Annotated in this window: 107 protein-coding genes, 1 tRNA gene and 1 pseudogene (2 of these 109 running past the window's edge); 45 read left to right on the top strand and 64 right to left on the bottom strand. The window is 52.6% G+C overall.

Features of this window, described 5'->3' with window-relative positions; all coding sequences use genetic code 11:
- Positions 1-1,197, top strand: partial view of a 5-methyltetrahydropteroyltriglutamate--homocysteine S-methyltransferase gene (metE, locus tag MED297_RS02270; RefSeq protein WP_008041986.1) — the 3' portion only. 1,095 nt of this gene lie to the left of the window's left edge; only the last 1,197 of its 2,292 coding nucleotides appear in the window; its start codon lies off the left edge, out of view; the stop codon is at positions 1,195-1,197.
- A gap of 233 nt (positions 1,198-1,430) precedes the next feature.
- On the opposite strand, the gene MED297_RS02265 is transcribed toward metE, so the two are convergent.
- On the bottom strand, positions 1,431-2,210 hold the full coding sequence (locus tag MED297_RS02265) for a ferredoxin--NADP reductase (protein ID WP_008041985.1): 780 nt from the start codon (positions 2,208-2,210) through the stop codon (positions 1,431-1,433).
- Between the two features lie 95 nt (positions 2,211-2,305).
- Here MED297_RS02265 and MED297_RS02260 point away from each other — a divergent pair, with 95 nt between their 5' ends.
- Positions 2,306-3,214 carry a LysR substrate-binding domain-containing protein gene (locus tag MED297_RS02260; protein ID WP_008041984.1) on the top strand — a complete coding sequence of 303 codons (909 nt, stop codon included), beginning with the start codon at positions 2,306-2,308 and terminating at the stop codon, positions 3,212-3,214.
- 54 nt (positions 3,215-3,268) lie between these two features.
- On the top strand, positions 3,269-3,634 hold the full coding sequence (locus tag MED297_RS02255; protein ID WP_008041983.1) for a DUF6164 family protein: 366 nt from the start codon (positions 3,269-3,271) through the stop codon (positions 3,632-3,634).
- Here MED297_RS02255 and MED297_RS02250 read toward each other — a convergent pair.
- Together MED297_RS02250 and yghU are read right to left on the bottom strand one after the other, a co-directional pair.
- A complete protein-coding gene (locus MED297_RS02250) occupies positions 3,619-4,350 on the bottom strand; it encodes an HAD family hydrolase (RefSeq protein WP_161599261.1) in 732 nt (243 codons plus the stop codon). The two genes, MED297_RS02255 and MED297_RS02250, sit on opposite strands and share 16 nt — an antisense overlap.
- 2 nt (positions 4,351-4,352) lie before the next feature.
- Positions 4,353-5,210, bottom strand: a complete 858-nt coding sequence (gene yghU / locus MED297_RS02245) for a glutathione-dependent disulfide-bond oxidoreductase (RefSeq protein WP_008041978.1) — start codon at positions 5,208-5,210, stop codon at positions 4,353-4,355.
- A gap of 431 nt (positions 5,211-5,641) precedes the next feature.
- On the opposite strand from yghU, the gene MED297_RS02240 reads away from it, so the two are divergent.
- On the top strand, positions 5,642-7,573 hold the full coding sequence (locus tag MED297_RS02240) for an EF-hand domain-containing protein (RefSeq protein WP_161599260.1): 1,932 nt from the start codon (positions 5,642-5,644) through the stop codon (positions 7,571-7,573).
- Complete coding sequence (locus MED297_RS02235; RefSeq protein ID WP_008041974.1) at positions 7,554-8,453, top strand: hypothetical protein; 900 nt, start codon at positions 7,554-7,556, stop codon at positions 8,451-8,453. Before MED297_RS02240 ends, MED297_RS02235 begins: the two co-directional genes overlap by 20 nt.
- A 60-nt stretch (positions 8,454-8,513) precedes the next feature.
- On the opposite strand, the gene MED297_RS02230 is transcribed toward MED297_RS02235, so the two are convergent.
- The 3 genes from MED297_RS02230 to MED297_RS02220 all read right to left on the bottom strand — a co-directional run bounded on the left by MED297_RS02230 (position 8,514) and on the right by MED297_RS02220 (position 11,144).
- Positions 8,514-9,095, bottom strand: a complete 582-nt coding sequence (locus MED297_RS02230) for an acyl-homoserine-lactone synthase (protein ID WP_008041972.1) — start codon at positions 9,093-9,095, stop codon at positions 8,514-8,516.
- 203 nt (positions 9,096-9,298) lie between these two features.
- Entirely contained in the window at positions 9,299-10,033 is a 735-nt protein-coding gene (locus MED297_RS02225) for a helix-turn-helix transcriptional regulator (RefSeq protein WP_154650820.1), read from the bottom strand.
- 154 nt (positions 10,034-10,187) lie between these two features.
- Positions 10,188-11,144: a formylglycine-generating enzyme family protein gene (locus tag MED297_RS02220; RefSeq protein ID WP_161599259.1), complete on the bottom strand. Its 957-nt coding sequence runs from the start codon at positions 11,142-11,144 to the stop codon at positions 10,188-10,190.
- Between the two features lie 314 nt (positions 11,145-11,458).
- Between MED297_RS02220 and MED297_RS02215 the strand changes: the two genes are divergently transcribed.
- From MED297_RS02215 to MED297_RS20985, 4 genes are all read left to right on the top strand, one after another.
- The gene (locus MED297_RS02215) at positions 11,459-12,652 is read left to right on the top strand and encodes an AGE family epimerase/isomerase (protein WP_008041966.1); all 1,194 of its coding nucleotides are present in this window, start codon (positions 11,459-11,461) and stop codon (positions 12,650-12,652) included.
- A gap of 283 nt (positions 12,653-12,935) precedes the next feature.
- Positions 12,936-14,786: a putative bifunctional diguanylate cyclase/phosphodiesterase gene (locus tag MED297_RS02210; protein ID WP_008041965.1), complete on the top strand. Its 1,851-nt coding sequence runs from the start codon at positions 12,936-12,938 to the stop codon at positions 14,784-14,786.
- 197 nt (positions 14,787-14,983) lie between these two features.
- The gene (locus MED297_RS02205) at positions 14,984-15,898 is read left to right on the top strand and encodes an ABC transporter substrate-binding protein (RefSeq protein WP_040556397.1); all 915 of its coding nucleotides are present in this window, start codon (positions 14,984-14,986) and stop codon (positions 15,896-15,898) included.
- Positions 15,895-17,157, top strand: coding sequence for a GGDEF domain-containing protein (locus MED297_RS20985; protein ID WP_050762846.1), 1,263 nt, complete (start codon positions 15,895-15,897; stop codon positions 17,155-17,157). The genes MED297_RS02205 and MED297_RS20985 overlap by 4 nt, the downstream gene beginning before the upstream one ends.
- Here MED297_RS20985 and MED297_RS02195 read toward each other — a convergent pair.
- On the bottom strand, positions 17,154-17,462 hold the full coding sequence (locus MED297_RS02195) for a hypothetical protein (protein WP_008041959.1): 309 nt from the start codon (positions 17,460-17,462) through the stop codon (positions 17,154-17,156). The two genes, MED297_RS20985 and MED297_RS02195, sit on opposite strands and share 4 nt — an antisense overlap.
- Entirely contained in the window at positions 17,459-17,887 is a 429-nt protein-coding gene (gene rnk, locus MED297_RS02190; RefSeq protein ID WP_008041958.1) for a nucleoside diphosphate kinase regulator, read from the bottom strand. The genes MED297_RS02195 and rnk overlap by 4 nt, the downstream gene beginning before the upstream one ends.
- A 496-nt stretch (positions 17,888-18,383) precedes the next feature.
- Here rnk and MED297_RS02185 point away from each other — a divergent pair, with 496 nt between their 5' ends.
- Positions 18,384-21,662, top strand: coding sequence for a glycosyl hydrolase (locus MED297_RS02185; protein WP_008041957.1), 3,279 nt, complete (start codon positions 18,384-18,386; stop codon positions 21,660-21,662).
- A gap of 107 nt (positions 21,663-21,769) precedes the next feature.
- Here MED297_RS02185 and MED297_RS02180 read toward each other — a convergent pair whose 3' ends face one another.
- Genes MED297_RS02180 through MED297_RS02160 form a run of 5 tightly spaced genes read right to left on the bottom strand, consistent with a single transcriptional unit; the run spans position 21,770 to position 24,065 of the window.
- Positions 21,770-22,132 (bottom strand): cupin domain-containing protein, encoded by a 363-nt coding sequence (locus MED297_RS02180; RefSeq protein ID WP_008041949.1) that lies wholly within the window; start codon positions 22,130-22,132, stop codon positions 21,770-21,772.
- A gap of 45 nt (positions 22,133-22,177) precedes the next feature.
- Positions 22,178-22,783, bottom strand: coding sequence for a rhomboid family intramembrane serine protease (locus MED297_RS02175; RefSeq protein ID WP_040556396.1), 606 nt, complete (start codon positions 22,781-22,783; stop codon positions 22,178-22,180).
- Between the two features lie 37 nt (positions 22,784-22,820).
- Entirely contained in the window at positions 22,821-23,255 is a 435-nt protein-coding gene (locus tag MED297_RS02170; RefSeq protein WP_008041947.1) for a hypothetical protein, read from the bottom strand.
- Between the two features lie 11 nt (positions 23,256-23,266).
- The gene (locus MED297_RS02165) at positions 23,267-23,587 is read right to left on the bottom strand and encodes a hypothetical protein (protein ID WP_008041946.1); all 321 of its coding nucleotides are present in this window, start codon (positions 23,585-23,587) and stop codon (positions 23,267-23,269) included.
- A gap of 43 nt (positions 23,588-23,630) precedes the next feature.
- Entirely contained in the window at positions 23,631-24,065 is a 435-nt protein-coding gene (locus MED297_RS02160; protein WP_008041945.1) for a YunG family protein, read from the bottom strand.
- 183 nt (positions 24,066-24,248) lie between these two features.
- Between MED297_RS02160 and dauA the strand changes: the two genes are divergently transcribed.
- Positions 24,249-26,000, top strand: a complete 1,752-nt coding sequence (gene dauA, locus MED297_RS02155) for a C4-dicarboxylic acid transporter DauA (RefSeq protein WP_008041944.1) — start codon at positions 24,249-24,251, stop codon at positions 25,998-26,000.
- Positions 26,001-26,113: 113 nt separating this feature from the next.
- On the opposite strand, the gene MED297_RS02150 is transcribed toward dauA, so the two are convergent.
- Together MED297_RS02150 and cra are read right to left on the bottom strand one after the other, a co-directional pair.
- The gene (locus MED297_RS02150; RefSeq protein WP_040556395.1) at positions 26,114-26,662 is read right to left on the bottom strand and encodes a hypothetical protein; all 549 of its coding nucleotides are present in this window, start codon (positions 26,660-26,662) and stop codon (positions 26,114-26,116) included.
- Positions 26,663-27,234: 572 nt separating this feature from the next.
- Positions 27,235-28,233, bottom strand: a complete 999-nt coding sequence (gene cra / locus MED297_RS02140; protein WP_008041942.1) for a catabolite repressor/activator — start codon at positions 28,231-28,233, stop codon at positions 27,235-27,237.
- A gap of 242 nt (positions 28,234-28,475) precedes the next feature.
- Between cra and ptsP the strand changes: the two genes are divergently transcribed.
- The 6 genes from ptsP (at position 28,476) to MED297_RS02110 (ending at position 37,005) form a co-directional block, all read left to right on the top strand.
- The gene (gene ptsP / locus MED297_RS02135) at positions 28,476-31,349 is read left to right on the top strand and encodes a phosphoenolpyruvate--protein phosphotransferase (protein WP_161599258.1); all 2,874 of its coding nucleotides are present in this window, start codon (positions 28,476-28,478) and stop codon (positions 31,347-31,349) included.
- A gap of 1 nt (position 31,350) precedes the next feature.
- Positions 31,351-32,304, top strand: coding sequence for a 1-phosphofructokinase (gene pfkB, locus MED297_RS02130; protein ID WP_008041940.1), 954 nt, complete (start codon positions 31,351-31,353; stop codon positions 32,302-32,304).
- Entirely contained in the window at positions 32,301-34,034 is a 1,734-nt protein-coding gene (locus tag MED297_RS02125) for a PTS fructose-like transporter subunit IIB (RefSeq protein WP_008041938.1), read from the top strand. Before pfkB ends, MED297_RS02125 begins: the two co-directional genes overlap by 4 nt.
- Before the next feature lie 305 nt (positions 34,035-34,339).
- Complete coding sequence (locus MED297_RS02120; RefSeq protein WP_008041936.1) at positions 34,340-35,569, top strand: permease; 1,230 nt, start codon at positions 34,340-34,342, stop codon at positions 35,567-35,569.
- A 232-nt stretch (positions 35,570-35,801) separates the two neighbouring features.
- The gene (locus tag MED297_RS02115) at positions 35,802-36,206 is read left to right on the top strand and encodes a GFA family protein (protein WP_008041934.1); all 405 of its coding nucleotides are present in this window, start codon (positions 35,802-35,804) and stop codon (positions 36,204-36,206) included.
- 172 nt (positions 36,207-36,378) lie between these two features.
- A complete protein-coding gene (locus MED297_RS02110) occupies positions 36,379-37,005 on the top strand; it encodes a Yip1 family protein (RefSeq protein ID WP_008041933.1) in 627 nt (208 codons plus the stop codon).
- Between the two features lie 12 nt (positions 37,006-37,017).
- Here the strand turns inward: MED297_RS02110 and MED297_RS02105 are convergent, their stop codons facing one another.
- Entirely contained in the window at positions 37,018-38,760 is a 1,743-nt protein-coding gene (locus MED297_RS02105) for an AMP-dependent synthetase/ligase (protein WP_008041930.1), read from the bottom strand.
- Between the two features lie 288 nt (positions 38,761-39,048).
- Between MED297_RS02105 and MED297_RS02100 the strand changes: the two genes are divergently transcribed.
- The 3 genes from MED297_RS02100 (at position 39,049) to MED297_RS20975 (ending at position 41,128) form a co-directional block, all read left to right on the top strand.
- On the top strand, positions 39,049-39,648 hold the full coding sequence (locus tag MED297_RS02100; protein WP_008041929.1) for a GNAT family N-acetyltransferase: 600 nt from the start codon (positions 39,049-39,051) through the stop codon (positions 39,646-39,648).
- Between the two features lie 3 nt (positions 39,649-39,651).
- Positions 39,652-40,368 (top strand): GNAT family N-acetyltransferase, encoded by a 717-nt coding sequence (locus MED297_RS20980; RefSeq protein ID WP_008041928.1) that lies wholly within the window; start codon positions 39,652-39,654, stop codon positions 40,366-40,368.
- A gap of 124 nt (positions 40,369-40,492) precedes the next feature.
- Positions 40,493-41,128, top strand: a complete 636-nt coding sequence (locus MED297_RS20975) for a response regulator transcription factor (RefSeq protein ID WP_008041927.1) — start codon at positions 40,493-40,495, stop codon at positions 41,126-41,128.
- A 35-nt stretch (positions 41,129-41,163) separates the two neighbouring features.
- On the opposite strand, the gene MED297_RS02085 is transcribed toward MED297_RS20975, so the two are convergent.
- From MED297_RS02085 to MED297_RS02060, 6 genes are all read right to left on the bottom strand, one after another.
- Positions 41,164-42,903, bottom strand: a complete 1,740-nt coding sequence (locus MED297_RS02085; RefSeq protein ID WP_008041925.1) for an ATP-binding response regulator — start codon at positions 42,901-42,903, stop codon at positions 41,164-41,166.
- 28 nt (positions 42,904-42,931) lie between these two features.
- The gene (locus tag MED297_RS02080) at positions 42,932-44,173 is read right to left on the bottom strand and encodes a hypothetical protein (RefSeq protein ID WP_008041923.1); all 1,242 of its coding nucleotides are present in this window, start codon (positions 44,171-44,173) and stop codon (positions 42,932-42,934) included.
- A gap of 109 nt (positions 44,174-44,282) precedes the next feature.
- A complete protein-coding gene (locus MED297_RS02075) occupies positions 44,283-44,813 on the bottom strand; it encodes a cytochrome b (RefSeq protein ID WP_008041921.1) in 531 nt (176 codons plus the stop codon).
- Between the two features lie 94 nt (positions 44,814-44,907).
- Positions 44,908-45,972 (bottom strand): sensor domain-containing diguanylate cyclase, encoded by a 1,065-nt coding sequence (locus MED297_RS02070; protein WP_008041919.1) that lies wholly within the window; start codon positions 45,970-45,972, stop codon positions 44,908-44,910.
- 86 nt (positions 45,973-46,058) lie between these two features.
- On the bottom strand, positions 46,059-46,634 hold the full coding sequence (locus tag MED297_RS02065; RefSeq protein WP_008041918.1) for a pyridoxamine 5'-phosphate oxidase family protein: 576 nt from the start codon (positions 46,632-46,634) through the stop codon (positions 46,059-46,061).
- 24 nt (positions 46,635-46,658) lie between these two features.
- The gene (locus MED297_RS02060) at positions 46,659-47,204 is read right to left on the bottom strand and encodes a carboxymuconolactone decarboxylase family protein (RefSeq protein WP_008041916.1); all 546 of its coding nucleotides are present in this window, start codon (positions 47,202-47,204) and stop codon (positions 46,659-46,661) included.
- Between the two features lie 122 nt (positions 47,205-47,326).
- Between MED297_RS02060 and MED297_RS02055 the strand changes: the two genes are divergently transcribed.
- Positions 47,327-48,256 carry a LysR substrate-binding domain-containing protein gene (locus MED297_RS02055; protein ID WP_008041914.1) on the top strand — a complete coding sequence of 310 codons (930 nt, stop codon included), beginning with the start codon at positions 47,327-47,329 and terminating at the stop codon, positions 48,254-48,256.
- A 54-nt stretch (positions 48,257-48,310) separates the two neighbouring features.
- On the opposite strand, the gene MED297_RS22005 is transcribed toward MED297_RS02055, so the two are convergent.
- From MED297_RS22005 to MED297_RS02045, 3 genes are all read right to left on the bottom strand, one after another.
- Positions 48,311-48,451: a hypothetical protein gene (locus tag MED297_RS22005; RefSeq protein ID WP_154650819.1), complete on the bottom strand. Its 141-nt coding sequence runs from the start codon at positions 48,449-48,451 to the stop codon at positions 48,311-48,313.
- Positions 48,452-48,463: 12 nt separating this feature from the next.
- Positions 48,464-49,123 carry a hypothetical protein gene (locus MED297_RS02050; protein WP_040556393.1) on the bottom strand — a complete coding sequence of 220 codons (660 nt, stop codon included), beginning with the start codon at positions 49,121-49,123 and terminating at the stop codon, positions 48,464-48,466.
- 251 nt (positions 49,124-49,374) lie between these two features.
- A complete protein-coding gene (locus MED297_RS02045) occupies positions 49,375-49,926 on the bottom strand; it encodes a TetR/AcrR family transcriptional regulator (RefSeq protein WP_008041908.1) in 552 nt (183 codons plus the stop codon).
- A gap of 88 nt (positions 49,927-50,014) precedes the next feature.
- Between MED297_RS02045 and MED297_RS02040 the strand changes: the two genes are divergently transcribed.
- On the top strand, positions 50,015-50,470 hold the full coding sequence (locus tag MED297_RS02040; RefSeq protein WP_008041906.1) for an HPP family protein: 456 nt from the start codon (positions 50,015-50,017) through the stop codon (positions 50,468-50,470).
- 191 nt (positions 50,471-50,661) lie between these two features.
- On the opposite strand, the gene MED297_RS02035 is transcribed toward MED297_RS02040, so the two are convergent.
- The 16 genes from MED297_RS02035 to MED297_RS01960 form a co-directional block, all read right to left on the bottom strand.
- Positions 50,662-51,471: an aminoglycoside phosphotransferase family protein gene (locus tag MED297_RS02035; protein ID WP_008041905.1), complete on the bottom strand. Its 810-nt coding sequence runs from the start codon at positions 51,469-51,471 to the stop codon at positions 50,662-50,664.
- A gap of 40 nt (positions 51,472-51,511) precedes the next feature.
- Positions 51,512-51,976 (bottom strand): GNAT family N-acetyltransferase, encoded by a 465-nt coding sequence (locus tag MED297_RS02030; protein WP_008041904.1) that lies wholly within the window; start codon positions 51,974-51,976, stop codon positions 51,512-51,514.
- Positions 51,977-52,028: 52 nt separating this feature from the next.
- A complete protein-coding gene (locus tag MED297_RS20970; RefSeq protein ID WP_008041903.1) occupies positions 52,029-52,808 on the bottom strand; it encodes a class I SAM-dependent DNA methyltransferase in 780 nt (259 codons plus the stop codon).
- A gap of 55 nt (positions 52,809-52,863) precedes the next feature.
- On the bottom strand, positions 52,864-53,280 hold the full coding sequence (locus MED297_RS02020; protein WP_008041902.1) for a VOC family protein: 417 nt from the start codon (positions 53,278-53,280) through the stop codon (positions 52,864-52,866).
- 138 nt (positions 53,281-53,418) lie between these two features.
- Entirely contained in the window at positions 53,419-53,685 is a 267-nt protein-coding gene (locus MED297_RS02015) for a TfoX/Sxy family DNA transformation protein (protein WP_008041901.1), read from the bottom strand.
- Positions 53,672-55,474: an AMP-dependent synthetase/ligase gene (locus MED297_RS02010; protein ID WP_008041891.1), complete on the bottom strand. Its 1,803-nt coding sequence runs from the start codon at positions 55,472-55,474 to the stop codon at positions 53,672-53,674. Before MED297_RS02010 ends, MED297_RS02015 begins: the two co-directional genes overlap by 14 nt.
- A gap of 9 nt (positions 55,475-55,483) precedes the next feature.
- Positions 55,484-56,275, bottom strand: a complete 792-nt coding sequence (locus MED297_RS02005; RefSeq protein WP_008041888.1) for an ABC transporter ATP-binding protein — start codon at positions 56,273-56,275, stop codon at positions 55,484-55,486.
- A 55-nt stretch (positions 56,276-56,330) separates the two neighbouring features.
- The gene (locus tag MED297_RS02000; protein WP_008041886.1) at positions 56,331-57,527 is read right to left on the bottom strand and encodes an ABC transporter substrate-binding protein; all 1,197 of its coding nucleotides are present in this window, start codon (positions 57,525-57,527) and stop codon (positions 56,331-56,333) included.
- Between the two features lie 19 nt (positions 57,528-57,546).
- Entirely contained in the window at positions 57,547-58,599 is a 1,053-nt protein-coding gene (locus tag MED297_RS01995) for a branched-chain amino acid ABC transporter permease (protein WP_008041883.1), read from the bottom strand.
- On the bottom strand, positions 58,596-59,600 hold the full coding sequence (locus MED297_RS01990) for a branched-chain amino acid ABC transporter permease (RefSeq protein WP_008041881.1): 1,005 nt from the start codon (positions 59,598-59,600) through the stop codon (positions 58,596-58,598). Before MED297_RS01990 ends, MED297_RS01995 begins: the two co-directional genes overlap by 4 nt.
- On the bottom strand, positions 59,600-60,418 hold the full coding sequence (locus MED297_RS01985) for an ABC transporter ATP-binding protein (protein WP_008041880.1): 819 nt from the start codon (positions 60,416-60,418) through the stop codon (positions 59,600-59,602). The genes MED297_RS01990 and MED297_RS01985 overlap by 1 nt, the downstream gene beginning before the upstream one ends.
- 150 nt (positions 60,419-60,568) lie before the next feature.
- Positions 60,569-61,288 carry a hypothetical protein gene (locus MED297_RS01980; RefSeq protein ID WP_008041879.1) on the bottom strand — a complete coding sequence of 240 codons (720 nt, stop codon included), beginning with the start codon at positions 61,286-61,288 and terminating at the stop codon, positions 60,569-60,571.
- 19 nt (positions 61,289-61,307) lie between these two features.
- A complete protein-coding gene (locus MED297_RS01975) occupies positions 61,308-61,568 on the bottom strand; it encodes a PilZ domain-containing protein (protein WP_008041878.1) in 261 nt (86 codons plus the stop codon).
- 88 nt (positions 61,569-61,656) lie between these two features.
- The gene (locus tag MED297_RS01970; protein WP_008041877.1) at positions 61,657-62,079 is read right to left on the bottom strand and encodes a MarR family winged helix-turn-helix transcriptional regulator; all 423 of its coding nucleotides are present in this window, start codon (positions 62,077-62,079) and stop codon (positions 61,657-61,659) included.
- Positions 62,070-62,894, bottom strand: a complete 825-nt coding sequence (locus MED297_RS01965; protein ID WP_008041876.1) for an SDR family oxidoreductase — start codon at positions 62,892-62,894, stop codon at positions 62,070-62,072. Before MED297_RS01965 ends, MED297_RS01970 begins: the two co-directional genes overlap by 10 nt.
- 113 nt (positions 62,895-63,007) lie before the next feature.
- Positions 63,008-63,544 (bottom strand): GNAT family N-acetyltransferase, encoded by a 537-nt coding sequence (locus MED297_RS01960; protein WP_008041875.1) that lies wholly within the window; start codon positions 63,542-63,544, stop codon positions 63,008-63,010.
- Positions 63,545-63,651: 107 nt separating this feature from the next.
- Between MED297_RS01960 and MED297_RS22690 the strand changes: the two are divergent.
- Positions 63,652-64,173, top strand: a pseudogene (locus tag MED297_RS22690) (energy-coupling factor ABC transporter ATP-binding protein); the annotation flags it as partial.
- Between the two features lie 87 nt (positions 64,174-64,260).
- On the opposite strand, the gene MED297_RS22000 reads toward MED297_RS22690, so the two are convergent.
- Positions 64,261-64,357 (bottom strand) — tRNA-Thr (locus MED297_RS22000).
- Here MED297_RS22000 and MED297_RS01950 point away from each other — a divergent pair.
- The 3 genes from MED297_RS01950 (at position 64,350) to MED297_RS01935 (ending at position 66,989) form a co-directional block, all read left to right on the top strand.
- Entirely contained in the window at positions 64,350-64,952 is a 603-nt protein-coding gene (locus MED297_RS01950) for an energy-coupling factor transporter transmembrane component T family protein (protein ID WP_008041872.1), read from the top strand. The genes MED297_RS22000 and MED297_RS01950 overlap by 8 nt on opposite strands.
- A 19-nt stretch (positions 64,953-64,971) precedes the next feature.
- Entirely contained in the window at positions 64,972-65,541 is a 570-nt protein-coding gene (locus MED297_RS01945; protein WP_008041871.1) for a biotin transporter BioY, read from the top strand.
- Between the two features lie 920 nt (positions 65,542-66,461).
- Positions 66,462-66,989: a hypothetical protein gene (locus MED297_RS01935; RefSeq protein WP_008041866.1), complete on the top strand. Its 528-nt coding sequence runs from the start codon at positions 66,462-66,464 to the stop codon at positions 66,987-66,989.
- A 16-nt stretch (positions 66,990-67,005) separates the two neighbouring features.
- On the opposite strand, the gene MED297_RS01930 is transcribed toward MED297_RS01935, so the two are convergent.
- Positions 67,006-67,995 (bottom strand): helix-turn-helix domain-containing protein, encoded by a 990-nt coding sequence (locus tag MED297_RS01930; RefSeq protein ID WP_008041864.1) that lies wholly within the window; start codon positions 67,993-67,995, stop codon positions 67,006-67,008.
- 894 nt (positions 67,996-68,889) lie between these two features.
- On the opposite strand from MED297_RS01930, the gene MED297_RS01920 reads away from it, so the two are divergent.
- Positions 68,890-69,228, top strand: a complete 339-nt coding sequence (locus tag MED297_RS01920) for a CbiQ family ECF transporter T component (protein ID WP_154650818.1) — start codon at positions 68,890-68,892, stop codon at positions 69,226-69,228.
- Here the strand turns inward: MED297_RS01920 and MED297_RS20965 are convergent.
- Positions 69,212-70,021 carry an alpha/beta fold hydrolase gene (locus tag MED297_RS20965; protein WP_008041854.1) on the bottom strand — a complete coding sequence of 270 codons (810 nt, stop codon included), beginning with the start codon at positions 70,019-70,021 and terminating at the stop codon, positions 69,212-69,214. The two genes, MED297_RS01920 and MED297_RS20965, sit on opposite strands and share 17 nt — an antisense overlap.
- Before the next feature lie 388 nt (positions 70,022-70,409).
- On the opposite strand from MED297_RS20965, the gene MED297_RS01910 reads away from it, so the two are divergent.
- Genes MED297_RS01910 through MED297_RS01900 form a run of 3 tightly spaced genes read left to right on the top strand, consistent with a single transcriptional unit; the run spans position 70,410 to position 78,208 of the window.
- The gene (locus MED297_RS01910) at positions 70,410-72,509 is read left to right on the top strand and encodes a two-component system response regulator (protein WP_008041852.1); all 2,100 of its coding nucleotides are present in this window, start codon (positions 70,410-70,412) and stop codon (positions 72,507-72,509) included.
- Positions 72,506-77,287: a CHASE domain-containing protein gene (locus MED297_RS01905; protein ID WP_008041849.1), complete on the top strand. Its 4,782-nt coding sequence runs from the start codon at positions 72,506-72,508 to the stop codon at positions 77,285-77,287. The genes MED297_RS01910 and MED297_RS01905 overlap by 4 nt, the downstream gene beginning before the upstream one ends.
- Positions 77,288-78,208, top strand: a complete 921-nt coding sequence (locus MED297_RS01900) for a diguanylate cyclase domain-containing protein (protein WP_008041843.1) — start codon at positions 77,288-77,290, stop codon at positions 78,206-78,208.
- A 133-nt stretch (positions 78,209-78,341) separates the two neighbouring features.
- Here MED297_RS01900 and MED297_RS01895 read toward each other — a convergent pair whose 3' ends face one another.
- Positions 78,342-79,244, bottom strand: coding sequence for a DMT family transporter (locus tag MED297_RS01895; protein WP_008041842.1), 903 nt, complete (start codon positions 79,242-79,244; stop codon positions 78,342-78,344).
- 187 nt (positions 79,245-79,431) lie between these two features.
- Between MED297_RS01895 and MED297_RS01890 the strand changes: the two genes are divergently transcribed.
- The 4 genes from MED297_RS01890 to MED297_RS01875 all read left to right on the top strand — a co-directional run bounded on the left by MED297_RS01890 (position 79,432) and on the right by MED297_RS01875 (position 85,025).
- Positions 79,432-79,989 (top strand): GbsR/MarR family transcriptional regulator, encoded by a 558-nt coding sequence (locus MED297_RS01890; RefSeq protein WP_008041841.1) that lies wholly within the window; start codon positions 79,432-79,434, stop codon positions 79,987-79,989.
- A 1-nt stretch (position 79,990) separates the two neighbouring features.
- Positions 79,991-81,361, top strand: a complete 1,371-nt coding sequence (locus MED297_RS01885; protein WP_008041840.1) for a cytochrome ubiquinol oxidase subunit I — start codon at positions 79,991-79,993, stop codon at positions 81,359-81,361.
- Positions 81,358-82,353 (top strand): cytochrome d ubiquinol oxidase subunit II, encoded by a 996-nt coding sequence (locus MED297_RS01880; protein WP_008041836.1) that lies wholly within the window; start codon positions 81,358-81,360, stop codon positions 82,351-82,353. The genes MED297_RS01885 and MED297_RS01880 overlap by 4 nt, the downstream gene beginning before the upstream one ends.
- 212 nt (positions 82,354-82,565) lie before the next feature.
- The gene (locus MED297_RS01875) at positions 82,566-85,025 is read left to right on the top strand and encodes an acyl-CoA dehydrogenase (protein ID WP_008041834.1); all 2,460 of its coding nucleotides are present in this window, start codon (positions 82,566-82,568) and stop codon (positions 85,023-85,025) included.
- 68 nt (positions 85,026-85,093) lie between these two features.
- Here the strand turns inward: MED297_RS01875 and MED297_RS01870 are convergent, their stop codons facing one another.
- Positions 85,094-85,948 (bottom strand): SDR family oxidoreductase, encoded by an 855-nt coding sequence (locus tag MED297_RS01870; protein WP_008041828.1) that lies wholly within the window; start codon positions 85,946-85,948, stop codon positions 85,094-85,096.
- Positions 85,949-86,040: 92 nt separating this feature from the next.
- On the opposite strand from MED297_RS01870, the gene MED297_RS01865 reads away from it, so the two are divergent.
- Positions 86,041-86,970, top strand: a complete 930-nt coding sequence (locus tag MED297_RS01865; RefSeq protein WP_008041826.1) for a LysR family transcriptional regulator — start codon at positions 86,041-86,043, stop codon at positions 86,968-86,970.
- Positions 86,971-87,002: 32 nt separating this feature from the next.
- The gene (locus MED297_RS01860) at positions 87,003-88,664 is read left to right on the top strand and encodes a thiamine pyrophosphate-dependent enzyme (protein WP_008041825.1); all 1,662 of its coding nucleotides are present in this window, start codon (positions 87,003-87,005) and stop codon (positions 88,662-88,664) included.
- Between the two features lie 176 nt (positions 88,665-88,840).
- Here MED297_RS01860 and MED297_RS01855 read toward each other — a convergent pair whose 3' ends face one another.
- Positions 88,841-89,353, bottom strand: a complete 513-nt coding sequence (locus MED297_RS01855; RefSeq protein WP_154650817.1) for a hypothetical protein — start codon at positions 89,351-89,353, stop codon at positions 88,841-88,843.
- Positions 89,354-89,603: 250 nt separating this feature from the next.
- On the opposite strand from MED297_RS01855, the gene MED297_RS21995 reads away from it, so the two are divergent.
- Together MED297_RS21995 and MED297_RS01845 are read left to right on the top strand one after the other, a co-directional pair.
- Complete coding sequence (locus MED297_RS21995; RefSeq protein ID WP_154650816.1) at positions 89,604-89,981, top strand: hypothetical protein; 378 nt, start codon at positions 89,604-89,606, stop codon at positions 89,979-89,981.
- Between the two features lie 500 nt (positions 89,982-90,481).
- The gene (locus tag MED297_RS01845; protein ID WP_008041815.1) at positions 90,482-91,750 is read left to right on the top strand and encodes a nitrate- and nitrite sensing domain-containing protein; all 1,269 of its coding nucleotides are present in this window, start codon (positions 90,482-90,484) and stop codon (positions 91,748-91,750) included.
- A 136-nt stretch (positions 91,751-91,886) separates the two neighbouring features.
- Here MED297_RS01845 and MED297_RS01840 read toward each other — a convergent pair whose 3' ends face one another.
- The 6 genes from MED297_RS01840 to MED297_RS01815 form a co-directional block, all read right to left on the bottom strand.
- Complete coding sequence (locus MED297_RS01840; protein WP_008041813.1) at positions 91,887-92,891, bottom strand: CobW family GTP-binding protein; 1,005 nt, start codon at positions 92,889-92,891, stop codon at positions 91,887-91,889.
- 110 nt (positions 92,892-93,001) lie between these two features.
- Entirely contained in the window at positions 93,002-93,487 is a 486-nt protein-coding gene (locus MED297_RS01835; protein ID WP_008041810.1) for a Fur family transcriptional regulator, read from the bottom strand.
- Complete coding sequence (locus MED297_RS01830; RefSeq protein WP_008041808.1) at positions 93,484-94,152, bottom strand: DUF1826 domain-containing protein; 669 nt, start codon at positions 94,150-94,152, stop codon at positions 93,484-93,486. The genes MED297_RS01835 and MED297_RS01830 overlap by 4 nt, the downstream gene beginning before the upstream one ends.
- On the bottom strand, positions 94,149-95,354 hold the full coding sequence (zigA, locus tag MED297_RS01825) for a zinc metallochaperone GTPase ZigA (protein WP_008041807.1): 1,206 nt from the start codon (positions 95,352-95,354) through the stop codon (positions 94,149-94,151). Before zigA ends, MED297_RS01830 begins: the two co-directional genes overlap by 4 nt.
- Entirely contained in the window at positions 95,347-96,201 is an 855-nt protein-coding gene (locus MED297_RS01820) for a metal ABC transporter permease (RefSeq protein ID WP_008041806.1), read from the bottom strand. Before MED297_RS01820 ends, zigA begins: the two co-directional genes overlap by 8 nt.
- A gap of 18 nt (positions 96,202-96,219) precedes the next feature.
- The gene (locus MED297_RS01815) at positions 96,220-96,915 is read right to left on the bottom strand and encodes a metal ABC transporter ATP-binding protein (protein WP_237613400.1); all 696 of its coding nucleotides are present in this window, start codon (positions 96,913-96,915) and stop codon (positions 96,220-96,222) included.
- 96 nt (positions 96,916-97,011) lie between these two features.
- Here MED297_RS01815 and MED297_RS01810 point away from each other — a divergent pair, with 96 nt between their 5' ends.
- Positions 97,012-98,124, top strand: a complete 1,113-nt coding sequence (locus MED297_RS01810; protein WP_008041803.1) for a zinc ABC transporter substrate-binding protein — start codon at positions 97,012-97,014, stop codon at positions 98,122-98,124.
- A gap of 77 nt (positions 98,125-98,201) precedes the next feature.
- Positions 98,202-99,206 (top strand): nickel/cobalt transporter, encoded by a 1,005-nt coding sequence (locus tag MED297_RS01805; RefSeq protein ID WP_008041801.1) that lies wholly within the window; start codon positions 98,202-98,204, stop codon positions 99,204-99,206.
- Positions 99,207-99,289: 83 nt separating this feature from the next.
- On the opposite strand, the gene cynS is transcribed toward MED297_RS01805, so the two are convergent.
- From cynS to MED297_RS01790, 3 genes are read right to left on the bottom strand one after another with little or no spacing between them, the layout of a single operon-like run.
- Entirely contained in the window at positions 99,290-99,730 is a 441-nt protein-coding gene (gene cynS, locus MED297_RS01800; protein WP_008041800.1) for a cyanase, read from the bottom strand.
- Positions 99,731-99,733: 3 nt separating this feature from the next.
- Positions 99,734-101,551, bottom strand: a complete 1,818-nt coding sequence (locus MED297_RS01795; RefSeq protein ID WP_008041799.1) for a bifunctional protein-serine/threonine kinase/phosphatase — start codon at positions 101,549-101,551, stop codon at positions 99,734-99,736.
- A gap of 9 nt (positions 101,552-101,560) precedes the next feature.
- Complete coding sequence (locus MED297_RS01790; RefSeq protein WP_040556389.1) at positions 101,561-102,415, bottom strand: formate/nitrite transporter family protein; 855 nt, start codon at positions 102,413-102,415, stop codon at positions 101,561-101,563.
- A gap of 662 nt (positions 102,416-103,077) precedes the next feature.
- On the opposite strand from MED297_RS01790, the gene nirB reads away from it, so the two are divergent.
- Both nirB and nirD read left to right on the top strand, forming a co-directional pair.
- The gene (gene nirB, locus MED297_RS01785; RefSeq protein ID WP_008041796.1) at positions 103,078-105,615 is read left to right on the top strand and encodes a nitrite reductase large subunit NirB; all 2,538 of its coding nucleotides are present in this window, start codon (positions 103,078-103,080) and stop codon (positions 105,613-105,615) included.
- A gap of 19 nt (positions 105,616-105,634) precedes the next feature.
- Positions 105,635-105,982 (top strand): nitrite reductase small subunit NirD, encoded by a 348-nt coding sequence (nirD, locus tag MED297_RS01780; RefSeq protein WP_008041795.1) that lies wholly within the window; start codon positions 105,635-105,637, stop codon positions 105,980-105,982.
- Between the two features lie 158 nt (positions 105,983-106,140).
- Here the strand turns inward: nirD and MED297_RS01775 are convergent, their stop codons facing one another.
- From MED297_RS01775 to MED297_RS01765, 3 genes are all read right to left on the bottom strand, one after another.
- Positions 106,141-106,425, bottom strand: a complete 285-nt coding sequence (locus MED297_RS01775) for a hypothetical protein (protein WP_154650815.1) — start codon at positions 106,423-106,425, stop codon at positions 106,141-106,143.
- A gap of 113 nt (positions 106,426-106,538) precedes the next feature.
- On the bottom strand, positions 106,539-106,985 hold the full coding sequence (locus MED297_RS01770; RefSeq protein ID WP_008041789.1) for a GNAT family N-acetyltransferase: 447 nt from the start codon (positions 106,983-106,985) through the stop codon (positions 106,539-106,541).
- Between the two features lie 191 nt (positions 106,986-107,176).
- On the bottom strand, positions 107,177-107,965 hold the full coding sequence (locus MED297_RS01765; RefSeq protein ID WP_040556388.1) for a siderophore-interacting protein: 789 nt from the start codon (positions 107,963-107,965) through the stop codon (positions 107,177-107,179).
- A gap of 157 nt (positions 107,966-108,122) precedes the next feature.
- Here MED297_RS01765 and MED297_RS01760 point away from each other — a divergent pair, with 157 nt between their 5' ends.
- Positions 108,123-108,848, top strand: a complete 726-nt coding sequence (locus tag MED297_RS01760; protein WP_008041786.1) for a DUF1223 domain-containing protein — start codon at positions 108,123-108,125, stop codon at positions 108,846-108,848.
- Between the two features lie 9 nt (positions 108,849-108,857).
- On the opposite strand, the gene MED297_RS01755 is transcribed toward MED297_RS01760, so the two are convergent.
- The 5 genes from MED297_RS01755 to MED297_RS01735 form a co-directional block, all read right to left on the bottom strand.
- Positions 108,858-109,688 carry an endo alpha-1,4 polygalactosaminidase gene (locus MED297_RS01755; protein WP_008041785.1) on the bottom strand — a complete coding sequence of 277 codons (831 nt, stop codon included), beginning with the start codon at positions 109,686-109,688 and terminating at the stop codon, positions 108,858-108,860.
- Between the two features lie 135 nt (positions 109,689-109,823).
- Positions 109,824-110,294 carry an NUDIX hydrolase gene (locus tag MED297_RS01750; protein WP_008041784.1) on the bottom strand — a complete coding sequence of 157 codons (471 nt, stop codon included), beginning with the start codon at positions 110,292-110,294 and terminating at the stop codon, positions 109,824-109,826.
- A gap of 15 nt (positions 110,295-110,309) precedes the next feature.
- Positions 110,310-111,635 carry a cytochrome P450 gene (locus MED297_RS01745; protein ID WP_008041783.1) on the bottom strand — a complete coding sequence of 442 codons (1,326 nt, stop codon included), beginning with the start codon at positions 111,633-111,635 and terminating at the stop codon, positions 110,310-110,312.
- 234 nt (positions 111,636-111,869) lie between these two features.
- Positions 111,870-113,273 (bottom strand): MATE family efflux transporter, encoded by a 1,404-nt coding sequence (locus MED297_RS01740; protein WP_008041782.1) that lies wholly within the window; start codon positions 113,271-113,273, stop codon positions 111,870-111,872.
- The gene (locus tag MED297_RS01735) at positions 113,254-113,835 is read right to left on the bottom strand and encodes a DUF2239 family protein (RefSeq protein ID WP_008041781.1); all 582 of its coding nucleotides are present in this window, start codon (positions 113,833-113,835) and stop codon (positions 113,254-113,256) included. The genes MED297_RS01740 and MED297_RS01735 overlap by 20 nt, the downstream gene beginning before the upstream one ends.
- A 384-nt stretch (positions 113,836-114,219) precedes the next feature.
- Between MED297_RS01735 and MED297_RS01730 the strand changes: the two genes are divergently transcribed.
- Both MED297_RS01730 and MED297_RS01725 read left to right on the top strand, forming a co-directional pair.
- Positions 114,220-114,783: a hypothetical protein gene (locus tag MED297_RS01730; protein WP_008041780.1), complete on the top strand. Its 564-nt coding sequence runs from the start codon at positions 114,220-114,222 to the stop codon at positions 114,781-114,783.
- 19 nt (positions 114,784-114,802) lie between these two features.
- Positions 114,803-115,343, top strand: partial view of a hypothetical protein gene (locus MED297_RS01725; protein WP_008041778.1) — the 5' end (the start) only. 1,043 nt of this gene lie beyond the right edge of the window; the window shows 541 of its 1,584 coding nt (coding positions 1-541); it begins with the start codon at positions 114,803-114,805; its stop codon lies off the right edge, out of view.

The following is a 115,343-nucleotide window of genomic DNA, read 5'->3' as shown; positions in this document are numbered from 1 at the left end:
GTCGGCCGGGACACCGTGTCTGCAGAACTCGCGCAATGCCAGCAGGCGCTGACCGACTATCGGCAATCGTCCAAGGTGATCAACCCCGAGGTGCAGAGCGCCTTGAAGGCCATTCGCCCGGAGGACACTCAGCGACACTCGCCGTTTGAAGCGCGCTACGCCACACAGCAGGCTCAGTTGTCGCTGCCGGTTCTGCCCACCACCACCATCGGTTCGTTTCCGCAGACCGCGACCATCCGCTCCGTCCGCCGGGATTATCGTCAGGGACACCTCACGGAGGACCGCTATCGAGAAGCAATGCAGGAACAGATTCAATACGCCATCGCCGAACAGGAACGCATCGGGCTGGATGTGCTCGTGCATGGCGAAGCCGAGCGCAACGACATGGTGGAATACTTCGGTGAACAGCTTGACGGCTTTGCGTTCAGCCAGTTCGGTTGGGTGCAATCGTACGGTTCACGCTGCGTGAAGCCGCCGATCATTTACGGGGATGTGTCCCGTCCCGGTGATATGACGGTGGCGTGGACTCAATACGCCGCCAGTCTGACCGACAAACCGGTCAAAGGCATGCTGACCGGTCCGGTCACGATTCTTAACTGGTCGTTTGTCCGCGAAGATCAGCTTCGCCGGGAGACTTGCCGACAAATTGCGTTGGCCATCCGCGAGGAAGTGAACGCACTGGAAGCGGCGGGCACCACCATCATTCAGATCGACGAAGCCGCACTGCGTGAAGGGTTGCCCTTACGGCAAAGCGATTGGAACGAGTATCTGACCTGGGCCATTGATGCGTTTCGTCTCAGTGCCAATGGCGTCAAAGACAGTACGCAAATACATACCCATATGTGTTACTCGGAGTTCAACGACATCATTGATGCCATTGCTCGCATGGATGCCGACGTCATTACCATTGAAGCGTCGCGCTCCAACCTGAAACTGCTCGAAGCGTTTCGATCTTTCGAGTATCCGAATGCGATCGGCCCGGGGGTTTATGATATTCACTCTCCGAACGTGCCGGACACGGCAACTTTGCAAGTGCTGGTTCAGAAGCTGACGGAAACCATTCCGATTGAACGGCTGTGGGTCAACCCGGATTGCGGCTTAAAAACCCGTCAGTGGGAGGAAGTTGTGCCATCCCTCACGCATATGGTGAAGGCAACAGAGGCGATTCGGTTCTCTCAAACGAAAAAAGCCGGATAACAGATCCGGTTCAGTTTGCTGTTAAACCCCGACGACAAAAAGGTAGCTTTCAAATGGATCGCTGCAAGTATCCTCCTGATACGCTCGACGAAAACATCCATGTTTTCAACGCCCATTTGAAAGCTACCTTTTCATCGTCTCGAAACCAATGGTGACTTTGTCATCAGTCTGAGCCGGATGCGCTACCAGGATGACTGTCGCATTAACACGGCCAGTCATCCACGCTCATTGAGTTAGCTTTCAACAAACGCCCGTTCAATCACGTAATGCCCCAGCTCCCCTTGTTTCGCCTCTTTAAATCCGCGGGCATCCAGGATTTTGCAGGTATCTTTGAGCATGCTGGGGGAACCGCAGATCATGAAACGATCATGTTCCGGGTCCATGTCCGGCAAACCGATGTCCGAAAACAGCTTGCCGTTTTCCATCAGCTCGGTCAGTCGGCCCATGTTTTCATAAGACTCACGCGTGACCGTTGGGTAGTAGATGAGTTTTTCGCGAACCAGATCGCCGAAGTACTCGTTGGTCGGCAACTCGTCCCGGATCAGATCCTGATAGGCCAGTTCGTCGACGGTGCGGACCCCGTGGGTGAGTATGACCTTGTCGTATTGTTCGTAGACTTCCGGGTCTTTGATAACACTCATGAAGGGCGCCAGTCCGGTACCGGTACTGATCATGTAAAGGTTACGGCCCGGCAGCAGGTTATCGACGATCAACGTTCCGGTTGGTTTGGAGCCAACGACGATTTCGTCACCCACCTGAATCTTCTGCAAACGAGACGTCAACGGCCCGTCCGGCACCTTAATGCTGAAAAACTCCAGTTCCTCTTCGTAGTTCGCGCTGGCGATACTGTAGGCCCGCATCAACGGACGGCCATCGTCTTTTTCGAGGCCGATCATCACAAAATGTCCGTTTTTGAACCGGAACCCCATGTCTCGGGTGGTTTTAAAACTGAACAGTGATTCGTTCCAGTGATGCACCTCGGTGACCGTTTCTTTGCGCAGTGTGTTCGCCATAACGACTCCTGAAAATGATTGTGTTTAGGATTATGGGGGCGTTATCCTACCGATCAAACAGGATATTCAGTAATCTCTTATCGGAAAAATCGATAATGAAATACACACTCCGACAGTTAGAAATCTTTCTGGCCGCGGCACACCACCAGAGTATCTCCAAAGCCGCGCAGGAACTGGCCATGTCACAGAGCGCAGCCAGTGAGTCGTTGCGAACGCTGGAAGCCCAGTTCGATTTGCAACTGTTCGACCGGGCCGGCAAATCACTGCGGCTTAACGACCTCGGGAAGCAACTGAGGGTTCGGGCAGAAAAGCTCATTGACCATGCTCGCGAGCTGGAATCGGGGTTTCAGCAGCACAGTGACATTGGCCGACTGACCATCGGCGCAACGTTATCGATCGGTAATTATCTGACGATCCCCTTAATTGCCGAGTTCATGAAACAGCATCCCAGTGCCGATATTCAGCTCGATGTGGCGAACACCTCGTCGATTGTCGCCAAGGTGCGCAACTTCGATCTGGACATCGGATTGATCGAAGGGGAACGCCACGAACCGGATCTGGACGTCATCCCGTGGCAAGAAGATCACCTGGTCGTGTTCTGCAATGCGGACCATCCGTTAGCGCAAAAAGGCATGATGACCGAAGAAGATATTCTTAACGCGTCGTGGATTTTACGTGAACCCGGCTCTGGAACCCGGCAAACCTTTGACTGGGCGATGCATACGGTGCTGTCCCAACTGACCATTGCGCTCGAACTGCAACACACTGAGGCCATCAAACGTGCGGTTGAAGCCAACCTTGGCATTGGCTGCCTGTCGGCACTGACGCTGTCGGACGCCTTTCGCCGTGGCAACCTGGTGCCGTTGGACGTACCCGGCCACAATTTCCGGCGTTTTCTCTACTTTATTCTGCATAAAGAAAAGTATCGCAGTGCGGGGATCAGCCAATGGATCGACCATTGTCGGCGCTTTCAGGGACACATCAATGAACTCGGGAGTGGGTGAAATTCTGCTCCGCTCGCCTTATCATGCGCGCTCTTTCTGACCCGAGACCCAAGCATGGCCCGCATTGTTTTTCGCCTCAATCATGTTCCCGAGCCCGAAGCCGACGCGGTTCGAGAGCTACTTGCTGAACATGGCTTCGATTATTACGAGACCCATGAAGGACGTTGGGGGTTATCGGTTGCCGCCATCTGGTTGAAGCACGATGAAGATTTTGAACGCGCTCGTGAGCTCATTGATAAATTTCAAGCCACTCACAGCACGGCCATGCGTGATGAGTTTGAACAAGCGAAGCGTGACGGCAAAATCCCAACCTTCTGGCAGTTACTGAAAAGCAGTCCGTTGTTGTTCATCGCCTACTGGGGACTCATCATCGCAGTCGCTCTGCTCACTGTTGTGCCGATGTTTCAATTTTTTCTGTGACGAAACCACGCGGTTAACTGACTCAGAGTATCAATGCTGATCGGCATCGGGTGAATCTCCGGCCAGTTGTGAAACCCGCGCAACCACACTGCCGATAAGCCGGCGCTCTGCGCACCGCAAACATCGACGGTTGGGTGGTCACCCACCATCAAACAGGCTTCGGGTGCGATTCCAAGTACTTCTGCGACGTGGCGAAACGTCGCCGGGTCCGGCTTTTTCAGCCGTAACCGGTCGGAACTGAACACATCCACGCAAAACTCCCGAAGACCCAGCGCATCAACCGTTGCCTGGCGGCTGAGGTCATTGCCGTTGGAAAGGATCGCCACTGGCAGATTTTGCTTGCGTAACTCCGTCAGAATCTCGAGCGCCCCGGGCATCAAGACAGCGCAGGTCGGAAAACTGTGAAACCAATGATCGAGCAACGCCGCCTCAGACGGCGGGGATCGCCACGCCAACTCCCGATGCAGGCGATGTGCGATCGACGCTTTAATGGAGGGATGAGGATTGCCCGCGCGCCCGTAACCGCCATTGTCGGTTGCCGAAATCAGCGCAAACAACGACTTCGGATCGACGGTTTTCAGGCGCGACTGAAAATCTTGCAGGAAGCGTGCGACGTAACGTTCAATGCTTTGAGCGCGGTGCGTTAACGTATTATCGAGATCAAACAGCACCGCTTTTATGTCAGCCGCCCGCCAATCACGTCCTTGTAGACTCACGCTCAACGCTTCGCCATAACCTTGTCGATGTCGGCTGCACTGTGGCGTTCAATTACCTGCTCATGGTCTTCACCGAACGGTCGGTTCACCCGACGACCTCGTTTCACAGCCGGTCGAGCGGCAATCTCTTCACTCCAACGAACGACATGTTTGTAACTTGCGACGTCCAAAAATTCTCCGGCCTCATAGAGCTTGCCCTGTACCAAGGCGCCATACCAAGGCCAGGTCGCCATGTCGGCAATGGTGTACTCATCACCGGCCAGGTAACGATTATCCGCCAGATGACGATCCAGGACATCCAACTGGCGCTTGGTTTCCATGGCGTAACGGTTAATCGGATACTCATACTTTTCCGGCGCATAGGCGTAGAAGTGACCAAAACCACCGCCTAAAAACGGAGCACTGCCCATTTGCCAGAACAGCCAGTTCAATGTCTGGGCGCGCGACGGCTGCGTCTTCGGCAGGAATGCGTCAAACTTTTCGGCCAGATGTACCAGGATGGAGCCGGATTCAAACAAATGCAGAGGTTCCTCGCCACTGCGATCCAGTAAAGCCGGAATCTTGGAGTTCGGGTTGATGTCGACAAAACCGCTGCCGAACTGATCGCCCTCGCCAATGTTGATCAGCCAGGCATCGTACTCCGCCTCTGAGATGCCTTTTGCCAGCAACTCTTCGAACAGGATGGTGACTTTTACCCCGTTTGGCGTCGCCAGCGAATAAAGCTGGAATGGATGCTCACCGACCGGCAGCGTTTTGTCATGGGTAGGTCCGGCAATCGGACGGTTGGTACTGGCGAACTGACCGCCATTTTCGCCCTCCCAGGTCCAGACTTTCGGGGGGGTGTAGGTTGGATCGCTCATGCAGACTCCTCAGATGATTAGGTTGGTGACTCGCAGTAAGAGTACGCCTGTTTCAATAAGTTCGATCAGATTTCAATTTTTCAAGCCTGAGCGTTCAATCCGGAGCTTTTGAGCAGGGGCAAAGACCAACCATCACCGCCACTCCCGACTCTAGGGCCTGTTAACACTCATTTCGAGAATTCTATAGGTTGTGAGCCGGTTCAGGATCCACGAAATTAGCGTTAACAGGCCCTAATAAAAGCAATTGAATCGCGACCCGCGTTGGTCCCTGATGAAAAATCAAAAAGTAAAGTCAGGGTCTAACAGCCGCAAGCGAATCAGGCTATAGTGACACTGATCAAAAAACAATCAACCGTGTAGCTGTGCCGTAACACCTGTCAGACCGTCCTTTTCGGTCGGCATAACCTGAGATGAACAAGCCAGGCACTCCCATGACATGGACAACGTCATTCAGAATGCGCCAAGCCTATCGTCAACTGGCCGGTGATGATGAGCTGATCGATTTCAAAGACTGGAAAGCAGCGCTGTCCGTAAACAGTGACTTTCTTGCGCGCCGTCTGTTTGAACTCGCCGACACCGACCGGTCTGGTTACATCGACCGATCTGAGTTCAGCGCGTTTTTATCCCAACTGGCGCCGGAACGGAGCACACAGCGACTGAACTTTTTGTTTCAGTGCCTGGATGTCGAAGGCGATGGCCGTTTAAGCCAGCAAGAACTTCGCTCGTTGCTGCAGACCAGCCTCACCGAACAGAAGCTGACCCTGACCGATACCATGTTATCGGCGCTGACGGACAGTCTGTTTCACGCCAGTGGTGCGCGACGTCAATCGCTCGACCTAGAAGCCTTTGAACGGTTGATCAGCACCGAACCCGGCGTTGAACGCCAGCTGGATCGGTTTTATGCACACCTGCTCAATCGCCGACAACGACGACTGCAGCGTCATAAAAATCGGGCACCCTGGCGTCTCCGCCTGAAAGCTCAACTGCTGCAAGGCTTTGCCAGCAGGCTTTGGTGGTTTCTCTATCTCTTCGGTAACGTGGCTCTGTTTATCAATGCGCAACAGCAATATGCCGATGCCGGTGCATCCTTCGCTATTCAAATTGCCCGTGGCGCCGGTGCCTGTCTGAACCTCAATGCTGCGTTGATTCTTTTACCCGTGTGTCGGTCCTTGTTGAGTGGTGTCCGACATACGTTCATTGCGCGTCTGTTGCCCTTGGATCATCATACCGATATTCACCGGCACCTTGGGTTTGCCCTGATTTTCTTTACTGCCATTCATGCCATCGCTCATGGCATCAACTATTGGCAAACCGACACATCCATCCAAACCTTGATGACATCGCTTGCTGGTGCCACCGGTGTTGGACTCACGCTCATCCTCCTGTTCATGGCCTACGCAGCCTCGAAACGCCAAAAAAAACATGAACGTTTTGTTTTATCGCACCTGCTTTACGCGCCCTTTTTTGTGGCTCTGCTCTACCATGGACCGGACACCTGGCTATGGCTGGCACCGTCACTGTCGTTGTTTACCCTCGATGCGATCTTTCGCACGTTCCGGCGCTACCGTTCTGTCGACATTACGGCTTTGGAACCCCTGTCAGACAATGTGACGGAAGTTCGTTTTAAACGGGGTCGTTGGTTTCCGTTCAATCCTGGCGATTACATTAAAGTTCGGATTCCAGTGCTCTCACGGTGGCAATGGCACCCCTTTACGTTAAGTGCCGCGCCGGAAACCGACCGTTTCAGTATTCACGTTCGAACCGCAGGGAACTGGACCACCGCCCTTCATAATCTTTCGCGGAAACCGCGTCCCAAACGTCAGAAGTGGACGGCGTACATCGACGGCCCATATGCCGCGCCGACTTCCAGTTTGTATAAATCCTCAGTCGCTGTGATGATCGCCGGCGGTATCGGTGTCACGCCTTTTGCCTCTGTCATTCACAGTTTGACCAAGACGGAAAAAAGCAACCCGGAGACGCTGTACTTTCATTGGCTGAACCGTTCACAAGCGTCTTACGATTGGTTTTTATCAATGTTGTCGCAAGCGGAAAGCCGCTTGGGCCAAGATCGGCTGCAGGTGACCAATCATCTGACCAGTCTGGCACTGAACCTATCCAATGTGCTGTTACAGATTGCCTTCAGTGCCTACCGACAGCAACACGGTCAGGACCCGATTACGGGCTTACGCGCCACCACAGAAGCCGGACGACCCGACTGGGCCAGGATATTCAGCGAGCTACGACTGAAACACCCTGACACCACCATCCATGTGTATTTCTGCGGTCCCAAAGGGCTGGGTAAAAGCATTCGTCAACACGCCAAACTGCAAGGACTGTGCTTCCATGAAGAGACGTTTGATTAACCGTCTGCTCGCACTGGTGCTAACGCTGCCTCTGATAGCGGTCGCCCATCCGGCCGGCGGCATGGTGGCCAGTGACGGACAACTGGCCTGGTCCTATGTCTGTCCCATTGATGCCATCGAACATAAAGCCTGTGTCATGACCTGGTCGGAACGCGACGGAGTCAACCTCTGGATAAAGTCGGAGCGCACAGCCAGCGATTGGTTTTTGTCCCGGACATCGGATGGTCGCATCCTGTTAGTCGAGACAGCTTTTAACATTCATCAGGAGGCACACGAGTATCGGCTGTTTCAAGCCGAGGCCATAGGGGCACCGCTGACGGAACTGTCCTCCTGGCAACCGGATCCGGATCGTTTCGGTATGGCCGGGTTCGCCGAACTCACCCCCGGAACCTATCTGTTTGTGCGCTACCCGGACATTCTGATCAAACGGCATGGAGAACCGGCGACACCCTGGTCCGGTTCACTGCCCGGTATAGAGGCGCACGGCATCAGCGCGCTGTCTTCAGGGGAACTGTTAGTCCGGGCCGACAATCAGATCTGGCATGTCGACTTAACCGGGGAAGTTCGGCAAACGTGGGCAGATCTTAAACTCACTAACCTTGAAACCATTCCTATGATGGGCAACCGACTGTTTGATGCCACCTACGCGAACAATCAATTGAGCCTCGCATACTGGGGAGGTCGACAATGGCTAACGGTGAGACACAACACGCGCCAGATACTGCATCAGTTTCAACCGCCTTACTTACCACATCAGGTCGCTGCTGATGGCGATACGTTGTATATCCTGGCGTCTACACTCGATCCGGGTCACGTCGACGGTATCCAGCCCCAATTATTGCGTTGGCAAGCCGGATCAATAACACAGATTTGGCCGTAAACGACGGGCAAAAAAAACCAGGGACAAGCCCTGGCTAATACAGACAAGAGAACTCAATGATTAGTTGAGAAGTGCGTTACGAGTCTGAGCGTTGATCGGAATACGCAACACAATCGAACGGGTGTCACCCAGCATATGCACTTGCTGGTCGCCGATGCGTTCAACCGGAATTCCGATTCGGGACATCATGCGCTCAATGGCGGTAGAGGTTACGGTTACGTATTCATCGATGTTATGTTCGACCGCGTGAATGTAGGCGGCCTGAAGCAGTTTCAACGTCACTTCGCTGACGCTGGCATTTTTTGCCGAAGTGCGTTTGCTTACGGCAAAACGGCTCAACTCGACAATGCGTGGGTGGCAAGGTGCTTCCTGATCACCCAATAATACGGGGAATGTATCTTTCAGCATGTAACGACCGGTCGTTGGGATCAGACGCCAGCAGCCAATAACCTGCTGACCATCGTCTTTGGCATACAGATATTCTGCATGCTCATTGTCGTAATCATCCTGTTCAAAATCTCCCTGGGTTTCGAGTTCCCAGCCGAGACGTTTTTTGAAGACTTCGTAGCGCAGACTTAATAGCCCCTGAAAAGCTTGGGCTGGAATGGTTCGGTAATCTGAATGTTCGATTGTGAAACTCATTGGTCGTCTCCTTCTTCTTTTAAAATCATACTACCAAGGAACGCGCTGATAACGACCTGTCAGTTATTGCAGGTTTGCTCGAATAGTGAAATTAAACTGACTTATGGAGGGCATAAGCTAATAACAAAATGGAATAAACATAAAAACAAGGGAGAGGAACTCAACAACGTGGGTTGATTAGAAAAGCTGGATATAAGCAGGTTTCAACAGAGGGGGTTAATAATTCCACACAACAACGCTTTGGAAATCGCCTGATACCGATTGGTCGCCCCGAGCTTATTCGCCGCATTACTTAAATGAAAAATAGCCGTTCGTTCAGAGCAGCCCAGTATTTGTGAAATTTCCCAAGAACTTTTTCCCTCAGTTGCCCAGGTCAGGCATTCGATTTCCCGCTTGGTCAACTTCGCAGGCGGCTCTTTACTTTCGGAGACCCGTAACCGTTTCACCGCATCCTGAATGGCCGGCACTAACATCTGAATCACCGGAATGGCCTCAGCATACTTCAGTCGTTGCTCATCGGTGTTGTGATTGGACGCAAAACTGATCATGCCAAACTCACCAACCGCACCATGAATAGGCAAACTGAACCCCGCTTTGAGACCACTGGCTTCAGCCTCCCACATGATTTTCAAATCACTTCTGGAATAGCTGGGAGATTCGGAAATTTGAGCCCAGGTTACCGGCATATAGTTGCTGATGCTGTATTGAACAATCGGGTCACGTTTTGCATAACCAGACTCATCGTAGACCCGCCGCCATTCACCCGGGTAATTGTCATACATCAGAATGTCTGAATGAGTAATGCTGTTGGGCAGCGCCAGGCCGAACAAGAAGTAGTCGAACTCGACAACCTGCGAGATGGACTCAAGAATTTCGGGCAGCTCTGACGTAGACTGCGCTTGTTGCAGCCTTTCCAGTAAATCCATAACAACTTTCACTGACAAACTCCCCTTTTCCTGAGGTTTGGAGAAACAGCGTCATACTATTTAACCATAGACCTGGCTTGGCAATGCCTTAATTTTTTTGACGCAGCTTCAATTTTTTAGACGCAGTTCAAATATTTTTAAGCTGACTGCGTTTCTTTTTTTAAAATTAATGCAGTGGTAGATCTTCTACCAGTCGAAATCCAATAACAACCTTGTCAGGTTGACAGACTGGGTGACGACAACTGGTCCGGGTTAAATCATGGAACCGTGCAAAACTTCCCCCTCTGGCAATGCGCATGCCTTCAAGACTGCGCGCGCCGTTCGTTCCGATTATCGGCCGACCGAGATAATCGTTAAAGGAACTGCTGGTGTACTCTTCGACATTTCCGGCCATATCAGAAACACCGAACGGTGAACATCCATTCGCAAACATACCCACTGGCGTGGTGCTCATCATTTGTGTTTCGATCGTGTTTGCGCGATCCGGTTCAAACTCGTTGCCCCACGGAAAACGCAAATGATCTGAGCCGCTCGACACAAACTCCCATTCGGCTTCTGTGGGTAGACGAAACGAACGCCCGGTCAGATCTGTCAGCCATTCACAATAAGCCAACGCTGCGGCATAGGATACGGAAAAGACAGGATGGTTTGACTTGATACGGTCATAATGCCGACCCGACCACGAGGTCGGCGTGTTTTGGAAACCGGTTGCCTTTTCGAACTCGTAATATTCGGTATTGGTCACACAATACTTGGCCATGCGGAACGGCGACAGCTCAACGAGATGCTCAGGTCCGTCAAACTCCAAGACATCCCGCATCACACCAAAGGATCGGCTTTGCTCAAACACCGAGTCCATCTCGGACTCCGCCAGCCCTACCCGAACACGACCCGCCGGGATATCAATCATCGACGGATTGGTGAGTGAGATTCTGGGGTCGCCGCGACGCGCGAGTGCTTCACCGGCGGCTAACCGGTAATCAATTGGATATTCCTGGCTTTCAACAATAGAAACTAACAGTTCCGGGGGCTGCTCCCCGAGCTGCCGTACCGGTCCGTTACCTTCTGGAGCATGTTCAGCCCAGCCAGGTCGGAAAAGTTTCGCATTTTTCTTAGAGTCCACAATCATTCCTTTCGCTGAAAATGGCGACGCAACGACCACGCGGCTGAAACTTTCAATCCTGGCAATGACGACTCAACAGATCAGGACAAACAACAAGGCATTCGTGCCTTGGCGTGCTAAGGCGCCATCATCCTTGACGGCCCCCGTTGCGCAGCACAGTGTCTGTTGATTCGGGATTTCGGTAAACTGTCAAATGTAACAGGTCAATGGTTTGGTATATAAAGGCACAACGGATCTGTGACTGATCTGACATTCCCGATACACTGCGACGTCTGAAGATCGTCATTTACTCTGATCCTGCTGGGAGACCTCAAATGCTGCCTGATTTTCGTTCTGCCGAGTTCCTGAAATCTCATATCGACAGTATCCTCAAGTTCTACGAGCCGAACGTGAATGACCCGGCAGGCGGGTTTCGCCAGAATTACTTTGATGATGGCCGGACCTTTGATGACGCCCATAAGCAACTGGTCAGCAGCTGCCGGATGGTTTTCAACTACGCAACCGCCTCAACTTTGTTCCCGGAACACCCCGATTACGCCGACTTAACACAACAGGGTCTGGCGTTTGTTCGTGAACGTCACTGGCAAAACGAACGCCAGGGCTATGTTTGGGTACTGGACGGTGACCGTCCTGTTGATGAAACCAACCACTGCTACGGCATGGCGTTCGTCCTGCTGATGTATGCCACTGCGCTGAAATGCGGTGACGAAAGTGCACGGGCCGATGTTTATCACACCTTTGAACTGTTGGAGAAACATTTCTGGCGTCCGGAAGAACGTCTTTACGCTGACGAGATTTCTCCGGATTGGCAGACGGTCTCGCCTTATCGCGGTCAAAACGCCAACATGCACGCCTGTGAAGCGATGATCCTGGCGTATGAAGCCACCGACGATTCACAGTTCCTGGATCGGGCCTACACCCTTGCACAAACCGTTGCCATTCGACAGGCGGACCAATCCGACGGTCTGGTGTGGGAGCATTACACCCCGACGCTGGAGCCGGATTGGGATTACAACCGGGACGATCCGAAAAACCTGTATCGACCTTGGGGCTTTCAACCCGGTCATCAAACTGAATGGACCAAACTGCTGCTGATGCTGCACCGACATCGCCCTGAAAGCTGGATGGTTGAACGCGCCGAATCGCTGTTCCAGCGCGCCGTCGACACCGCCTGGGATGATACCCATGGTGGACTGTTCTACGGCTTTGCGCCCGACGGGACTATCTGCGATAACGACAAATACTTCTGGGTTCAGGCCGAAAGCTTTGCCGCCGCCGCTTTGCTTGCCACCGTAACCGGCAAGGAGGAATACTGGCGTTGGTACGACCGCTTGTGGAACTACTGTTGGCAGCACTTTGTCGACCACCGGCATGGTGCCTGGTATCGAATCCTGAATGCCGACAACAGCAAACTCACCGACCGGAAAAGCGAAGCCGGTGCCAAATGCGACTACCACACACTCGGGGCTTGCGCCCTGGTACTGGACCTGGTGGAGAAAAACGCCTGATACCGGGTCCTGGTAAAATTCACTGAATCACGATGAAGAAATGCCCCGACCGGGGCATTTAATGAGACCTGAATCACATTTCTGATCTCGCTGAAGACCGCATCCTACCAATGGATGAGATTATCATTCCAATCACATTCAAGCTGGAAATGCACTGTTTCAAAGACCTAACTGACACCAACACCTAACCCGATCAATCAAGACCCTGATCGACAGTTTTCAGACTCCGTTTGAACGTCTAAACTTCGGGCTTTGAAAACGCTTACCGGTACTGATCGCCTACATGCAGACGAACGTTAACCACATTTTCCGACGACGGCTTACTCAGCTCGTTGTCATAGCCGAAGTACCGCTGCTTCTGTTGGGCATAAAAGCCATCTATGAACCCGCTTACATCGACGCTTGGATTTTATTGGTCGGTGCGGTTCTGTTATTGGTGGTGCCCTGGTTTACCTATCAACAACGCCACAAACTCGCTTCCGGCTGTTTTATTGGCATTCTGTCTTTGATGATGGTCGCTATGCAGTGGAGTACCGGTGGCATCCGTGATAATTCAGTCATGGCGTTGCCGGGCCTGCTGATATTTGCCTCCATGATCGGCTTTAACAGCCTCTACAACAGTCTGCTTGTTTTCCTGATCTGCAACCTTTTGCTGATGGGTATTGCGGCTGACAGTGGCTGGGTGTTTGATCCATCAAGCAACTCATTTTCCAACGCCTTCAACATCAGTATCATTTTGGTCATTACAGCTATTGCAGCCAAGATCCTGGCGCGAGACAACATCAATCTGGTTGCGCTGCTCAATCAGCAAGTTGAGGAAGTACGCCGGGCCAAAGAAGATGTTGAGTTTCGAGCCCTGCATGACAACTTAACCAACCTGCCCAACCGTCAGTTTGCGGAAGAGCATTTCGATGTCCTCCAACATCGCTTGTCACGTGGCATGATCGCCAATGCCGCTGTCATTTATGTGGACTTCGATGAGTTCAAGGACATTAACGACACTCAGGGACACGCCGTAGGCGATCGCTTTCTGACAGCCAAAGCGCAGGCTCTTGTTGACTGCACCCGGGTGACAGATCAGGTCTGCCGGATTGGCGGAGATGAGTTTCTGATTCTCGTCGAAGACCTTGAAGAACTGCAACTGGCTCAACTGGCGCAAAAGTTACTTCAGCACGCGATGCGTGAAATTCAGATCGACGGCAATCTGCTGCATTGTACCTGTTCCATAGGCATCGTCTGCCTGCCAAAAGATGCCGAAACCTACGAAGACGCCGTCAAGCGCGCCGACATTGCCATGTACCGCTCAAAACGAGATGGCAAAAACCGTTTCCACTTTTATGACCGCTCCATGGAGTTAATCGTCAACCGGCGCTATCAACTGCAGAGTCAGATCATGAGCGCCATTCTTGATGAACAGTTCTATATTGTTTTGCAACCGATTGTCCATCTGGAATCCCGAAATATCGTCGGAGCGGAAGTATTGGCTCGGTGGGCACATCCGGAACTGGGTGAAATTTCTCCGGCTGAGTTCATCCCATTAGCTGAATCCAATGGCTTAATTGACGAGCTGTGGATATTTGTCATGCATCATGCTCTCGAAGCGGCGCGTTTGCTTAGACAGCTTGAGCCGGAGTTCTACGTCACGGTCAATATCGCTCCTAACCAATTAAAGTCTCCCGGGTTCTTTGATCAATGTGAGCACGTCATCCGGGAATCTCAGCTCCCCTTCAGCGCACTGAAACTCGAAATCACTGAATCTGAAATGATCGAACGGGATACCGAGTTTGATGCCACCCTCGATCAGCTCCATCAAAACAACATCGGCCTGTTGCTGGATGATTTTGGAACGGGATACTCCAACCTCGGGCATCTGCAGAAGATGTTGTTTGAAGCCATTAAGGTCGACCGCTTGTTCATCAACCACTGCCACTTAAACGAAGACACCGGCGCTCTGTTGCGCGCTATCGTTGCCATGTCCGGTGAACTGAACGTCGGACTCATTGCCGAAGGCATCGAAACCGAAGACGAACTCGCTCGTGTTCAGGAGTTAGGCATACTGAAAGGTCAGGGCTATCTGCTGGCTCGCCCCATGTTGGTCAACGATCTGAAACAAGCACTTCAGACCGCAGCCTGACGCCCTTCGTCGGTTTTCTCAGAACAGAACACATACCCTCTCAAGCTAAGCTAGCTGTTTTTTATTCAAAATAGCTATAAAAGTTTCCTTTCGATCAGCACAGGATCTTCTATTCTTCGCGAGTCACCTTATTAAAATGACAGGGAGAACCTTTATTGAAGTCCCTGAGGCCACTCGGTTTCGTTCTGGTTGCGCTCATGCTGAGTCAATGCGCCCCGGACCCACCGAAACTGATCAACGTGAAGATTGCCGTGTCGCTGACACCGCTGTCGACGGCCTTTTTTGTCGCCGAATCTTCCGGGTACTTCCGCCAATGCGGACTTTTACCTGAACTGATTCAGGTGAATGGTGGCAAACGCGCCTTTGAACTGTTGGAAGAAAACCGTGTCGACTTCTCGACCTCTTCCGACAGTGTCGTTTCCTATGCAGTTCAGCAAAACACCACCCCTTTTAACATTCTGGCCAGTTTTGCCAGCTCAGAAAACGACATCAAACTCATTTCACGTCAACCCGAGCCTCTACCGGCCAACAGCACCCTGGGCTACTGGAGCGGATCTGCCAGTGAACATCTGATGCAAACCTACCTGGCCCTTTACCAGTCCGACAAAACCTTTGATCAAGTGGACGCCCCACCGGAACAGCTGGTGAGCTTGTTTCGGGAAGGTAAAGTCGATGTTATCAGCGTCTGGGAACCTTTCGCCTGGCAAATGACAGACTTGATCGAACAGAACGACGCCCACGTTCTGGATGCAGCAGCGTTGCACAGTTTGCACTTCCTGCTGCTATCCAATCAGAACTCCAAATTAGACAGAACCGTTGCTGAACGTCTCATCGGGGCTTTGCAGCTCGCGACCATCAAAGTTCATCAACACCCTCAGGAAGTTCAACAGGAAATTCGTACCGTTCTGAATGCGGACCAATCGTTCATTGACTGGATATGGAACGACTATTTATTTCAGGTGAAACCGGCCACCTCAGTCCGCTACGCCTTACTGTCAAACTCACGCTGGTTTAACGGTTCGCGTCCATTGAACTACCAGAACTATCTTGCGAATGCTGAATCGTTGGCATCGCCCTCGGATCTGGCCGAACAATGGTGCCAAGACACATGAGAATACGGAAACAGTTGCGCACCATGGCGCTGGTCATCTCTCTGAACCTTATGTTAATCATCATCGGGCTGGTCGCCATTACCCGGTTCTCCGCTGAAAACGTCAGCCAACAAAACATCATCCGCGCCGCCGAGACTCATCTGCAACAAGCGCTGACCAGCGCCTACCTGGTCATTCAATACCACGATGCAACAGCAGATCGTGATGTCAGTTTTGAGCTGAATCAGGCACGTACTGAACTCAACAAACTCTTCATTGAAAGTGACAGTTTAGATTCATTACTGGCAGCCATCGAGAGCCGGATTTTGGTTGTCCAAAAACTCTACGATCGAGTTTTAAGCCTAGGTAACGTAACAACCGAAGGTGTCGCCGTCTCACATCTGGAAGACAAGATGATCAGCGAACTGAACATCTTGATGGAAGACAGTCTGACACTGGCTCAATCGGTCACGCTGCAACGCCAGGAAGCGCTGACCCAACAACTGACACTGCTACTGGTGGCCATATTTCTGCTCGCGTTGGTGCCGATTGTGTTTAACCTGCTTTTGGCGCAACGATTTGCTAATCGACTGAAAGCACTGGTTCGCTCGACACAGAAAATCAGTCAGGGAAAACTGGACATCCGAGTAGACTCTGAAGCCGACGACGAGTTCGGGCTGATCGGACAATCCATCAATCACATGCTGAACAGCCTGAAGACACTGACATACAGCAAGGCTGAGCTTGAGGACATTGTCAGGCAACGCACCGAAGAGTTGAATCACCAGGCAATGCATGATTCGCTGACAGGCGTACTGAATCGCCGTGCACTGACGACCCGGTTAGACGAAGAAGTTCAGCGATCACGGCGTCACAATCATCCACTGACACTCCTCTTTTTGGATCTCGACCATTTCAAACAAGTGAACGACCACTACGGTCACGCGGTTGGAGATCAGATTCTTCAGGAAACCTGCCAGGCGCTGACGGAGTGTATTCGTGAATCCGATGTCCTGGCACGATACGGTGGCGAAGAGTTCGCGATCATCCTGACCGATACAACACTCGAAGCCGGTCATGAGCTGGCAGAACGCCTTCAGGAATGTTTCTCCACCCGTTTTTCTCGTCACGCCATTCTCGAAAAACCACTGACGATGAGTGTCGGCCTGACGTCACTGTTTCCGACCGACACCTTAACCCAACTTTTCACCCGCGCCGACACCGCGCTCTACGATGCCAAGAACAGCGGGCGCAACCGCATCGTCATTGCTCAGGATTAATCAACACCGACCAGTTGTTGCCATGCCAACGTAAACATGGCATTCGCTTCACTCTCGTCAGAGATCTTTTGACGATGTCGACGAAAGCCATCGTTAAGCAAGTTCATTTCGGTGATTTCAACCCAGCCTTGCTCGGTCATCGACATCACCATCAACTTGCGTCCGTTACTCAATTTGAGCCGGGTTTGTTGTGCGTCATCGGCCGTATATCGTCGGTTCAATACCGCCTTAAAGCCCAACTGCTGAACGTGGGCTGCCATATTTTGATACCAGGCATCGAGTGAGTTACGAGTGTCGTGAGTCATAACGTTTGCACCGAGACATCCGGAGCGGGTTCGGTCCAGAGCTCCCGATCCTGCTTCACGTCGAGTATCCGAACCGTCGTTGATTGCCCGGGCGACGACGGCCAGGCGATCTCATCGCCAACTCTCAGCCCCAGCAGGGCCATTCCTACAGGCGATAACACCGAGATGTGCTCGTCGTGTTGGCGTTGCTCAGGCAGTACCAGCTCTCGCAGATAAACCTGGCCGGATGATGACAACTGAAAACGGACCACTGAACCCAGTTGAACCGCATCAGCAGGCAACTCATTTGGCAGGCAAACAGTAGCCCTGTCCAGTTCGCTTTCGAGCCAATCGATGGCTTCATGATCGGGGTAATGTGCAACGAGCCGTTGCAGTCGTTGCCAGTCGTGTTCACTGATAAAAACATCGGGTTTTGGGAAGACCATAGGTCACCTCAGTAAAAAAGGAGACGCACGCCGAGTCGTCAGAATCGCAAAAAAGCATCGCTCAGACGCAGTTAACCCAGTTAACAGGACTTACCTAACGACTGCTGGCGTTGAGACGAAAACCAATTGTACTTACGGGACAGATCGGGCGATCAGGCGGCGCTCACTGATCGCCCTGACAGGGGAAAGGCACTGCTGGAACGCACGAACCGCAGTGTGTAGATAGAACGGGAATTAAAGGTGACGAAGTTATTCATACCCGGATCATAGCATCGACCGGAAGAAAGAACAGTCCGGGAGGTCGAGACCCGACCTTTTTGACCGGTCAAATAGGGTCAAACCTGCTCTTCATGAGGAACACAGAGGATCAAGGTCTTTTCAAGACTTATGTGCAAACCACTACATCTTGAGACTCGGTTCAAAAAATAATTGATGAGTAATTGACCGATGTAAGCGCTTTCATCTAGCATGTAACCGCTTACAGAGGAGTACACCCATGGATTACAACAATAACGCAACATCACGAACCAGGGTCCGAAGTGCTTTAGCCAGCACGCTGTTTCTGACCATCACCTCCACCACCGCCCTCGCAGCCGTTCAATCAATCGGTGCCGGCAGCATTGCCGATCGCCCGAACCCGGACGGTTATACCTGCGTCAACGATTACGGCGCCTGGATTCACAATGCCGGTGTCGTCGAGCCCGGAATTGCAGGCTGTGACCCGGTCCTTGGACCAATTGGTGAACCCACCAAAGTCTACCCACACGTGACCGGTCCGGCCGATGCCGCACCGACCGGAACTCACCGTTGGTGGGGTTCGGTCGCTTTTTATGGCGACATGGGCATTGGTGACGCCAATCGCGCCGGCTACATCACACCGGACCCAATCGCAGCCCGCATTACCAACCGCGGTTTCCGTATGGCAAGCATCCCGAGCGGTATGCAGTTTAAAAACGGCAACGCCGATACCTATGACGTACCGGCCCCATTCGATGAAGTGTTTGATGGCATTGCCATCGGCAACAGCGCGTTCCCAAGCCTCGACGCCAAAATGTATGATTATTCTGATGGCAGTGTCACTGTCGAATGGCAGAGCAACGGTTCTGCGGTCATGCGCGGCACCTTCGTCCACGGCTCCCCTTACGTTTTCATGAACGTGTTGCAGGGTGAACTGGAACTGCGCACCAAAGCTGCGACGGGTGGTGAACGTGGTGTCTATCATCAAAGCGCCAACCAACTGGGTGTATGGACGGACGTTGCCGGTATCCGGGGCAACTACCTGGTGGTTGGTAACGGCAGTACTCAGTTCCACAACATCAACAGCGACACCGTTCGGGTGTCAAACGGCTCCGGACAGATTACGGTCGCGCTGATCCCCACTGAAAATGGCGCCACGCCCGATGCCGGCAAAATCAGCCGCTTTGCCGCACGCGCTTTGAACCGCGTCGACGAAGTGCGCATCGACTATCAGGTGGATGACCAGACTCAGGACGTGACCGTCACACAGCGCTACCTGCGCAATGGTCAACCCGTCGATACCTTCACCGGCCTGATGCCTCTGCAATGGAAAAACTCAGTTGGCGGTGTGAACAGCCAGGACCAGGTTCGCAGTGCCCGTGGTTACCTGAAGTTTGCCAACGTCAATCAGTTCCAGTATCGCCTCCCGTTTGTTGGTGTGCTGCCAGCGCTACCTGCACTGAACCGCAGCTACGACCCGGCGACGCTGACTCAATTAATTCGCGACTTTGTCGCCGAAGGACCATCGGCCTGGAACACCTACAGCGATACATACTGGTCCGGCAAAAGCTATGGCAAAGTTGCCGAAGTGGCAGCACTGGCCCATGAGCACGGCCTGACCAGCGAACACCAGACTCTGGTGAACTGGCTGAAAGCCGAACTGGAAGACTGGTTTACCGCGCAGACCAACGGTCAGCCGGATGTGACCCGTTATTTCTCGTATGACGATCAATGGAACACCCTGCTCGGATACGACGAAAGTTTCGGAGCTCAACAACAGCTGAACGACCACCACTTCCACTACGGTTATTTTGTTCGCGCCGCGGCCGAAATCTGCCGAACTGACAAGAACTGGTGTGCCCCTAACAACTGGGGCGGCATGGTGGAAATGCTGATCCGCGACTATGCCGGCCAACGCAATGACCCACTGTTCCCTTACGTGCGTAACTTCGACCCGGCCAACGGTTTCAGCTGGGCCTCCGGTCACGCCAACTTTGTCTTGGGTAACAACAACGAGTCAACGTCCGAAGCGGCCAACGCTTATGGCGCCATCATCCTGTACGGTGAAATCACCGGCAATGATGACCTGGTTGATCATGGTGTGTATCTGCACACACTCTCTACAGCCAGCTACTGGGAGTACTGGAACAACATCGACCGCTTCCGTGGTCTGGGCGCGCCGTACGATAACTTCGCGCCGGAATACGACAAGATGACCACCTCCATCATCTGGGGCAGCGGCCATGTATTCTCAACCTGGTTCTCCGGTGCTTACGCGCACATTCTGGGCATTCAGGGCTTGCCACTGAACCCAATGGTGATGCACATCGGACAGTACGCCGATTACCTCAGCCAGTATGTGGATCTGGGCATGAGCGAATCGTCGAACGGTAAGCCTTCCGGCTTGGCAAACGACCAATGGCGTGATGTCTGGTGGAACATCTGGGCGATGACCGAACCTGAAGCTGCGATTGCTGACTTCAACAGCATGAACTTCAACTACGATGTCGAAGCTGGTGAAACCAAACCACACACCTATCACTGGATTCACGCACTGAACATCCTTGGCCATATTGAAACCGGCAAAGGCAGCATTACCGCAGACAGCCCAACGGCACAGGTTTATGTGAAGAACGGCCAGCGTACCTATGTCGCCTATAACTACCGCGACAGTGCACAAACCGTTACCTTCTCGGACGGCACAACGCTGAACGTTCCGGCCAACAGCTTTGGCATTACCGGCTACGGCACGCCAGATGGCGGTGGCAACAATGGTGGTGATAACGGCGGCGACAATGGAGGTGATAACGGTGGTGACAATGGTGGCGACACTGGTACCCCATGCACCGACTTCTGCTTCTCTGAAAGCGGTGACAGTCTGACGGTTACGGCCAATGTCGGCACCTACGTTGACATTCACTACATCGTCAACGGCGGACCACAGCAGAACATCCGCATGACCGCAAATGGCTCTGAGCATGTTCACACCATCAACAACCTGAACAACGGCGACCAGATCGACGTCTTCTTCACCGTCATTGACGGATTGGCGTATGACACTGAATGGTCGACTTACACCTTTGGCAGCGGCGGCAGTAATAATGGCGGTGATAACGGTGGTGACAATGGTGGCGACAACGGCGGCAGCACTGGCAGCCTGACACCGGTGAATGCGACGGCCAGCTCCGCCATGCAAGGTGCCGCTCTGGCGATTGACGGCGACAGCTCAACCCGTTGGGAAAGTGACTGGCAGAACGACGGCCAATGGCTGACCATTGACCTGCCACAGAGTGCTGCGATCGGCACGCTGGAAGTGGACTGGGAAGCGGCTAATGCCGAACAGTACGATGTCTGGTTGTCTGACAACGGCAGCGACTGGTGGTTTGCGACTTCATACAGTGGCGGCACTTTTGGTAACCGCACGGATGTGATCACTCTGAACCAAACGGCACGGTTTGTATCGCTGGTCATGGGTAACCGAAGCGCCGGTAATAACTGGGGTTACTCAATTTATGAGGTTCGCCTGAACGCTCAGTAAACTATCAGCACCCTAGGTAACACGCAAAAGGCCCGGAGCATTCCGGGCCTTTTTGTTTGAACACTCAATGGACGTTTGGTCACAAAAAACCAGACTTACTTACCGGTTTAAACCCACACATCGTTCTCCGCGGTTTTTTCGGATTCAACATCGCCGGTATTCACCACGCCTTTGGGTTCCACCAGCAGAATTTTACACTCGGTTTGTGCAAACGGCTTATGCTCCACGCCTTTGGGCACCACATAGAGTTCACCGGTTTGCAATGTCACCGCCCCGTCTCTGAACTCAATGCCCATCTCACCTTCGAGTACAATAAACACCTCATCGGTGTCCGGATGATCGTGCCAGACAAACTCACCCTGAATTCTTGCCACCTTAAACTGGTAATCGTTCATTTCAGCGATCACACGAGGCGACCACTGCTCACTGAACTTAGAAAACTTCTCCAGCATATTGATCGCTGAGGTCATATCTACTCTCCATTTTTACCGTTTGATTCATCAACCTTTACGTCCTTACACAAGGCGATGCCGTCGAAATTTTAACAACAATCCACCCAGCAGCAAGCCAGCCATTAGACTGACAACATGACCTGCTTTCGGTAAGTGAGATGGTGAATGCAGGACATCCAAAATGAGCGCCGGCGCGAGTGCAAAAAGCAGCACGCCCAACAAGAACCGGGACCGATCCACACGCAAGGCGTATAACATCACGCCCAACCCCGCCACCGACAAAACCGCCTGTGAACCTCCTGTACCCAGATTCCAAGGAGCAGGCACCGTAAAGGTGCTGACTACAGTACCAATCGCCCCACCCACAAACCAAACAAACAAAAACCGGAACGAGCCGACGCGCCGCTCCAATACCCCGCCCAAGAGCAGCAGTGAAAGTAAATTATACAGCATATGAATAGGTTTACTGTGCACCAGTTGAGACATCAGCAGTCGCCAATACTCCCCGTTCCGTAGGTGCTCGATTGTCACGCCACCGTAAGCTTCCAGATCAATAATCCGAACCTTACCGAAGACATTTCCGGTTACCAGATAACTGACCGTCATTGAGCACATCAACGTCGCTAGGCACAGAAAAAGCGTCAGGTATGAGGATTTAAACAATGTCATGCCAGTCCTTAACCGCTTTAGCTCGAGGCATACTGCCTTATTCAGTTATTATTTTAAGCGGATGGTGTTTAAAAAACCGAAAGGCCGACGTTCGTAAGGGATGATCTTTACGCATGCGGTTAAGATAAAAAGAGGGTGTCTTGGACCAGATCGTGTGACCACTGAAATTCACCTGAATCCGTTCGCTATCCAGCCCAATTCCCGACTCGCTCTGATAGGACATGACATCAATCAGGTACTGTCGATACACAAACGTGAACTTTTGAGGTTCAGTCCCGGATATCGCCTCGGGCTGATGCTGCAGAAATGCTTGCCGCACAAGACCGATTTTCCCCCACTCCACGGTGATGTCCAAATCGTCCATCTCAAAGTCCAAACCATAGACATAAAGCGACGATGACGCATCGACGTGATACTTCACGCCAAGGCTTTCAATGCGTTTGCAGATTTCAGGAATGATCACAGTCCACATAACAATGGCTCTTAATCGATCATCAAAAAAAAGACAAAGACACTTATCAAGAACACCCCGAATGACACCAGAGAAATTGTTTCTTTCCTGCCGAACCAATGAACACCTTTTCCCGGATTTTGAATCGCCTGCGCAAGTTGTTCATCGCTCGGTGGTGTTGCTGTCACCAGTATCGGTTGTTTTTTTCCTGGCATAAATGTCAGGAAACTTTCAGAAGTCGTCACTTCCATAATCTCCGACTGATCCCAATGATCGACGTCTTTCCCATCGGACTTGAGAACGGACAAGTCTACGCCGTTGATCTGTACCTGACGATAACGAGTGGTCGCCATTGAATGCTCCTTTTCACCTTGACGTAAACAATCTAACAAGAAGTCAATCGGTATCGTAATGCTCAACGACACGGCTGACTTTAGCCAAAACGTCACGAACCCGTTTCGATAGGATGAGATACCGATCTGCACCTACCTTGGGTAAGCGACAGGGCCGTTCCAACACAGTCGGCTCGCGAAGTACCTCTTCTGGCCAAAACTGATCGCCCGTTGCGTCAAACGCGGTACCATCAGGCAATTCGTTCGAATAATGAAAACCGACCTGTTGGTCACCGACAAACACTTTCCACAGCACCAAACGCCCGGCGAAGTAGTCGTGGATAATCAGCGATGAAATACCGCATTGACCGCGACTGAGATTATCGGGAGTCCAGTTTTCAGGCTCTTCGGTGGTCGCTGATGACCAGGATTGCTTGAGTGCTTCGAGCACGTCATGAACGGTCAACGACGCAGTAGACGGAGGGTCAATCACTGTCATCTCTAGCGTGACTCTTCGATTAAAGGCGGTCACTCTAGCATTCGTTAAGCGAGGATCACAATAACTGGCCCGGCGATTGAATATCCAAACCCACATCAACTCGACTGCAAATTAACATTGTATTTTCCTAATATAAACGCACAATGAGCACCGTTCCCGCCCCAGCAGAAGGTTTTGCCCACCATGGCCCATCGTCGTCATCTGTTCTCCCTGCAACTGGCCCACGCACTGCGCGAGTCGTTGGCCGAAACGGCCTACAACCGCTCGACCCTGTTTAAAGACCTGATTGCCGGGTTAACGGTCGGGATTATCGCCATACCGCTATCCATGGCGTTGGCCATCGCCAGTGGCGTCAGCCCGCAATACGGTCTGTACAGTGCGTTTATTGCCGGGTTCCTGATTCCCTTGCTGGGTGGGTCACGCTTCAGCATTTCCGGGCCAACAGCGGCTTTTGTCGTCATTCTCTATCCGGTCACACAACAGTACGGCTTGGCCGGGCTATTGATTGCCACGGTATTGGCCGGGCTCATGCAGATGCTGATGGCTACTCTGCGCCTGGGCCGCTACATCGAATACATTCCTGAGTCGGTCACGCTGGGCTTTACCGGTGGGATAGCCATTGTCATTGCCAGTTTGCAGTTAAAAGACTTTTTGGGGTTAACCATTGATGAGATGCCTGAGCATTTTGTCGGCAAGATCCACGCTATCGTGCAGCACTTACCGACGGCCGCTACAGGAAGCGTGATTGTTGGTTCCATCACTCTGCTCACTCTGTTGCTGTGGCCACGTTTACGCCTGCCGATCCCCGCGCATTTGCCCGCGGTGCTGGTCGGGACGCTTTCCGCTCTGGTGCTGAACCAAATGGGGACGGACGTCGCCACCATTGCTTCCACCTTTGAGTTTGTCACAGATGAGGGGCTTGTTCTGGCGGGTATTCCACCGGTTTTGCCTTCCTTTGAATGGCCGTGGCTGCGCAGTCAGAGCGGAGATCCCACCCTGACTCTGCAATGGGATGTGATACAGGATCTACTCTCAGCGGCCTTTGCCATTGCCATGTTGGGGGCGATTGAATCGCTGCTTTGTGCGGTCGTGCTCGATGGTATGACCGGTAAAAAACACAGCGCCAACAGTGAGCTGATGGGCCAGGGCATCGGCAATGTCATCACCCCGTTTTTTGGTGGTATTACCGCCACCGCCGCCATCGCCCGCTCGGCTGCAAACGTCAAAGCCGGAGCCGTCACGCCGATTGCCGCGATGATTCATGCACTCGTGGTCTTGGTGGCCCTGGTGGTGCTGTCACGCTGGTTGGGGTATTTGCCCATGGCGTCTATGGCTGCGTTGTTAATGCTGGTCGCCTGGAACATGAGCGAAGCACCGAAGGCCAAACATTTTCTGAAAAAGTCACCGGGGCCGGACATCGTTGTTTTTGGTGTGTGTCTGTCACTGACGGTATTTTTCGACATGGTCATTGCCATCACCGCCGGGATTGTCCTCGCCAGTTTGCTGTTCATGAAAAACATGGCCGACATGACCAAAGTCAAAGACATCAGCGACAACCGCCGACTGTTGCCCACACCCGTTCCGGCGAACTGGAAAGTCTTTAAAATCAACGGACCGTTGTTTTTTGCCGCGGCCGATCGTGTCTTTGGGGATTTAGCCGCGCAGTGTAACGATCAGGACGGACTGGTGTTGTATATGGATGGCGTGCCAGTGCTTGATGCCGGCGGCCTCGCCGCCCTCACCCGTTTCCGACAAGCCTGCATGAGCAATAACACCCGGCTGTATCTGGCCGACTTCCAGTTCCAGCCACTGAAAACATTGGCGAAAGCCGGGTTTGAACCGGAAGGAGATCGCTGCGTCGTGTTTTCGACGTTACACGATGCGTTGGAAGCGCTGCCGTCTGAAACGGCCGCATCGACCCCGAAAAGCGTTTGACCCGGATGTAAATGTCGTGGACGTGCGCGCTTATGCCACCCCACGACGATTCAGTTTTCGGCGGATGATCACTCTCGGTGGTTAATCGCTTGATTCGATACGTTGAACCAGTGTTATTTTAGCGAGGCTTCTTCGATCAGCTCATCAAGAGCAGCAAAACTTTCGTTATGATTGATTTGAAAAACTAAGTCATAGTTATTTGTCGCACCGTAGGCAACGGGACCCAGTTCAGTTGAAAGCAAGATAAATAGCCAATCACCTTTCACGTACTGCAAAATCTCGTTAGCGTTACTTACCCCCAGCGCCTGACGATACTTCGATAAGGTCTCCGAACCATTGCTGCCATCAAGTAGCGATTCCAGAAACTCTCGATTTTTCATTCCTAGTTGAACTGGACCATTAGCAAATAAACCAGTTGGCAGAGTTTTGCTCAAACCAAAGCCAACCTCGTTGTTCTCTCCAACGGTAACGTTCGCACCAGCAAGTGAGCCGGTAAAACTAAGCACTTCTATTACTGGCCTATCTTGGCTGTCAATTCGAAAAACAAAAGGATCTACAACAAGAGAAATGTCTGAATCGCCTGAAGAACTATGCATGTGTACACAGCTACTCAACGCACTAATAACTAAGAAGAAACTTACAAGTTTTAACATCGAATTCATTACATCATCCCTGATAACTCTAATTCAGCTCTTAAACCTAAGAGCACTCTTCGCCCACAAGTTAGCGAGATACTTTTCTTTTTCAGTTCCCTTGTAAATGAACTGCCCAGATTTCTAACAATCCAAGAAATGGTCGCTTTACCTCCAGTCGGACGGGGAACCCAGTTTAGGGCGCTCGTGCAAGATCTAATTTCAGAGAGCATTCTACCCATAACTTCAGCGGTTAACTCTGTTACCTCCCCGCGATATTTATATTTAATGCCAGCAGCATCATACAACGCGTTGACAATCTCTCTTACTTCTTCCCTTTGAGACATAATGTTCCCTTTCACAAAAGTGAAGTATCAGGTTACTCAAGCTACTTTATTGACTCTACAACCGATGTAAAAAACTGTGATCGAACAATCAGAAAGGAAACCAAGGTTCAACAACAACTATCTCAGCAAAATCACCAGGACAAAACATAACGTGACTTAAAGCATCATCGTTAATATGAAGCACCCACACATCTAAAACCGGAACCGGATTACAACCAACTATTGTCAGAGAATGAGTGTGGACTGACCCTGTATTTACGCCACCCCACGACGATTCAGTTTCCGGCGGATGATCACTTTCTGCGGCTGGTAACTGGACTCAATGGCCTGCCGTGCTAGGCTCCAGGCCGCTTCGGCAATCTGTTCGTACTGCTGCGGAAGTGAGACCACCGGCATCGGCAGGAAGTCCAGTAAGCGACTGTTCCCGAATGTCCCTAACGCACAGACCGGCGACTGAAATAAAGCTTCACGAAAGTCCGACTGCAACACTTCAATCACGCCCTCCATTAAGGCGTACGAGGTGGTAATGACCGCATCGGGCAAGCCATCGTGATCGGCAATCGCGTTACGGAACTGCGCCATGCCGGACTCCAGGTCGAAGCGTTCGCCATAATAGATGGATGGAATCAATCGGGTCTGCCCGGAAACCGCCGCACGAAAACCGCGTTCACGCTCCTGGCTCACGCTTAACTGAGGCAAAGCGCCGATCAGAACCACCGAGTTCAGGTTGGCCAGCGGCAACGCGTTGGTCAGTTGCAACGCTCCCTGATAGTCGTCCGATATGACGTTCGAGAACTGATCACTCAATCCCCGGTCGATGGCGATCACCGGCGTGCCCCGATTCAGTATGGACAGGTAATCGCTCGAATCGGTCAGGCTGGTTGACACCAATAAGGCATCGACTCCACGCGACACCAAGGTACGGGCACTTTCGAGTTCGGTCTCCGGTTGATCGTCCGACGAGGCAATAATGAGCTGATAGCCTTCGGCGCGGGCTAAGGCCTCCAGCCGTTTGGCAATACGCAGGTAAGAGCGGTTTTCAAAGTCCGGCACAATCAGTCCGATGGAATGACTTTTACCACTGCGAAGGGACGCCGCCGAATGGTTTGGCTGGTAATCGTGTTCGCGAACAACCTTAAACACTTTTTCCTGAGTCTTCTGGCTGATGCGGTATTGTTCAGCCTTACCGTTCAGCACGCTGGAGACAGTGGCTTTTGAAACTCCAGCCAAACGGGCGATATCGGCGATTTTCACAGAGAACCTCAAAAATTAACGTCATGCCATTGTACTATGTTTCTTGCTGAATGCATTCAGCTTTGCAAATTTGGTGAGATCTTAGCCATTTCAGGCCGTTTTTTCTGATCCAGATCATTTTTTGACCGATTCGAACATTGATCACAACACTTTGTAATAAATTATCGCTTGCATCACCTGCTGAACCGTTTCAGTATTGTGCTAAACCGATTTAGCAAATGTTACAGCAGGAGATCGATCCGATGCTCGAACTGAAACCCACCGACATCCGCCTGAGTGCGGAGGCGAAGGACAAAGACGAGGCCATCGCCCTCATGGTCGATGACATGGTCGCCTCGGGATTGGTGACACCCGCCTATCTGGAGGGCATGCGGACCCGTGAAACGCAAACCTCCACATTCCTGGGTAATGGCATCGCCATTCCGCATGGCACACCCGAAACCCGCGATGAAGTGAAACAAACGGGTATCAAGGTACTGCGCTTTGATGACGGTCTCGATTGGGGTGACGGCCAGATTGCACACACCGTCATTGGTATCGCCGCCAAGTCAGATGAACACCTCACCGTGCTGCGTCAGTTGACCCATGTGATCATGGACGACGATCTCTCAAACCAACTGCACACCACGCCATCGCCCGATGACGTGATTCAGATTCTCAAAGGCGAAAAACTCGAACCTAAATTAAACATTGATGCGAAAGCCATGCGCTTGGATGCCTCGGTGACCGGTGTGCATGAAGCCAAAGCCTTGGCCGCCGGCATCATGGTCGCCAATGGTTACGTCAGCCAGGCCGAACAGCTGTCGCTGATGACACAAGAACCACTGAACTTCGGTGGTGGGGTATGGCTGCTGACCGAACTGACTGAACAATCCACGCCCGGCGTTGCCGCTGTGGTTCCGGAACAGGCCGCTCAAAGTGCCGACTTCAACCTGCTGCTGGCGATTTCCACTCAGGGTCGTTCGCACAAAGCACTCTATGACCGACTGCTGCAGATGAAGCGTGATCATCAGTTGCCACAACTCACTCAAGCCGCATCCGGTTCGACCTTAGCGGACTTGCTGCGTCAGATGCCGATTGAAGGCGACAGCATTGAACTTCGCCTGCCGATTGAACACGGCTTACACGCCCGTCCGGCCGCACAGTTAGCCAAACTGATTAAATCCTTTAAGGCCGATGTTTGGGTCACTAACCTCAGTGGCGATGGCATGGCCGTTCAGGGCACCAGTGTTGCCCGGTTGATCAGCCTGGGCGCGGCACACGGCCACAGTCTGCGCTTTACCGTCACCGGCACCGATGATTCCAACCCGATTCTGCAGCAATTATCGTCTGCCGTTACCCAAGGCCTGGGTGATCCGGTGATGCCATTGCCTGAACTCGACGAAGACAGCGCACCAGAATTGGATCTGAACGAAGCCGCGGAAGTCCGTCCACTCGAAGCCGGCGACGAACTGACGGGCATGACCGGTGCACCGGGCATGGCGGCCGGTCGGATACTGAAACTGGAACGCCTGTCGTTCAACTTCAGTGAACACGGCCAGGACACCACGACCGAACTGGACCGGTTCGAACAAGCGCTGGATCAGTTGATGACCCAGGTCTCCGCACGACTGGACGCTACCAACGACAGCACCAAAACCAAAATTCTGGCCATGCATCTGGAACTGCTGAACGATCCGGAACTGGTCGACGGCACCCGCAATGCTATTCGACAGGGTCGCAGTGCTGAAGCCGCCTGGACAGCGACCTATCAGTCACTGGCCGATCAACTGTCGCTGAGCAGCGACCCAATGCTGGCCGAACGTGCTGACGACTTTAAAGATCTGGGTTATCAGTTGATGCTGATTCTCAGCGGTCAATCCACTCAAGCCGCTGACGAACCGCACATTCTTTTGTGTGAAGAAATCAGCCCGTCGCAGGTTGCCGAGTTTGACCCGGCCATTGTGCAGGCCATCGTCACCGCCAAAGGCGGCACCACGTCGCACGCAGCCATTCTGGCTCGAGCCGCGGGCATTCCATTGCTGGTGGGTTGTGGTGAGCAAGCACTGACGCTGACCGATGGCACGCCGGTGATTGTCGACTGCGATAATCGACTGCTGACCGTGGCGGATTCTGACGAGTCTCTGGAGCAGGCTCGTGTTGAGATAGATCGTCGCAAGCAACAACAAGCCGAAGCCTTTGCCAAACGGTTTGATCCGGCCATCAGTCAGGACGGTGTACGCATGGAGGTGGTCGCCAACATTTCCAGCGCCAGCGACGTTGAGAAAATTCTCGCGCAAGGCGCGGAAGGCATCGGCCTGTTCCGCTCTGAGTTTCTTTATATGGCGCACACCAAAGAGCCAACGCACGCCCAACAGGTTGCGGAATATAAGTCAGCGCGTGAGCGTCTGGGCAATACCGACTTCCCACTCATTGTGCGCACGCTGGATGTCGGCGGTGACAAGCCACTGCCCTATCTGGCGATGGACGATGAAGAAAACCCGTTCCTCGGTGTTCGCGGTGCGCGACTGTCACTGATGCGCCCGGACCTGCTGAAACGTCAGTTGAAAGCACTGCTCGAAGCGGCGCGTTCCGGCCCGATCCGTATCATGTTCCCGATGATTAGCGACATTCAGGAATGGCGGAAGATTCGCGCCATCTATGAAGAAGTGGCTGCCGATTATCCGGACGTTCAATGCGAAATCGGCATGATGATCGAAGTGCCCAGCGCCGCATTGATGGCCGACGTCTTCGCACCAGAGCTCGATTTCTTCTCCATTGGCACCAACGACCTGACGCAATACACGCTGGCGGTTGACCGCGGTCACGCCAAGCTGTCCCGCCAGGCCGATCCGATTCATCCGTCGATTTTGCGATTGATCGATCTGACCGTGAAAGCCGCCGAACGAAACAACATCTGGGTGGGCGTTTGCGGTGAACTGGCTGCCGATCCGTTTGCAGCGACTCTGCTGATGGGCTTGGGTGTGAAAGAACTGAGCATGTCGTCGAAAGCGATTCCGATGGTGAAAGCGGCCATTCGTCAGGCCAGCAAAGCCGAATCTGCAACGCTGGCTCAACAGGCACTACAGGCGATTGACGCTGAAGGTGTATACCAACTGAAGTCGAAGGAGGCGTGACATGAGCGCTCCCATTCTGACCATTGCGTTAAACCCGGCGCTGGACCTGACGGTTCGGGTCGACACGCTGACGCCGGGCGAAGTCAACAAAGCTCAGAGCGGCACGCTGCATGCGGCCGGCAAAGGTTTAAACGTCGCCCGGGTGCTGCGCGACCTGAATCACGATGTCCACGTCAGCGGTTTTATCGGCGAAGACAATCAAGGCCCGTTTATCGAAACCTGTCAGCGCGATGGATTAGATAATCAGTTTATGGTTTTGCCCGGTGCGACCCGCATCAACGTCAAAGTCAGTGAGCAGTCACAACGGGTGACTGACATTAACTTGCCGGGCCTGCATGTACCGGTCGAAAAGTTCGATGAGTTGTTAAGCCAGGTGCGAAGAGCGGCTGAAAACTGCAGTGCGGTCGTATTGGCTGGCAGCTTGCCGCCCGGTCTCGATGAGAATGCTTATGGCCAACTGATCAATACATTGCGCCAAGCACGTTGCCCGGTTCTGCTCGATACCAGTGGCGAAGCGTTTGCCCGAGCCGTGCGTTTTGGGCCGACGCTGGTCAAACCCAATCGGGAAGAACTCGAAGAATGGCTCGGTACATCGATCCAATCCGAAGCCGATCTGGCCGCCGCCGCGGACCGGCTGTTTGCACTCGGTGTCGAACAGGTGGTGATTTCTGACGGTGCCAACGGCTGCTACTGGTTCCGTCAACGCGCCGTGCTGAAAGCTACGCCGCCCCGTGTGGAGGTCGTCAGCACCGTCGGTGCCGGCGACTCATTGGTCGCCGGTTTGGCTCACGCCCTGGTCACCGATTGCGACCCGGTTGAAGGCTTGAAACTCGCTTGCGCCATTTCCGCCCATGCTGTGGAACAGGTCGGTGTGGGTGTGCAAAACCCGGATCGACTGAATGAACTGCAACAGGCCGTCCAAGTGTCGGCTAACCCAATCCAGGAGGCCATATGAATCTGCTGATTGTTACTCATTGCCCAGCGGGCATTGCGACCAGTTACCTGGCGGCCGGCGCACTGAAGGATGCCGCCGAAGCGGCGGGACACCACGTCGTCACCGATGTTCAGGGCAACTTGGCCAGTGCTGGCACACTCGACGCAAAAACACTCAACGCCATCGACCTGGTGCTTTGCAGTTCCACGGCCGACACCTCGGCGTTAACGAATCTTCCGTTGGTCACTTTTGATCTCCGGGATGCCATTGAGAATCCGAGCCGGGTTTTCGAAAACGCTTTAACAGAAACACCAAAAACCACCCATCAAACAACAACAATGAACGAGGAAGCAGACATGCAATCATTAAACATTGTCGCCGTCACGGCCTGCCCCACCGGCGTTGCCCATACCTTTATGGCCGCCGAGGCGCTGGAAGCTGCCGGTAAAGAAAAAGGGCACAACATTAAAGTTGAAACCCGTGGCTCCATTGGCGCTAAAAACCAGATCACGGACGCTGAAATTGAAGCAGCCGATCTGGTGATTCTGGCGGTTGATATCGAAGTCGATGCCAGTCAGTTTGCCGGCAAGCGTATTTATCGTACGAGTACCGGTAATGCACTGAAAAAATCCGCAGAGGTGATTGAGAATGCCATTGCAGAAGCATCAGTTGAGTCCGCTGCCAGCGCAGATCTGGCGGCTGGTAAGTCTTTCAAGAAAGAAAAAACCGGTGCCTACAAACACCTGATGACCGGTGTCTCGTTCATGCTGCCAGTCGTTGTGGCCGGTGGTTTGATCATCGCACTGTCGTTCATCTTCGGTATCGAAGCGTTCCAGGAAGAAGGCACACTGGCGGCCGCACTGATGAACATTGGTGGCGGTTCGGCTTTTGCGCTGATGATTCCGGTGTTAGCCGGGTATATTGCCTTTTCCATTGCTGATCGCCCAGGACTTGCGCCCGGTTTAGTTGGCGGTATGTTGGCCAGCTCTGTTGGTGCGGGCTTCCTCGGTGGTATCGCGGCCGGTTTCATTGCCGGTTATGGTGCCAAATGGTTGGTCGACAACATCAAGCTGCCATCGTCACTGGAATCGCTGAAGCCGATTCTGATCGTGCCCTTCGTCGCAACCTTAGTGACTGGCCTGATCATGATTTATGTCATCGGTGGTCCGGTGTCTTCCGTCATGAACGCGCTGACCGCATGGCTCGAAGGCATGGGTTCTTCGAATGCAATCCTGCTGGGTATCATCCTCGGCGCCATGATGTGTTTCGACCTTGGTGGTCCGGTGAACAAAGCCGCATACACCTTTGGTGTGGGTCTGCTGGCCTCACAAACCTACGCGCCGATGGCTGCTGTAATGGCCGCGGGTATGACGCCAGCTATCGGTATGGGCCTGGCAACCTTCTTAGGTCGTAAGTACTTCAACGATGCCGAACATGAAGCCGGTCGTGCGTCATTTGTTCTGGGTCTGTGCTTTATCTCTGAAGGTGCTATTCCTTTCGCGGCGAAAGATCCACTGCGTGTCATTCCGGCGGCGATGATCGGTGGTGCCGTCACGGGTGCGTTGTCCATGTTGATCGGTGCAGAACTGCTGGCACCTCACGGCGGTATCTTTGTACTGTTCATCCCGAATGCGATCACTAACGTCGCACTCTATGTGGTTTCCATTGCCGCAGGTTCGTTCATTACGGCCTTCGGTTATTTGCTGGCGAAAGGCATCAGTGCCAAACGCGAGCAGGAAAAACTGGCCTAATGAGCCAGTTGTGAAGTCCGGTCACTAAGGCGCAACGTTAGGATGTTCAGGTTAAGCTTTTCCAATGCCGAGCTGGACGCATTAATGGCGCGAACCGTGACCTGACTTTACGCATGGCTCACAACGGGCCACCCCCTCCTCAATAGTCTGAACAAACCCGCTCCGGCGGGTTTTATCATTTATGATCCAGCCTAAAGTGATGTTCTATTCAGTTTTTTTTGAAGTCATTGTTCAAAGGGACGCCCTGTCATGAGCTGAACGATTCATGCTAAGGTCATTGCTCAGTCCAAGACAGGAGAAAGGGTTTGAGTTCTTTCACAAGTCTGTGGCACGAGGCTGCGGTCACCAGTATTGGCTTTTTTTGGATGGCTCTGTGGGCATTCATTCTCGGTTACATTGTCAGCAGCCTGATTCAGGTTCTGGTCACCCGCGCCCGCATGCAAAAAGCCATGGGTACTGACGGTCCTCGCAGCATGTTTCTCGGTACGTTTTTTGGATTTATTTCCAGCTCCTGCAGTTTTTCCGCATTGTCCACCACGCGCGCTATTTTCAATAAAGGGGCTGGTTTGGCACCTTCCTTAGCGTTCATGTTGTCGTCAACCAACCTGGTCATCGAGCTGGGTATGGTCATTGCCATCTTCCTCGGTTGGCAGTTTGTGGTTGGTGAATATGTGGGCGGCGTTCTGATGATTCTGATTACCTGGCTGATCATTCGCTTAACGCGCCCCCGTCGGCTTGAACAACAAGCACGACAGCAACAGGAAGGCTCTGAAGAATCGGCAGAATCACAAGACTGGAAAGCCATCATCAAAAGCCGGAAAGGTTGGCAGACGATTGGCGAAACCTATGTGATGGAATGGCAGATGGTCTGGAAAGATGTGCTGATCGGGTTTACCGTCGCCGGCATTATTTCCGCCATGATCCCGGATGCATTTTTCCAAGCTTTATTTCTCGGTTCGGGCACAACCGATGCCGCTAACCCCGGGTTTTGGTATGTTCTGGCACAGACGCTGGTCGGCCCCATTGCGGCATTTTTTACCTTCATCGGCTCGATGGGTAACATTCCACTAGCGGCGGTGCTGTTCAGTCAGGGCGTGACCTTTGCTGGGGTAATGGCGTTTATCTTTTCCGATCTCGTGGTATTACCGGTGCTGCGAATTAACGCAGCCTACTATGGATGGAAAATGGCGTTATACATCTTAGCAATCATGCTCGTTGCCATCGTAACGTCTGCACTTCTCATGCACTACGCTCTGGTGTTGTTGGATCTGTTGCCCGACTATCAATCTCTGGTAAACCCTGCCAATCGAAACTTTTTTGCTGTGAACTATCAGATGGTGCTTAACATCATTCTGCTGATTGCCAATGTCGCACTGTTCTGGCTGTGGCGACAGAAACAGAAGGCTCACAGCCATCATGATCACAGCGGTCACGATCACCATAACCATGGCGGCAAGACACTAACTGACAGAGTGTTACAGGCACTGTCCGCCATCGCGGTTGTTTGGTTGATTGGTGGGCTGTTGCTCGGTTAAAACCGACCCCTGGAGTTCAACCGAGGTCATTCGAACATAACCTCGGCCGCAGTCTTACCGTTCAAGCGGTTGTCGATCAGTCAGCCGCCCGGGCGACCGCTAAATCCGATACGGCCCATAGGCTTTATTCTCAGGAGACCGGATAATTTTCAGGTTCATTGACTGAACGGTATCGCATACAATCAGCGCTTGCCTAACGACACCCTATTTATCCGCATTGAAAGGACCCCTAATGTATTCAGGAAGCTGCCTCTGTGGCCAGGTACAGATCGAAGTTCACGGCGCCATCGATTCCATCATCCATTGCCATTGCTCTAAGTGTCGAAAAAACAGTGGAACAGCCTTTGCCACCAATGGGTTTGTGAATGCTGATGAGTTTCAAATCGTGCAAGGCGCACAGGCGTTAGGTCATTATGAAACCTCGCCCGGTAAAGTCAGACATTTTTGCGCGACCTGTGCCTCGCCGGTTTACAGTTCGAATGCGTCAGATCCGAGCCGGCTGCGACTGCGGTTAGGCATTTTGGATTCGGACATCACGGAACGCCCTGTCTCGCACAACTTCGTGACCTCCAAAGCCAACTGGGAAGACCTGGATGCGCCACTGCCGCGTTACGACGCTCATGAGCCCGGCCGATAACCCGACGGATCGCGGCACCCGGTTCCACCGCTGAACGAAGATTCGCGCATAAACTCGCCACGACCCGGAGTCAGATCAATAGACGCGTATGTCAACGTCTGTTCTAATCCCGGTTCTGTCGCTTCAGTGCCTCGTGCGCATTCACATAACAACAAAGGATGCTTTAGAAAAAATGGAAAGATCAACAGAGACCTACTTAAACCCCTGGTTCTCCATCTGGACACAACCCAGAGCCACCATCCGGCAGATCATCCGCACCAACCCCAAACAGTCGGTCATATTGCTTGCCGCGCTGGGTGGATTTGCCGAAGCGCTGGACCGCGCCAGTTACAAAGACGCCGGTGATGATTTTTCAGTCGTAATGATTGTCCTGATGGCTATGTCGCTGGGTGCCTTGGGTGGCATCCTCGCCATGTATGTCTATGGCTGGTTACTGAGCTGGACCGGTAACTGGATCAATGGTCAGGGGCATCGGGAAGAAATCCGCGCGGCCATTGCCTGGGCTAACGTGCCGGTGATTTGGGCATTGCTGCTGTGGATTCCTCAGTACGCATTGATCGGCCGTGAAATGTTTATGGCCGAGGCCTACAGTCTGACTGAGAGCACGACCACGTTCGTTCTGTTCTTCGGCTTAGCCGTCATCGAAGTCATCCTCGGCATTTGGGCCTTCATCATTTTCCTGAAATGCCTCGGCGAAGTTCAGGGCTTTTCCGCCTGGAAAGCGCTCTGGAACTGTATTATTCCGCTGCTCGTTGTCGGTTTGCCTTTTGTGTTAATCATCGGGCTGTTTACCTGGTAAACCCGTTTGTCATCAACGGGTTTGATACATCGCTTCAATTTCATCTTTGAAGCGTTGCACAATCACCCTGCGTTTCAGTTTCAACGTCGGGGTGATCTCTCCACTTTCCACCGTGAACGGTTCTGCTAATAACGTGAATCGCTTTACGCGTTCATATCGCGGCAAGTGCGCCTGTAAAGTGGCCAGCTGTTGTTCGAAGTACGCCACGATGTCTGCGTGGCGGATTAGATCCAATCGACTGCTGAACCGAATGCCCATTGTTCTTGCTCTTTCTTCGAGCGATTCCCAGGCCGGTACAATCAACGCGGTGGCATAGTTTCGCGCATCGGCAATCACAGCGACCTGTTCCACCAGCGCTTCCCGGGCAATGACGCCTTCAACGTGCTGCGGGGCAATGTATTTACCGCCGGATGTTTTCATCAACTCTTTGAGCCGTTCACGGAACACCAGATTACCCTCGTCATCCAGATGACCGGCATCTCCGGTGTGCAACCAGCCATCGCGAATCAGCGTCTGAGTCGCCTCCGGATCGTTGTAGTAACCAACCGTCATGCTCGGACTGCGCACCAAAATCTCGCCATCCGTCGGCGAAATCTTGATTTCAATACCGGGCATAGGACGACCCAGCGTGCCGAGCCGATAACCCTGATCCGGCATAAAACTGACTGTCGCCATGGTCTCGGTCAGGCCATAGCCGATTTTCAGGTTGACACCCAGTCCCATAAAAAATGCATGTATGTCGGTATCCAGGGCGGCACCGCCACAGGGGATAAACCGCGTGTGCCCACCCAGCGCGGTTTTGATTTTGCGTCCGACCAAACCGCGGGCAAGCCCTTGCAACAGTTTTCGATAAAGCGACAGCTTGTCCCCGGCCGCCAAGCGCTGCTGATTATCTCTGTTCCATTGATCCACCCAGGTCAACACCTTAAGTGACAGACCACCCGCGGCATTGGCTTTCTGGAAAATGCCGGCATGGATTTTTTCAAACACACGCGGCACCGCGCAGAACACGTGAGGCTTTACCTCGGCCAAATACTCCGCCAGGCGATTAATGTCTGACAGATAATGGTTGTGCCCGCCGGCAAACAACACGATGGCTGTCCAGCCACGTTCAAACACATGCGACAGCGGCAACACCGCCAAAGATCGGTCGCCTTGATTAAAAGTCAGGCTCGACAGATGTGCAGTCATCGACCCCATCAGGTTTCCATGCGTCAGCATGACGCCCTTGGGCTGACCCGTCGTCCCGCTGGTGTACACCAGGGTGTAGAGTTCTTCACTGCGGCAATAAACCGGCGGTACCCTTGCCGATCGCCGCTGTAACCAACTATCTATAGCGACACCGTCTGCGCCTTCACCGAACCGGATGACGACATCCAGCGAGGCCACGCCGGACAGAGCCGGTGCCACCGCTGATAACAGTCCGCCATCTGCGAACAGCGCCCGACACCCGGCATGATTCAGAATGTAGCGGACCTGCTCCGGGCTCGACGTGGCGTAAATAGGGACGGACACCACGCCCAGATACACACATGCCAAATCCACCAGCGTCCAGATGGGCGCGTTTTCAGCAAATATCGCGACCCGGTCGCCTCGGCGTATCCCGTCCTGATGCAGTTCGGCGGCTATCTGCTCGATCTGAAGCCAAACGTCCTGCCAGACCCAGGTTTGCCAACCGGCTTCGGTTTTTTGTGACAAGGCCGGAGCGTCAGGCCGTTGCTGTGCGTGTTGCTGGATGCGGGCGATATAAGACAAGTGAGATTCTCAAACAATTAATATACAGATGTATATTATAAGAGTTTTCTATTTTGATACCAGCTTTCGGTGCACTAAAGCCGGTTAAAATAGGTATCGACCCTATGACCGTGGCAAAACACTCCATTTCCACATTTCAGATAGCACGGAAGATACAACGACGGTTTCATCGAGCTTCTAAAGTTCACTCGGCTCAGTGTTGACCGGCAAAATCTTGGATAGGCGTACCCGTCAAAATTTCCTAAACTGTGTAACTCTGTTACTGACGCCAAGGATTGACCCACTGTCATGCATTTTGTCACGCCCATTACACTCAACCTGAATGGCATTTCGTTAGTGCCACTGGAACACGAACACGATGCCGGCTTGAAAGCCGCCGCGGCCGATGGTGAGCTATGGAATCTGCGCATTACCGGGGTGCCAACACCCGAACAAACGTCGGACTATATTAAAACGGCTCTGGCGGCGCGTGAGGCCGGTCATCGGTTTGCGTTTGCCGTCATCAACGACAACAGCGGACGTGTACTGGGCAGCACCAGTTACCATGACATTCTTCCGGACGTTAAACGCGTCGAGATCGGCTACACCTGGTACGCAAAAAGTGTGCAACGCACTCAGGTGAATACAACCTGCAAACTGATGATGCTGACGCATGCGTTTGAAACGCTGAACTGCAATGTCGTGGGGTGGCGAACCGACAACTTTAACTTTGCCAGCCAGCGCGCCATTGAACGTCTCGGTGCCAAAAAAGATGGCGTTATCCGCGGGCACGCTCAACGTCGCGATGGCACCATTCGCGATACGGTTATGTACAGCGTCACTCGCGGTGAATGGCCCGAAATTAAAGCGCACCTGAATTATCTGCTCACCAAACCCCGACAAGGTTAATGCATGGCGACCATCAATCAACGCGCCTATTCATACTGGCAGTCAGTTTTCGGGTTTTCGGATCAGCCGGCGAATGATGAGACCGTTAATCTGTACATTGCAGACACACTGCCGTCCCGACATTCCCTGTTGAAGCTGGTCCGCCACGACGATAAAACCTTTGTCGCGGTGACCCGCCCATGCGCTAACCAGTTGTCGCTGACCCCGGAGTCATGCCTGCCCGATATCGAATCCGCCATGTCAGCTCAGAACTTAATCTGGTATGACGACGATGCCATGCATTATTTTTCCGACACCGATGAACAGGCCTTGCTACGTTCACCGAACCCGACGAACATCCGCCAGCTGACCGAAGACGATGCTAATGTTTTCGACCGGTTTCATGCCCGGATGCCTGCTGAAGACTGGGATGAAGTGGAGCCCGAACTCGATAACGAAGCCGTGTTCGGGCACTTCGATCAAGGTGAGCTGTGCAGCGTTGCTGACTACTATCGTTGGCAACAAACTCCGTTTGCCGATCTAGGAGTCATCACCGCACCGGATTGCCGCGGTCGCGGTGTCGGCGCTGCCGTGGTCAAAGCACTCAGTGCTCATGCCCTTCGGCGTGGACTGGTACCACAGTACCGCGCCCAACTGTCGAACCTCAGTTCCCTTAAAATATCGCAACGGTTGGGATTGCAACGCTTTGGACTGTGGACCGTCGCCGTCGCGAAGACATAAGCTCCGTGTGCGCGTTACCTCAAGGGTGTAAATTGAACGGCCGGCAAACCCCCGTTATAGTGCTCACATCAACGGTGCTACCCACTTTATGCTTTGCCTGTCGCGGTATCAGGGCCTGACTGCTATGAATCAAACGTTATCCACTGAGCGTTGGTTGTTAATCGACGACCACACCATGTTCGCCGATGCGATGTCACTGACGCTGCGTCATCTGGCACCTCAACTTGAAATCGACGTCGCCGCCAATGCCCAGCAAGCCATAGCGCAGCTGAAGAACGGACAAACCTACCAGTGCATTCTGATTGATCTGGATTTACCTGATACCCCCGGCCTGGCACTGCTCGATCAGATATTAAAGCGTTGGCCGCAATCAGTAGTTCTGATCTGTTCAGCCAACCGTCAACCCAGCTCTGTCACTAACGCCCAACAACTCGGTGCCCGCGGCTTCATAACCAAAGATCAATCCCCGGCCGACATACTGGCGTTTGTACAACAGATTCGACAGGGACGTCGCTGGATCACCACCGACACACTGACCCGAGAACTGGCCGAGCGACGAGAAGAGAACATCGATCTGACAGGCCGGCAACACGCCATTCTGCAACAGATGCAAACCGGGTTAAGTACCTCGGAGATTGCTCAGGCGCTGAACCTGAGCCCCAACACCATCAAGACGCATACACGACTCATGTATGGCAAGCTCGGGGTCTCCAACCGTACGGAATGCTTGAATCGAGCGGCGGAACTGGGCCTGATCTGACTGACATACAAAGTCAGCCAAGCAGTCAGTTTGTGTCACTGACTGGACTGACGGCTGTTAATCAGGTTTGCCAGCGTTTCTTTCAGCAAGGCACTGTCAACCGGCTTATGCAGAACCGGCCATTGTGTATGACTCAGCCGCTGAATGCCGCGTAGCGACGTGTTCCCGGTGATCACCGCGCAAGGCGTGTTCGGATACCGCTGTTGCACTTCGGCAATACAGTCCTCTGAACGATGCTCATCATCGAGCATGTCATCGGTCAGTAAGACATCCGGCGCTGACGGCAGTGTCTGCAGCAGGGCTTGCAGTTCGGCAAACGAGGCCGCCGTCCAGACATCCCCGTTCCATTCCACCAGCATCATAGACAGTGCTTCGAGAACATCCGGGTTGTCATCGACGACAATGGCAACAAACGATTCAGGTAAACTCGGTGAGCGACGCTCAGTGCCCGCAACACCCGACGTCTGCCGTGAGACCGGCAATGTCAAACTGAAGGTAGTCCCGTGTCCCGGTTCAGACACCAGAGTCAATGGCACATTCAGTTGATCGCACAGACGCTTGACGATCGACAGGCCCAACCCCATACCAGGCTCAGAAGATTGCCCATGTGCAGCCCGGTAAAACTCTTTAAAGACATGACTCTGCTCATCTGCCGGTATGCCCGGACCGGTATCTTCTATGCGCAGCGTTGCCTGAGTTTCACGAAGCTCAACACTGACGTCTACCGAACCGGCACGGGTATACTTAACGGCGTTACCTATCAGGTTGCGAAGGATCTGCATCAGTAATACCGGGTCAGTGCTGACTTCCACCGGCATCGGCGCAATACGCAATTTCAGACCCTTACTCATAGCTTGCTCAGCGAACTCAGATTCAATGGCGTCCAACATAGATTGCAGCTGACAGGGTTGGATCGACACCGTCACGACGTTGGCATCGAGCAGCGACATATCCAATAACTTGGTTAACAGTTCGTTGGCCGATTCAACACTGTGCTTGGCTTTAAGCAGCAATTCATCTTGCGATTCAGCACGCGATGACAGAGTTTGCAGATAAAGATTGGCGGCCTGCAACGGTTGCCGAAGATCGTGACTGGCCGCCGCCAGAAATCGGCTTTTGGCCTGATCCGCTTCGTGTGCCTGCTGCTGTGCGAGTTGATGCTCCAAACGAAGGCGAATTGAGTTCATTTGACTTTTATGCGTCATCAGACTGAATACCGCGAGTGAGACACCCGACAGGGCGACCACGATCAATAACAAAGGTGTGGAGGTCGGCCATAAGAGAATAAAAAGACTGCTGAACACGGGGACGATAAACAGCAGATAAATGTCCGGGTAAGTTCCCATGGTTACAGACGGCATCGATGACATGACCATGACAAACAGGAGCAACGTAAAAATCTGCGATTGACTGGCGCCGTCCAAGAAAAACCAGGGCAGCACGCTCCACAAGGCCCCCCAGGTGAGCGCGATCAGCAGGTTAATACGATGCCAGTAGCCTAAGCGGTACGATCGGTCCTGTTGGTAGTCCCGACCTAACACCTGGCGTTGTCGGGTCAGCAGGAAATAAGAACCGACACTGACCGACAAGCAGATCACCAACCAGGTCAGCAGAATGGCAATACTGAGATTGCTCATCATCAAAAGTGCCAGCAATGCCGCACCCAGGCCGCTGGCGACCATGCGCGGTTGAACTTCATCGACAAACAGCGATTGCCGCTCCCATTGAATGTTTCGGGCGTGGGGCGACTCACGGTCAAGTTCAATCAGTGTCATGGTCGGACCTGTGGCTTACGTCAATGGATTAATAGGTGAACTGCAACAGTTTACCTTCGTCTGTGCTGTTGTGGCACCACAATCGCGCATTCGGCTGGCTATCGGACGTGATCACATCCACGCAGTTCTGCGCATCGGTGTTTGTGCTTTTCACAAACGACGGGCTGACACTGTCATAGTCGACGGTCACGACTCCGGTGTAGTCATGACTGACCAGACTCACTCGCGGAATGTTGCCGAAGGCGACGTGGGCCTCCATGTCGCTGACGGTCATGTCATCGGTCTGTCCGGTAAAGGCATTCGTTCCCGAAGTGACCAATGTACGCAGCGGCGACGGGGACGACATATCGTACTCATACAGTTTGTTGTTCACACCAGAACGATGGAAAGCGATCACTTGAGTGCCCGATACGGCCGACAACGCACGAATGTCATCGAAACCAGAGCTGTACAGTGTCGCACCACCGATACCTCCAATCATAGGTCCAACGGCTGGATCGTTGTCTTCCATTTCACCGTCTCGGTCAAAATCCATGGAAAGACGCGTCATCGCGGATCGTCGGATGATACTGCCTGAGCTATTCACGTACGCCTGTTTACCACCAATGAACACCACCACTTCATCCGGCGAGCCTGCGCCATCATAGACATCCATCGCATCGCAGGACACCAAATGCTTATACGCTGTCGGTTCACCGTTCAACGTCAGGCTTAACTCTTGAGTTTCGCTGGGGTTACTCTTTAGCGAAAACGTCAGCGTTGCCGGAATCAGAATTGGACCGGTCCCCGGAGCCCCGGTATACATCCACACGCCGGGCGTACAGGTCACGACCAAAATATCGTTTTCTGAGTTATTGGCTGCCGAGTGCTGGAACTTAAAACCGGCGGTGCGCACGTGATGTGACGACGTCTGATCAAACAAAACCTCGCGGTGAGTGACCAGCCCTTTAGACACCTCTGAACCCGCCAGCGTTTTATACTCATCAGCCCCGAGCTTCGCTGTTCGTTTCACGGCAAACAGGTCGATGCCGCCTTTAAAAAACGTTAGGTCTTCAAAGGTATCGGTGTTGGCATTCCATTTTTCATCAGTATAAACCGTCAAGGGTTCCGGGGTCGTTGAACCACCACCCGGGTTGGTTTCACCACCACCCGTTTCGCCGGTTTCGCCCGTGTTTCCCGTCGAACCGGCATCGTCGTTAGAAGAGGGGTTACATCCAACCAAAGCCAGGGTTGCCGCCAGTGGTAAGGTCAGTAGGATTCGCTTATTCATATAGACACTCCATTGTGATGACACAGCAAGCGCGCTGTAAAACAGAGTGGCCAGTATGAGCAGGTTATGAATCCCAATCTTCACCCATTCGGGTGAAAATCTAAAAACACTAACGACCCAGCATACGAGACAATGAACCGTCGACGAATTGTTGTCGAATGGCGGCAACAGTGTGCAAAACAATAACAGCGATCATGACTTTCGGTGCGGCTCCGTGAACAGCCCGACCCATATCACGCAGCCAAACAATCGGCTCACCGCGCTCTACCAGAGTCATTCCGAACACCTCATAACCAAAGCCATTGCCCAGCGTCATAGCGATGCCCGAGAGTGGCACTAGAACCGTCGCGGCAAGCAAAACCCAATGTACACCGTGCGCCATTGATGCTTGCCATCGAGGCTTATTGGACAGTTCTGTCGGAAACCCTGTCAACATTCGGTAACCAACACGGAATGCGGCCACCAGAAAAAACAATGAACCCAAGGATTTATGAGCGTTCATCAGTTGAAACTGCGCCGGCCCCCGGTCCATGTTTTCCATAATCAAACCTGAGACGAGCAAAGCCATGAAACCGATCGCGATAAACCAATGCAAGCCAATCGTCAGTCGGGATAAGCGAGAGGAAGTAACAGCGGTCATACAAAACTCAAAGCAAAGAATGTCCCGCCCATTGTTGCCAGAAATGTGCAACAAATATGACCTCGGTGGTAAATAAACGGTCAGCGATCACCGTCTAAGCACTGAGTTCAGGTCCATGGACACAGTTGCGCCCGGCATTTTTTGCTTGGTATAAACAACGATCCGCCTCAGCCATTAATGCCGTTGACGTGGCCTGTTGTTGCTCGTCGTGTCTAACCGCAACACCAAGACTCATAGACACCATCAGATCACCTGCTCGGGTTGCCACCGGCCGCTGCTCAATGGCTTGCCGGATACGTTCAGCAATACGTTGCGCCGCATTCGGTGCCGGATCCAATACCAACACCAGAAACTCTTCACCGCCGATTCGACCCAGGGCATCGTAGTTGCGCAACATCAGTCGGATGCGATCCGCGACCTGTACCAGCACCTCATCCCCGATGGCATGACCGTAGGTATCATTAATGCGTTTAAAGTGATCAATGTCGGCATAAACGACCCCTAACGTCTCGCCTGTACGCTCAGACACATTCAGTTTCTGCTCCAGAATGTGAAGAATGCCTTTGCGATTCCAGACACCGGTGAGTGCATCGGTGACACCGTCGCGTTTCGATTCCACCAGGGCATGTTCCATATCGTGTTTAAGCTGACTCAATTCCACGCTGTGCAGCTGCCCCTCGGCGATCTCTTTCAGGTCAAACATCCACTCACGCTCCTGGGCAGAAAGCACTCTGGGAGTGTCGTCCATAATGCAGAATGAGCCGATGGTTCGGCCACGCGCATCATGCACCGGATAGCCGGCATAAAATCGCATTTCATTGCCATTGGCACCAAAAACTGAGTTGAACCGATGGCGGCTGACACGCAGATCGGGGATTTCAAGATACCCATCCTGTTGCGCCACATACCCACAGCAGCTGCCCGCTCGGCTGACCACCGACGGCTGCATACCGACGGTATGTTTTAACCAAAGATGGTCATTATCCACCAAGGACAGGTTAACGACCGGAACCTTCAGCACCTGACTGGTCAGTTTCACAACGCGATCAAAGCGTGCCTGTTCTGGTGTATACATGGGCGCATCCATTTTTACAGTCGATACCGGCACCGGATGCCGGAACAACGCTTCCGCTTTCATGTTCAGTTCGGACAAGGTCATAAGCAACCTCCTCTCAGATTTGCAGACTCAGTGACTCACCAGGCACTAACGCCTGAGTAATGTTCACTCGGGTCTGCTGTTGATCATCATTTCTTTTTAGCTTTCGAGCCGTTCAAGCCCAGCTGTTCAATCTCTTCCAGGCTGTAGCGCGGCGTGATATGTCGCGGACAGTTCCAGTCGTACGCGACAACATGCACAAGGAACACCCGACTCACCTTACCGCGTTCGGACGCGCCAACCAGTGTCGAGACCAGAGACTGCCATTGCGATGCTTCAACAATCTCAATGCGGGCAAACAGCTTCAATCGCATTCGACGGGTGTAATCCATCAGGAACAAGCAACTGCGATCATTACCGTCCAGATTACCGGTACTGATGAACTGACGATTGCCTCGGTAATCGGCAAACGCCAGTGTGTGATTGTCGAGCACTCGGAGGAAGCCCTTCGGGCCACCACGGTGTTGCACATAAGGCCAGTCTGTTTCCGACACCGTCGACAGATAAAAGCTGTCACGGGTTGCAATAAACGCGGTTTCTCTCGGGGTCAAAGCGTCCCCGCGCTCATCGGCACCTGCCTTTGCCCACAACCCGGCTGAGCCGTCCTGCTGCTGCCGACGGATGACCGCAGGTGTGCTGGCAATGTTCAAAAACGTTCCGGCCATAACTAACTCCGTGACTTGGTTGGCTTAGGCGGCCTGTTCCGCGTCTACGACCGGAAAATCTATCTCCGTCTGCGCTACTTCGTTCAGGTAGTTGGTGAAGGTGCTTTCAGCAACCAATGCAACAATCTCGACAATCTGAGCGTCGCTGTAACCCGCCGCACGCACATCCGCAAGATCCGCTGCGGACACATGACCGCGCGCCTTAGCAACCTTGGCTGCAAAGCTCACCGCCGCTTGGGCAACGGCGTCATTAGACTGGCCTTTACGGTTCAGCGCGATCTCTTCCGGGCTGAGCTTCACCAGGTTCAAACCCAAATAGGTATGGGCCGACAGGCAATAGCCACAGCCGTTCACCTGAGCAACCGCCAACGCGATACGCTCCCGGGTTTTGGCGTCGAGAGCCAACGAGATTGAACTGTTGAAGTTGGTGTAGGCCGTCAGAGCTTTGCTGCTGACGCCAATGAGTCGAAACAGGTTCGGCAGGGAACCTAATTGCTTTTGAACACGTTCCAGAATCGGTTGAGAAGCTTCCGGCAAGGCATTCAGTTCAGGGATAGTGATACGTGACATAGTCGTCTCCTTTAAGTGAGTACAATCGACTCTGCTCGATTGCTGGGCGCATCCTAGCCACTTTCATATTTCAGGATAATCCCCTATATTCGAGAAACATATTTCCGGAAAATGGAAGAATAATGGACCGACTCGAGGCCATGCGGACCCTGGTCAACGTCATTGATCGTGGGAGCTTTTCGTCCGCCAGCAAAGCGATGAACGTGCCACTGGCGACTGTCAGCCGGAAAATATCCGACCTGGAAAAACTGCTGGGAACGCGCCTGTTAACCCGGACAACCCGCAAACTCACGCTGACCGATGCCGGCAGCCAGTATCTGGATAAAGCCCGGACCATTCTGGAGTTGGTTGACTGCGCCGAACACGAGGCTCAGGGTGAGTATCTGGCTCCAAAAGGCCATCTGGTATTGACCGCCCCTCTGCTCTTTGGCCGCCGCTATCTTCAGCCTCTGGTGACGGAGTTTCTGGCGATGTACCCGGATATACAGATTCAGCTGCATTTGTCTGATCAGAACGTCGACCTGATTGATGAGCACATTGATATGGCCTTGAGAGTCGGCCACTTACCGGACAGCAACCTGGTCGCCACTCAGGTGGGCACCATGCCCTTCATCACGTGCGTCAGCCCGGAACTGCTGGCAGAAACGGGCCCAGTGAATCATCCGAGCGACCTGTCACACCAACCCTGTGTCACGCTTGACACGCGTTTACCGTTCCCGGTCTGGCAATTTTGCGCCCCTGATACCGGCCAGATGTTTGAGGTACCGATCTCGCCGAGGTTCAGAGTGAATAGCGGGCAAGCCGTGGTCGATGCCGCGGTCGCTCAGATTGGTTTTGCCCGGGTTCTGTATTATCAGGCCTTCCCGGCATTGAAAGTTGGATCGCTGGTGAGTGTTTTAAACGAGTATGAACGCGAGCCGGTCCCGATCCACATGATGCACGTAGCACGCGGTCGAATGCCGTTGAAACTGCTTTGTTTTCTGGACTTTGCCATTCCGCGAATGCGGACAGAACTGGCTGAGATGATGACCTTTCGCCAACCGGCTGAATAACCGGGAGGCATGCTCAACCAGCGCATACAGCACAAACGAGAGGCAGTGACTCGATCACTGCCATTCACTCTCGTCCCAGACCATGGTGCCCCAAGTGCTTTCCGGCTGGTTACCTTGTTCATTGCATCCGGCGATGAAACCGAGTGCCAGAAACATCAACAGCATAACTGAGATATTACTAAATCGTCGTTTCATTGTGCCTCCGACTTAGCAAATCAGATCATAGGTATTGCTAAAATCGCCACCCGGCAACCCATCTTTGTCGCCATCAATGGCTTTACCATGCATGTCTTGCGGCACAAGTTCCCCGCTGCCAAGAATGGTGAGTGTCAGGCCACCTGAAAAGCAGGGACTGATGGTGGCAAAGTCTTCGGTTGTCCGAAACGTTAAGGTCGAATTATTATCGGTCCATTCGATGGTTCCGCTGCCAACTCCGCCGGCACCGCTCACCAGAACATTGGTGCCTGCGACAAAGGTGTCCGGATCGACAACGACGTTAAACTCGATGGTAAATACACCTTTATTGCCATCCATATCATAATCGTCTATGTAGTTAGTACCCGGACCAAAACTGCGCGGAAAAATCGGCATGGCGACAGTTGAGGGCTGCGCGTTACGCAGTTCGTCGATTTCTTTTTGCAGTTGTTTGTTTTCGTCTTCAAGCGCTTCGATTTCCAACTGCATTGCGGTGATTTGCACCTGATTATCATCGACGGCCGCTTCGACTTCCGAGAAATTTTCATTTACTTGCGCAGCGATGGCCGGTGTACCCGCTGAAAACTGGTGCGGAATATCAACGTCGCTCGCCATGAGGCATACGGGAATGGCAGAAAAAAGAAACCCACACCAGAACACTGACGTTTTCATAAGAATAACCTCCGAGTTGTTCATTCTTTATGGTGTCTAGAAAGGTGTTGCATCTGTTCAATAAAGTTTCAAAAGCGATTCAATTTAGCATGACTGTGACAGTAAAAAGCTCAGACTCCATCACATTGCTAAACACGTCTTTATCTGACCGACGCCCCCTTCACGACTGCCGAGGTGGCCGATCGGTGTTCATTGACGACATACCTTCACAATCCACAAGGAGGGCCACGACTCAGTTAAACGCGCTGCACTCAAGTCGATACCAACCCCTGTAACGCCGACAGACACTGTTCAACCACCTGGTCACCATCGCCAGTCAGATACGCCGTCGTAATGGCACCTTCTTTAAGCAAAAAAATCGTATCAGCCAGTGACTCATCCGCTCTAGGCAAGTGCCGACCAATGAGTTTGCGAACGTCACGTTTATGCGCACGACAAGCCTGACTGATCGGACTGTCCGGATCGCTGAACTCCGCCGATGTATTGATAAAAAAGCAACCACGGAACGCTCCCAATGTTGGGTCGTCGCTGCGGAACCAACGCCTCAGTGCAGCAAAGAGCTTTTGAATCATCTCGTCGTTTGACGAGGATTGTTCAATGTTGCTTTCCAGCCAACTTAAAAACGTGTCGTGACGACATTGCAGTGCCGCCAGCACCAATTCGTCCTTGCTGTCGAAGTGACTGTACAGCGTGCGCTTGGCGACCGTAGATGCCTTCAATACTTCGTTTATGCCAATCGCCCGGACACCATGGCGGTAAAACAGCTCCAGCGCCGTGTCCATCAGTTGTTGTCGCTTGCTCATTCTTGCTCACCCCAGAGTACTTATTGACAAGGGTAGACAATTTTGTCTACCCTGAAAAGTAGACCGAATTGTCTACCTGGAGATCTCAATGATAAAAAAACTGTTAACCGCCCTGTTTGCGGGCCTGGGTGCTGCCCTGTCTATCGGCTTGTTGTCTTTATTTGAAACATCAACCGGTGGACTGGCGCTGTTGATGGCACCATTTGGTGCTACGGCCGTGCTGGTTTTTGGGGTTCCGGACAGTCCGCTTGCACAACCGAAAAACGTTATCGTCGGCCACCTGCTGACAGCGTTGATTGGTGTCCTGTTCGTAACATACCTGCCGATTAATGCCATCACCCTGGCCGTGGCGACCGGTGCCGGTGTCAGCGGTATGCTCCTGACGCGTACGACACACCCACCGGCTGGCGCCAATCCGATTCTGATTATGTTGTCCGGTCAGAGCTGGCTATTCCTGGTAACACCGGTGTTGGTGGGGACCTTGGTGATTGTGATGATTGGACGGTTGTTGCAACGGGCGAAGCAACATGTCCCGTTGGTCTGAACCAGGGCCTGTTAACACTCTTTCTGTCTATTCTGCCGAGATTAAAACCATTTCCGGCAAGGCAGAACGCGCGAATCGTGGTTGTTCCACCATAGCAAGTGATAACGATGGCTTAAATGGTTTTAATTCGGCCCTACGGGTTGGGTTGAGCCCTTCCAGAAGCGTCGTTGTTCGTCGTTCATGTGGAGCCACTAACCATTCAGGGACCGGTCAATCGACGTTTCAACAAGACTCAGAATCGCCTTGGTTTGATCGGGTCCTGTGGCATTCTCAGACAAGCGGGCCGCAGAAATAAGTGGCAACCAGCGGTCCATCGCTTGTTCAGGAAACGCTCTGAGTGACGTGTAGTGAGCCAAATACGCATCCAGAAACGCATCCTTCATGCGGTTGAACGCCAACGCTTCGGTCGGCTCGGCAGGGATTTCACTGTATCGGATTAACATCAGGGTGCGCGCCACATCGGCCACTGGAGACCCCATGGTGGCGTCAACCCAATCAATGAGAACCGGCCCCTTCTCTGTCAGCAAAACATTGCCCGGATGAAAATCGCCATGACAGAAGTGCGTTTCACCGGGCTGTTGACTCAGTTCTGCCTGTAATGCGCTTCTCGTTTTCTCATCCAGTATCTGAGCGTGCGAGATTTTCATACCTGTGCGCTCTTGCGTGGTCGGCAACCCCATACCAGAGCAATCGTGTATTTGGTGGTGCAACTGCGCAAATGTCTTTGCCATCAAATCTATATCAGTGGGATGGTCACGCAATCGCGCTTCCATGGTTGGTCCTGAGCATTCATCGAACACAATGCCCTGCCGCCCATCCATCGTCGTCAAGTCGATAACACGCGGTGTTGGCAGCCCTTGCTTAAATGCCACCTCACACTTTTCCGCTTCTTTTATTGCTTCATCAGCAGGATAGCCGACATGATAAAGCTTAATAACCTTTCCCGGTTCCAGAGAAAATACTTCGGCCGTATTCCCTTCAGCAATCTTTTTTAATTTCATGAAGTTCTCTTTAAATGATTGAACTGCCTGCTTGACTATCCTACCTTTCAAGCGGAATACAGTAGGTTGTAAAACGCCGCCCTAACTGCTCTGTTTTATAAACTTTGCTCGCCATTTTGTTTAACGCCTGATATTCCGGCCGACTATCAAGCAGATGAAACAGAACTTCCTTGTGCCCGAGTTCTTTCGCCCAGCCGATGAGCGTCTTGTAAATGGCAATACCAATACCCCAGAACCGCTGAGAAATCACAATCGCCAACTCGAAGCCCTGATCATCGGGTTGGATACCACACCACCCTGCCAACTCTTCATCGACAAAGACAGCCCGCACCCGGCAACCGGGCATCGAATCGACTTTCACTTTTTCATCCATCCAGGCTTTCAGACTTTCACGGTCGTAGTAGGGATGGTCAATCAGATGAGTCCTGAGGGCGTCTTCGTTGACAATGCTCAGCAAACCGTCAACGTCCACCTGATCAAAACCTATAAAGCTAAGGTCATTCATGGGGTGCCTGTCCTTTTAATAACTCAAATCTACGCAGCTTCACCGATTATGATCATTCGGGCGACTCGATGTCTGCGAAGGTGACGCTGTAAAAGACATTGCCAGTCACTTCGTTTTCGAACCCGTAGTCTGTTAACACTTGCCTGATATCAGTGCCAAAGGCTCGTGCCTGATCTGTGTCCATCCGCTCAAGACTGAAGCCGTTTCTGGCATGAAAAGAGGCAACATACTCATCGATGTGTTGGGTGAGAGCTTCGCCTGGAAGGTCAATGGCAGTTACATTTGAAATGAAACCCTGCTCCTGGAGCAGTTTGACGATCGAATAGGGTTTAAAGTTCCGTGTCGTCGAGTATTTTTGAATAATCTGAAGGATATCATCTTTAATGCCTTCTACCACCAGATCGCCACCGGTGACTATGGCAAGCTTGGTGTGCGGTTTTGCTAACCTTTTGAGCAGGGGAAACGTGACAGACCAATCCGGCCAATGAATGCTGTTGGCGGCGACCAACAGATCAAACCGCTGATTTGAGGAAAACTCCTCAATGTATGAGTTTACAAACTCAGCGGTTGAGCCCTTTGCTCTCGCGGCCTTTACCATCGCCGCAGAGGGGTCGACGCCAATAACCGAATGGCCTTTGTCTGCCAGCGGAATCGAAACTTCCCCGGTCCCGGAGCCGATGTCCAGCACGGACATTGAAGTCCCGCGACCTTGGTCAGACAAGATATCAATTACCGCTTGGCTGTATTGAGGTCGATACCCATAGTTTTCGACGACACTCTTATCGGCAAACTGATCGCCGACTTCTTTACTGAGGTGTTCGGGTTTGTTCATATCATCCCTTAATCTGGTTTTTCCCAGCAGCCCCCCTACACTCCCTGCCTGTAAACTACCTTTTGGCCATAGGGTGGTCAGGTTTCAGCTGAAGAAGATCCCACAAGTTCCCATACAAATCTTCAAAAACAGCCACCGTTCCGTAATCCTGTTCAGAAGGCTCGCGAACAAAATGAATACCAATCGAAGTCATACGTTCGTAATCACGCCAGAAATCATCGGTGTTTAGAAACAGAAAGACGCGTCCACCGGCTTGGTTACCAATAAAACTGTGTTGCTCGGGTTTCGACGCTTTGGCGAGCAATAACGTAACCCCATGAGAGTTTGGCGGTGCAACCACCACCCAACGTTTGTCCTGTTCCGGCTGATAGGTGTCTTCAATCAGCTCAAACTTGAGTTTGTTTACGTAAAAGTCGATGGCTTCATCGTAATCTCTCACAACGAGTGCAATGTGAACGATCGTCTGCTTCATGATATGCCTAACGGATGGGGACGGTAAGACAGAGATGATAACTCATTGCTAACCCACAGTAATTCCCTGCACTGCGGTCTTCGGAACCGGAACGGTAGGGTACAGAATGAAAGGACGTGGCAATTCGGTGACTGCCCGCTATTTCACCGCTATCCCCATATCCTCAAGGCGCATCAGGATATCCAGCCGTCGCTCACGCTTAACTTGCTGCCAGTGACACTGCTCCTGCGCGCCAATCATGGCGTAGAGCAGATTCAAGCTGACCGGGACGCCGGCTTCAGCCATTGCCCGGTACAGTTCAAATGGGTCACTGGCCAGAAAGCGTTCTGTATCGACTATGCCGATCTCCGCCAGCATGGCCTGACTTTTCTGACCCAGACCCATCAAGCTGCTAAGCGCTGCCATATAGCCCTTCGATTTCCCGCTGGTACTGCTCAGCGATGTTTTTACGCCGTACCTTCATCGTCGCTGTCACTTCACCATCATCGTGATCGAGTTCTTTGGGTAACAGATAGAACGTTTTAATCTGCTCGACCCGTGCCAACTGGGTGTTGGCTTTTTCAACTTCTTCCGCGATCAGCTCGCGGACCTCTGGCAATTGCGTCAGAGATTTAAACGTGGTGTAACTGACATTATGTTGCTCGGCCCAGGTTGGCACGGAGTCCGGGTCGATCTGCAGCAGTGCTGTGACATAAGGCCGTTGATCAGCAATAACAATGCATTCTTTGATAAAGGCCGACGCCTTTACGGTGTTTTCAATCAGGCTCGGTGACAGATTTTTACCGGCGGCATTGATCATGATGTCTTTCTTGCGATCGACAATACTGAAGGAGCCATCGGTATGTGCTTTGGCGATGTCGCCGGTATGCAGCCAACCGTCCTCAATGGTTTCAGCGGTGGCTTCTTCATTCTTGTAATAGCCTTTAAAGATAATGCCTCCTTTAACCAGCAACTCACCGTCTTCAGCGACTTTACAGTCCACACCGGTGCAGGGCTGCCCGACACGGCCTTCGGAGTTCATGTGCCACGGTTGAATGGTGGCCGCGCCGGTGGTTTCGGTCATCCCGAAGATCTCACAAATACGAATGCCCATGCCACGCATTTGCGACAACAACGAGGGCGAAATCGGCGCTGCAGCGGTCATGGCAAAGCGGCATCGCGCCAGCCCGAGATAGGCACGCAAATGTTGATACACCACAGCATTCCAAAAGGCATAGCTGAGCTTTTGCGATACCGACCAATTGACCGGCAGCACCTCGCCCAGGTCCCGGGCTTTGTCCATGGCACGCAGAATCAGCCAGCCGCGCAGCTTGCCACTGCGTGACGCTAACACGCTGATTTCGGCTTGCATCTTCTCCCAGATCCGAGGGACACCAAAGAATACGTCCGGAGAGATTTCCTGCAGATCGGTCCGGATGGTACGCAAGCTTTCGCCGAAGTTTATCGTGACCCGGTTGATCATCAGGTTCAGCGTCGACATGGCCTGTTCGGCTATGTGACACAACGGCAAATAGCTGAGCAGGTTAAGTCCGGGTTCCGTTTCGATGGCGTCACGAATCACCAGCATTTCGTGCCACATATTGCGATAGGAAATCATGGCGGCTTTCGGCGGTCCGGTTGAGCCACTGGTAAAAACGATGAGCGCGGTGTCGTCCGGCTGTTGTTGGTCATGACGTTCGTTGACGCAGTCACGTTCCGTTTGCAAACGCTGCGCGCCCGACTCCTGAAGCGAGGCCAGCGTGATCAGCTTATCGTGGTCGTAGTTGTTTAGCCCTTTGGGATCAAAAACGATGATGTGTTTCAGCAACGGCAGTTGGTCTTCAATCGCCAAGACCTTATCGACCTGCTCCTGATCCTCGCAGAACACCATGGTGCAATCCGCGCTTTTCAGCAGGTAGACCACTTCGTTTGATGGACTGGTCGGGTAAACCCCGCAGACCACACCGCCCATGAAATTGACCCCAAGTTGGGCGAGCACCCATTCCTCGCAGTTTTCCGCGATAATGCCAATATGACTGCCGCGATCCCCGCCCAGTTCAATCAAGCCGGCGGCGATAGCCTGAGTGACATTGAGGAAATCCTGCCAGGTCTGCTGTTGCCAGATACCGTGTTTTTTCTGCCGCAGGGCAATGTCGTCCGGGTAGGCTTGCGCATTCATCTGCAGCATCTGCGTCAGGCTGTAATACGATTCCATCTTGGTTCCTCAGTTCAACCAGCGCTTACGTCGCTTATAGTGTTTAACATCCCGGAACGACTTTTCACCGTCTGCGTCGCCCATGCCCAGATAAAACGTCTGAATGTCTTCGTTGGCTTTCAACTCGTCGATCCGACCTTCCAACACCACCTTGCCATTTTCGACAATGTAGCCCTGATGCGATACCGAAAACGCAGCGCGGGCGTTTTGCTCCACCAGCAACATACTGACGTTCTGTTCCCGGTTGATTCGCGCGATGATGGCAAAGATTTCATCCACCATCTTCGGGGCCAGGCCCAGTGACGGTTCATCGAGCAGAATCAACTTGGGTTCCGCAATTAAGGCGCGCGCCATGGCCAGCATTTGCTGCTCGCCACCTGACAGCAGACCGGCCAGCTGCCGCGACCGTTCCTGAAGCCGTGGGAAATAGGTATACACCTGATCGATTCCCTGTCCTGCCTTGCGACCGGTTAAGGCATAGGTCGCCGCTTTCAGGTTATCTTCCACCGACATCTCGGCAAATATCCGCCGCCCCTCACGCACGTGAACCAGGCCTTTACGCGCTAAAAGATGCGGCTTTACCTGCCGCACGGAGTGACCGTCGAAGATAATATCGCCATCTTCAATGTGGCCGTTTTCCAGCGGTAAAAGCCCGGAGGCCGCTTTCAGCACCGTGGTCTTACCGGCACCGTTGGCGCCCAGCAAGGCTGTTACCTCACCGGGCTTGACCGAGATAGAAAACCCTTTCAACACCTGCACAGCGTGATGGTAGTTCACGTTGATGTTGTTAATCTGAAGCATTCAATCGTCCTGTTTTATTGTTATTGGGCGGACTTTGAGTCGGCCAACTTTCGACTCAGGTTTCGATCCAATCAGAAACCGGGGTAAAGAGTTTGGACTCGGCGCTGTAGCGATACACCCGTCCCTGCCCGATCTTGTGTTCAGCCAGCGAAACCGGTTTACCGAAAAAGCCGCGGGTATCCCAATCGTTAATGGCACGCATAGACGCCATCAGGTTGTCGGCGGTAATAGGCTTGTCGGCTTCGATGGTCATCTCCATCGACTTCTTCCAGATCAACAGGTTGATGTAAGCTTCCAGTGCCCAGGTGACGATATAACCGGGGAAATCCGGATTCTGGTTTTTCTTCCAGGCATTCACTTCCTGGTAGTAAGGCGCGTCTTCCATGTCGTAGAAATAGCGGTACGGCATAACGCCCTGGTAACCATCGAGGAACGGGCCGGCTTGATCGGTGACGCGGTCGGCGACGACCTTTTCCATGCCCCAGAAGGTACCCATGAACTGAGTGGGCAACCCAAAGGCGCGAGCGGCGCCAATCAATTGCGGCCAAACGCCGGTGACATAACCCTGCAGGATGGCGTACTCCGGGTTGGCCTGAGCCAGCTTAGTTACATGCGATTCAATGTCAGCCCCGGCTGTTTTGGTGACTTCTTCCAACACAATCCGAAGACCCAGGGCTTCACAGATTTTGCGTGCATGCGGAATCGGGTCGCGACCAAATTCGGAGTCGGAATAAATCAACGCGACGGTTTCACCGCCTTTGTCAGCGATGTCGCGCAGCAGTATTTCCACCTGGTCCTGATAACTCGGCCCGGCCATAAACTGGTAGGGTCGTTTGGCTGGATCGGCGAGTGACGAAGCAAAGGATGTGGACATCATCATGACCGCTTTGTCACCGGTCAGCGACGGCCCCACCAGTTCCATAAAACCGGTTGAATCACCAAAGTAACCGTGCAGCGGTCCACCGGCCAAAGCGCGTTCAAAGTTCGCTAACGCATTTTTTGGAATGTAGCCGGAATCTTCGACTTCAATTTTCATCGGTTTGCCACCAATGCCACCGGCATCGTTCACCATCATGGTGAAATCGGTCAATGCCGGTGCCACCAGCTGACCGGCCGTAGCGAAAGGTCCGGTCATTGGTAAAGAGCCACCGACGCGCCAGACTTTTTCTTCAGCACGAACAATGGCCGGGGCAACACTGGCCGCAGTCAATGCAGCCCCCGCTTTGATAAAGGTACGACGTTTCATAGACATGAGTGTTCCCCTCTTGTTGTTATTTTGAGAATGGCCAGCGTGCAACGACGCGCCAGAATCGATCCCATATCGACACCAACCCCATGGGTTCGAAAATCAGAAACAGAATAATGATCAGTCCGAAAACGATGTCCCGAATCGAACTGAAATGAATCAACGCGCGACCATCGCCGCCGGTTGCCCAACCACTGACAATCTTGAGCATTTCCGGAATCAGCAAGATCAGCAAGGTTCCGAACACCGGACCGAGCGTGCGGCCCATGCCGCCGGCGATCAGACACACCACCAGCGTGATCGACAGGTTCAGGCTGAAGTCTTCTGGCAGAATGGCCGGGAAGAAGTAGGCCCACAACGACCCCGCCGCGCCACAATAGGCGGCCGAAATAGCAAAGCTCTTAAGCTTGTAGGCGTACAACGAAATGCCCAGAATTTCAGCGGAGTGGTCGTTATCACGAATGCCGATGAGCGCCCGGCCAAATCGGGTACGAAACAGATTCTGCGCAAACAGCACCATCGCCAAACAGATCGGGATAATGAAGTAGTATTTTTGTGTGTTACTGAGCATTTCCTGCCCGAAGAACATCGCATTCGGCGTTTCGATGCCCTGACGTCCCCCCGTCCAGGGAGCGGCCCAATCCTGTCGGATAAAAAACAGAATGATGAAATTTGCCGACAGTGTGGCAACGGCCAGATACAGACCCTTCACCCGCAACGATGGCAGCCCGAACAGAAACCCGAAGCCTGCGGCCACGACAATGGACACCAGCAACGTAATCAACGGGAACAGATGCTCAACATACTGATGCAGAATAACCGTGGTATAGGCACCGACCGCAAAAAAGGCACCATGGCCAAGCGACATCAACCCGGTGTAGCCCACCAGCACATTAACCCCGGTCACCGCAATCACGTAAATCGCAATCTGACCGGCTAACAGCAAAACGTAGTTATCGGCAAACAACGGCAGGACAAGCAAAAAGACGACCGCCAGCACAAACCCGTATCGTTTCGCCCAGTTGTTCCACAGGCTTTCATCGGCGGCGTAAGACGTTTTAAAGTTTCCGGTAATCATATCCGCTCAATCTCCGCCTGACCCATGAGCCCGTTCGGTCGCCAGAGGATGACCAGCAACACCAGAACGTACGGCACAATTTCGGCGTACTCGCCACCAAACTGCCATTGCGTAAAGGCTTCAAAAATTCCGATGATCATCGACGCGATGAACACACCGGCAAAGGAATCCAGCCCGCCCATCAACACCACGGCCAACACCGACAAGCCAAACAAACCGAGCGTTGGTGAGAGACCGTTTCGGCTGGCCAGAATGGCGCCGGCAATGGCGCCGGTCGTCGCTGCCACGACCCAGGCGGTGGTAAAGACCGCAGGGACATTAATGCCCATGGCATAAGCCGTCGATTGATCTTCTGCTGTGGCACGCACCGCCACGCCGGAACGGGTATAACGCAACACCAGCATCAAACCGATAAACAGAATCAACGCGATGACAAAGTTAACCACCGAAGAACTGAACAGGAACACCTGCGAGTCGAAAACAGTAAAACGAATCGGGAAGTTTGGACCCAGCGGTGGCACCTGATCGATGTCGGCCGACCAGATCAAACTGGCGCTGCCTTCCAACACCCAAATTAACCCAACCGTACAAAGAATCATCGACAGGCTGCTTTGCCCAAGCAACGGTCGCATAAACGCACGCTCGATAAAGACCGCCAACAACGCATTACAGACGATTGAACCCACCAGGCCTAAGACAATTCTGGGCAGGTTACTGACCCAGGCCGCGATAGCCGCCTTGGGTGAAAACATGGCCGCCCCTTCTTTGTAAGCCAGCAGCCATTCCGGTTCCCATTTCGCAACCCAGTCCGGCATAAACTCCGCACCCGGCAAAATCACCGCAAAGGTAAAATAAAAATAGGCGCCGAACATAATGACGTGACCGTGCGCAAAACTGACCACTTTGGTCGACTTAAAAATTGAGACGATACCGACCGCAATGAGTGCGTAGAGCGCTCCGTTCATGATGCCATTGAGTAAGTACTGAATGACCTGCGCCATCACGCCACCTCCGTTTCGCTGCTGCCCAGATAGGCTTCAATCACCTGCGGGTTTTGCTGAACGTCGGCGGGAGCACCTGTGGCAATCTGCTTCCCAAAGTTCAGCACCACGACCTGATCGGAAATGTCCATCACCATGCCCATGTCGTGTTCGACCAACAAAATGGTGGTACCCCACTGCTCCTGAATGTCGAGAATGAACCGCGCGATGTCTTCGGTTTCTTCGCGGTTCATGCCCGCCACCGGTTCATCGAGCATCAGCAGTTTGGGCTTCATGGCCAGTGCACGCGCCAGTTCGACACGCTTCTGTAAGCCATAGGGCAACGCCGCGACCGGCGCTTTGCGGATGTGGTCCAGCTCCAGAAAATCGATGATGTCGCGCTCAATTTCTTCGCGAAAGGTGATCTCTTCTTGCTGTGCTTTGCCGTAATACCAGCCGCCGCTGAAGAACCCGGTTTTCAGTTTGGTGTGGCCACCCAGCTTGATGTTGTCGAGCACCGACATGCCCCGGAACAATGCCAGGTTCTGAAAGGTTCGGGACATACCGCGACGCGCCCGTCGGTCTGGCCGTTCACGGGTGATGTCATCGCCTTCAAACAGAATGGCGCCGCTTTGCGGCTGATAAAACCCGGAAATGATATTGAACAGGCTGGTTTTGCCCGCCCCGTTGGGTCCGATGATGGAGGTGATTTCGCCTTCACGCGCTGTAAAACTCAAATCAACGAGTGCACGAATGCCACCAAAGCTCAAACTTGCGTTTGATACGGTCAGCATTGATTGTTTACTCTCTGTTCCGGCAGCGACCATCCGATCGCTCATGTTATTTTTGTTTTTTGCCTTAGCCTCTGTTCAACCTGACCTCTAAACGGGTCATCAATTGAACAGACAGCAACCATACTAGACATGGTTTCTACAGAGGGTCAACAGAAATGGACCTCAGACCAAAGTCTAAGGTCCGCCTGAAACGGGTTACCTTTCGAGCAGCCTGAGCGCGCTCTGAACGTCTTCCAGTCGCCAGGCTTGAAGGCCTTCAGGCCAGTTAGCTTCCAGCCTGGTCACGCGTTGACGCAACTGATCAACTCGCTCAGCGCGATCCGGTATGGCTTCGTAAATTTCTGCCAACGACACATAGATTTCGCCCAGTACCCAGGCACTGATTTGTGCCTCCCGTTCATCAAGCAGCCGTTCTAACTGCAATGCTGCGTCATAAGGCGCGTTATTATGGCGAAGGTCGTACAGAGCGACATCCCGGGTGGTTCGGGCAACCAGATCGGCCGGACTGCAATTGGCGCAGTAATCGGTCGGCTGTGAATAAAACAGATAATGCTCCAACAGATAACGCGAAAGCTGAATGCTGTCGTCATAATCCAGAGCGACATCCATCAGCCACAGACAATAGGGCACCAGATGCACGTCATCGGGCTTGGCCTCAATGGCGCGATAGCAGCTTTTATAGAACACACGATTGGCCTTAACGACACTGCGGTCGTCACCGCAACAGCGTTTTTCACTGGCCCACAATGCCTGCACATCGTCCCAACTTGTCAGCGGCTCGGCGTCTACACGATTGAACCAATCGGGCTGCACGGCGGCGCGGGTAAACTCGGTGGACTCCTGAATGATCTCTGGTTCAGGATCGGAACAGGCCACCAGCAAAAGTGCCAGCACCCAAGGTAAAACGCGAAACATCACTATCTCCTGAGGTTCATCAATCGTCTCTGAGGAAGCGCACACCCACCCCATCACCGTCCAGTCGCTCGACTCGCATGGTGACATCGGCAAGATGCCCACCTTTGACCAGTCGGGCCGTCAACCGCTGACCCTTTTGCAATTGATGGTCTTGAGTGACGTGCAACAGCGCCCCGCTTTCGGATATGTTCACGCAAGCACACTGAATGTGTTCACCGGCTTCGTTGGTCACTGTAAGTGGAATTTCAATCTGTTTGTAGCGTGGGGCTCGGGGATCCATGAATGGCTCATTGACTGCATACAACCTTGGTCATTAAAACGGATTCCAATGGCGGGGTCACTATCGAAATCGACCCAGCGGAACCAGTTCACATTTTCCCGGTTTCAACCGGTTCCGTGATCAGTGCCTGATAAAGCGACGCGCTGATCTCATGGCGGAGATCTGCTTCTACCCGTTGCAGAGCGGCGCGAATCTTATCAGCAAGTCGGGCGCCGCCCGGCGTCAGGCAGACCGCTCGGGTTTTAACACTTTGTGGCGCAAACTCTGTACGGACCCAACCTTGGCGCTCGCAAGAGGCCACGCCTCTGGATACCGCCGCCTTATCAACTTCGAGAACGCGGGCAAGGTCGGTCAGGGATACGGGGGAGCGATCTTGAATGGCCAACAACAACGCATGCTGTCCCCGGCGCAAACCCAACGGCCGCAGATGCTGATCCAGCCGCCGGTTTAAGCGCTGATTCAATCGTGCCAACTGAACACTGGCGAGAAAGGACTCTTCATTTAGACCCATTGCGCTCGATGCTCCTCAATAAAACGGGTCAATGAGATGGGGGATCGTTGAATCAGTGTCGGTAGCGCATCACTGTAACCGTCGGCCTTGCCCAGTCGGGCAACGCTGTAGATAACGCCGGTGACGAGGGCATAACCCAAAGGATTGCCCTGTCGCCACGTCCGCCACAGATAACGCAACAGGCCCGGCTGTGAGTACACAATCGTCCGCCCAAGTACCTGTGACAACAACGCCGCGACTTCATCGTAACGGTACGCCTGAGAGCCGGTTAACTCGTAACTGCGGTCCTCATGTCCCGGTTCAGTCAACACCACCGCCGCCGCCAAGGCGATGTCACGGGCATCAATAAAGTTGGTCGCGCCACGACCCGCAGGCATAAAGAGCTCGTCATGCTCACGAATGTCCTGCGCATGCTGTTGCGTCAGATTCTGCATAAAGAAGCTGGGCTGCAAAAAGGTATAAGGCAAATCCAGTTCTCTGATGATGGCTTCGATTTTTGCGTGCGGCGTCCAGGGGTTACGGGCCGCACCCTGCAACGACAAAAACACCACCTGTTTGATCCCCTTCTGCTGACAGGCTTCCAAAAACGGGCGCATGTCCTTCTCCGGTTTGGCCAGCGCCGGCGGCCTGACCAAAAAGACACGATCAATCCCGAACAGAGCGGCGTCAAACGTTGATGGGTCGAGAAAGTTTAAGCGACGGTCATTGCTGAGCGTTGGTTTGGATACTCCGCGAAAAAACACGCAAGAACGCTCAGTCAGTTCTCGACACAGCAACCCACCCACATTACCGGTCGCACCGGTTACCAGAATCATTGGAACCTCCTCTGCCAAAAAAACTTAGTTGATACATCAACTAAGTGACAGACTAGCAGCCATACGCAACACCAGGATGCGCTAGATCAGGTAACAGCGAGATTCCGAAAAACCTACCACAGTGCCGGATTAGCAAAGGGTTCAACGCATTGTGGGCGCTCGGTACACTGAGGGATAGTACCGCCCTGCAACGATTGCCCTTGCCACCCGAACGGCATAGACAGCGTAAGCGGCGCTTGTAACAGCGTCTCCGAGAGTGGCTGAAAGCCAAACCGGCCGTAGTAAGCCGGGTCACCGTAAGTGAGGGCGACCTGAGCGCCCTGCTCGGCAAGCACGGTTAAGCCATAGCGGATCAGCGTCTGCCCTACCCCCTGACGCTGGAAATCGGTGCGAACAGCCACCGGAGCCAACAGATAAACGCCGGCCAGGGACGGGTACTCCAGCCGGGAAAAGAAGATGGCGCCCACCAACGCATCGTCGTGGTAATGACCAAAGCACCAAACCCGATCCTGATCGACCAGCGGCACCAATCCAGCAGTTAAGTCGGCGACCAGAGCACCTTCATGCTCGTCTTCGGCGATGGTAAAGGCTGTACGGAACAGCTCCGTAAACAGCGCTTTATCCGGGTGAGCAATCGCGATGGATGCCATAACGAGCCTCCTCAGGTGGACAGAATCGGACCAGTATACGCCTTGTCTGCAGACAAAAAGGGGCTGTCTGCGTACAATCGCGACGTTTTTCCAGGCAACTGACGTTCATGACCCAACCACTGATCCGTTTAGACAAGGTCTCGCTGACCCGAGGCGGCCAACCGGTACTGACCGATGTCTCGCTGACGATTCGGGAGTCCCGGATCGGCATTATCGGTTACAACGGCTCCGGAAAAAGCAGCCTGCTGCGTTTGCTTTGTGGACTGTTAACGCCCGACAGCGGCGAACTGACGGTGCACGGTCTGGATACCCGCGACCACCAGAAAACCCTGTTTAAAACCGCCGGTCTGATTTTCCAGAACCCGGATCATCAGTTGATTTTCCCCACGGTCATCGAAGAGCTGTGCTTTGGACTGCGCAACCTCGGCTGCAGCAAAGCGGACGCGATCGCGCAGGCTGAACAGATCCTGCAGCGCTATCAGCGTGAACACTGGCGGGACCGTCCGGTGGCATCCTTATCCGAAGGTCAGAAACAACTGCTGTGCATTCTGTCGGTACTGCTGATGGAACCGTCGGTCTTGCTGTTCGACGAACCTTACTCCGCACTGGACTATCCAACTCGCCACCAACTGGCGCGGGTCATTTACGACCTGCCGCAACAGGCGATCATGGTCAGCCATGAGCCCAATAGCTTTGTCGGCTTTGATCGGGTGATCTGGCTTGATCAGGGAGCGATTCGTATGGACGGAACTCCCGACGACGTTCTGCCGGCCTACGAGGCGGCCGCTCTGGCCATTGAGGCACTATGATCAGCCTGTATCTGGAACAGCCTACCTGGCTACACGCCGTTCGCGCCAGCCACAAACTGCTGGCTCTGGCGCTGATCACGCTGGTGATGATGCCCTTTGCCGACCTGTTACTCTGGGCCCTTGCCCTGTTCGCCACGCTCTCGTTATACGCCACACTGGGACGCCCCGCCTGGGCACAGCTAAAAAGCTATCGGCCGATGCTGTGGATGTTTACGATTCTGTTTTTTCTGCAATGGTGGCTGGCCAGCTGGCAACTGGGGTTACTGGTGGTCTTGCGCATGAGCACATTGATTCTGCTGGCCAATGCCGTGACCATTACCTCAACCTTGGACGACATTACCGAGGTATTTCTGTGGCTGATGCGCCCACTTAGAAAACTGGGCATCGCGACTGAAAACCTCGCCTTTGCGATGTCGCTTTGTATACGCTTTATACCGATTCTGATTGCCATCTTAAACGCACTGCTGGACGCCTGGCGCTTGCGCGGCGGAGGCAAACACTACTGGCGGGTGATCGCCCCAATGGTGATACAATCGCTCGTTTTTTCACAGCACGTCGCCGATGCCATCAACGCACGCGGCGGGCTTCCCAAGCAATGACAACAACACGGTTTACCTTATGAGTTCAAAAGCCTTTCAGTTTAAAACCCTGGACATTGTTCAGATTGCCCTCTTTGCCGCCATCATGGCCGCACTGGGTTTGATTCCGAAAATTGACATCACCGCCAACCTGCCGATTACCGCGCAGTCGATGGGCGTGATGCTGGCCGGCATCATCATCGGCAAACGCAATGGCTTTTTTGCCATCTTTGTTTTCACCTTGCTGGCCCTGGCAGGTCTGCCGCTGTTGGCCGGCGGTCGTGGCGGACTCGGTCTACTGGGCACCGGCACGGCTGGGTTCATCATTGGTTACCCAATCGCCACCTTCGCGACCGGACTGATTTTTGAAATGATGAAAAAACTGAGCTTACCGGTGGCGACCTTTCTCGGGTCAGTTCTGGGTGGCATTGTTGTGCTGTACGCCATTGGCGTTCCCGGCCTGGCCTTGAACACCAGCTTGTCATTGGCCGATGCCACCGTTGCCATGCTGCCGTTTATCCCGGGTGATTTGATTAAAGCGGTGCTCACCACACTGATCGTCATGTCAATTGCGCGAGGGTTACCGGAGCAGTTCGCACATCGCCGATAATCCATTGATCGACAGGCTGGGCATCATTGCACAGCCTGTATCGCTTGAACCACCTCATCTAACACCACCGCTTCCTGATCGAGATGGATGGCATGCGTGCTGTTCTCAACCACGTGAAAGTGAGCGTTTCATAAGTAAGGCAATCCTGTCGTTTTTAGGTACGCACTATAAACCTGTATTGATGGCATGCTCAGTCCGAAATAGGTTTAATAGCCGGTCACCACACAAGTTACCCATCAACCTAGCCAGACTCTTAGCGGTCATCACGAAAATCAAGATTGTATTCAACAATCAGCGAATCTCTGAAATGTAACCAGGCAAGATTCCGACAACTTCGAAAGCTAATACTGAAATGCCATTAGATTGGGCCGAAATGACGATTCCCGGGAACCGTTATAATGGATAATGTTTAAACATCGTTGATGTTTACGGAGCCAATAACATGAACCCCAAAATGTCTAAGGATTCCGTCAGCAAATCAATCTCAAGCTTTAACATGTACCGAACGCCTATCACCCTAATCGAACGACTGGCACGTATCAACGCTACCGGGAACACGCCCGGTTACAGTTGTGTTTCTCATGAGGTTCACAACATCCTTGCCCTCGATAAACATAAAACCGCTGTTGCGTATAGTGCGTTCTTCGAGTTCTGGGGTCGTGTTCATTACGATGTCAGCCATGGAAATCTGGAACTTTCAAGCACTGACTTCTTTATAACTTTTTTAGAGAACTCAGTTCAAATAGCTACTTACCTTAAGTGTACCCCGCGACAGTTCATTCGGTTGCGGATGGGTCATATGACCGACCGCCCTCATAACTCCGGACTTAGAGTGACCCGGACGGACAAAAAAGCCACCCAAAGTTTATTAAACATCAATATCAGGTTCACATTCCAATAACAGACCAGAGTTAACATCGATGGATCACTATAAGAAAGCTCGCCTTAACGATGAGTCGCGCAAAAATGACAATCAACACTGGCTAGCTGACCAATCGCAACTTCACAGTTTAAGTCCAACTGAATTGCTCGACAAAATTGCCAGGGCAATGACATTCCGGGAACTGAGCTCATCGCTCGATTTAATCGTTCGTAAAACGAACCCCTGCGAGTTGAAAAGCGAGCAATCCAAACCATTATATTCACTGTTACGTACGTTCTGGAATAGCCTATTTGATGAATGCAAAAATACAGGGTTTGATATCAAAAACATTCAGTTCATGGTGTCGCATTACCCTAACTCGATGTTATTGGATGCCTCATGCAGCACGTTAAGAGGTTCAGAAGAAGCACCAGACAAGCTTTTCCAAAATACGTACAAAGTAATTCAAGGGATGCTACCTCCGGAGATTCGTGCTCAACGAGTCAGCATATCTCAGATCCATGGCTTCCATAACCTCAGAGTAGCAATTCAGTTTACAGATTTTAAGGTATCTAACCTTTCTTAACCTTAGATACGCCACCTTAGTCAGAAAAGTAGTCTTCATATCCTCGACAAGTCCAGGAACGAAAAGCTCGCGAAAATGCACTGGCATCATTGTAGCCAAGCGACCTAGAAATATATTGAGCACTGCGCTTTTTAGTCTTAGTCAGGAAAATAGTCCGCTTCAAAAGAAAATTTGATTTTAGTTCTGAGTAACAAGTGCCTTCCAATGCCAGCTTTCGCTTTAAACTCGCTACGCTCATCCCTAACTGTTCAGCCACAGCATCAATACGAACTTTTACAGGATAATGAGCTTCCTGAAAAATCAGCTCAACCCGGCTCGCAACGGTACAACTATGAACTTTTTGCTGCTGACATTCCAACAATGGCAATATATTAGGTACGATCGCCTCGCTTGGCTGGTACACTTTTAAAGCAAGAAAATCGGACGGAACAACAACACTGTAATGACCGCTTACAACGGCGATCGGGCACTTAAAATAGTTCAGAAACGGCTCAAGTTGACCAACGTGATCTCCTATTTCAATAGTCGTTAGCGCAACCTTTTCTGGAAAACGATGATTGGTGACTTGAGCAGATATAACCAAAAAGTCAGCCAGTATTTTGAAGAACAGGATTGGACGCAACTCTACTGGAACAAAATCAGAAAACATAAAGTTGACATAAAAATGCCTACCCTTCGGCTGAACCCTCAAATTAACGGCATCAGTAATCAAAGACGTAAACTGAAGAACCGTGTTTAAACCAGACCCGATAGATCGGCTATTTTGCAAAACCTGACCGATAACACCATAATCTGAAATGTGTGATAACTCCGCGAGTTTCAATGGTAGTTCTATGTTTGGTGTCAACATTACCATCTGTTGCCAACAGGATAGGTAAGAAACCAGCGGGCAATACCCATCGACACAGTTTTCCGCTTCCAGTCCATCAGGTAGCCTAATGCCTGTTAACTTGTAATAGTTTTCAACAAGCGTCTTAATTTTTTGCTCTCTGATATAATTTTTCATTTTACAACCAATGGAAAAACCAACTTCAACAGAGTTACCATTACAGCTTATGTACGGTAAGGCAGCAGCTAAAATAGCCGTTAAAAGATCTAACCTGGTACTCTACATGCAACGTTTCCAGTGTCCGCCAGTCGCTCGCTCTAAACTGGAAATCGCTACAATCTATTATAAAACGCTGTTGAGTCCAGCAGAACATAGTAATGCTGATGGACGTAGATAGTCCCGATACTAAAAATTCACATTGATTCATAGCAAGCGCATCAGAATCAACAAATTTTAGTACTGAACTCCAGAACTCAACAAGTACTAAGTAGGCCTCGGACGCCTGTGTATCCTTCAGCAAACAAACACTGTTTTGGCGAATCATCAGACAGGGCTGTTCCTGATTTCCGCTGAAAATCTCCAATCTCGCTAATCGCTCTAAAACGGAAAGCGAACTCTCTCGAAAGACCGAATCAACGCGACTCATCGTAACCCATACCCAAACACCTGGCGCTCCATCAAAGGCACTAGACAAGTGCCAAACCACTTTCCAATTTAAAGACATCCATATAGGAGTCCTATAGCCAAAATAGAGAAATGATTTATCTTTTTGGGTCAAAGCAATGTCTTTGCAAAGTTACCTCAGTAAAAATAGTGAGCTCCGACTATGTCAGCTTCAAATTGGCAACAATGTAAGGCCTTTCACTATCGACCTCGAGACGTTTCATAGGACTATTTGATTCGACGTCTTCAAACAGACGAAGCAGATCACCGGGATTTACCGATATCCGTATTTGGATACCCGGCGGACTAACGAACCATACGAGTCATCACCCCGTTTTGGCGGCTGTGGTAAGTTTCAAAGAAGAATTGATTTTCAGCCGGCTCATCAAAACGAATAGCTACCGCCCGATGCTGTGGATGTTTACGATTCGGTTTTTTCTGCAATGGTGGCTGGCCAGCTGGCAACTGGGGGTAATAGTGGTTTTGCGTATGATCACATTGATTCTGTTGGCGAATGCGGTGACCATCACCTCCACTCTGGACGACATTACCGAGATGTTTCTGTGGCTAATGTGCCCACATAGAAAACTGGGCAGCGCAACTGAAAACCTCGCCTTTGCGATGTCGCTTTGTATTCACTTTATACCGATTCTGATTGCCATCTTAAACACACTGCTGGACGCCCGCCGTTTACGCATCAACGATAGACCACTTATTGACAGACTGGGCATCATTGCACAGCCTTGATCGCTTGAACCACCTCATCTAACACCACCGCTTCCTGATCGAGATGGATGGCATGCGTGCTGTTCTCAACCACGTGAAAGTGAGCGTTTGGTGCGTCCTTTAACCAATCGCGGTGACACTCAATCCAGGTTTGGTTATCCCGTTTCAGTAACGATTCAGGTGCCTCGGTGAACTGAAAATAGGGATCAGTATCCGGATGAAACCAGGACGTCAGATGGTCACAAACCAAGATGGCGTTATACAAGCCGTCCTTTAACGGTTGCGCCGCATCCAGTTCAAGTGATTGATAAAACGCCGCCTGCTCCTGACGTTCAGCCTCGGTCTCATCCGGGTCCGGTCGCGTGCTTAACGACTGCCAGTAAGCTCGCTGTGTATCGGTTCGGTAAGCTAACGTTCGCGATTCGAACGTTGCGTCACTGCCATCCACAAAGACCAATGCGGCTACCTTTTCTGGCCAACAATGGCTGTAGTGTTTGATTAAAAACCCGCCAAAAGAATGGCCAACCAACACATAGGGCGCAGGCAGGTTCCGTTCCGATAGCAGTTGCGCTAGATCGTCGGTAATGGTCGCCCGGGTTTTCGGAATCGGTGCAAAATCTGACTGACCCAACCCGGCCCGATCGTAAATCAGCGTCGTGACATTCGGGCATTGTTCCGCTAAACGATCCTGTATTGCGACCCAGTCGGTGCTGTCACAGGTCATACCCGATTCAAAAATCACCGTCGGACCCTGCGAGCCTTTTTGTCGGTAGGCAAGTTGTCTGCCATCACGCAATGTCAGTTTGGATCTCATTGATGTGTTTCCTATATTAATAAACAGCAAATCGACACAAACCTCGCCGTTTGCTTGCCTGATCCCGGGTTTACCGTGGGAGGGATGGAACCTAATTGACGTCGCGACTTCGTTGGCACTCAATCCCTCCCACAACAGCATTGCTTAACTTAAGCAAACTGCCGACGCCGCGCACTTTGCCACATTCCCAAAACAAACGCGAAACACCTCCAGTTCGACCGTTGCCGCCGACGCTGTTGGCTTGACTTTTCACCATTGTGAACCAAGCTGAACAGTCAATATAACGACGTATCGGGAGAAGGTGCCAAGGCACTCAACCCCGCCCCCATTCCCGCCTACCCAGATTAAATGGCATTGCCGAATTTGAGGTAGCAATCTGAAGGCAATCATGAGCGACATACGCCCCTTTTCATCCGGCAGTCATGCCCCTCCCACGCTCTTGGTCATTGATGATGACCCATTGCAGATCACCCTGCTCAATCAAATCTTTAAGGACACCTGCCAACTGCATTTTGAGCAGGACAGTCTACAAGCCCTCGCTGTGGTCGAATCCATTGCGCCTGACCTGATCTTGCTGGATATCGAAATGCCGGGGCTGAATGGCTTTGAAGTCCATAAACTGTTGAAGCAACACCCTCAGACACGAACAATCCCGGTCATCTTTATCACGGTGCACAGCAGCCCGGAGTTTCAGGTCCGATGCCTTAACGAAGGCGCTGTGGATTTCATCATCAAGCCCTTGAACCCCAAAATAGTGGAAGCCCGCGTTCGCACACAGCTGAAGTTAAAAGAACGCGAGACAACCTTACACAACCTCTATCGCCACGCAGCCATTACTTTGGACTCGATCGGCGATGCGGTCATCTCAACCGATAAAGACGGCCGGGTGAGATACATGAACCCGGCGGCGGAACTGATTACCGGTCATACCAACATAGAGGCACAAGGGCGTTTTATCGAAGACATCATGCCGCTTCGCATCGGTCACGATGGTCCGGCTCACGTCAATCCGCTTCGATTAGCCATTAGCGAAAAACGCAACGTGGGCATGGCATTCAACTGCCAGCTCCGGAATCAACGCGGGAAGTGGATCTCAGTCGAAGACAGTGCCTCACCGCTGATATCGGATTCCGGTGACGTCATCGGCGGTGTCATCGTCTTTAAAGACATTGATGAATCCCGGGCCATGGTCCTGAAGATGACCCATTCTCTTCAGCACGATCAGCTCACCAACCTGCCTAATCGCTTTTTGTTAATGGAACACCTGACGGCCGCCATCGCGACAAACAAAGGGCAGCAAACCAAGCTGGGTCTCCTTCAACTGAATATTGATCGCTTTAAACTGATCAATGAAGAGTTCGGGTTTGCGTTTGGTGATTCGCTGTTGAAAAAGGTTGCGAATTTCCTGAAGCAACAGCTCAGTGGTGAAGAAACCCTGAGCCGGCATAATGCCGATGAGTTCGTCATCCTGGTACCAAAGCTCAATGACACGAGCGAGCTGGCCAATCTGGCCCTTCAACTCAAAGAACAGCTGGGATTGTTCAGCCAGACCCTGTCGGGCATTGTTAATCTCACAGCGTGCATCGGGTTGAGTCTTTACCCTGACGATGCCCGTGATGCTCAGTCGCTGATACTGCACGCCGACTCGGCACTGAAGCGGGCAAAAGAAAACGCCATTCATCAGGGCATCTGCTTCTACTCCGATGAAATGGCGACCCAGTTCATGACTCGCCGAAAGATTTACAAACACATCAAGGCTGCGGTATCCAACCAGAGTGTCATCACGCTCTATCAGCCCATGGTCAACAGTCAGAGCGGACGTGTGGAAGCCGTCGAAGCACTGATGCGAATAAGCGACGACGAAGGCAACATCGTGCCACCGATCGATTTTATCGCCATCGCTGAAGATACGCGGCTGATATTGCCGTTGGGTGAACAGATGATCGTTAACTCGCTGAAACAGCAACAAAAATGGCAAAAAGCCGGCCGCAACATTCGCATCTGCCTGAACATTTCACCGGTGCAGTTTCGTGAACCCGGCTTTGTAGGCTTTCTAACACAAACCCTCCAAACAATGCAGATTGACCCCAGAATGATTGAACTGGAGGTCACAGAAAGTCTGATGCTGGAGACCCATGCTCAACTTACCCGCGACATTCAAACCTTACGGGACATGGGCATCACGCTGTCCATCGATGACTTCGGCACCGGCTACTCCAGCCTGAGTTATCTGAAAGACCTGCCTGTCGATGTCCTGAAAATCGACAAGTCGTTCGTCGCCCTGGCTGAAACGACGGAGGGCGATACTGTGCTCATTAAAACCATTGCCGAACTGGCCAACAACATGGGGCTGTCTTCGGTGGCGGAAGGCGTGGAAACTGAACAGCAGGTGCATTACCTGCAAAATCTTGGCATTTCGCTGCTACAGGGCTATTACTTCTCTAAGCCACAACCCGCCGAGGACGTCTTATTTGAGTATCCACTATGAGTATGCGACTGCCTAAAGCCGTTCAAACCATCACCCTTTGGATACCATTCTTAGCCGGCCTGCTGCTGACGGGCATCGCCTGCGTTATTGCGCTGAACAGCAACGATCAGGCCATCCGGGAACACCTTGTCGAGTTGGCCGACGAAGCTGAGTCATCCATCAGCACTGAGTTTGAGCACTTCCAGTATGGATTACGTGGCGCTCGCGGCGTATTTGTCACCGCTGGCGTTGATAACGTTGATCGTGCGATGTTTGAAGACTACATCGCCAGCCGGGACCTGGAGTATGAATTTCCAGGCGCATTGGGCTTCGGTTTTATCCGGCGGGTACCGATGGAAACCGAAAGCGATTATCTGCGCAGCATCCGCAACGATGGCGCACCTAACTTTGAAATAACACAGCTGGCACCGCACGACCTCGACCGGTTTATCATCCAGTACATTTACCCGTTTGCGCCGAATCGACAAGCGCAGGGGCTGGACATCGGTTCGGAAAACAACCGTCGAGCGGCAGCCTTGGACGCGGCCCGAACCAACCAGCCGCGTTTAACCGCGCCGATTACCTTAGTGCAGGCCGACCAGAAAACCCGGCGGGGGGTACTGATCCTGTTACCGGTTTACGACGCCAACCACCCAACCAACACGCCCGATCAACGCGAGTCGGCGGTAGTCGGCTGGACCTACGCACCGTTGGTCATCGATGATGTTTTGGAAGACCTGGGTGCGCCGATGGAACAAACCACCATTGTACTGAGCCACAGTGAAGACCCTGTTCCGTTCTTCACATCCGACATCAACGCTGACATCTCAGACCGCGATATTTTTGTCAGCAGAACCATTCAGGTCCTCGGTCAACAGTGGACGCTGACGATGTACCCTAACCGCCTTGGCCTGGCCATGGCTGAACGCTGGCAAATCATGCCGGTGGCGATTATCGGACTGACCTTAACACTGGTCCTCGCCTACCTGATGGTGTTGATCCGCACCACCCTATCGGCCGATAAAACGCTCGAAGAGTCGACAAGCTCAACACTTGAATCGTTCAGTGCCTTTGTCAACGAACCGCAACTGCGATCGACATGGTCGGCATTCATCACGATCTTGTTGTTCTTTTTCCTGGGATTAAATTACTTTGTTTTCCGACAAACTACCTATGACGTCCAAACAGAGCTTAACAGTGCCTTAGATGAAAAGGTCGACCGTCTGAAAACGCTATCGAACCGATACATCAACGATGTCCAGTCAATCGCGAACACACCGCCCATTCAGCAACTGATCGCCTTGGCAAACAATGACTCACTGGATCAAACTGGACGGGCGTATCAGCAATCCAGCGAGCGACTTGAAGACATTTTTCGTTCCTACATGCTCGCAGCGCCCGAGGTGTATCAGGTCAGGCTGATTCTCGCGAAGGATCGCTGGACCGAAGCCGTAAAGGTTCAGCGAGGAAACAGCCAGCTCATCAGTCTCAGTGGCGACCAACTGCAGAGCAAACAGAGTGAACCCTATATTTCAGCAACGCTTGCTGAAGGGCCGGGTGACGTCTATGTGTCCTCAATCAATCTCAATCGTGAGTTTGGCATGGTTGAGTATCCGCACCGACCCATGTGGCGCTTCGCCACGCCTGTTGTGACAGCCGACAACCGTCCATTTGGCATTGTCATCATCAATGTCACCCCTGACAACTATCTGTCGTCCTTAAGCGAACCGACGCATAGCGACGAACGAACCTTTATCACCAATGTCAGTAACGACTTCATTCTACACCCCAGTCAATCACGCACATTCGCCTTTGAACATGGCACACCTTACCGCTGGTCCGATGAGTTTACGCCCGACAGTAATTGGGCCAGCGCGCTGAACAGCGAACTGACTCTCTATTCAAGCACCTTTGGAGACGTCTGGATGGTGTCGGAAAGCATCGATTTCGAAACGCGTGCCAATAGCAATTTCCTGACGCTCTATGTGGCCCGCGCCAGCACGCCCGTTCTGCAGACTGTGCTGATACGGGTGTTTTCAGTTTTCACCGCTTTTGCAATCGTCTCTTTCATCGGCGTTCTGTTTCAGTTCATTGTGTGGCGAAACGCCGCCCGCAAACGCATCGATACCTATCAGCAGTTTCACCAACAACAGCAGGAAAAAGACAGAAAACTGTTTAAGTCGTTGCTGGAATCAGCGCCCGACCCGACTTTCATTGTCGACGAACAGGGCATCATACAACTGGTCAATCGTCGCTCAGAACAGATGTTCGGCTATGAACGCAATGAGTTACTCGGCCAGAACATCGACACCTTGCTGCCGGAGCGTTTCAAAGCCAACCATCCCCAACAACGAGCCGCGTTCATACAAAATCCAACACGCCGACTGATGGGAGTTGGTCGGGACCTGTTTGCCCGATGCAAAGACGGAACGGAGTTCCCGGTTGAAGTCACCCTTGGCGTCGTACCCCTTGAAGACCGAACGCTGGTTTCGGCGGCATTAAGAGACATTACCGAACGCAAAAATTCTGAAGAAAAACTTCAACATGCGATCACGCAAGCCATGTCGTCGGCTGAAGCTAAAAGTGCTTTTCTGGCCAACACCAGTCATGAGATACGCACGCCGTTGAATGCCATCATTGGCTTGAGTCACCTGCTCGACCATGAAAACCTGACCGAGAATCAGCATCTACTGGTCGACAAAATACAACTATCCGGTCAATCCCTGCTCAACATCATCAATGATGTGCTGGATCTATCCAAGATCGAAGCCAACGAAGTGGACATTGAATCCACACCCGTCAACTTAAGAGAGCTGATTGAAGACACCTTAAACGTGCATCGCATGCAAGCCGACTTAAAAGGCCTGGAAGTTGCTCTCAACATTGACCCGAAGGTACCCAACTGGGTCGAAACGGACAAAACCCGGCTCAAACAGATACTCGATAATCTGTTTAGCAATGCGTTAAAGTTCACCAGCGAAGGCAGCATCTCGCTGCGATGTCATCTGGTTGAAGAAACAGATCGGGCAACGGTTCGTTTTGAAGTCATCGATACGGGGATCGGCATTTCTGAAAAGGCTCAACAGCAGCTTTTTGAGCCCTTTACGCAGGCCGATGTCTCGACTACACGAAAGTACGGTGGTACGGGCCTTGGTTTGTCCATCATTTTAAAACTGGTTTATTTGATGGAAGGCCGACTGGGCTTGGAAAGTGAGGAGGGTCAGGGGAGCCGTTTTTGGTTTGAACTGCCCTTTAAAACCTTATCTGACAACGAACTGGACAACCTATCTGAGTCTGCCGGCACCCTGTTTATCATGATTGCCGAAGACAGCAAAGACGATGCACAGCAATTGCAGAAAATTACGCGGGCGTTGGGTTGGCGCAGCAGTGTGGTGAACAACGGTGTCGATATGCTGGCGGACATTCGGCTGCGTGCCGAGCAGAACCTTCGCCTGCCCGACGCCGTGTTAGTTGACTGGAACATGCCCGAGTTGGATGGTTTCGAGACCATCCGTAAGATGCGCGAAATGATCAGCAAGGCTGACTTGCCAGCCGTGATTATGGTCTCTGCCTATGAGCAACTCGACCCGGAGAACCCAACGGACGAAAAGTTGATCGACGCCTTTCTTCAGAAGCCCATTGAACCGTCGGCGCTATTCAATGTGGTTAACACCGCCGTCACGGACCGTACCGGCAACGCTGAAAAGGTACTAAAGTCTACCAAAACAGACCTGTTAGCCGGGAAGTGGTTAGAAAACTATTCCATTCTTGTCGTCGAAGACAGCCCGATCAACCAGCTGGTCGTATCGCAGATACTGTCCAGAAATGGCGCATCCGTTGTTGTTAAAGACAACGGTGAAGACGCGATCGATTACCTGTCGAATCATCCGGAAGCGTTCGATGCCATTTTAATGGACGTTCAAATGCCCGGTATTGATGGTCTGGAAACTACACAGCGGATCCGTAACCACCTGAACATGACCGACATTCCCATTATTGCCTTAACCGCCGGTGCGTTAGTCGAAGAACGAAAAAAAGCGCTGGACGCTGGGATGAATGATTTTCTGACCAAGCCCATTGAACCGGAGCGGCTCATCCAAACCCTGAGACACCATGTCGGCGACAAACAAACCCCTGACATCGCGGATGCTCAGGTCCAAGGCGTTGCTGAAGCAGACGATGATAACTGGCCCGTCATCGAGGGTTTAGATATGACACAGGCCAAAACGTTGTTGATGGACAGCCCGTCTCTTTTCCGCATGACGCTCACCAACTTGGTTGAAGAGCACCAGAACTTGAGCTCACCGCCAGACCCGTCGATCGATGAGCCCTCACACGCCGATGCCAGAAAGGCACTTGCCGGACAAGTTCACAAACTGAAAAGTGTTTCCGGCATGGTGGGTGCCCAAACCATTCAGGCCATAGCGACCAAAACTGAAACCGCCTTACGAGATGAAAGTGAGCCGGCATTGCCATTGCTGACGGAGTTATCGGAACAACTCCATAGATTGATTAACCACAGTGCCCCGTTTCTCAACGACGTATCAGCCGATTACAACCAAACTCTGTCCGAGGCTCAGAAAGAAAACTCAGGCCAACCCGTCGATTTAACAGCGCTCATCGACAAACTTAACGACCGTGATTTGTCGGTACTGAATGATATTGATGCGTATGATGAGCCCTTGCGTAGCCTGATCGGTTCAGAGAACATGACCACACTGCGCGCTCACTTAGGGCGATTGGCGTTTCAGGATATTATTCAGATGCTGCAACCCTATCAGACTGTCGAGGACCGCTGAATGAACAACACCCTCCCCGCGTCTTCTGAAATCTTAATCGTCGACGACGATCCTTCTGTAGTCATGTCTCTGTATCAGGTGATGAGCGATATCGGGCGGGTTCGATTTGCGGAAACGGCTGAACAAACCTTCAGCATGATTTCAGAAAAGCACCCGGACCTGATTCTGCTCGACATTGAACTGCCGGATGCCAATGGGTTGGATGTCTGTACCAAGCTGAAAGCCATGCCATCCACGCAGGACATCCCCGTGTTGGTGATTACTAGCCATGCCGACGTCGGCTTTGAGGAGTCGGTGTTTGAGGTCGGTGCCGGCGACTATATCCATAAACCGCTGAACCCCAGAGTGCTGGCGGCTCGTGCCAAAACCCATTTAGCCTATTACCATGCGTTGAAGTTGCTCGACAAACAGGCGCGCACGGATCAGTTAACAAAACTGGCTAACCGATGGGTCTTTGATGATCAGCTGACGTCTGAGTTGGGACGTGCCAATCGTCAAAAGAACCCGATTTCCCTCATCATGCTGGACATCGACAACTTTAAAGCCTTTAACGATCAATTTGGACATATCGAAGGTGATAAATGTCTGCAAGCCGTCAGTACCGTGTTCAGTGATGCCATTCTTCGATCCGGAGATCTGGTGGCGCGTTATGGCGGAGAAGAGTTTGCCGTGCTGCTACCGGAAACGGATGCACTCGGTGTACAGAAAGTCGCGGAACGTATCCGAGCCAACGTGGAAGCCTTAGCGATTCCGCATGCTGATGACGCCACTTTTCCGGTGGTCACTGTCTCGGTAGGTTGCTGCACCTCTGCAACCGGTTCTGTAATCGATGCTGCATCGGCGCTGCAGATTGCGGATCAGGCGCTTTACCAATCCAAACATGAAGGCAAGAACTGCGTGAATTTTTTACTGGTCGAATAGTCTCGTCAACTAGACAGCACAGAACTTGGCGCCGGTGCAGCCGGGGCGTGTGTTTCGGTTTGGTTAATCAGCGCTTAAACCGTCCCTGCCATTCGATGCTCCGACCCTTGTCACATGTGTGTTTTTGCTCAACTTAGAGCGGTTCACGGTGACGTGCGGATAAACGACTCACAAAGATACCGGTCAGAATCAGGCACAAGCCGGTCACGATGTTGGCGGTGATCGCTTCCTGAAAAATCAACGCGCCAAACAGCACTCCAAATACAGGCACCAGGTATCCGACTTGCGACACGAACGTATATCCCACGGTTTTAATGAGATGAAAGCGAATCAGGAAAGCCAGCCCGGTTGGGATCAGCCCGAGGTAGATCAGCGCCAGCAGGGGCCTGCTCAACCCGGTTGCGGCCAGATCGGTCACCGGGGTTTCCAGAATCAGGCTCGCCGGCAGCGTCATCAGAGCGGCGCTGCTCAACACACAGGCGGTAAAGACGGAACTGCTTACGTTCAGAACACGTTTGGCGATGGCTCCGGAAATGGCGTACGACGTGGCCGCGCCAATAATCGCCAACTGCGGCAACCATTCGGCGGCACCGGCACTGAATGAGTCCAGGCCAATGACCAGCAACACCCCGACAAACCCCATGACAAAGCCAAGGAGCTTGAAGCGATTCAGGCGCTCATCGGTGGTTGTGAAATGGGCAATGGCCAGCGCGATCAGCGGCCCGGTGGCCATAAAAATCGCCGTACGGCCGGAATCGAGGCTCTGCTCGCCCCACGGAATCAGGAAGAACGGAATGGCGCAGTTAAACAACCCCACAATGGCCAGCATGCCCAACACCCGACCGTTTCGTGGTAACCGATGCCCACGCGCCCGGGCGTAAAGCAGCATCATGACCGCGGCAAGGCCAATGCGCCCGGCCGCGACAGTCATGGGTCCGAACCCTTCCAACGCAAACTTAATGGCTTGGAATGACGAGCCCCAGATTGCCCCCTGAAAGAACAACAAAGCGTAGGACGAGGGTGTGGCGTTGGTCATGGCGTCGTTTCCGTGCAGAAGGGATCGCGCATGATGACCGATTGCACCCTCGTTTGTCAGCCTGGCCGACGCATTTGTAAAGACTTCTGAGTTTTATTCGCATTTCGATTCCAGATAATTATACTTTCAGAAATTTCTGAAAATTCAGAATGTCAATGATTCTGATCAAACGACTGGAGAAAACCGGATGCAAATGTCCGCCGAAACCGAAACCTTTGTGGTCCACTTTGGTGAGATGGCCAGCCGCTGGGGGTTCAACCGAACTGTCGGCCAGATGCTGGCACTGATCGTCCTCAGTGAGAAGCCACTGAACGCCGATGACATCGCCCAGGGGCTGAACGTCTCCCGCGGTAACGTCAGCATGGCCGCCAAAGAGCTGCAGAGCTGGCGCCTGATCCGCGTGCACCGCGAACCCGGCGATCGCAAAGACTATCTTGTTGCCAATGGCTCCATCTGGGAGCTGGCGCAACAGGTGATGGCCGAGCGCAAAAAACGCGAAGTCGACCCGACCCTGTCGGTGGTGCGCGGTCTGCTGATGGATTTTGACGACAGTGACCACTCACATGCCCGCGCCCAGATGCAGGAAATGAACGACCTTCTGGAGCTGTTCACCCATTGGTTTGATGACGTGCAGAACATGAAACCGGATCACTTGAAAGCCTTGATGAAGATGGGCGCCGGCGTGGGCCGGGTACTGGAAATGACCAGCCGTTTGAAGCCGGGTAAAAAAGACGAGGAGGCCTGAAATGGACGCACTCGCTCAAACGCTGATGCTGTCGCGCATTCAGTTCGCCGCCAACATCAGTTTTCACATTCTGTTTCCGACCATCACCATCGCCCTCGGCTGGATGCTGCTGTATTTCAAAATCCGCTTCGACATCAGCAAGCACCCGGTCTGGCTGCGCGTTTACTGCTTTTGGGTCAAGGTGTTTGCGCTCTCGTTTGCACTGGGCGTGGTCAGCGGCATCACCATGAGTTTTCAGTTCGGCACCAACTGGCCGGGCTTTATGGAAACGGTAGGCAACATTGCCGGACCATTGCTCGGTTACGAAGTGCTGACCGCCTTCTTTATGGAAGCCACCTTCCTCGGCATCATGCTGTTTGGCATGCAACGGGTGCCTAACTGGGTGCACACCGGCGCCACCGCGCTCGTCGCCATCGGCACGACGCTATCGGCGTTCTGGATTCTGGTGCTCAACAGCTGGATGCATACGCCCGCGGGCTACGAACTGATTATTGGGGTGGCGCATGTTACCTCCTGGAAAGAAGTGATTTTTAACCCTTCCATGCCCTATCGGTTGTCACACATGCTGCTGGCCTCGGCGCTGACAGCCTCGTTCCTGGTGGCCGGCCTGTCGGCGTATCGCATCCTGAAGGGCGACAAAAAAGCCGCGCCGCGTTACGCCCTGACCACCGGCCTGTTCGCCGCTGCGATCATCATGCCGATTCAGGCATTCGTGGGGGATTTGCACGGCTTGAACACATTGGAACATCAGCCGCAGAAAATCGCCGCAATGGAAGGCATCTGGGAAACCGAAACCGGCGCGCCACTGCTGCTGTTTGCCTGGCCCGATGAAGACGCCCGTGACAATCATTGGGAAGTCGGCATTCCCTATCTGGCGAGTCTCATACTGACACACGACACCCAGGGCGAACTGATCGGGTTGAATGACTTTGACGCACACCCGCCCGTTAAGCCGCTGTTCTTCGGGTTCCGTTTGATGGTGGGTATGGGCCTGCTCATGCTGGCTGTCAGTTGGGTGAGCGTTTACTTCATTGTCCGCCGCCATGAGATGCCCACCTGGTTGCTGCGCGTGGTGACCGGAATGACGTTTTCCGGTTGGATTGCCTCACTGGCCGGCTGGTATGTCACCGAAATCGGACGACAGCCCTGGCTGGTGTCTGGCGTACTGCGCACGACCGATGCGGTCACCACCGTCCCCGGCACACAGGTCGGCGTGTCACTGGCCCTGTACTTATCGCTCTACGCCTTTCTGTTATTTGCCTACATCCAGACGCTGTTTTATCTGGCGCGTAAATCATCGCGGGTCGAGGAGTTTACCGACGCTCCGGCACGCCCCAGTCGTCTGAAGTTTCTCAAAGGAGCCAACGCATGATTGATGCACATCTGCCGGAAATATTTCTGACCCTGATGGGCCTTGCCGTGCTGCTTTATGCCATTCTCGATGGTTACGACCTCGGTGTCGGTATGCTCATGCCGTTCCACCATGAAGCGCACCGCGATGTGATGATTTCGTCCATCGGGCCGTTCTGGGACGCCAATGAAACCTGGTTGGTGCTGGCGGTCGGCCTGTTACTGATCGCATTTCCATTTGCCAACTCAGTGGTGTTCAGCGCGCTGTACTTCCCAACCTTTTTGCTGTTGCTGGGCCTCATTTTGCGCGGCGTGTCGTTCGACTTTCGCGCGAAAGCACATGCACAGCACAAAGACCGTTGGGATCTGTTGTTTCGCTTGGGCTCATGGCTGGCAGCGCTGTCACAGGGTTACATGCTCGGACGCTGGGTCCTGGGTTTTGAACCCGGGCTTTTTGCGCACGGGTTTGCCGTGCTCAGTGCTCTGTGTGTCAGCGCTGCCTATGCCTACATCGGCGGTGCCTGGTTGGTGATGAAAACCGAAGGCGAGGTGCAACGTCATGCCGCTGCAGCCGGTCGTCGCGCGGGGTGGCTGGCGGCACTGGGTATGGTTGCCATCAGCGTCATCAATCCGTTGCTCAGTCAATCGGTCGCCGAGCGCTGGCTGAGTGTGCCGGAGGTGTTTCTGCTCGCGCCCGTGCCGTTGATGTGTTTGCTGATTCTGGTGGCGGTGGATCGCTATCTCGCGCATGTCCCAACGCAGAACGACATCGGCAACTGGTTTCCGTTTGTCGCGGTCACGCTGTTGTTTGTGCTGAACTTTCTCGGACTCGCGTACAGTTATTTCCCTGACGTGATTCCCGGCGTCATGACCGCCGCAGAAGGTGCCAGCAGCCCGGCCGCGTTGAAAATCATTCTACTCGGCACCGTTTTTGTGTTGCCGTTTATTCTCGCCTATACCGCGCTGGCGTATTACATCTTCCGTGGTAAAACGCGGGAACTGACCTATAACTGACGCTCACCAATAATGCCCTGCAGGAAACAATCGCCCCTGCAGGGCATGACTGATTCGTCTCAGGTAAAGATAAACGCCAACCTCCGTACAAAGTTGCCATCCTGTCCATCCGGCTTTATACCCCACGCGTACTTTTTACACCCTAACTCACCAATTTACGGTCATAACCATCTATGATGGTTGTGGGTACACAAAAGGAAACGAGGTCTGACATGGTAACGTTTATTTTATTCCTCCTGACTCTGGCCGGACTCTTCTGGGTCATGCGCCAGGAACTCGGTTCACTCGCCGCCGTCGGTGTTCTGTTGCTGTTCGGTGCGCTGTCGATGGAATTAGCATCGGCTGTTTATGGTGTCCTGCTGATCCTCGGTGCCATTGCGACACTGGTCATTGGATTCGGCCCCATTCGCCGCTTATGGCTGTCTCAGAAAGTCTTCGACATCTTTAAGAAAATTGCACCGAAAGTGTCACAAACCGAACAGGTGGCACTCGATGCCGGCACCGTCGGCTGGGACGGCGAACTGTTCACCGGCCGTCCGGATTACAACAAACTGCTGGCCAACAAACACACCGGCCTGACTGACGAAGAGCAGGCGTTTATCGATAACCAGTGTGTTGATGTACTGTCTCAATGCAACGGCTGGGATGTCGCCGTTGAACGCGCCGACCTGCCGCCAACCGTCTGGGAATCACTGAAGAAAGAAGGTTTCTTCGGCATGATCATTCCGAAACAGTACGGTGGCCTAGAATTTTCCGCGAAAGCGCAATCGGCGGTGTTGCAAAAGCTGGCGTCGAACGAAACATTGATGGTCACTGTCGGTGTGCCGAACTCACTCGGCCCGGGTGAGCTGTTGTTGAAGTACGGTACCGACGAACAGAAAAATCATTATCTGCCACGTCTGGCCGACGGTCGTGAAATTCCCTGCTTTGGCTTGACCGGCCCACGAGCCGGTTCCGATGCCACGTCGCTGCCCGATACCGGCATCGTCTGCAAAGGCGAGTTCAACGGCAAAGAAGTGATCGGTATTAAACTAAACTTTGAAAAGCGCTGGATTACTCTGGCACCGATTGCCACCGTCGTTGGTCTGGCGTTCCGTATGTTTGACCCGGACAACCTGCTCGGCAAAGGCACCGATCGCGGCATCACCTGTGCGTTGATTCCTCGCGACACAGACGGGATGGAAATCGGCCGTCGTCACTGCCCGATTGGCAGCCCGTTCCTGAACGGCCCCATCAAAGGCAAAGACGTATTTATCCCGCTCGACTACATCATCGGTGGCGAAGAGATGGCCGGCGAAGGCTGGCGCATGCTGGTTGAATGCCTATCCGTCGGTCGCTGCATTACCCTGCCTTCCGGCGCGGCCGGTGCCGGTGCTTATGCATTGGCAACCTCGGGCGGCTTTACCCGGGTGCGTCGTCAGTTCAATACGCCGGTTGCCGAAATGGAAGGCGTACAGGCACCGCTGGCACGCATGGCGGCATACACCTACATCGCACAGGCGGCCGTACAGCAAACCGCAAACATGGTTGACGATGGTCAGAAACCATCCGTTCCGTCCGCCATTCTGAAATACCACCTGACGGAAATGCAGCGCGCCATATTGAGCGATGCCATGGATGTACACGGCGGTAAAACCGTGACGCTCGGTCCGAAAAACTATCTCGGTATTGGTTACAGCAGTTCGGCAGTCTCGATTACCGTTGAGGGCGCGAACATCATGACACGCTCGTTGATGATCTTCGGTCAGGGCGCGATCCGTTGCCATCCTTATGTGTTGAAAGAGCTGGCCGCGAAAAACAACGACGATGCCAATGCCTTTGATAAAGCGGTGTTCGCTCATGTCGGTTTAGTCATCGGTAACGCCAGCCGGGCCTTCACTCAGGGGCTGGGTATCGGTAAAGCCTCGGTACCTTTCGATGGTCCGGCAAAACGATACGCGCAAGCCTTGTCTCGTTTCAGTTCGGCCTTCGGTTTGTGCAGCGATGCCGCCATGGCAACACTCGGTGGTGAACTGAAAATGCGCGAACTGATTTCGGCACGTTTGGGTGACATGCTGTCGAATCTGTATCTCGCGTCGATGGTTCTCAAGCGCTGGGAAGAATCTGAAAAAGTTGAAGGTGAACAGCATGTAATGGAGTACAGCCTGCAATTGCTGTTGCATCGTACTGAAGCGGCGTTGTCGGAATTTCTCGACAACCTGCCGGCCCGTCCGGTCGCCATGGCACTGCGCGTGGTGACTCTGCCATTAGGTCGACGCTGGAAAATGCCGGACGATCGGGCGACCCGACACCTGGCGAAAACGGTCTCGACCGATTCAAGTTTACGACGTCATCTGATCGAAACGATCTGGAACGACGAAAAAGATGGCGGAGTCGAAAACCCGGTCGCACAGTACAATGCCCTGCTGAAAGATTACGAAAAAGCCGAACCGCTCTATCGTAAAATTGCCAAGGCGTACGCGAAAGGTGAGCTGCCTGAGCAGGCACTGCATCCGGAAGAACGCTTCGTGGCGGCCAAAGACGCCGATGTGATCAGTGATGAAGAATTTGAGTTCATGACGAAGTATGAAGCGAAAGTTCTGAACATGCTGATGGTCGATGATTTTGCGTTCGACGAGTTTGCTAAAAACAAAGACACGCTGATCGAACACAACGACGATCAAGCCGCGTAAACGCTAAAAGCGCCAGTGAAGCACGCCCCGCACTCCATGAGTCCGGGGCGTTTTTTTTGGTTTGAGTGTTAGTTCAGCGCGTCTTGAATCGCGGTCTTCAATGGTGTTGATGGCCGACCGATCAGCGTCTCCAGATCCTTCGATTCACTGGCAAGCCAACCGTCCGCGGCACCGGCTTCCGAATCCGCCAGAATGGCCGCGAATTCGGCAGGCAGACCCACCTGCGCCAGCAGACCAGCAAAATCCGCCTCTGGCATATTCTGGTAAGTCAGCGGCTTGCCGCTCAGTTCACTGCCCAGTTGTGCAAACTGCGCCAGGGTAAAGCCCTCAGTGCCCGCCAACTCGTATACGGTGCCGCTGGTGTTGTCTTCGCGCGTCAGTACGGCGACGGCGGCTTCGGCATAGTCCTGACGGGTGGCGGCATTAAAGACCCCTTCACCGGCCGCACCGGCCATGGCGCCCTGCTCCAGGCTGCCGGCCAGACCCATGGTGTAGTTTTCGGTATACCAGCCGTTGCGCAGGATAACGTGCGGCACGCCAGACGCCTTTAACGCGGCTTCGGTTTGCCGGTGCTCTTCGGCCAGTTTCAGCGGGGATTTATCCGCCGATAAAATGCTGGTGTAAACCAACAGCTCAACGCCTTGGGCCTTAGCGGCATCGATCACCGCCTGATGCTGACGTGTCCGTTGGCCGATTTCACTGCCGGAAATCAGCAAAAGGCGATCAACACCGGCCAGTGCACTGGTCAGTGTGTCGGGTTGGTCGTAGTCGGCTTTGCGAACATCAACTCCGCGTCCCGCCAGGTCCGCCGCCTTATCCGGGCTACGGACTAAGGCCACCAATTGTTCGGCAGGAACCGTTGTTAACAATTGATTCATAACTTTCTGGCCCAGTTGGCCGGTTGCACCTGTGACAGCAATCATCGGTTTTTCCTCATTCGGTTAATGACGGAACCAGTGTAGGCTTCTACAATTGTAATCAGTAGACGACCAATAACGAATGGAATGATCTGATTTTGAGTACAATAGACCTGAACGACCTGAAACTGCTGGGCATCTATTGCGCAGTTGTGGACAGTGGCAGCTTCGCTGGGGCGGCCCGTCAACTCAACAGCAGCCGCTCGCGCATCAGTGAGCAGGTCAGCCAACTGGAATCGCGGCTGGAGGTGCGGCTGTTGCAACGCTCAACCCGACGCCTGACCACGACCACCGAGGGGCGCAAAATCTACGAGCAGGCACGCGTGTTGCCACAACTGCTGAGTCGGGTTGAAGCCATTGCCGGTGCGGACACCCCAAGCGGGCGGGTTTCCATGACCATGACGCACGACTTTGCTCATCGTTTTATTCTGCCTGTGCTGCCACGCTTTACGCAGCAGCACCCGGACATCGAGCTGGACTTTATACTCGACGACCAGCCATTAGACCTGGTTGAACAACAAATTGATTTGGCTTTACGCGTCAGCTTACCCAAAGACGACTCCGTCGTTGCCCGCGTGATGCATCAGGAATCGTTCGGTTTATTTGCGAGCCGTAAGTACATTGAGCAGTTTGGTATGCCACGGTCTCCGGAAGAGCTAAATCAGCATCGCTGGGTCATGACCAAGCAGGTGCCCCGCGCCGCGCTGCCTTTCCATTTCAAAGATCATCGACTGGTGATTCAACCAGAACGCGCGCATCGCTGTAACTCACCGCACCTGATGATCCAAATGGTCTTAGCCGGTGTGGGCATCGCGTCGCTGTTGCCCACCACGGTGAAAGCGGAAGTTGCCAGCGGCGAGCTCATTCCCATTTTCCCTGAGCTGAAAACGGACCCGGTGAACTATTATCTGGTTTACCCGTCACGGCGACACATCCCCCTGCGCACCCGCACAGTCATCGATTTTCTGCTGCAAGCAAACCTGTTCAGCGATTTGACCTCGTCATCTGCTCTGGCACCATCAACGTAGTCATTTGCTGACTCATAAAAAAGGACCACTCTATGAACGTTGCAGAACTGATCGTACAAGTCCTTAAAGAACAGGGCGTCCGCCATCTCTTCGGCATCCCCGGAGACGCCATTAACGATCTGATGGAAGCCGTTCGCCAGACTGAGGGCATTGAGTTTATTCAGGTCAAACACGAAGAAGCCGGTGCCCTCGCCGCCTCCATTCAAGCCAAGCTGACTGGCGAGCTGACCGCCTGTGTCGGCACCAGCGGCCCGGGGGCCATTCATCTGCTGAACGGGCTTTACGATGCAAAGATGGATCACGCATCGGTGATCGCCATTACCGGCCAGGTGGAAACTCAGTACTTGGGTACAAGCTATCATCAGGAAGTGGACTTGCAGCGCCTGTTTTCCGACGTGGCTGTTTACAGCCAGACCATCAGTACCGAACAGCAGGTTCCGGACGTTATACTCGAAGGTTGTCGGGCCGCGTTAAGTCATCATGGCGTCGCCCACATTAACTTGCCCAGCGACATTGCACAGAAAAAAGCACACCTGCCCTATAACAAACTCTCCGATGTACAGTTCAACGCCCGCATTGCGCCCTCCATGGCCGACTGCAAAGACGCCACTCAACTGATCGATGACAGCGAACGCATTTGCATTCTTGCAGGCATCGGCACCGCCGACGCGCGTGACGAACTTATTGCGCTTTCCGATCATTTGAAAGCGCCCATCGTACGAACGCTGCGAGCCAAAGACGTGATCGATGACGACCATCCGAACTGCATCGGCGGCCTGGGCTTACTCGGCGGTAAACCGGCCATGGATGCCTTTAAACAGTGCGATTTGCTGCTGATGATCGGAACCGACTTTCCTTACAAAGCCTTTTACCCGCAAGACGCGAAGGTAATCCAGATTGATCGTGACGCGACACAGATCGGTAAACGCCATCCGGTCGATATCGGTTTAGTCGGTCAGGCGAAACCGGCCATGAGCCAGTTACTCGAGCATACCCAACCGAAATCATCCGGTTTTCTGGAAAAAGCCCAACAGAGCATGGCGAAATGGCGGGACGCACAGGAAAAAATCGAACACGCGGACGAACAACCCATCCGACCGCAGAGCCTGATTCAGAGCCTGGCTAATGTTGCCCCGGACGACGCCATCTTTGTCTGCGATACCGGCACGGTTAACGCCTGGACCGCGCGCCACCTGACCGTGAAACCCGGACAGCGATTCACCTTATCGTCGGCGCTGGGCACCATGGGTGTCGCCTTACCCGGAGCCATCGGCGCTAAGTTGGCGTTTCCCGACAAACCCGTGGTTGCGCTGGCGGGTGACGGCGGCTTTGCCATGACCATGACCGATCTGGTCACGGCGGTGCACTACCAGTTGCCAATGGTCATCGTGATTCTTAACAATGAAAAACTCGGGTTCATCAAACTGGAACAAGAAGCCGCCGGCTTACCGGCCTTTGGTATCGACCTGCACAACGCCGACTTTGTTGCCATCGCCAAAGCCTGCGGCGCGGACGGTCAGCGCGTCGACCACATTGACGCACTCGACGGCGTCTTCACTCAGGCCATGGCCAGTGCAAAACCCTTTGTCATTGATGCTCAGGTGAATGCCGATGAGCTGGTGATGCCACCGGTTATCGAACCGGCCCAAGCGCTGAACTTCATGAAAGCCAAAGTGAAGGAGTGGCTTGACTGAAACAGTCGCCACGGAATCATAGACTTTTCGTTATTAGGGGGCGCTTTCTCCAGTTTTGCCGAAATGCAGCCCTCTGTTCGAAGGCGTTAAAAGTCTGCTGTATGGTGAAAGCGGCTGTAAGGACGGTGTTTTAGATTGAAATGATATACCTGATAACAGACCTTTGAACGTCGTTGTTAAGTGTTTGTAGTATAGATCGCCCAAATACCACAGAACTCAGCATGCCCGTCCTCTTTAAAATCTTTCCTAAGGTAATTTCTGATTTTGAGTGCTTCAGAAAAATCACCTATCAGTCCGTTTTTACACAACGAAGTATCAATTACATCGTTGTTGTTTCCCCAGTTAGTTAAAAGTGATACTTGGCAATACTCGTCTAATATATCAAACCCGAGTAACTCAGTTGTTTCTTTCGGTGGCGTTTCCAATTCAATTTCAACACCGACTAGATCAGAATTTTTGAAACGAGAATGGACTTTAGCTGCATATTCGAGATTCGTAATTAAGTTTAGCTTATAGTCCTCGTTGACACAGTTATCCCAGTCTTCATCAGATTTAGGTTCAAAAAGGTCTGGCCGTAGCAAAGCGTCCACAGACTCAAAGGAAGAGAATTCAAAGTTCCTCCACTCTTTGTATGAGGACCAATCCGAACCAAAATCTAACCCGAATTTTTTCACAACCTTGTAGTACATAATAACACTTAACGTTTGTAGCAGTTGCGCGGTCTTTTTCGCGTCGACTGCCTGCATTTGTTAATGGTTGCTGTAGTCCAGAGATAAGTTAATGCCATTGAATTGGCCCACTGAACTGTCGTACATCAAAACCATTCCATATAGTTTTCTAGTATCACCCAGTTTCCAACCAGATAACATTAGCTTTTGCACTGGGCTTCCGAGTTTAGGCACATACAATTCTATTATAGCGATATCTTTTTGAAAGAAGATGTTTTCTCCAGAAAATACAAATGCTTCACCGTTTCCTCGTTTAAAAGACCCTGAAAAGTCATCCGCTATAATTAGTAGTGCTGTTGTACTCTCATTAGAAGCTTTCCATTCACCAATGAAATCGGTCTTTTCCAAAGATTCTGAAAATGCAAATGACGAGAGGAGAGTAAAAATCAGTAGAATCGTATTCTTCATGAGACCATTAACAGTTTCTTATGCCGCTACCGCGGTTTTTTATGGAGCGGCATATACAGAGCGCCATTTCTGGCCCAAACCGTCTAAAGCCTTCATAGTCATCCTTCAAGAGGCTATTGTCAATTTGATTGGCCTGAAAACGCCGCGTGTGCGGTTTTCTTCTGAATACTACTGCGCCTGAGAGTACCTATTATCGGTGCTTACTCGTATTTTTTAATGAGAAAAGCTCTTATAGGATTCTATGCTTTACGGCACGTGCGGTAATTCATGGATATTCCCCACGAATAACCGCGCTAACTTAAGGAACTGTGACTGAACTGCTATTAACAGAGAGATGGTATCGACAGGTAATTCTTTGTGCATTTTTAAATGTATTACAAAGCTGACAAAAAGTTCAATTTTCGAAAACTCTGAAATCGTCAACAATAACGTCCGCTTTAGCGCTTATTGCGAATCGATCACGATTAACTCCAATATCTGCTTCCTCATTAAAACAGGCAAATTAAACCAAACACCCAACAGCCGCTCTATGCTTTAAGCAGTCAACATAGGGTGGTCGGGTACTCATAATTTGTCCGTTTTGGACAACTTGTAATTTCAAGACCAACAAGCTGGCAGGACGCCGCTGCGACTGGAACAGACCTTGCTGAATGAACCGTATCACGCAACAAGGAGCCTCCAATGTCGGCCTCGACCGGTGCCGTATTGCTGCACGCTAAACAACTGGAGATTGCAGACCTGAAAGCCTTGCACACCCGCGCCATGCTCGCGGGCATGGCCGGTCATCTCATTCATTGCCTGCAGAGTGAACGAGGCGCCAGCAGTATTTACATTGCCTCGCGCGGCACCCGGTTTCAGCACAATAGAGAACAGCTGATCGGTGAGTCACGAACCATTGCCAACCTGCTAATCTCAACCTTAGAAACAGTGCTCTCTGAGCCAGCACTGGCCAACCGGAAGATCGCCAACCAACTGGCCTGGGTCATTCTAGGCTTAGAAGCCATGGAACCCTTTCGCGCCGATGTCACCGCGTTGAAGGTTAAGGGCGACGCCTCTGTAACAACCTACAGCCAGTTAATCAGCGTACTCATCAACCTCATATTTGAGCTGGCCGATACGTCCGTGCACCCCACCATCAGTAAGTTGCTGGTCAGTCTGTTCAGCCTGGTTGAGGGCAAAGAACTGGCGGGGCAGGAACGGGCTGTCGGGGCTCTGGCGTTTGCCGGCGGCGGTTGCAAAGCCGAGCATCAGGCCAAGTTAACTCATCTAAAGGAGAACCAGGAACGCAACTTTGCCACCTTTGTTGACTTTTGCGAGCACGATATTGGTGCAATGATTCAACAGCTTGATGCATTACAGAGCAATGCGACATTTAAGGCGATGCGCCAGGAGTTCTATTCGCTGACCCCCGACACTCATTTAGACCCAGATCGCAGTGGCGACTGGTTTGATTGCTGCAGCGACCGTATTTCCAAACTCTGGACCATTCAACAGACGCTGGTTGAGCGCATTCAACAGCTTTGCACGGAGTTTATCGACGACGCCACAAAGAAACTTGAAAACTCCGAGGAACTGATCCAGCAGTTCATGAACACCAAGAATCAACCGCCCGTTGAGCCAATGGAGTTTTTTCAGCAGCAATCGCTGGCGCATGAGAACAGTAACTTTCGCTTGAACGTCAGTCAGAAGGCGACACAGAGTGCCCACCCGTTGTATGACCTCGTGCAACAGCAATCGCAACAATTGGCGCAAGCTGAATCGGATCTGCAAACGGCTCAGCAGATGCTGGAGGATCGCAAACTGATCGAACGGGCTAAGGGGGTGCTGATGGCTAAGATGGACATCAGCGAAGAAGCGGCTCATCGCGAACTGCGCAGCTCCGCGATGCGGCACAATCAACGTCTGGTGGAGATTGCCGACACCATCCTGAACATCGACCACTGGGGCTGAGTAGCGAAAGCTAGCAGCCTGTGAGGTCAGAACAAGGCGGGAAATCGCAGGTATAGTGGGGCTGTGTCAAGATTTCCCAACGACGTTATAGCCTCAGTGGCGTCGAGCTGTGTGACTAAACTTCCCGCATGGTCCACTACCGCAAGCAGGCCAACAACTCAGTTTCCAATGTTGGGTCGACCTGGAGTGCGATGACTTCGATGCGGCTTTCGCTGTACTCATCCAACGCCATCTGCTGCACGTTGTCTTCCGACTTGTTCACGCTGAAAATGCCTCGCTCGGTAATAAAAACGGCTTTGAGGCGCTCGACATCGGCTTGGGCAATAAAGCCCTGCACCCGTTCATAATCGAACAGTTTCTCTGGCGTAATTCGCCACCCCAAACTGACATATCCTTCGCCCTCATTCGCCGCTTTAATCACCCCCGACGCCGGAAACCGTTTTTCGGCAGCGAGTGGCTGATCGGATGGGTGATGATGGTGATGCGTCGATGCGGTGACGTCGGCAGAATCACTCTCACCCAAAAGGAGATCCACATCGATTCGCCCTTGCTCAACAAAGCGGACTTCGGTTCCTGGTCGCGCCTGATCTGCCACATATTCAACCAACCGCGTGAATTCCTCCGGCGCGTACAAATCCGTTTTATTCCCGACGACGAGGTCAGCAATGGCAATCTGCTGATTAAAGGTCTCATGTCGGGTATAGCGTTCATCCGTCAGTTTACGGGCATCGACCAGCGTCACGGTTTTTTGCAGGCTCAATACCGACCGATAGTGTTCACCGGTCAGCACCGATAAGACTTCCTTTGGATGCCCAAGCCCGGTCGGCTCAATCAATAATCGATCGGGTCGGGCCTGTTTCAGAAGCTCATTCAGCGCCACCTGCATGGGCACGCCAGCCGCACAGCACATACAACCACCGGGCACTTCCCGAATAAAAACGCCTTGCGCGTTGGTGGGTTGCGAGTCAATAAGCGCGCCATCCACTCCGATTTCGCCAAACTCATTCACCAGAATGGCCCAGCGCTCATGCGCGGGTTTATGTTTCAACAAGTTAAGGATAGCCGAGGTTTTCCCGACGCCCAGAAAGCCGGTAATGATATTGGTTGGAACCGATGTTAATGAAGCTGAAGAAGTTGCCATACGTCTGCCCTGAAGCCATTAAAATAACGAAACCATAGTGTTATAAACCTCAGACCATCGTGCTTCGTTTGAGACCATATCAGTGGCCTGCTAAAACAGCGCTTTCCGCGTCACCTGAGTTTGGATTGACAGTCAAAACAAACGCAACTGATTTCCAATTGCGGTGCTTCCATTTTAAATCCAGCGGCGGCAGAGACCGCTTTCAAATCCGCCATGGCTGTATCGCTCAAGATCACTTCCTTCACCCGGTAGCAGTGCGAACAGATTAAAAACTGCGGCGCGTGGTGAGAACCACAGCCGGCGATGTGTGCACAAGCGACATACTTATTGGCCAATTTTAGCTTATGAGCCAGCTGCTCCTGTTCAAGAAATTCAAGCATTCGATAAATCGACGTCGGCGGCAGTCGCTCGTGATGCTTTTGATAATAGCAGTCAATCAGTTCGTAGGCGGACACCGCTTTCTCCTGTTCAAGCAAGATGACCAGTAACTGCCGCCGTTTTATTGTCAAACGTCGACCAGAGACCTGGCACTGGTGCTCAGCCACGCGGACATCCTTATGAATATCCGGTCTTGACGACGCCGACGGAATGCTCATGATGCCTCATCCGATTCCGTAAAATCGAACGTCAACAACAACCGCGGCTCGCCGTCGGCCACAGCAGGCGACCGATGCACGATGCCCCGCCCTTCGTTTCCGATCCAACGTTCGCCTTTGAGCAGCGCAACATCGCCGGCGACGAGCTTTTGTATGTCATGATGTTGACCATACAGACCAGATTGATCATCCGGGATGCCGGCACTTGCGCGGCCCAATCGTCTACGATCGACGGCCCAGTTCTCTAGCCATTCCGATCCGACGCCCTGATACGTTGTGACCAAGCGTGCAGGCACATGATCGACATGAAATTTCGGGCACATGGCTCGGTCTAACTTGGTGAGTCGCAGGGCGACCACATCCAGATCGAACAGGCAGCAATACATATCGACGAGATTGCCGATGTCTCTTGCTAACCGGTGCGCTGGCGCATCGCCACCGAGTTCTTTGGTTAAGGTGTCCACGCAGTTGGACACCGATACGGTACAGGCCAGATTGAGCGTTGACGTTGACGTCAATATAGTCGAAACGGCGCGGACCAGTTCCGGATGGAGCGAACGCTCCCAAATCGCTATGTTGATCTCGTCCTGATAAATATCGGCCAGCGTCATTGGACTCTGACCACGGCTGAACGAAAGCGATTGAGTGAATGGTTGTGCGGTCATTGCGCGGCCTCCCACGCTGGAAACGGATCGGGCAATGTCTTCCAAACCTCTTTCCCCTGCAGCACTTCTTCCTCAGTCAGCAGGCACTGATCGAGCGCGGCCACCATGGCGTCTTTGTCCAAACCCTGGCCGATAAAAACCAGTTCCTGACGCATATCACCAAACGGCTCAACCCAGTGCTCACGGATGGCGTTAAGGTACTCGGGATCGTCTGGCCATCGATCTTTCGGTACGGCCTTCCAAAATAATCCGGCAAATCCATAATGCGCGATCCCACCCGCCTGGCTCCATTGCCCGGCAAATTCCGGGCGGGTTGCCAACCAGAAGAAACCTTTCGAGCGAATCAGTTTCCCATACGGTGACGTCCCATGCAGAAAGTCAAAAAACTTTTGCGGGTGAAACGGTCGTCGCGCCACATAACTGAAACTGCCGATGCCATATTCTTCCGTTTCCGGAACATGTTCGCCACGCAGCTCCTTCAGCCACCCTGGGGCCAACTGTGCTTTGTTGAAGTCGAAACGCCCAGTGTTTAAAACCTCGTTGATCGGCACCGCTCCATGGGTGATGGGCAAAATACTCGCCTCGGTATTCAGCGAGCGCAGAATCGCGGTCAGTTTGTCGATGTCGGCTTCCGACACCAAATCGGCTTTGCTGATCAGCAGGATATCGGCAAACTCGACCTGATCCACCAGCAGATCCGCCACACTGCGATGATCCTCGTCGCCCAACGATTCATCGGTTTCCTGCAGCGATTTCGCCTGCTCGTAATCGGTCATGAAATTTACGGCATCGACCACCGTGACCATCGTATCGAGTGTAGCAACATCGGATAGTGACACGCCGTCTTCATCGGCAAAGGTGAAGGTTTCCGCGACCGGCAACGGCTCAGATATCCCCGTTGACTCAATGACCAGATAGTCGAAGCGACCATCTTCGGCGAGCTTGCGGACTTCTAACAACAGGTCTTCGCGCAAAGTGCAGCAAATGCAGCCATTACTCATTTCGACCAGCTTTTCCTCGTGCCGGTTTAACGAAACATCGTTCTGCACAATTGCCGAATCAATATTAATTTCACTCATGTCATTGACGATGACAGCGACGCGCTTGCCTTCGCGATTGTTCAGAATGTGACTGAGTACCGTCGTCTTTCCGGCACCCAGAAACCCCGACAGTACCGTCACGGGTATTTTTTTATCAGCCATGTCTCTCTCCAGTGTTGAGTGGTTGGGCTTGCCGGTCTTTTTGCCGACTTTTCAGAATCCAATCAATGGCAGGACGCATCGCATTGATCAGTAAAAACAGCAGGGTCGCGGTACAGACAATGGTGGGGCCGGTCGGCGTATCGAACTGATACGAAGCGATCAATCCAAGCCCGCTGGCGCTGCCGCCAATGACCGCCGAAAGCATCGCCATGGTCTCGGGTGTTCGGCTTAAGGGTCGCGCGCCCGCTGCCGGAATAATCAACATCGCGACAATCAATAAGACACCCACAATCTTAATGGCAACCGCCACGACCACAGCCAACGACAGCGTTAGGATCAATTGTTCTCGTTTTGGGTCGATACCGCTAGCAATAGCAAGATCCGGATTCAGCGTCACCAGTAAGAGATTTGACCATCGGTAGGCCAACATCCCGACAACAAGAAAGGCACCCACCCAGATCGTGAGCAAGTCGGTTTGGCTCACGGCCAAAATGTCACCAAATAAATAGGCCATCAGATCAATGCGGATACCCGACACGAAGGAAACCGCTACCAACCCAATGGCCAAAGCGGAATGCGACAGCACCCCTAACAACGTATCCATTGCCCAACCCCGGTTGGATAAAGCCAGCGATAACAGCGCCATCAGCGAGGCCGTCAGCAGCACACTCAACGTTAATGGAAGCGAAAAAATGAGCGACAACGCTACCCCAAGGATCGAGGCATGGGCGGTGGCGTCACCTAAATACGCCATTCGCCGCCAAATCACGAAACACCCAAGCGGTGCGGCCGTCAGGTTAACCCCTAACCCGGCCAGGGCGGCTCGAATCAGAAAATCATCCAGCACGTTGTGTCTCCTGTGCCGCTACGGCATCCGGCTGATGGTGATACAAGGCCAAATGCGCATCGCCGAGCCCAAAGAGACGCTGATACTCCTGTGAGGAACTCCGTGATCGGGCTTGCCTTGGCAACAGATGTGTGTGTTCAGACAAATCACCCGATCAGTCTGCCGCATGACAACATTGAGATCGTGACTGACCATCAGAACCGCGCAATTCGTATCACGTCGAATCGCGGCGATCTGATGATAGAAATCCGCAATGCCAACGTGGTCTAAACGTTGGGTGGCTTCATCGAGCAGCAGCAGATTGGGTTTATCCATCATCGCGCGCGCCAGTTGCACGCGCTGAAACTGCCCACCGGACAGGCCTTGAATCGACTGCTTTTCTATACCCGGCACACCTGCGGCCGTCAGCGCCTGAGCGATGCTCGATGCGGTTTTCTTTTTGGGTAAACTGAGAAAACGCGCCACCGTCATCGGCAACATAGGCTCAACATGCAGCTTTTGGGGAACATAGGCGAGTCGAAGCCCTTGATCTTTTAACACCCGACCCTGGCTGGGTGTCAGGGCTCCAATCAGCGTTTTCAGCAGCGAGGTTTTACCGGACCCGTTCGGTCCGACCAGCGTGACAATTTCACCCGCTTCAACGCCCATACTGATATCACGTAGTACTTCGCGCCCGGAAATTTGGGCACTCAACCCCTCAACACGGATTAACAATGGTCATTCTCCAACGGCGCTCGCAAATTATATTTGTTATGATACATCATATCATTTAGAGTTGTCACCACACTCAACAACCCCAAAGGAGATCCCATGCTGCTTAAGAAAATCGCTCTGTCGGTGTCCATACTGACATTGAGCACGGCCACCCTGGCGGACGTGCCAAAGGTCGTGACTGACATTGCCCCGGTTCATTCACTGGTCGCACAGGTCATGCGCGGTATCGGTGAACCGGCGTTATTGATCAAACCAGAAAACTCACCACACGAATACAACCTGCGCCCTTCAGAAGCTCGCGCGCTGTCAAAAGCAGACATTGTTTTCTGGATTGGTGAGGACCTGACGCCCTGGTTGGATAAGTCTCTGGACAGTCTGGCCGGTTCGGCAGAGATCGTTTCTTTGATGGACTCGAGCGGTACACAATTATTGTCGTTCCGGGAAGGGGCCACTTTTGAGGCACATGATCACAATCATGACGACCACGAGCATAAGCATGACGAGCACGACCATGATGATCACGACCACGATCATGACGCCCACGAACATGAGCATGACGAGCACGAGCATGATGATCACGACCATGACGCCCACGAGCATGAGCATGACGAGCACGATGAACACGACCATGACCACGACGCTCACGAACACGAGCACGATGAACACGACCATGGGGGTCATGCACATTCACATGATGGGGACGATCCACATGTCTGGCTCGATCCTGTCAACGCGCAAGCATGGCTTCAGCACATCGCAACAACCCTGGCTGAACAGGACCCCGCCAATGCTGAACGCTATCGCCGCAATGCCGAACAGGCATCAAACGAACTGGATCGTCTGATAACCGAACTTCAGGCCGAAGCCGATGCCTTAGGTGATGTGAAATTCATTGTCTTTCACGATGCCTATCAATATTTTGAGACACGCTTTGATGTGCTGGCCAGTGGTGCCTTATCCGTCTCTGACGCATCCGACCCAAGCCCCGCCCGTGTTGCAGAGATTCGTCAAACGGTTAACGATCTCAACGTGAGCTGTATCTTTACCGAACCCCAATTTAACCCGAATCTGGTGAAAACCGTTTTTGATGGAACCGATGTCTATACCGGCATCATGGATCCGCTGGGGGTTGATATTGAACCAGGCGTGAATCAGTACCAGACGTTGATTCTACGCTTGATGCAAAGTCTCAGTAACTGCGCCTCGTAATTCACCGTTATCGCTTAGCGGCACAGACGCTCTCGTCTGTGCCTTTTTCTCCATCCAATATAAGTCGATTCCAGCTCATGACACGCACTCTTTACGCTTCTCTCAGTGTTATTCTGATCCTGACTGCAGCGCTGATTATCTGGCTTTCGTGGACCGACATAGTGCTGTTCATTGACCGAAGCCAAACGGCTTTTCATCACGCACTTTCTGAACACATTCGCCAGTTTAACCAAACCCCTACGGTCAGTGGGTTATTGCTTACAGGCCTGGCATTTGTATACGGTATTTTTCATGCGATTGGTCCAGGCCACGGCAAGGCGGTTCTGGTGACTTACCTGTCCACGCAAAAAGAAACCGTTCGACAGGGTGTGTTCATTTCTTTTTCTGCCGCAGTCTTCCAGTCAATCATCGCGATCTTGCTGGTCAGCCTGATGTCAGTCTTGCTCAGTCAAACGTTTAAGCAGGTTAACCTGGTCAGTCTGAGGGCTGAGCAAAGTTCCTATGTTCTGGTCATCGTGTTTGGGGCTTTTCTGTTTTTCAGGGCAATAAAAGCGTTTAATCCGTTCAACCGCACTCACGTTCAAGCGCCGGCTTGTTCGGCAACACCGCCTGATGAGAATCCGCATCAAACCGTTCATCACCACAACCACAACGACCATGACCCCAGCCATCACGACCATAGCCACGATCACAATCACGACCATTGTTGTCATACCTACGTGCCTGAGAAAAGCCTAACGGTGTGGCAGACCCTGACCGTGATCATGACAATGGGCGCCCGCCCCTGCACCGGCGCCATCATTACGTTAATTTACGCCCATGTCGTCGGTGTGTACTGGGTTGGCGTAGGAGCGACCTTAATGATGGGCATCGGTACCGGCGTCTCTATTGCCTTGATTGGCATCGTGACCATCTTTTTTCGAGATCGGCTTCAAACTTTGGCAACAGCACACCCCAACGGGCACCATCACCGTAAAACCGGAATCATCTTTTCCGCATTCGGCGGTGTTTTTTTAGTCGCCCTCGGTTGGAGCCTGTTACTGACCAGTCTGCAGAATGCCATACAGCACCCCCTGTTCTGAATCGGTAAGTCGGCCGGCGGCTCTGGGTAAATAGAGACCTCAGAGCCCTGATCGAACAGAGCTCTGTTTGAGCAAACCAGGTTTCACCAACTTTTATAAGGCAAGAACTTACCATTCATAGTGACTTTAACGCGATCACCCGCTGGGTTCTCTTCTTTCTCAATGTTCATACTGAAATCGATCGCGCTCATAATGCCGTCACCAAATTTTTCGTGAATCAACTCTTTGATGGTGCCGCCATAGACGCCAACAATTTCATACAGCCGATAGATCAGCGGATCGGTCGGAACGGCTTGATCCCATTGTTTTAACGGGCATTGTTGCAATTGAGTAGCGATGCTATCGGGCAATTCTAGCAGGCGACAAAGGCTTTCTGCAGCCTCCGCTTTCAAGCTGTTCATCCCCAAACAAGCGGAGGTCAGAAACACCGGGTCCAGACCAACTTCGGCCGCGAGCGATTCCCAACTGACGGCTTTCGACAGTTTGGCGTTGATGATGGTTTCAGTCATTTGGATTTTATTCATAAATCACCTCTGTTGTGCGAGTGGGACGGATTGTCCCGTGATAAGTTCGGATTTGCGCGCAAGGATACCCGGGTGTGTACCGGCCAGAATGAGCAGCAAAAACAACAAGATCGCTGACACGCTCTGCCAGAACACCACGGGGTGTTTTTCAATAAACGGAACCGACCCGCTTCGGGTAAAAGCCGGGTTGGGATGGGTCAGATCGAACACAAACTCTGACAGGGTCGAATAGCGATGTGCCGGGTCAATGTGCAATGCTTTACGTAGGGTCATGTCTAACCAAGGAGGGACATCCACCTTGTACTCATGCAGACTGATGTATCGGATCTTGCGCTGTGCTGAGCGACTTCCCGCGCGCTGTAACGCCGCGGGATAGGGCAAACGACCACTCAGTAAAAAATAGGTCAGGCACGCCAGAGCATACAGATCGCTCTGTTCAGTACCCGGCCAGCCCAGCAAACACTCCGGCGCCGAAAACTGCAGCTCGCCCTGCAACAACTGCTGTGCCGGCCGGTCGGTTTCCTGCAACCCTTCGATTCGCGTTGCGCCGTAATCAATGATCCGGATCTGGCCATGTTTATTGATCAGAATATTCTGTGGTCGTATGTCCTGATGGATCATGTGCATACGATGCATCGCCTGCACACCCTTGGCGACCTGCTCAACAATGGTCCGAACGTCCGTCAGCGTCGGCTGACCGTGATCGTCTCGCCATTGCGACAGGTTCTGACCGGGAAAATACTCAAGCGGCAGATAACAGGCGCGTCGTTCTTTGGTAACCGGAGCGGCTTTCGACAGACTGGCGTGTCGTACCCGTTGAGCGACCCAGGCCTCTTTCCAGAACGATGCCAACACCTCCGGGTTCGACGCCGCTCCCGGTGTCGGTACTTTTAAGACCAACGGTTGCCCGGTCGTGGGATCACTGGCCAGATACACCATACTGCGGTGATTGGCATGCAAAATTCGTTGAATGCGATAGTCATCCAACAGTTGACCGACACTCAGGGCTTCAGGAACCGGAAGCGCCACTGTTTGATCGTCGCTGAACTCATCTAACCGTGCCGCCGGCACCTGTTGAACACGAACCAACTGCAGGCTTAAGTTATCGTCACTCCCATTGTCCAATGCACGTTGCACGATCGACTCTGCAGCGGCGTTCAAATCTGTATCCGATGCCGCCAGCAGACGAACCAGTTCTGTTGGTGAAACCCAGTCGTAAACACCATCGGTCATCAACACAAAAACATCGCCAACCTCTATTTTCTGTTGAAGAATCTGCAAGTCCAGATGTTCGCGCATGCCCATGGCGCGGGACAACGAATGCCCCTCGCCAATCGACACCCGATGATCTTCGGTCAATGGTTCCAGTGCGTTGCCAACAACGCGACATACTCTAGAGTCACCAACATGAAAGATGGTCGCGGTCTGCGAACGGAGCACCAAACCGCTTAACGTACAGACATAACCTTTGTCGAGATGGTAACGATAAACACTGTTTCGGGTTTGCGCATACAGCCAGGAGTTCAACGACTGCAGTACCTTCTTTACCGATGCGCTGACACCCCAGGTATCCGGTGTCGCATAGTAATCGTCGAGCAAGGTACTCACGCAGGTCTGGCTGGCGATGTGGCTGACGTCACTGGAGCTGATACCGTCGGCCAGCGCCACCACCACGCCCTTTTGATTCAATGCCGAACCGTCCGGACAATGCACCCCGCAGTAATCCTGTTGGCGCGGTTTACGCCCGGCTCGGCTGCACTGACCCACCTGAACCTGAAGACGGCGAGTCAGGTTCTGTTGTGAGTCAGTGAGGGTCGTCATGGCAATGTCTTACGCGTTAGCGTTCGCAGCTGAAGTCGCAACCGGTTTAGCACCGGCCAGCTGACGAGCCGGACTGGTACGAACGTGGGTCAGATAGAGTGGTAATCCGACCAGCGCAATCCCGCCGACCAGGTTCCCCAAGGCCGTTGGCAGCTCATTCCAGATGATGTATTGAGAGAAGGTGAACTCACCACCCATGATCATGGAGAACGGGAACAGAAACATGTTCACAATGGAGTGCTCAAAGCCCATAAAGAAGAACAGCATCACCGGCATCCACATCGCGGCCATCTTCCCGGTCGCGGAGGTTGAAATCATCGCGCCCACCACGCCCATCGAAACCATCCAGTTGCATAGCATGCCGCGGATAAAGATGGTGAACCAACCGGCCACACCATGCTCGGCATAACCCAACGTACGCGACTCGCCAATGGTGCTGACCTTCGCCGCCAACGCGCCGCCATCGGTGTTAAAACCATAGGTCAGGATAAACGCGATCATAAACGCCGTGGTTAATGCACCGGCAAAGTTGCCTAAAAACACCAATCCCCAGTTACGCAGCATCTGGTTCACGGTCACACCAGGTCGCTTATCCAACACCGCTAACGGTACCAACGTAAAGACACCAGTCAGCAAGTCGAACTTCATCAGATAAAGCATCATGAAGCCTACCGGGAACAGTACAGCCCCTAAGATCGGTGATCCGGTCGAGGTGGCGACGGTAATCGCAAAGACGGCGGCTAAGCCCAAAATAGCACCGGCCATGAAGGCACGGATAAAGGTATCTTTTGTCGACATAAACACTTTGGATTCGCCCGCGTCGACCATTTTCGAAACGAACTCATTTGGCTCTAGATATGACATAGTCCTGTCCTCTTGTGTGTTGTCCTACCACGGCTTGTTCCGTAGCGAACCGTTTCAGGCACAAAAAAAAGCCCTAAGCTTTTGGCAGTTTAAATTGCCAAAAACTTAGGGCTCCATTACCCGGAATAAAACTTTGTAGTCGCGTATGTTATTCACTGTGCGCCATTGCAAAGTGAGCCTACGCTGATTTCGATTTTGCAATGGGTGTGCCAAAACCGAACTTTAAAAATGAACCCATGCCGAAACCCGCGCAAAGCCGGCAGCGCTTTGGTGAAAGCGAGCCTAAAAACACCGGGATCGAACTCGAATAAGCGTTCCACCGTCATCGAACAGCCCAAACCATGATGCCTCTTTTTTGAGCCTCCCCCGCAGCGCCTGCACCAAAAGAGAACTTTTTTTGAGTGGGTACGTTGCCCTTACAACCACCCGAACCAAGCCCTCTATAAAAAGTATGAAGGGCGTTGGGTTCCCGGGAACGCGGTAACGTCGCTGCAACAACTCGCAGTCGTGATAGGATTGGCGCACAGTAGAAAACAGTTTTACCGGCCATGGCACAAGCTGTGCATTAAGTTCGTTTACAACACAGACACATCGAGTAAAGGCGCTCGAAAAAGATTCCGTCAGGATTCTTTTTCGGGCGCTTTTTTTTTGGGAGAAGAAAAATGAATCGCTTACTGGTTATCGGGCAAGGCATGGTGGGCCACCACTTTATCCGACAGTTCATTCAACAACTACAGAGCACCAACCAACGCGACCAATGGCAAATCACCCTCATCGGGGAAGAGCCTCATCTGGCTTATGACCGCGTCCACCTGTCTGAATACTTTGAACAAGGCGCCGAACATCTGGCTTTGACCTCTGCGGCCGATTACCAACAAAATAATATTGAGGCACTGACGAATGCCCGCGTTGTCGACATCGATCGTGACAACCAAACCGTCACCACCGATCAAGGCCAGCAGCTCGATTACACGCATCTGGTACTGGCGACTGGTTCTTACCCGTTTGTGCCCCCCATTGAAGGACGCGATCAAGACCATTGCTTTGTCTACCGCACCTTGGACGATCTCGATAGCATTGCCGCCAGTGCCAAATCCGCAACCGTCGGTACCGTGATTGGCGGTGGCCTGCTCGGACTTGAAGCGGCTAATGCCCTAAAGAGTTTGGGTTTAGAAGCGCAAGTGGTTGAGTTTGCACCGAGACTGATGCCGGTGCAGGTCGATGAAAGAGGCGGTGAATTTTTAAAACGTCTTATCGAAGAGACCGGTGTTGATGTATTGACGAATCACGCCACACTGAACATTGAACCGGGCGAGTCACATCGTTACCAACTGAACTTCAAAGACCACCCGAGTATAAAAACCGATCTGGTGGTTTTCTCAGCCGGTATTCGTCCACGTGATGAGTTGGCAGAACAAGCGGGCCTGGATCGTCACGAACGCGGTGGCGTATTAATCAACAACGATTGTCAGACGTCCGATCCAAACATCTATGCCATCGGTGAAGTCGCCTGTTGGAACAACCAGATTTTCGGTCTTGTCGCTCCGGGATACCGTATGGCGGAAGCCGCCGCCGCGCACCTGTGCGGTCAGTCGCAGCCCTTTTCCGGGGCCGACATGTCCACCAAATTGAAGTTACTCGGCACCGATGTTTGCTCCATTGGTGATGCGCATGCTCAAACCGCCGGAGCCGTCATTTATGAATACTCGGATGGCCAAGCCAACGTTTATCGTAAGCTGGTCGTTAGCGCAGATGGTCAGCACCTTCTTGGGGCCGTTCTTGTCGGCAGTAAAGAAGGCTACGACACCCTGCTGCAGTATTATCTCAACGGCATGACTCTGCCGGAAAACCCTGCCGTCTTTATCCTGCCCGACAGCGGCGATGCGCCAACGTTGGATGGTGACGCCCTGCCCGATACCGCCACGTTGTGTTCATGCTTGAATGTGACCAAAGGCGATGTTGTTCAGGCCGTGCAAGCGGGTTGCTGCAGCGTGGCTGATGTTAAAGATGCCACCAACGCAACCACCGGTTGCGGCGGCTGCGCACAATTGATTAAAGACACGGTCAACGCAGAACTGGTCAAACAGGGCATCGAAGTCAACAACCATCTGTGTGAGCACTTCCCTTACTCTCGTGACGAACTGTTGCACATCATTCAAAGCAAACAGATTAGAACTTTCCGCGAACTGCTGGCTGAACATGGTGAAGGGTTAGGTTGCGACATCTGCAAACCAACGGTTGGTGGCATACTCGCATCGCTGTGGAATGAGCATGTTCTGGATAAGGAACACATGCCACTGCAAGACACCAACGATGCCTTTCTCGCGAACATGCAAAAGAACGGCACCTACTCGGTGGTGCCCAGAATTGCCGGCGGCGAAATCACACCCGAAGGGCTGATCTGCATTGGTGAAATTGCCAAAGACTTTAACCTCTACACCAAGATTACCGGTGGCCAGCGGATTGACTTATTTGGGGCGCAACTGCACGAGTTGCCGATCATCTGGGAGCGGCTTCGCGACGCCGGTTTTGAAACCGGTCAGGCTTATGGCAAGTCGGTACGTACGGTAAAAAGCTGCGTCGGCAGCACCTGGTGCCGCTACGGCGTGCAGGATTCGGTCGGTATGGCTATCCAGATTGAGCATCGTTACAAGGGCATTCGTGCACCTCACAAAGTCAAATTTGCCGTCAGCGGCTGTACCCGTGAATGCGCCGAAGCGCAAAGCAAAGACTTTGGCGTCATTGCGACTGAGAACGGCTGGAATCTCTATGTTTGTGGCAACGGTGGCATGAAACCGCGCCATGCCGACTTGTTTGCCACCGACCTCGACGATGAAACCCTGATCCGCTACATCGACCGAATCTTCATGTTTTACATTCGTACCGGTGATCGCTTGCAACGTACCGCCCGCTGGCTGGAAAACCTCGATGGCGGATTGGATTACCTGCGTGATGTCATCATCAATGATCACCTCGGCATCAACGCCGAACTGGAAGCGCAGATGCAGCACCTGATCAGCACCTATCAGTGCGAATGGGCCGCAACACTCGACAACCCGGAGAAGCTCAAACGGTTCCGTACGTTTGTGAATGCGGCTGAGCCTGACGACTCAATCGTTTTTGTCAATGAACGCGGTCAGCGCCGACCGGCTAACGCCGATGAACGCCAACATCTGATTCACGCCGTCAGCACCGACTGACGCATCAAGGAGAACTGTTATGACCGTTGCACAACAAAGCTGGCAAGCTGTCTGCACTCAATCGGACCTGTTTGAGTACTCCGGTGTTGCCATTAAAGTACAGGGACAGTCGATAGCGCTGTTTTATCTGCCAGATCATGAGCCACAGATTTACGCAGTGGATCACTACGATCCACTCTGTGACGCCAATGTGATTGCACGCGGCATTGTCGGTACACAGCAAGGTGAACTGTGCGTCGCCTCGCCGCTCTACAAGCAACATTACAGCCTGATTAGCGGTCAATGCCTGGAAGACGCCGACGCCCGATTGAACGTCTGGCCGTGCCGTCTGGAATCGGGCGAGGTTTGGATTCAGTTTGCGGTGTAAGCAAAGCTATTGCCACCGTGCGCCAAATTAATCTCGCTGACAAGATCATAACTGGCCAAGCTGATGCGCTGATTCAATCGGCCATCAGCTCAACCCCTTAGCTCATCAGCTTAACCAAGAATCAAAGTCAGCTGACTTTTGTCTGCTTGGGGAATGGGTCAGTCACCCAGGAAAATGATGCCATAGCCTTCTTCCTCTGACGCCCTGAGAACCCGGATCAACGACCGATAATTCTGATTGCCCGTACTCGTTGCTTCGAGCGATTCAACCAATGAACTGACGCCTGAACTTAACTTCAGATCGCCGTACTGATCAATGAACAAACCCGTCTTTGCTCGAAACAATTCGATAGCCGGAAGTAGTTCAACATACTCGGAACTGTTGATGGACAGAAGGTGATCTTTCGCCTTGCCATCCATTAGCTGGTGAACATCTAAACTCATAAACTTATAGGGTTATCGCCCGCGACAATGAGCGCATGCTACCACTCTTGCCACACCCAACGCGACGGTACGTTTTTAAAGGAATCCCTTTCATGCACATGGCTAAAGGCACACTAAAGTTGCAGTGATAATCTCAGCATGTCTTTATGCTGAATACCGTTTTCAAAGATTGGGTCAGGATAATTCCGCAAGAAATAGTCTTTGACGATCGAGTCAACCCGAAAGCCAAGTCGCTGATAAAACGTCAGTTGGTAGCCAAATGTACCGGTACCGAGTTCAACCCGTTTTATGCCTTTAGCTGGCAATTGAGACACAACTGTTTTTAGCAGTTCGGAGCCGACGCCCTGACCTTGGAACTCAGGATAAACCGATATATTAAAAATTTCTGCAACATCGTTGCTGAGTGCTTTCACCAAGCAGGCTGCAACAACACGTTCACTGGCCATAGCCGCGAAACACCAAGAATCAGTCAGATATTTGGAAATACTGGCTTCTGAAGGGTCTGCCTCTAACAGTAAATCTAAAGGAACCAGACTGCTTTTGATTTCGATATATTGCACGCGCCCTCCGAGTATCTCACTTCGCAGCCGTTTCCTGAGGTTACTCGGTGATGTGGCTAAGAGAAAGAGAAACTTGCTCCGCGCAGTTTGCTCCTTTTTTAAAGCGTAATCCATCACGGTTAGGCTGAACAAATCCGGTCTCTCGAAACAACCTCAAACGACGGAGCAAAAATTCATTCTGCATACGGCCCTCAGGCCGTCTCCGCATCTTCGCGCTTCACTACCTTATGTTCTTCTTCGGAGTTCCCCATTTTCCAGTAACTGCTGACGTACAGGTAGTCCCGAGCAACGTCACGTTCCTGTTTAAAATACTGGCGGATCGCACGCATGTTGGAAAACTCACACGCGGCCCAAGCCGATACCTGCCCACTGCGCCATGACTGCCGACGAACAGCATCCGCCAATACAGTGTTGGGTGTTCCGGGCTCCGGGTTAATCACCCAATGCAGTTCAACACCATCTGGTTTATTCAGCGGCTGAACGTCTTTTTCGCTGATCACTTCGATGACGGCAAGACCGGTCGCCTGCTCGCCCAGCTGTTCAAGGTTGGCACTCAGCGCTGGCAACGCCGTCATATCGGCGGCCAGAAATACCCAGTCGGCATCGGTCTGCAGGCGCTTAGCCGGGCCCGGCCCACCAATGAGGATGGCATCACCCGGCTGAACGCGATCGGCCCAAGCCGACGCCGGACCGGTTTTACCGTCGTGTTGATGACGCACAAAATCGACAACAATCTGTCGATTCACCGGATCAAACGACCGTACGGTATAGGTCCGCATTACCGGCCGACCGTCCAACGTCTCAATTTGTTGTTCATCCGCAATGGCGTTGCCAGCGTTATCAAACAGTAACTTGATATATGCGCCGTCGGCGTCCATGGGAAAGTCAGCCAGGCTGTCGCCACTGAGCCAGAGGCGCTGCATGTTGGGTGTCAAGCGCTGACTGTCGTTAACGGTCAACTGTCGAAATTTCCGTTTCATTGCAGAACTCCCATTCAGTAAATTCAGGCACAGCATAGCATTGAGCCTCATCAAACAAAAATGATTCTCATTTAAAGATATTGAATGGCTTGTTCAAATATGAACTTTGCCCCCTGGAGAATGTCTTACATTGAGACAAATACTCCGGGGGGATGCCATGCGACGCCTGACCTTACTCACTGTTTGGCTCCTTTGTACCGCCATGAAGACGCTTGGCGAAGAACGCCATATCTTTGAAAGTTCGGTCGAAAAAACTCAGGTGATTGAGCTCTACACTTCGGAGGGTTGCAGCAGTTGTCCGCCGGCGGATCGCTGGCTCAGCGGCTACCGGGATCACCCTGAGCTGTTCCGCGGTATTCTGCCGCTGGCGTTTCATGTCGACTATTGGAACTGGCTCGGCTGGCAAGACCCGTTCAGCCACACCCGGTATACCGGGCGCCAGCAGGCTTATGCTGAAACGAAACGGCTGTCGCAGGTTTACACTCCGGGCATTCTTATTAACAGTCGTGAATGGCGAGCCTGGTTTTCAGGGCAACGAGAATGGCCGCGGGATACTGAATCGCCGGGCAAGCTGAGTGTTGAGCTGTCCACAGACGGACAGATTCGAGCCACCTTTCCAACGGAAATGACCATGAACTTTCATGTGGCCGTTTTAGGCATGGGGTTAAGTAACCGCATTGGCAATGGTGAGAACCGGGGTAAAACCTTGACCCACGATTTTGTGGTTTTGCACTGGCAGCAGGCTGTCGGTGAACCACCCTGGGAACTGACGATGCCCGATCTGACAACATTACCAACCGGAGATAAAACCGCCGTTGCCTTCTGGGTGTCGGAGCCGGACAAGGTGGCCATTGTGCAGGCCACCGGTGGCTATCTGCCTTGAGCTGTTAGCTCAGCAGTCAAAACGAAGACTGTCATCCAGATCGAGCGGCAGAATCAGCGTGCTGAACCGCAACTCCCGAGCCTGATTACACAGCTGAGTACGACCATACTCGCTGGTGTATAAGTACGCACTGTATTCCGCATTCAGTACGGCCTTTCCGGCTTGGATAAAGGGTTTTAATGAATCACACTCGTTGTACTCAAAACATTCTTCATTGACGGCAAAGTCAAAAGTGTCCACCAGCTGTTCTATCTGGCCAAGGTCGTTCTTCAGGCCGATGGCCAGATCAAGAGTATGCGCCTGTGCCGCCAAAAACCGGTTGTAGCTGAGTTGATCGCTTGCCATCAGCGGAAAACCGGTGGCGTTATCAAAGCCATCGACATTGTCCGGCTCGACGCCATCGCAGCCTTTTTCCTGCGCCAGCTTTAAGCGTTCAACCATAATGGCCCGGACCCTGGCCGACCGGACATCGAGCCATCGTTCATCGGCCCAGCCATCCATGTTCAAGCCAAGCGCCTCAGCCGGAAAGTCACTGGCATCCGAGCGCCAGTGCTCATAACTGCCGGCTGAAAAATAACAGATGACAGCAATACCTTCAGCCTGCAGCGCGGCAATGGTGGATTTTGGCGTATCAAACAGATCGACGTCGTAGAGGTCGACATCGTAGTCAGTGTTCAGGGTGCCGTTCAGTTGCCAATGCCAGGTGATGCCGGGTTCCGGAGCGTAACGAGTTGGGGTGTTGTCAGGACGTTCCGATGCCGACGGGGCTGATAGTTCAAACTGACAGGCGCTGAGCATCAGGGTGAGTACGATCGGATACAGCAAGGCGGGCTTTAACATGGGGTTATCTGCGAAGTAACAAAGTGGAACAGAGCATAACGGTTTCTTTGCGTTTGACCAGCCTGTTCATTCTTTCGATAGCCTTTTAAACGACCGCCCAGCGCTACAGACGAAAATCAGGTTATCTGTTTGGACTCATAGCTCGTTCACAACCAGATACTCGGTGCCATCAAGTGGCCGTTGCAGGCGATCTTTCAAAAAGGCCGGCAGCAGGTGTAACGACGGCAGGTCTTCAATTGGGACCCACATAAACACCAAGTCGCAATCGGTTTCAATTCCGTTGAACGGCTGACTGGGCTTTACGTCGGGTTGTGGATCCAGAGTCAGTGGGTAGTAGGTTGAAATCTCGTGATACCGGCGGTGGTTGTATTGAAAAAAGTTCTCAACATAAAACTGCAACCCGCCGGCCGTGGCAGACCATCCCAGTTCTTCTTGCATCTCGCGGACGACGGTCTCTTGTGATGATTCAAAAAACTCAACGCGCCCGCCAGGCAAAGACCAGAAGTCTTCGCTGGCGTCGCGATGTACCAGAAGGCAGCCATCCTGAATCACAAGGGAGACACTGCGAATGTTCAGTCGGTTATCACCTTCGGTAAATCGCAACATAAATCAGGCTGTTCCTTATTCTGTTAACGGAGTTAACTGAACGGTGAGCCCGCCCTTCGGTTGCCAGACCGGCGCTTTCTGCCAGTTCACTTTTTCACTCTCATCCCGACTGATCTGAAAACGCTGCAGCAAATGAAAAAGGATCACTTTAATTTCCATTTCGGCAAAGTGCAGACCAATGCATTTATGGACACCACCACTGAACGGGGCAAACAGATAAGGGTGTTGCTTATCTTCGGCGCGTTCCGGTGAAAATCGTTCCGGGTCAAAGGTGTCAGGGGACGTCCAGTATTCCGGCAGGTAGTGATTGTGAATCGGCGACACAGAGACAATCGTATCCGCGGGAATGCGATACCCGTTGTACTCCACTTCCCGCAGTGATCGGCGGGGAATAACGGCACCGGGTGTGCACATCCGTAAAACCTCTTTAAACACCCAGGAGGTCTGCGGCATTTGCTCAAGGCTTTCATAGGTGAACTCGGAGATGGCCTGATACTCTTCGCGCAGACGTTCCTGCCATTGCGGATGTTCAGCCAACATATAAAACAGGCTGGTCAGCGCGCTGCTGGTGGTATCCTGCGCCGCCATCAATAAGAAAATCATATGATCGGCAATTTCCTGATCACTGAAGTTGTTGCCGTCTTCATCTTTTGCGCGAGTCAGCGCTGCAAACAGATTGCCACTCTCATCATTACGCTTTTGCGGTACTTTGGCGAGGAAATACCGCTCCAGATAGGCGCGGCTGTCGAGACCACGTTTATACAGCGTACCGGGAATCGGTTTACGGATGATCGCCATGGTGGCCGCCACCGTCGTCCGGAACGCTTTCTGTAGTTTGTCACGGGCATTAACGTCCGACTCGCCGATAAACACGTTAGAAGCGATATCGAGCAACAGGTTGCGCACCTGGTCAGCCGCATCAAAGCTCTGCTGACTGGGCATTTCCTGAAGCAGTTCCGGCATTTGCTTATGCATCATCTGCTGATAACGAGCCAGGGCAGACTTTTGAAAAGCGGACTGCATGATACGACGATGATACAGATGATCATCGCCATCTTTGAGCATCAATCCGCGAGGAAAGAGGTCGCCAACAAAGCTTTCCCAACCGAGCTTGGTGGAGAAATTATTGTCTTTATCCTGCAATAACCACTGACAGGCGTCCGGGCCGGTCAATCGTATCCACTCTTCGCCCAGAAACTGCGTAGAAAACACAGCGCCATGCTGACGGGTTTTACGATCAAAAAACGCTTGGATGTCTTTCAGAATGGACAGGGTATGACCAACCAGAGGCCACCCCCGATCGCCGGGTATTTCCCGGATTACCTGTTGTTGACTGTTCACGCACTCTCCCCCTTCTCATGAGCTCTGATAGCCCTGAACAACGTAAACAGAGGCGGACGACTATTTGCCCTTCAAACCGGCACGCTGGTGCCCGACTCCCGTTGGCGAACATCGTTTTACCTTACGCGAGCACGAACCATAATGGCAATAACAGAAGGCCATCTTTGTGACGTCGGTTTCCAACTTTACACAGGAAGGAGAGCTGACCCATCAGTCAGCTATTAGAGGCATTCTTCAGTGTTCACGCGGGTTTCCGGCTAAGACCGGTTGAAACAACCCGAACCTGAGATCCGTTTGACGGGACCGTTGACGCAACACGACAATCGTTAATAACAAGGCCAGAATTTCGGCAGACGGGCCGGCGTACCAGATGCCCCATTCCCCCCAATACAATGGCAGCAGAAATATCAACGGCAGTGCAAACAGGTAGGTTTTCGACAGTCCCAGGATGGCCGCTCGCAGCGCATCACCCAGACTCTGAAAATACATGCTGATCATCAACAATGGACCAAAGAGCACCAGAGTTAACGTCATCACCGGCAGTATTCGACTGACTTCCTGAACCACGACTGGATTGTCGACAAACCAAAACCCAACCTGGTTTTTCAACAGCCACAGCGTTGTTTCCACTATCAGGCAGTAGGTCATTGAGATCAGCAACGCCAGCCGTATGGCGGCATTGGTTCGATCGTGCGCCTTTGCGCCCGCGTTGTTCCCCACAATACTCTGGAACGCCATGCTCAACCCTAGCAACGGTAAAAAGACAAAGGTCATGATGCGCGTCAGAATGCCATAGGCACTCACCGTCGTCGCATAGCTGTCCAGACTCCACAGTTGCAGGTTAAGCAGAATGGCCGCCGAACTGAGCGCCAGACCGATATAGTTCAGACTCGAGGGTGCACCGAGGGCAATAAACGACGACCAATGGCGGCGTTGTGCTGATAACCGAAACACCGGTAACCGAGCCTCCGGCGCCATGCGCAATCGAAACACCACCACCGCCATTAACGACAGGGCCTGTGCAAGCAGCGTCCCCAATGCAGACCCGGCAACACCCCAACCCAACACCGCGATAAACAGATAGTTCGCCACAATATTCAGGCCGACAGACAGAATGGATACTACCGCTACAAAGCCGGCAAAACCTTCACTACGCAGGGCATCGCCATTCAGCGTCATCACAAACATCAATGGAGAACCCACAATCACCAACGACATATATTGCCAGCTCATACTTGCCAGATGTTCATTACCGCCGTTGGCGGCCAGCGTTAATGTCGGCCCCACCAGCAAAAAGATCGCCATCAACATCAGGCAAAACAACACCGCCAGTGTAAAGGCCTGCGTCAGCGCTTGCCTTGCCTGTGCACGCTTACCAGCTCCCAGCAAACGCCCAACCACACTGGCAAAGCCGTTGCCGACCCAGGTAGAGCAGGCAATCATCAGCATCATCAGCGGAAACATAGAAGTTACCGCCGTAAGTGCCTCAGCGCCGACATACCGCCCCAAAAAGGCGGCATCGATCAGGTTAAAAGAACCGTTCACCAGCATCATCAGGATGATGGGCGCCGCGGTTTTCACAAAGACCACCGGCAACGCACCTTGAATATAGGGGTTGTCAGAGGTTGGTTTGGTCATCGTTGGGTCCGTCATGTAATTGCCCTATTTCGTCAAATTTTTCCATCATTAGGGTTCGGATTTCCTCCGGCCAGGACGCGATCGCCGCGGTAAAACTGATACGGCTGTTGCGATACATGGCCCGGGAGGCCTCTTCGAACCCTGGCTCGTCTGCGAAAATCGACATCAGCGCGTAGAGCTGATTCTGTTTTTCAGTGATTTTCTGCTCCGGTGAAGCATGCTTCATGGCGTGGTCCACCAAGCGCCGTAAGGTGACAGAGGCACCACCACGTTGTGTCGCCAACCATTCCCAATGCCTTGGCAGCAAGGTCACTTCCTTCGCTTTTACGCCCAGTTTCGGCCGCCCCCGGCGGGCAACGGGTTCCGGATCGGGCTGTTCCAGCGCCTGAATTACCGTGTCGGCATCGCCACGCCAGCTGAACTCAACTCTGCGGCAGTTCTCCCACTCCAGTACAAACGGCTCGATGTCCTCACCGAGGGACTTAGTTTTACGGATCAGGGTTTTCAGATCGCCCCGACCGATCAGACGACCATCGTGGATCGCAATGTATTCTTTACTCATAAATCACCTCTCAATAAAAACAGGATGAATTGATTATTACCCGGATATTATTAAAATGCAATTATACCCGGGTAATATTTTTGAATGCTCATCAGATGAGTCACCCAAGTTGTTCAATAAAACGGTTCTAAGAAGTGTCGTCTGCGGCGTACTCACTGGCTTCAGTTGGTTTTTGTTGGAAGCGCCATACCCGCAGAACCAGCCAATCACCGCTGCTTACGAAATGACACAATGTTTGTGATCGGCCCTGATTGCGCTTACACCGGATCTTGTCAGAGATCTGTAAAGTAATCCGACTCTTTTTTACAAGTTAAAGTCGTCATAAACTCCGGACGCTGATCGTAATCGCAATCACAATCGCAATCATTTAAAAGGAGCTATTAAATGAGTTGTACTGCCGGATCTGCAGGAGCACGATTCCTCTCGTTTGTCCCTGCCACCATTAACAAGAAAACCCTCAAACGCGGATTTCTGACTCTGTTTTCAGGGCTGATACTGCAAACCTCGGTCTTCGCCGAATCGCCCTTCAGTGTCACAGGCGAAGTCGCCGTTTACGGCCCATACGGCATCGGTGCCGGTATTGGCACTTTTTACGAAAAACCCGATCTAATCCCTTTTGTTTCGGGGTTCTGGGGAAGCGCGGCCCTACTGTTCAGTGACGAAGAAGGGGTCTTCGAAGACTACACCGAAACCCTGATCGATCTTCAGGTGGGCGGCAATCTCGATACCAGCCAAATTCCCCTGTTGCGCAATGTTGAAAAACTGGATGTGTTTGCCGGACTGACGCTCGGCCGGCGCAGCTACACCTACCTGAACGAAGACTACAGCAAGATTCTGTTTGGCGTTGTAGCCGGCGGACTCTACAGCATTAATGAGACCTGGGCGGTCGGCGGCAAGCTGTCCACCATGACACGTGATCCACGACTGCTCGTGCGTTACTCATTTTAAGGAAGCAAGGAGACAAGGAATGAACAAACTCACTACCCTGATTGTCGCAGGTCTGGCCACAGTGCTGGTCGGCTGCGAAAAAGATGCGCTGCACGAAGAGCAGCAGACCCGCAATGATGTTGGTTCCCGCTCTGTGATACTGCCGGCCGACTTTGATGTTACGTCCGTCAACGGCGACAAAAGCTTTTTCTATTTCGGAAAAGATTCCGCGCAAGGCCGCAGCACCAACGTTTCGACCCGCGCCACAGCCAGCTACTACGACATCGCCGGCATTATGGTTGAACGGGACCTCGAAACCAATGAGGAAGACGCCAGCGATATTCTGTCTACCATCGTCAGCCGAACTCAATACAACAGTATTGCGGAAAATCCGTGGCCGGATCTGAGTTCCGAAGTCGACAGCCTGTCGCGTATTTCACTGTACGACCTGCAGGAAAACTATTCAGCGGTCGTGGCCAGCTACAACCTGACGACCTACTCCGACTACACCATCATCGAGATCGCCAATGCCTTATCGCAGGTGTTCAGCTATACCTCCGCAGATGGTGTACCAGAAGAAA

Origin of the sequence: Reinekea blandensis MED297, from assembly GCF_000153185.1 — a bacterium.
Taxonomy (GTDB): domain Bacteria; phylum Pseudomonadota; class Gammaproteobacteria; order Pseudomonadales; family Natronospirillaceae; genus Reinekea; species Reinekea blandensis.
The sequence above is the reverse complement of the archived record's forward strand: the minus strand, read 5'-3'. Positions and strand labels throughout refer to the sequence as shown.

Bases quoted from the DNA above. Each gene is read 5' to 3' on its own strand.
- MED297_RS01735 (WP_008041781.1), bottom strand. From the start codon at position 113,835: ATGAGTAAAGAATACATTGCGATCCACGATGGTCGTCTGATCGGTCGG.
- MED297_RS01950 (WP_008041872.1), top strand. From the start codon at position 64,350: ATGATCAGCCTGTATCTGGAACAGCCTACCTGGCTACACGCCGTTCGC.
- MED297_RS02100 (WP_008041929.1), top strand. From the start codon at position 39,049: ATGCATTTTGTCACGCCCATTACACTCAACCTGAATGGCATTTCGTTA.
- MED297_RS02230 (WP_008041972.1), bottom strand. From the start codon at position 9,095: ATGAGTTTCACAATCGAACATTCAGATTACCGAACCATTCCAGCCCAA.
- MED297_RS01880 (WP_008041836.1), top strand. From the start codon at position 81,358: ATGATTGATGCACATCTGCCGGAAATATTTCTGACCCTGATGGGCCTT.
- MED297_RS01835 (WP_008041810.1), bottom strand. From the start codon at position 93,487: ATGAGCATTCCGTCGGCGTCGTCAAGACCGGATATTCATAAGGATGTC.
- zigA (WP_008041807.1), bottom strand. From the start codon at position 95,354: ATGGCTGATAAAAAAATACCCGTGACGGTACTGTCGGGGTTTCTGGGT.
- MED297_RS02110 (WP_008041933.1), top strand. From the start codon at position 36,379: ATGGAAAGATCAACAGAGACCTACTTAAACCCCTGGTTCTCCATCTGG.
- MED297_RS01885 (WP_008041840.1), top strand. From the start codon at position 79,991: ATGGACGCACTCGCTCAAACGCTGATGCTGTCGCGCATTCAGTTCGCC.
- MED297_RS01755 (WP_008041785.1), bottom strand. From the start codon at position 109,688: ATGTTAAAGCCCGCCTTGCTGTATCCGATCGTACTCACCCTGATGCTC.
- MED297_RS01730 (WP_008041780.1), top strand. From the start codon at position 114,220: ATGAGTTGTACTGCCGGATCTGCAGGAGCACGATTCCTCTCGTTTGTC.
- MED297_RS02210 (WP_008041965.1), top strand. From the start codon at position 12,936: ATGCAGACGAACGTTAACCACATTTTCCGACGACGGCTTACTCAGCTC.
- MED297_RS01760 (WP_008041786.1), top strand. From the start codon at position 108,123: ATGCGACGCCTGACCTTACTCACTGTTTGGCTCCTTTGTACCGCCATG.
- MED297_RS01875 (WP_008041834.1), top strand. From the start codon at position 82,566: ATGGTAACGTTTATTTTATTCCTCCTGACTCTGGCCGGACTCTTCTGG.
- MED297_RS01860 (WP_008041825.1), top strand. From the start codon at position 87,003: ATGAACGTTGCAGAACTGATCGTACAAGTCCTTAAAGAACAGGGCGTC.
- MED297_RS01990 (WP_008041881.1), bottom strand. From the start codon at position 59,600: ATGGCGCAGGTCATTCAGTACTTACTCAATGGCATCATGAACGGAGCG.
- MED297_RS02150 (WP_040556395.1), bottom strand. From the start codon at position 26,662: ATGAATTCGATGTTAAAACTTGTAAGTTTCTTCTTAGTTATTAGTGCG.
- MED297_RS02020 (WP_008041902.1), bottom strand. From the start codon at position 53,280: ATGAAGCAGACGATCGTTCACATTGCACTCGTTGTGAGAGATTACGAT.
- MED297_RS01975 (WP_008041878.1), bottom strand. From the start codon at position 61,568: ATGGATCCCCGAGCCCCACGCTACAAACAGATTGAAATTCCACTTACA.
- MED297_RS02255 (WP_008041983.1), top strand. From the start codon at position 3,269: ATGGCCCGCATTGTTTTTCGCCTCAATCATGTTCCCGAGCCCGAAGCC.
- MED297_RS02240 (WP_161599260.1), top strand. From the start codon at position 5,642: ATGACATGGACAACGTCATTCAGAATGCGCCAAGCCTATCGTCAACTG.
- MED297_RS20985 (WP_050762846.1), top strand. From the start codon at position 15,895: ATGAGAATACGGAAACAGTTGCGCACCATGGCGCTGGTCATCTCTCTG.
- MED297_RS01810 (WP_008041803.1), top strand. From the start codon at position 97,012: ATGCTGCTTAAGAAAATCGCTCTGTCGGTGTCCATACTGACATTGAGC.
- cynS (WP_008041800.1), bottom strand. From the start codon at position 99,730: ATGAATAAAATCCAAATGACTGAAACCATCATCAACGCCAAACTGTCG.
- MED297_RS01985 (WP_008041880.1), bottom strand. From the start codon at position 60,418: ATGAGCGATCGGATGGTCGCTGCCGGAACAGAGAGTAAACAATCAATG.
- MED297_RS02185 (WP_008041957.1), top strand. From the start codon at position 18,384: ATGGATTACAACAATAACGCAACATCACGAACCAGGGTCCGAAGTGCT.
- MED297_RS01840 (WP_008041813.1), bottom strand. From the start codon at position 92,891: ATGGCAACTTCTTCAGCTTCATTAACATCGGTTCCAACCAATATCATT.
- ptsP (WP_161599258.1), top strand. From the start codon at position 28,476: ATGCTCGAACTGAAACCCACCGACATCCGCCTGAGTGCGGAGGCGAAG.
- MED297_RS01845 (WP_008041815.1), top strand. From the start codon at position 90,482: ATGTCGGCCTCGACCGGTGCCGTATTGCTGCACGCTAAACAACTGGAG.
- MED297_RS02075 (WP_008041921.1), bottom strand. From the start codon at position 44,813: ATGACCGCTGTTACTTCCTCTCGCTTATCCCGACTGACGATTGGCTTG.
- MED297_RS01795 (WP_008041799.1), bottom strand. From the start codon at position 101,551: ATGACGACCCTCACTGACTCACAACAGAACCTGACTCGCCGTCTTCAG.
- MED297_RS02115 (WP_008041934.1), top strand. From the start codon at position 35,802: ATGTATTCAGGAAGCTGCCTCTGTGGCCAGGTACAGATCGAAGTTCAC.
- MED297_RS02195 (WP_008041959.1), bottom strand. From the start codon at position 17,462: ATGACTCACGACACTCGTAACTCACTCGATGCCTGGTATCAAAATATG.
- MED297_RS01965 (WP_008041876.1), bottom strand. From the start codon at position 62,894: ATGATTCTGGTAACCGGTGCGACCGGTAATGTGGGTGGGTTGCTGTGT.
- MED297_RS02065 (WP_008041918.1), bottom strand. From the start codon at position 46,634: ATGGCCGGAACGTTTTTGAACATTGCCAGCACACCTGCGGTCATCCGT.
- MED297_RS02060 (WP_008041916.1), bottom strand. From the start codon at position 47,204: ATGTCACGTATCACTATCCCTGAACTGAATGCCTTGCCGGAAGCTTCT.
- MED297_RS01905 (WP_008041849.1), top strand. From the start codon at position 72,506: ATGAGTATGCGACTGCCTAAAGCCGTTCAAACCATCACCCTTTGGATA.
- MED297_RS01870 (WP_008041828.1), bottom strand. From the start codon at position 85,948: ATGATTGCTGTCACAGGTGCAACCGGCCAACTGGGCCAGAAAGTTATG.
- MED297_RS01740 (WP_008041782.1), bottom strand. From the start codon at position 113,273: ATGACCAAACCAACCTCTGACAACCCCTATATTCAAGGTGCGTTGCCG.
- MED297_RS02000 (WP_008041886.1), bottom strand. From the start codon at position 57,527: ATGTCTATGAAACGTCGTACCTTTATCAAAGCGGGGGCTGCATTGACT.
- MED297_RS01775 (WP_154650815.1), bottom strand. From the start codon at position 106,425: ATGAGTTTAGATGTTCACCAGCTAATGGATGGCAAGGCGAAAGATCAC.
- MED297_RS01855 (WP_154650817.1), bottom strand. From the start codon at position 89,353: ATGTACTACAAGGTTGTGAAAAAATTCGGGTTAGATTTTGGTTCGGAT.
- pfkB (WP_008041940.1), top strand. From the start codon at position 31,351: ATGAGCGCTCCCATTCTGACCATTGCGTTAAACCCGGCGCTGGACCTG.
- MED297_RS01920 (WP_154650818.1), top strand. From the start codon at position 68,890: ATGCTGTGGATGTTTACGATTCGGTTTTTTCTGCAATGGTGGCTGGCC.
- MED297_RS02260 (WP_008041984.1), top strand. From the start codon at position 2,306: ATGAAATACACACTCCGACAGTTAGAAATCTTTCTGGCCGCGGCACAC.
- MED297_RS02205 (WP_040556397.1), top strand. From the start codon at position 14,984: ATGCTGAGTCAATGCGCCCCGGACCCACCGAAACTGATCAACGTGAAG.
- MED297_RS02125 (WP_008041938.1), top strand. From the start codon at position 32,301: ATGAATCTGCTGATTGTTACTCATTGCCCAGCGGGCATTGCGACCAGT.
- MED297_RS01980 (WP_008041879.1), bottom strand. From the start codon at position 61,288: ATGTTTCGCGTTTTACCTTGGGTGCTGGCACTTTTGCTGGTGGCCTGT.
- MED297_RS02070 (WP_008041919.1), bottom strand. From the start codon at position 45,972: ATGACCTTGTCCGAACTGAACATGAAAGCGGAAGCGTTGTTCCGGCAT.
- MED297_RS01890 (WP_008041841.1), top strand. From the start codon at position 79,432: ATGCAAATGTCCGCCGAAACCGAAACCTTTGTGGTCCACTTTGGTGAG.
- MED297_RS01805 (WP_008041801.1), top strand. From the start codon at position 98,202: ATGACACGCACTCTTTACGCTTCTCTCAGTGTTATTCTGATCCTGACT.
- MED297_RS02180 (WP_008041949.1), bottom strand. From the start codon at position 22,132: ATGACCTCAGCGATCAATATGCTGGAGAAGTTTTCTAAGTTCAGTGAG.
- MED297_RS02080 (WP_008041923.1), bottom strand. From the start codon at position 44,173: ATGAATAAGCGAATCCTACTGACCTTACCACTGGCGGCAACCCTGGCT.
- MED297_RS02215 (WP_008041966.1), top strand. From the start codon at position 11,459: ATGCTGCCTGATTTTCGTTCTGCCGAGTTCCTGAAATCTCATATCGAC.
- rnk (WP_008041958.1), bottom strand. From the start codon at position 17,887: ATGGTCTTCCCAAAACCCGATGTTTTTATCAGTGAACACGACTGGCAA.
- MED297_RS01960 (WP_008041875.1), bottom strand. From the start codon at position 63,544: ATGGCATCCATCGCGATTGCTCACCCGGATAAAGCGCTGTTTACGGAG.
- yghU (WP_008041978.1), bottom strand. From the start codon at position 5,210: ATGAGCGATCCAACCTACACCCCCCCGAAAGTCTGGACCTGGGAGGGC.
- MED297_RS01935 (WP_008041866.1), top strand. From the start codon at position 66,462: ATGGATCACTATAAGAAAGCTCGCCTTAACGATGAGTCGCGCAAAAAT.
- nirD (WP_008041795.1), top strand. From the start codon at position 105,635: ATGACCGTTGCACAACAAAGCTGGCAAGCTGTCTGCACTCAATCGGAC.
- dauA (WP_008041944.1), top strand. From the start codon at position 24,249: ATGGCCCATCGTCGTCATCTGTTCTCCCTGCAACTGGCCCACGCACTG.
- nirB (WP_008041796.1), top strand. From the start codon at position 103,078: ATGAATCGCTTACTGGTTATCGGGCAAGGCATGGTGGGCCACCACTTT.
- MED297_RS02170 (WP_008041947.1), bottom strand. From the start codon at position 23,255: ATGTGGACTGTGATCATTCCTGAAATCTGCAAACGCATTGAAAGCCTT.
- MED297_RS02085 (WP_008041925.1), bottom strand. From the start codon at position 42,903: ATGACACTGATTGAACTTGACCGTGAGTCGCCCCACGCCCGAAACATT.
- MED297_RS20975 (WP_008041927.1), top strand. From the start codon at position 40,493: ATGAATCAAACGTTATCCACTGAGCGTTGGTTGTTAATCGACGACCAC.
- MED297_RS20965 (WP_008041854.1), bottom strand. From the start codon at position 70,021: ATGAGATCCAAACTGACATTGCGTGATGGCAGACAACTTGCCTACCGA.
- MED297_RS02160 (WP_008041945.1), bottom strand. From the start codon at position 24,065: ATGACAGTGATTGACCCTCCGTCTACTGCGTCGTTGACCGTTCATGAC.
- MED297_RS02010 (WP_008041891.1), bottom strand. From the start codon at position 55,474: ATGGAATCGTATTACAGCCTGACGCAGATGCTGCAGATGAATGCGCAA.
- MED297_RS02005 (WP_008041888.1), bottom strand. From the start codon at position 56,275: ATGCTTCAGATTAACAACATCAACGTGAACTACCATCACGCTGTGCAG.
- MED297_RS02235 (WP_008041974.1), top strand. From the start codon at position 7,554: ATGAAGAGACGTTTGATTAACCGTCTGCTCGCACTGGTGCTAACGCTG.
- MED297_RS02175 (WP_040556396.1), bottom strand. From the start codon at position 22,783: ATGACATTGTTTAAATCCTCATACCTGACGCTTTTTCTGTGCCTAGCG.
- MED297_RS01790 (WP_040556389.1), bottom strand. From the start codon at position 102,415: ATGTCATATCTAGAGCCAAATGAGTTCGTTTCGAAAATGGTCGACGCG.
- MED297_RS02015 (WP_008041901.1), bottom strand. From the start codon at position 53,685: ATGGCAGCGCTTAGCAGCTTGATGGGTCTGGGTCAGAAAAGTCAGGCC.
- MED297_RS01910 (WP_008041852.1), top strand. From the start codon at position 70,410: ATGAGCGACATACGCCCCTTTTCATCCGGCAGTCATGCCCCTCCCACG.
- MED297_RS01945 (WP_008041871.1), top strand. From the start codon at position 64,972: ATGAGTTCAAAAGCCTTTCAGTTTAAAACCCTGGACATTGTTCAGATT.
- MED297_RS01765 (WP_040556388.1), bottom strand. From the start codon at position 107,965: ATGAAACGGAAATTTCGACAGTTGACCGTTAACGACAGTCAGCGCTTG.
- MED297_RS01895 (WP_008041842.1), bottom strand. From the start codon at position 79,244: ATGACCAACGCCACACCCTCGTCCTACGCTTTGTTGTTCTTTCAGGGG.
- MED297_RS20980 (WP_008041928.1), top strand. From the start codon at position 39,652: ATGGCGACCATCAATCAACGCGCCTATTCATACTGGCAGTCAGTTTTC.
- MED297_RS02030 (WP_008041904.1), bottom strand. From the start codon at position 51,976: ATGAATGACCTTAGCTTTATAGGTTTTGATCAGGTGGACGTTGACGGT.
- MED297_RS01830 (WP_008041808.1), bottom strand. From the start codon at position 94,152: ATGACCGCACAACCATTCACTCAATCGCTTTCGTTCAGCCGTGGTCAG.
- MED297_RS02050 (WP_040556393.1), bottom strand. From the start codon at position 49,123: ATGAAAACGTCAGTGTTCTGGTGTGGGTTTCTTTTTTCTGCCATTCCC.
- MED297_RS01970 (WP_008041877.1), bottom strand. From the start codon at position 62,079: ATGGGTCTAAATGAAGAGTCCTTTCTCGCCAGTGTTCAGTTGGCACGA.
- MED297_RS01930 (WP_008041864.1), bottom strand. From the start codon at position 67,995: ATGAAAAATTATATCAGAGAGCAAAAAATTAAGACGCTTGTTGAAAAC.
- MED297_RS02035 (WP_008041905.1), bottom strand. From the start codon at position 51,471: ATGAAATTAAAAAAGATTGCTGAAGGGAATACGGCCGAAGTATTTTCT.
- MED297_RS02055 (WP_008041914.1), top strand. From the start codon at position 47,327: ATGGACCGACTCGAGGCCATGCGGACCCTGGTCAACGTCATTGATCGT.
- MED297_RS02265 (WP_008041985.1), bottom strand. From the start codon at position 2,210: ATGGCGAACACACTGCGCAAAGAAACGGTCACCGAGGTGCATCACTGG.
- MED297_RS01995 (WP_008041883.1), bottom strand. From the start codon at position 58,599: ATGATTACCGGAAACTTTAAAACGTCTTACGCCGCCGATGAAAGCCTG.
- MED297_RS02040 (WP_008041906.1), top strand. From the start codon at position 50,015: ATGATAAAAAAACTGTTAACCGCCCTGTTTGCGGGCCTGGGTGCTGCC.
- MED297_RS22005 (WP_154650819.1), bottom strand. From the start codon at position 48,451: ATGAAACGACGATTTAGTAATATCTCAGTTATGCTGTTGATGTTTCTG.
- MED297_RS01900 (WP_008041843.1), top strand. From the start codon at position 77,288: ATGAACAACACCCTCCCCGCGTCTTCTGAAATCTTAATCGTCGACGAC.
- MED297_RS02165 (WP_008041946.1), bottom strand. From the start codon at position 23,587: ATGGCGACCACTCGTTATCGTCAGGTACAGATCAACGGCGTAGACTTG.
- MED297_RS21995 (WP_154650816.1), top strand. From the start codon at position 89,604: ATGTTTTCTCCAGAAAATACAAATGCTTCACCGTTTCCTCGTTTAAAA.
- MED297_RS02045 (WP_008041908.1), bottom strand. From the start codon at position 49,926: ATGAGCAAGCGACAACAACTGATGGACACGGCGCTGGAGCTGTTTTAC.
- MED297_RS20970 (WP_008041903.1), bottom strand. From the start codon at position 52,808: ATGAACAAACCCGAACACCTCAGTAAAGAAGTCGGCGATCAGTTTGCC.
- MED297_RS01750 (WP_008041784.1), bottom strand. From the start codon at position 110,294: ATGTTGCGATTTACCGAAGGTGATAACCGACTGAACATTCGCAGTGTC.